109 protein-coding genes, 1 pseudogene and 1 riboswitch (1 of these 111 running past the window's edge) are annotated in these 115,343 nt (G+C 36.1%); of the genes and pseudogenes, 45 read left to right on the forward strand and 65 right to left on the reverse strand.

Annotated features, from left to right (window positions below):
- Positions 1–140 precede the first annotated feature (140 nt).
- The 3 genes from B0E34_RS09605 to queG form a co-directional block, all read right to left on the reverse strand.
- Positions 141–788, reverse strand: coding sequence for a murein L,D-transpeptidase catalytic domain-containing protein (locus B0E34_RS09605; protein ID WP_087709014.1), 648 nt, complete (start codon positions 786–788; stop codon positions 141–143).
- An 8-nt stretch (positions 789–796) separates the two neighbouring features.
- Positions 797–1,480: a TIGR02117 family protein gene (locus tag B0E34_RS09610; protein ID WP_185117452.1), complete on the reverse strand. Its 684-nt coding sequence runs from the start codon at positions 1,478–1,480 to the stop codon at positions 797–799.
- 348 nt (positions 1,481–1,828) lie between these two features.
- Positions 1,829–2,773 (reverse strand): tRNA epoxyqueuosine(34) reductase QueG, encoded by a 945-nt coding sequence (gene queG / locus B0E34_RS09620; RefSeq protein WP_087709017.1) that lies wholly within the window; start codon positions 2,771–2,773, stop codon positions 1,829–1,831.
- An 86-nt stretch (positions 2,774–2,859) separates the two neighbouring features.
- Here queG and B0E34_RS09625 point away from each other — a divergent pair, with 86 nt between their 5' ends.
- From B0E34_RS09625 to B0E34_RS09635, 3 genes are all read left to right on the forward strand, one after another.
- A complete protein-coding gene (locus B0E34_RS09625; RefSeq protein WP_087709019.1) occupies positions 2,860–4,074 on the forward strand; it encodes a porin family protein in 1,215 nt (404 codons plus the stop codon).
- Positions 4,075–4,150: 76 nt separating this feature from the next.
- Positions 4,151–4,450: a rhodanese-like domain-containing protein gene (locus B0E34_RS09630; protein WP_087709021.1), complete on the forward strand. Its 300-nt coding sequence runs from the start codon at positions 4,151–4,153 to the stop codon at positions 4,448–4,450.
- Positions 4,451–4,483: 33 nt separating this feature from the next.
- Positions 4,484–5,101, forward strand: a complete 618-nt coding sequence (locus B0E34_RS09635) for an HD domain-containing protein (protein ID WP_087709023.1) — start codon at positions 4,484–4,486, stop codon at positions 5,099–5,101.
- Between the two features lie 105 nt (positions 5,102–5,206).
- Here B0E34_RS09635 and B0E34_RS09640 read toward each other — a convergent pair whose 3' ends face one another.
- The 13 genes from B0E34_RS09640 to B0E34_RS09700 form a co-directional block, all read right to left on the reverse strand.
- Positions 5,207–5,983 carry an alpha/beta fold hydrolase gene (locus B0E34_RS09640; RefSeq protein WP_165762970.1) on the reverse strand — a complete coding sequence of 259 codons (777 nt, stop codon included), beginning with the start codon at positions 5,981–5,983 and terminating at the stop codon, positions 5,207–5,209.
- 17 nt (positions 5,984–6,000) lie between these two features.
- Positions 6,001–6,945: an NAD(P)H-dependent flavin oxidoreductase gene (locus B0E34_RS09645; RefSeq protein ID WP_087709371.1), complete on the reverse strand. Its 945-nt coding sequence runs from the start codon at positions 6,943–6,945 to the stop codon at positions 6,001–6,003.
- A 126-nt stretch (positions 6,946–7,071) separates the two neighbouring features.
- Positions 7,072–8,442 carry a peptidylprolyl isomerase gene (locus tag B0E34_RS09650; RefSeq protein WP_087709024.1) on the reverse strand — a complete coding sequence of 457 codons (1,371 nt, stop codon included), beginning with the start codon at positions 8,440–8,442 and terminating at the stop codon, positions 7,072–7,074.
- 87 nt (positions 8,443–8,529) lie between these two features.
- The gene (locus B0E34_RS09655) at positions 8,530–9,453 is read right to left on the reverse strand and encodes a PfkB family carbohydrate kinase (RefSeq protein ID WP_087709373.1); all 924 of its coding nucleotides are present in this window, start codon (positions 9,451–9,453) and stop codon (positions 8,530–8,532) included.
- Between the two features lie 28 nt (positions 9,454–9,481).
- Positions 9,482–10,039, reverse strand: a complete 558-nt coding sequence (gldD, locus tag B0E34_RS09660) for a gliding motility lipoprotein GldD (RefSeq protein ID WP_087709026.1) — start codon at positions 10,037–10,039, stop codon at positions 9,482–9,484.
- A gap of 600 nt (positions 10,040–10,639) precedes the next feature.
- Positions 10,640–11,701: an A/G-specific adenine glycosylase gene (gene mutY, locus B0E34_RS09665; RefSeq protein WP_087709028.1), complete on the reverse strand. Its 1,062-nt coding sequence runs from the start codon at positions 11,699–11,701 to the stop codon at positions 10,640–10,642.
- 120 nt (positions 11,702–11,821) lie between these two features.
- A complete protein-coding gene (locus B0E34_RS09670) occupies positions 11,822–12,274 on the reverse strand; it encodes a hypothetical protein (RefSeq protein WP_185117453.1) in 453 nt (150 codons plus the stop codon).
- 75 nt (positions 12,275–12,349) lie between these two features.
- The gene (locus tag B0E34_RS09675; RefSeq protein WP_087709030.1) at positions 12,350–13,711 is read right to left on the reverse strand and encodes a DUF5458 family protein; all 1,362 of its coding nucleotides are present in this window, start codon (positions 13,709–13,711) and stop codon (positions 12,350–12,352) included.
- A gap of 21 nt (positions 13,712–13,732) precedes the next feature.
- On the reverse strand, positions 13,733–14,281 hold the full coding sequence (locus B0E34_RS09680; RefSeq protein WP_087709032.1) for a type VI secretion system contractile sheath small subunit: 549 nt from the start codon (positions 14,279–14,281) through the stop codon (positions 13,733–13,735).
- A gap of 156 nt (positions 14,282–14,437) precedes the next feature.
- Positions 14,438–16,537 (reverse strand): M13 family metallopeptidase, encoded by a 2,100-nt coding sequence (locus tag B0E34_RS09685; protein ID WP_087709034.1) that lies wholly within the window; start codon positions 16,535–16,537, stop codon positions 14,438–14,440.
- Positions 16,538–17,397: 860 nt separating this feature from the next.
- Entirely contained in the window at positions 17,398–19,425 is a 2,028-nt protein-coding gene (locus B0E34_RS09690; protein WP_087709036.1) for a M13 family metallopeptidase, read from the reverse strand.
- Positions 19,426–19,750: 325 nt separating this feature from the next.
- The gene (locus B0E34_RS09695) at positions 19,751–23,149 is read right to left on the reverse strand and encodes a trifunctional glycoside hydrolase family 18/polysaccharide deacetylase/glycosyltransferase family 2 protein (protein ID WP_087709038.1); all 3,399 of its coding nucleotides are present in this window, start codon (positions 23,147–23,149) and stop codon (positions 19,751–19,753) included.
- Positions 23,150–23,240: 91 nt separating this feature from the next.
- Entirely contained in the window at positions 23,241–24,491 is a 1,251-nt protein-coding gene (locus B0E34_RS09700) for a CinA family nicotinamide mononucleotide deamidase-related protein (protein ID WP_087709040.1), read from the reverse strand.
- A gap of 114 nt (positions 24,492–24,605) precedes the next feature.
- Here B0E34_RS09700 and B0E34_RS09705 point away from each other — a divergent pair, with 114 nt between their 5' ends.
- Positions 24,606–25,082, forward strand: a complete 477-nt coding sequence (locus tag B0E34_RS09705; RefSeq protein ID WP_087709042.1) for a DUF7832 domain-containing protein — start codon at positions 24,606–24,608, stop codon at positions 25,080–25,082.
- Between the two features lie 233 nt (positions 25,083–25,315).
- Here B0E34_RS09705 and B0E34_RS09710 read toward each other — a convergent pair whose 3' ends face one another.
- Positions 25,316–26,179, reverse strand: coding sequence for an AraC family transcriptional regulator (locus B0E34_RS09710; protein WP_087709044.1), 864 nt, complete (start codon positions 26,177–26,179; stop codon positions 25,316–25,318).
- Positions 26,180–26,339: 160 nt separating this feature from the next.
- Between B0E34_RS09710 and B0E34_RS09715 the strand changes: the two genes are divergently transcribed.
- Entirely contained in the window at positions 26,340–27,542 is a 1,203-nt protein-coding gene (locus tag B0E34_RS09715; protein ID WP_185117454.1) for an MFS transporter, read from the forward strand.
- Positions 27,543–27,593: 51 nt separating this feature from the next.
- On the opposite strand, the gene B0E34_RS09720 is transcribed toward B0E34_RS09715, so the two are convergent.
- Together B0E34_RS09720 and B0E34_RS09725 are read right to left on the reverse strand one after the other, a co-directional pair.
- Complete coding sequence (locus B0E34_RS09720; protein ID WP_087709046.1) at positions 27,594–27,938, reverse strand: mannan-binding lectin; 345 nt, start codon at positions 27,936–27,938, stop codon at positions 27,594–27,596.
- 176 nt (positions 27,939–28,114) lie between these two features.
- A complete protein-coding gene (locus B0E34_RS09725) occupies positions 28,115–28,495 on the reverse strand; it encodes a SpoIIAA family protein (protein ID WP_087709048.1) in 381 nt (126 codons plus the stop codon).
- Between the two features lie 111 nt (positions 28,496–28,606).
- Between B0E34_RS09725 and B0E34_RS09730 the strand changes: the two genes are divergently transcribed.
- Positions 28,607–29,812: an NAD(P)/FAD-dependent oxidoreductase gene (locus tag B0E34_RS09730; protein WP_087709050.1), complete on the forward strand. Its 1,206-nt coding sequence runs from the start codon at positions 28,607–28,609 to the stop codon at positions 29,810–29,812.
- 203 nt (positions 29,813–30,015) lie between these two features.
- On the opposite strand, the gene B0E34_RS09735 is transcribed toward B0E34_RS09730, so the two are convergent.
- The 4 genes from B0E34_RS09735 to B0E34_RS09750 all read right to left on the reverse strand — a co-directional run bounded on the left by B0E34_RS09735 (position 30,016) and on the right by B0E34_RS09750 (position 34,013).
- Positions 30,016–31,200 carry a VWA domain-containing protein gene (locus B0E34_RS09735; protein WP_087709052.1) on the reverse strand — a complete coding sequence of 395 codons (1,185 nt, stop codon included), beginning with the start codon at positions 31,198–31,200 and terminating at the stop codon, positions 30,016–30,018.
- An 11-nt stretch (positions 31,201–31,211) separates the two neighbouring features.
- Complete coding sequence (locus B0E34_RS09740; protein WP_087709054.1) at positions 31,212–31,886, reverse strand: SIMPL domain-containing protein; 675 nt, start codon at positions 31,884–31,886, stop codon at positions 31,212–31,214.
- A 264-nt stretch (positions 31,887–32,150) separates the two neighbouring features.
- Positions 32,151–32,504: a hypothetical protein gene (locus B0E34_RS09745; RefSeq protein ID WP_087709056.1), complete on the reverse strand. Its 354-nt coding sequence runs from the start codon at positions 32,502–32,504 to the stop codon at positions 32,151–32,153.
- Between the two features lie 123 nt (positions 32,505–32,627).
- Positions 32,628–34,013, reverse strand: coding sequence for a vWA domain-containing protein (locus B0E34_RS09750; RefSeq protein WP_165762971.1), 1,386 nt, complete (start codon positions 34,011–34,013; stop codon positions 32,628–32,630).
- 208 nt (positions 34,014–34,221) lie between these two features.
- Between B0E34_RS09750 and B0E34_RS09755 the strand changes: the two genes are divergently transcribed.
- The 4 genes from B0E34_RS09755 to B0E34_RS09770 all read left to right on the forward strand — a co-directional run bounded on the left by B0E34_RS09755 (position 34,222) and on the right by B0E34_RS09770 (position 38,287).
- Positions 34,222–35,925: a tetratricopeptide repeat-containing sensor histidine kinase gene (locus B0E34_RS09755; protein ID WP_228423047.1), complete on the forward strand. Its 1,704-nt coding sequence runs from the start codon at positions 34,222–34,224 to the stop codon at positions 35,923–35,925.
- 7 nt (positions 35,926–35,932) lie between these two features.
- Positions 35,933–36,649, forward strand: a complete 717-nt coding sequence (locus B0E34_RS09760) for a PA3715 family protein (RefSeq protein WP_087709072.1) — start codon at positions 35,933–35,935, stop codon at positions 36,647–36,649.
- 43 nt (positions 36,650–36,692) lie between these two features.
- Positions 36,693–37,427: a LytR/AlgR family response regulator transcription factor gene (locus B0E34_RS09765; RefSeq protein WP_087709074.1), complete on the forward strand. Its 735-nt coding sequence runs from the start codon at positions 36,693–36,695 to the stop codon at positions 37,425–37,427.
- A 320-nt stretch (positions 37,428–37,747) separates the two neighbouring features.
- Entirely contained in the window at positions 37,748–38,287 is a 540-nt protein-coding gene (locus B0E34_RS09770; RefSeq protein WP_087709076.1) for a lipocalin family protein, read from the forward strand.
- A 59-nt stretch (positions 38,288–38,346) separates the two neighbouring features.
- Here the strand turns inward: B0E34_RS09770 and lipA are convergent, their stop codons facing one another.
- Positions 38,347–39,213, reverse strand: a complete 867-nt coding sequence (gene lipA / locus B0E34_RS09775; RefSeq protein WP_087709078.1) for a lipoyl synthase — start codon at positions 39,211–39,213, stop codon at positions 38,347–38,349.
- Positions 39,214–39,320: 107 nt separating this feature from the next.
- Here lipA and B0E34_RS09780 point away from each other — a divergent pair, with 107 nt between their 5' ends.
- Positions 39,321–39,953: a hypothetical protein gene (locus tag B0E34_RS09780; RefSeq protein WP_087709080.1), complete on the forward strand. Its 633-nt coding sequence runs from the start codon at positions 39,321–39,323 to the stop codon at positions 39,951–39,953.
- Between the two features lie 274 nt (positions 39,954–40,227).
- Here B0E34_RS09780 and B0E34_RS09785 read toward each other — a convergent pair whose 3' ends face one another.
- The 10 genes from B0E34_RS09785 to B0E34_RS09830 all read right to left on the reverse strand — a co-directional run bounded on the left by B0E34_RS09785 (position 40,228) and on the right by B0E34_RS09830 (position 51,115).
- A complete protein-coding gene (locus B0E34_RS09785) occupies positions 40,228–42,741 on the reverse strand; it encodes a M1 family metallopeptidase (protein WP_087709082.1) in 2,514 nt (837 codons plus the stop codon).
- 15 nt (positions 42,742–42,756) lie between these two features.
- Entirely contained in the window at positions 42,757–42,975 is a 219-nt protein-coding gene (locus tag B0E34_RS09790) for a hypothetical protein (RefSeq protein ID WP_087709083.1), read from the reverse strand.
- Positions 42,976–42,979: 4 nt separating this feature from the next.
- Positions 42,980–44,299, reverse strand: coding sequence for a serine hydrolase domain-containing protein (locus B0E34_RS09795; RefSeq protein WP_087709085.1), 1,320 nt, complete (start codon positions 44,297–44,299; stop codon positions 42,980–42,982).
- A gap of 48 nt (positions 44,300–44,347) precedes the next feature.
- Positions 44,348–45,268 (reverse strand): hypothetical protein, encoded by a 921-nt coding sequence (locus B0E34_RS09800; RefSeq protein WP_087709087.1) that lies wholly within the window; start codon positions 45,266–45,268, stop codon positions 44,348–44,350.
- Positions 45,268–46,062 (reverse strand): thymidylate synthase, encoded by a 795-nt coding sequence (locus B0E34_RS09805; RefSeq protein ID WP_087709089.1) that lies wholly within the window; start codon positions 46,060–46,062, stop codon positions 45,268–45,270. Before B0E34_RS09805 ends, B0E34_RS09800 begins: the two co-directional genes overlap by 1 nt.
- A 114-nt stretch (positions 46,063–46,176) precedes the next feature.
- Positions 46,177–46,617: a hypothetical protein gene (locus B0E34_RS09810; protein ID WP_087709091.1), complete on the reverse strand. Its 441-nt coding sequence runs from the start codon at positions 46,615–46,617 to the stop codon at positions 46,177–46,179.
- A gap of 344 nt (positions 46,618–46,961) precedes the next feature.
- Positions 46,962–48,311 carry an alpha-amylase family glycosyl hydrolase gene (locus tag B0E34_RS09815; RefSeq protein WP_087709093.1) on the reverse strand — a complete coding sequence of 450 codons (1,350 nt, stop codon included), beginning with the start codon at positions 48,309–48,311 and terminating at the stop codon, positions 46,962–46,964.
- Between the two features lie 317 nt (positions 48,312–48,628).
- The gene (locus B0E34_RS09820) at positions 48,629–49,222 is read right to left on the reverse strand and encodes an IS1096 element passenger TnpR family protein (RefSeq protein ID WP_087709095.1); all 594 of its coding nucleotides are present in this window, start codon (positions 49,220–49,222) and stop codon (positions 48,629–48,631) included.
- Positions 49,223–49,354: 132 nt separating this feature from the next.
- Positions 49,355–50,386, reverse strand: a complete 1,032-nt coding sequence (locus B0E34_RS09825) for a sensor histidine kinase (RefSeq protein ID WP_087709096.1) — start codon at positions 50,384–50,386, stop codon at positions 49,355–49,357.
- A 51-nt stretch (positions 50,387–50,437) separates the two neighbouring features.
- Positions 50,438–51,115, reverse strand: a complete 678-nt coding sequence (locus tag B0E34_RS09830; RefSeq protein ID WP_076396546.1) for a response regulator transcription factor — start codon at positions 51,113–51,115, stop codon at positions 50,438–50,440.
- Between the two features lie 187 nt (positions 51,116–51,302).
- On the opposite strand from B0E34_RS09830, the gene B0E34_RS09835 reads away from it, so the two are divergent.
- The 3 genes from B0E34_RS09835 (at position 51,303) to B0E34_RS09845 (ending at position 56,371) form a co-directional block, all read left to right on the forward strand.
- Complete coding sequence (locus B0E34_RS09835) at positions 51,303–53,771, forward strand: TonB-dependent receptor domain-containing protein (protein ID WP_087709097.1); 2,469 nt, start codon at positions 51,303–51,305, stop codon at positions 53,769–53,771.
- A gap of 25 nt (positions 53,772–53,796) precedes the next feature.
- The gene (locus B0E34_RS09840) at positions 53,797–55,008 is read left to right on the forward strand and encodes a beta-helix domain-containing protein (RefSeq protein ID WP_087709099.1); all 1,212 of its coding nucleotides are present in this window, start codon (positions 53,797–53,799) and stop codon (positions 55,006–55,008) included.
- Positions 55,009–55,207: 199 nt separating this feature from the next.
- Positions 55,208–56,371 carry a beta-helix domain-containing protein gene (locus B0E34_RS09845; RefSeq protein WP_228423048.1) on the forward strand — a complete coding sequence of 388 codons (1,164 nt, stop codon included), beginning with the start codon at positions 55,208–55,210 and terminating at the stop codon, positions 56,369–56,371.
- Positions 56,372–56,474: 103 nt separating this feature from the next.
- Here the strand turns inward: B0E34_RS09845 and hemL are convergent, their stop codons facing one another.
- The 4 genes from hemL to B0E34_RS21580 form a co-directional block, all read right to left on the reverse strand.
- Positions 56,475–57,758: a glutamate-1-semialdehyde 2,1-aminomutase gene (hemL, locus tag B0E34_RS09850; RefSeq protein WP_087709102.1), complete on the reverse strand. Its 1,284-nt coding sequence runs from the start codon at positions 57,756–57,758 to the stop codon at positions 56,475–56,477.
- Positions 57,759–57,831: 73 nt separating this feature from the next.
- Positions 57,832–58,890: a glucosaminidase domain-containing protein gene (locus B0E34_RS09855; protein WP_087709104.1), complete on the reverse strand. Its 1,059-nt coding sequence runs from the start codon at positions 58,888–58,890 to the stop codon at positions 57,832–57,834.
- A 15-nt stretch (positions 58,891–58,905) separates the two neighbouring features.
- Complete coding sequence (locus B0E34_RS09860; protein ID WP_087709106.1) at positions 58,906–59,814, reverse strand: 1-aminocyclopropane-1-carboxylate deaminase/D-cysteine desulfhydrase; 909 nt, start codon at positions 59,812–59,814, stop codon at positions 58,906–58,908.
- A 231-nt stretch (positions 59,815–60,045) separates the two neighbouring features.
- Positions 60,046–60,372, reverse strand: coding sequence for a hypothetical protein (locus B0E34_RS21580; RefSeq protein WP_076396530.1), 327 nt, complete (start codon positions 60,370–60,372; stop codon positions 60,046–60,048).
- A 40-nt stretch (positions 60,373–60,412) separates the two neighbouring features.
- Here B0E34_RS21580 and B0E34_RS09870 point away from each other — a divergent pair, with 40 nt between their 5' ends.
- Positions 60,413–60,595: a C1orf53 family protein gene (locus tag B0E34_RS09870; protein ID WP_029294953.1), complete on the forward strand. Its 183-nt coding sequence runs from the start codon at positions 60,413–60,415 to the stop codon at positions 60,593–60,595.
- A gap of 1 nt (position 60,596) precedes the next feature.
- Entirely contained in the window at positions 60,597–61,121 is a 525-nt protein-coding gene (locus B0E34_RS09875; protein WP_076396528.1) for a DUF4136 domain-containing protein, read from the forward strand.
- A gap of 63 nt (positions 61,122–61,184) precedes the next feature.
- Here the strand turns inward: B0E34_RS09875 and B0E34_RS09880 are convergent, their stop codons facing one another.
- Positions 61,185–61,499, reverse strand: a complete 315-nt coding sequence (locus tag B0E34_RS09880) for a hypothetical protein (protein ID WP_123956598.1) — start codon at positions 61,497–61,499, stop codon at positions 61,185–61,187.
- Positions 61,500–61,719: 220 nt separating this feature from the next.
- Here B0E34_RS09880 and B0E34_RS09885 point away from each other — a divergent pair, with 220 nt between their 5' ends.
- A complete protein-coding gene (locus tag B0E34_RS09885; protein ID WP_087709109.1) occupies positions 61,720–63,255 on the forward strand; it encodes an endonuclease in 1,536 nt (511 codons plus the stop codon).
- Positions 63,256–63,326: 71 nt separating this feature from the next.
- On the opposite strand, the gene B0E34_RS09890 is transcribed toward B0E34_RS09885, so the two are convergent.
- The 3 genes from B0E34_RS09890 to namA are packed head-to-tail and all read right to left on the reverse strand — an operon-like array spanning position 63,327 to position 65,060.
- Complete coding sequence (locus B0E34_RS09890) at positions 63,327–63,659, reverse strand: CCC motif membrane protein (protein ID WP_087709111.1); 333 nt, start codon at positions 63,657–63,659, stop codon at positions 63,327–63,329.
- A gap of 17 nt (positions 63,660–63,676) precedes the next feature.
- The gene (locus tag B0E34_RS09895) at positions 63,677–63,970 is read right to left on the reverse strand and encodes a DUF2752 domain-containing protein (protein ID WP_076396518.1); all 294 of its coding nucleotides are present in this window, start codon (positions 63,968–63,970) and stop codon (positions 63,677–63,679) included.
- A gap of 37 nt (positions 63,971–64,007) precedes the next feature.
- On the reverse strand, positions 64,008–65,060 hold the full coding sequence (gene namA / locus B0E34_RS09900) for an NADPH dehydrogenase NamA (RefSeq protein WP_087709113.1): 1,053 nt from the start codon (positions 65,058–65,060) through the stop codon (positions 64,008–64,010).
- A 99-nt stretch (positions 65,061–65,159) separates the two neighbouring features.
- Between namA and cdd the strand changes: the two genes are divergently transcribed.
- The 3 genes from cdd to B0E34_RS09915 all read left to right on the forward strand — a co-directional run bounded on the left by cdd (position 65,160) and on the right by B0E34_RS09915 (position 69,666).
- Positions 65,160–65,642 carry a cytidine deaminase gene (cdd, locus tag B0E34_RS09905; protein WP_076396514.1) on the forward strand — a complete coding sequence of 161 codons (483 nt, stop codon included), beginning with the start codon at positions 65,160–65,162 and terminating at the stop codon, positions 65,640–65,642.
- A 925-nt stretch (positions 65,643–66,567) separates the two neighbouring features.
- A riboswitch (cobalamin riboswitch) is annotated at positions 66,568–66,743 on the forward strand.
- Between the two features lie 31 nt (positions 66,744–66,774).
- Positions 66,775–68,604, forward strand: a complete 1,830-nt coding sequence (locus tag B0E34_RS09910) for a TonB-dependent receptor plug domain-containing protein (RefSeq protein ID WP_087709115.1) — start codon at positions 66,775–66,777, stop codon at positions 68,602–68,604.
- A gap of 15 nt (positions 68,605–68,619) precedes the next feature.
- A complete protein-coding gene (locus B0E34_RS09915; protein WP_087709117.1) occupies positions 68,620–69,666 on the forward strand; it encodes a DUF5074 domain-containing protein in 1,047 nt (348 codons plus the stop codon).
- A gap of 124 nt (positions 69,667–69,790) precedes the next feature.
- On the opposite strand, the gene B0E34_RS09920 is transcribed toward B0E34_RS09915, so the two are convergent.
- From B0E34_RS09920 to gldB, 11 genes and pseudogenes are all read right to left on the reverse strand, one after another.
- On the reverse strand, positions 69,791–70,078 hold the full coding sequence (locus tag B0E34_RS09920) for a hypothetical protein (protein ID WP_087709119.1): 288 nt from the start codon (positions 70,076–70,078) through the stop codon (positions 69,791–69,793).
- Positions 70,079–71,500 (reverse strand): CCA tRNA nucleotidyltransferase, encoded by a 1,422-nt coding sequence (locus B0E34_RS09925; RefSeq protein ID WP_087709121.1) that lies wholly within the window; start codon positions 71,498–71,500, stop codon positions 70,079–70,081.
- Positions 71,501–71,524: 24 nt separating this feature from the next.
- A pseudogene (locus B0E34_RS09930) lies at positions 71,525–71,842 on the reverse strand (nuclear transport factor 2 family protein); the annotation flags it as partial.
- A gap of 126 nt (positions 71,843–71,968) precedes the next feature.
- On the reverse strand, positions 71,969–72,517 hold the full coding sequence (locus tag B0E34_RS09935) for an L-threonylcarbamoyladenylate synthase (RefSeq protein WP_087709123.1): 549 nt from the start codon (positions 72,515–72,517) through the stop codon (positions 71,969–71,971).
- Positions 72,518–72,557: 40 nt separating this feature from the next.
- Positions 72,558–72,866 carry a GIY-YIG nuclease family protein gene (locus B0E34_RS09940; RefSeq protein ID WP_087709124.1) on the reverse strand — a complete coding sequence of 103 codons (309 nt, stop codon included), beginning with the start codon at positions 72,864–72,866 and terminating at the stop codon, positions 72,558–72,560.
- A gap of 72 nt (positions 72,867–72,938) precedes the next feature.
- On the reverse strand, positions 72,939–73,442 hold the full coding sequence (locus tag B0E34_RS09945) for a DinB family protein (protein ID WP_087709125.1): 504 nt from the start codon (positions 73,440–73,442) through the stop codon (positions 72,939–72,941).
- Between the two features lie 94 nt (positions 73,443–73,536).
- Positions 73,537–73,977 carry a GNAT family N-acetyltransferase gene (locus tag B0E34_RS09950; protein WP_087709126.1) on the reverse strand — a complete coding sequence of 147 codons (441 nt, stop codon included), beginning with the start codon at positions 73,975–73,977 and terminating at the stop codon, positions 73,537–73,539.
- A 60-nt stretch (positions 73,978–74,037) separates the two neighbouring features.
- Positions 74,038–74,517 (reverse strand): nuclear transport factor 2 family protein, encoded by a 480-nt coding sequence (locus B0E34_RS09955; protein ID WP_087709127.1) that lies wholly within the window; start codon positions 74,515–74,517, stop codon positions 74,038–74,040.
- 376 nt (positions 74,518–74,893) lie between these two features.
- Positions 74,894–76,072 (reverse strand): cystathionine gamma-synthase, encoded by a 1,179-nt coding sequence (locus B0E34_RS09960; protein ID WP_228423057.1) that lies wholly within the window; start codon positions 76,070–76,072, stop codon positions 74,894–74,896.
- Between the two features lie 49 nt (positions 76,073–76,121).
- Positions 76,122–76,448 (reverse strand): gliding motility protein GldC, encoded by a 327-nt coding sequence (gldC, locus tag B0E34_RS09965; protein WP_087709129.1) that lies wholly within the window; start codon positions 76,446–76,448, stop codon positions 76,122–76,124.
- Between the two features lie 55 nt (positions 76,449–76,503).
- Positions 76,504–77,487 (reverse strand): gliding motility lipoprotein GldB, encoded by a 984-nt coding sequence (gldB, locus tag B0E34_RS09970; RefSeq protein WP_087709130.1) that lies wholly within the window; start codon positions 77,485–77,487, stop codon positions 76,504–76,506.
- Between the two features lie 54 nt (positions 77,488–77,541).
- On the opposite strand from gldB, the gene B0E34_RS09975 reads away from it, so the two are divergent.
- The 6 genes from B0E34_RS09975 (at position 77,542) to B0E34_RS10000 (ending at position 81,555) form a co-directional block, all read left to right on the forward strand.
- Positions 77,542–78,177 (forward strand): leucine-rich repeat domain-containing protein, encoded by a 636-nt coding sequence (locus B0E34_RS09975; protein ID WP_228423049.1) that lies wholly within the window; start codon positions 77,542–77,544, stop codon positions 78,175–78,177.
- A 4-nt stretch (positions 78,178–78,181) separates the two neighbouring features.
- On the forward strand, positions 78,182–78,709 hold the full coding sequence (locus B0E34_RS09980) for a GNAT family N-acetyltransferase (protein WP_185117455.1): 528 nt from the start codon (positions 78,182–78,184) through the stop codon (positions 78,707–78,709).
- 64 nt (positions 78,710–78,773) lie between these two features.
- Positions 78,774–79,565: an NAD(+) synthase gene (gene nadE / locus B0E34_RS09985; RefSeq protein WP_087709132.1), complete on the forward strand. Its 792-nt coding sequence runs from the start codon at positions 78,774–78,776 to the stop codon at positions 79,563–79,565.
- Between the two features lie 304 nt (positions 79,566–79,869).
- Entirely contained in the window at positions 79,870–80,370 is a 501-nt protein-coding gene (locus tag B0E34_RS09990; protein WP_087709133.1) for a ribonuclease domain-containing protein, read from the forward strand.
- Between the two features lie 88 nt (positions 80,371–80,458).
- The gene (locus tag B0E34_RS09995; RefSeq protein WP_087709134.1) at positions 80,459–80,770 is read left to right on the forward strand and encodes a barstar family protein; all 312 of its coding nucleotides are present in this window, start codon (positions 80,459–80,461) and stop codon (positions 80,768–80,770) included.
- 188 nt (positions 80,771–80,958) lie between these two features.
- Positions 80,959–81,555, forward strand: coding sequence for a Crp/Fnr family transcriptional regulator (locus B0E34_RS10000; RefSeq protein WP_087709136.1), 597 nt, complete (start codon positions 80,959–80,961; stop codon positions 81,553–81,555).
- 62 nt (positions 81,556–81,617) lie between these two features.
- Here B0E34_RS10000 and pafA read toward each other — a convergent pair whose 3' ends face one another.
- The gene (gene pafA, locus B0E34_RS10005) at positions 81,618–83,264 is read right to left on the reverse strand and encodes an alkaline phosphatase PafA (RefSeq protein WP_087709138.1); all 1,647 of its coding nucleotides are present in this window, start codon (positions 83,262–83,264) and stop codon (positions 81,618–81,620) included.
- A gap of 142 nt (positions 83,265–83,406) precedes the next feature.
- Here pafA and B0E34_RS10010 point away from each other — a divergent pair, with 142 nt between their 5' ends.
- The 6 genes from B0E34_RS10010 to B0E34_RS10035 all read left to right on the forward strand — a co-directional run bounded on the left by B0E34_RS10010 (position 83,407) and on the right by B0E34_RS10035 (position 88,538).
- The gene (locus tag B0E34_RS10010; RefSeq protein WP_123956600.1) at positions 83,407–84,081 is read left to right on the forward strand and encodes a hypothetical protein; all 675 of its coding nucleotides are present in this window, start codon (positions 83,407–83,409) and stop codon (positions 84,079–84,081) included.
- A gap of 160 nt (positions 84,082–84,241) precedes the next feature.
- Positions 84,242–84,565, forward strand: coding sequence for a hypothetical protein (locus B0E34_RS10015; protein WP_087709142.1), 324 nt, complete (start codon positions 84,242–84,244; stop codon positions 84,563–84,565).
- 3 nt (positions 84,566–84,568) lie between these two features.
- Entirely contained in the window at positions 84,569–85,105 is a 537-nt protein-coding gene (locus B0E34_RS10020; RefSeq protein ID WP_087709144.1) for a GNAT family N-acetyltransferase, read from the forward strand.
- Between the two features lie 85 nt (positions 85,106–85,190).
- Entirely contained in the window at positions 85,191–85,946 is a 756-nt protein-coding gene (locus tag B0E34_RS10025) for an ATP-grasp domain-containing protein (RefSeq protein ID WP_087709145.1), read from the forward strand.
- Between the two features lie 474 nt (positions 85,947–86,420).
- Positions 86,421–87,467: a C-type lectin-like domain-containing protein gene (locus tag B0E34_RS10030; RefSeq protein ID WP_087709147.1), complete on the forward strand. Its 1,047-nt coding sequence runs from the start codon at positions 86,421–86,423 to the stop codon at positions 87,465–87,467.
- Between the two features lie 21 nt (positions 87,468–87,488).
- Positions 87,489–88,538 (forward strand): C-type lectin domain-containing protein, encoded by a 1,050-nt coding sequence (locus B0E34_RS10035; protein WP_123956602.1) that lies wholly within the window; start codon positions 87,489–87,491, stop codon positions 88,536–88,538.
- A 103-nt stretch (positions 88,539–88,641) separates the two neighbouring features.
- On the opposite strand, the gene B0E34_RS10040 is transcribed toward B0E34_RS10035, so the two are convergent.
- The 4 genes from B0E34_RS10040 to B0E34_RS10055 all read right to left on the reverse strand — a co-directional run bounded on the left by B0E34_RS10040 (position 88,642) and on the right by B0E34_RS10055 (position 93,935).
- Positions 88,642–89,568, reverse strand: coding sequence for a malate dehydrogenase (locus tag B0E34_RS10040; protein WP_029294870.1), 927 nt, complete (start codon positions 89,566–89,568; stop codon positions 88,642–88,644).
- 203 nt (positions 89,569–89,771) lie between these two features.
- Positions 89,772–90,323, reverse strand: coding sequence for a biliverdin-producing heme oxygenase (locus B0E34_RS10045; protein WP_087709151.1), 552 nt, complete (start codon positions 90,321–90,323; stop codon positions 89,772–89,774).
- A 26-nt stretch (positions 90,324–90,349) separates the two neighbouring features.
- Positions 90,350–92,542, reverse strand: coding sequence for an ATP-binding protein (locus B0E34_RS10050; protein WP_087709153.1), 2,193 nt, complete (start codon positions 92,540–92,542; stop codon positions 90,350–90,352).
- A 379-nt stretch (positions 92,543–92,921) separates the two neighbouring features.
- Positions 92,922–93,935, reverse strand: coding sequence for a nucleoid-associated protein (locus B0E34_RS10055; protein WP_087709155.1), 1,014 nt, complete (start codon positions 93,933–93,935; stop codon positions 92,922–92,924).
- Positions 93,936–94,143: 208 nt separating this feature from the next.
- Between B0E34_RS10055 and B0E34_RS21315 the strand changes: the two genes are divergently transcribed.
- From B0E34_RS21315 to B0E34_RS10065, 4 genes are all read left to right on the forward strand, one after another.
- Entirely contained in the window at positions 94,144–94,308 is a 165-nt protein-coding gene (locus B0E34_RS21315; RefSeq protein WP_165762972.1) for a hypothetical protein, read from the forward strand.
- Between the two features lies 1 nt (position 94,309).
- Positions 94,310–94,666 (forward strand): DUF7674 family protein, encoded by a 357-nt coding sequence (locus B0E34_RS10060; protein WP_076396440.1) that lies wholly within the window; start codon positions 94,310–94,312, stop codon positions 94,664–94,666.
- A gap of 79 nt (positions 94,667–94,745) precedes the next feature.
- Complete coding sequence (locus B0E34_RS21720) at positions 94,746–94,877, forward strand: hypothetical protein (RefSeq protein ID WP_262484739.1); 132 nt, start codon at positions 94,746–94,748, stop codon at positions 94,875–94,877.
- Between the two features lie 51 nt (positions 94,878–94,928).
- Positions 94,929–95,324 (forward strand): DUF7674 family protein, encoded by a 396-nt coding sequence (locus B0E34_RS10065; RefSeq protein WP_087709157.1) that lies wholly within the window; start codon positions 94,929–94,931, stop codon positions 95,322–95,324.
- Between the two features lie 51 nt (positions 95,325–95,375).
- Here B0E34_RS10065 and B0E34_RS10070 read toward each other — a convergent pair whose 3' ends face one another.
- A complete protein-coding gene (locus B0E34_RS10070) occupies positions 95,376–95,891 on the reverse strand; it encodes a thioredoxin family protein (RefSeq protein WP_087709158.1) in 516 nt (171 codons plus the stop codon).
- Positions 95,892–96,004: 113 nt separating this feature from the next.
- Here B0E34_RS10070 and B0E34_RS10075 point away from each other — a divergent pair, with 113 nt between their 5' ends.
- Both B0E34_RS10075 and B0E34_RS10080 read left to right on the forward strand, forming a co-directional pair.
- Complete coding sequence (locus B0E34_RS10075; protein WP_087709160.1) at positions 96,005–96,553, forward strand: hypothetical protein; 549 nt, start codon at positions 96,005–96,007, stop codon at positions 96,551–96,553.
- Between the two features lie 22 nt (positions 96,554–96,575).
- A complete protein-coding gene (locus B0E34_RS10080; RefSeq protein ID WP_228423050.1) occupies positions 96,576–97,562 on the forward strand; it encodes a sialidase family protein in 987 nt (328 codons plus the stop codon).
- A gap of 102 nt (positions 97,563–97,664) precedes the next feature.
- On the opposite strand, the gene dnaK is transcribed toward B0E34_RS10080, so the two are convergent.
- Complete coding sequence (gene dnaK, locus B0E34_RS10085) at positions 97,665–99,557, reverse strand: molecular chaperone DnaK (protein ID WP_087709164.1); 1,893 nt, start codon at positions 99,555–99,557, stop codon at positions 97,665–97,667.
- 456 nt (positions 99,558–100,013) lie between these two features.
- On the opposite strand from dnaK, the gene ppk1 reads away from it, so the two are divergent.
- The 6 genes from ppk1 (at position 100,014) to B0E34_RS10110 (ending at position 107,661) form a co-directional block, all read left to right on the forward strand.
- Positions 100,014–102,086 carry a polyphosphate kinase 1 gene (ppk1, locus tag B0E34_RS10090; protein WP_087709166.1) on the forward strand — a complete coding sequence of 691 codons (2,073 nt, stop codon included), beginning with the start codon at positions 100,014–100,016 and terminating at the stop codon, positions 102,084–102,086.
- Positions 102,083–102,967 (forward strand): Ppx/GppA phosphatase family protein, encoded by an 885-nt coding sequence (locus B0E34_RS10095; protein WP_087709168.1) that lies wholly within the window; start codon positions 102,083–102,085, stop codon positions 102,965–102,967. The genes ppk1 and B0E34_RS10095 overlap by 4 nt, the downstream gene beginning before the upstream one ends.
- Positions 102,968–103,210: 243 nt before the next feature.
- The gene (locus B0E34_RS10100; protein WP_087709170.1) at positions 103,211–103,864 is read left to right on the forward strand and encodes an NAD-dependent epimerase/dehydratase family protein; all 654 of its coding nucleotides are present in this window, start codon (positions 103,211–103,213) and stop codon (positions 103,862–103,864) included.
- Entirely contained in the window at positions 103,861–104,013 is a 153-nt protein-coding gene (locus tag B0E34_RS21320; RefSeq protein WP_165762973.1) for a hypothetical protein, read from the forward strand. The genes B0E34_RS10100 and B0E34_RS21320 overlap by 4 nt, the downstream gene beginning before the upstream one ends.
- A 191-nt stretch (positions 104,014–104,204) precedes the next feature.
- Complete coding sequence (locus tag B0E34_RS10105) at positions 104,205–107,246, forward strand: choice-of-anchor I family protein (protein WP_087709172.1); 3,042 nt, start codon at positions 104,205–104,207, stop codon at positions 107,244–107,246.
- A gap of 91 nt (positions 107,247–107,337) precedes the next feature.
- Positions 107,338–107,661 carry a Sir2 family NAD-dependent protein deacetylase gene (locus B0E34_RS10110; protein ID WP_228423051.1) on the forward strand — a complete coding sequence of 108 codons (324 nt, stop codon included), beginning with the start codon at positions 107,338–107,340 and terminating at the stop codon, positions 107,659–107,661.
- 40 nt (positions 107,662–107,701) lie between these two features.
- Here the strand turns inward: B0E34_RS10110 and B0E34_RS10115 are convergent, their stop codons facing one another.
- From B0E34_RS10115 to B0E34_RS10125, 3 genes are all read right to left on the reverse strand, one after another.
- The gene (locus tag B0E34_RS10115; RefSeq protein WP_087709173.1) at positions 107,702–108,316 is read right to left on the reverse strand and encodes a response regulator transcription factor; all 615 of its coding nucleotides are present in this window, start codon (positions 108,314–108,316) and stop codon (positions 107,702–107,704) included.
- Between the two features lie 611 nt (positions 108,317–108,927).
- Complete coding sequence (locus tag B0E34_RS10120) at positions 108,928–109,176, reverse strand: NifU family protein (protein ID WP_076395525.1); 249 nt, start codon at positions 109,174–109,176, stop codon at positions 108,928–108,930.
- Between the two features lie 45 nt (positions 109,177–109,221).
- Positions 109,222–110,328, reverse strand: a complete 1,107-nt coding sequence (locus B0E34_RS10125; protein ID WP_087709175.1) for an Mrp/NBP35 family ATP-binding protein — start codon at positions 110,326–110,328, stop codon at positions 109,222–109,224.
- 262 nt (positions 110,329–110,590) lie between these two features.
- On the opposite strand from B0E34_RS10125, the gene B0E34_RS10130 reads away from it, so the two are divergent.
- The gene (locus B0E34_RS10130) at positions 110,591–113,419 is read left to right on the forward strand and encodes a GH92 family glycosyl hydrolase (protein ID WP_087709177.1); all 2,829 of its coding nucleotides are present in this window, start codon (positions 110,591–110,593) and stop codon (positions 113,417–113,419) included.
- Between the two features lie 182 nt (positions 113,420–113,601).
- Here the strand turns inward: B0E34_RS10130 and B0E34_RS10135 are convergent, their stop codons facing one another.
- Positions 113,602–114,315, reverse strand: a complete 714-nt coding sequence (locus tag B0E34_RS10135; RefSeq protein ID WP_087709179.1) for a phytanoyl-CoA dioxygenase family protein — start codon at positions 114,313–114,315, stop codon at positions 113,602–113,604.
- 743 nt (positions 114,316–115,058) lie between these two features.
- A protein-coding gene (locus B0E34_RS10140; protein ID WP_087709181.1) for a dicarboxylate/amino acid:cation symporter crosses the window boundary here: on the reverse strand, positions 115,059–115,343 show its final stretch. The gene runs 966 nt beyond the window's last position; the window shows 285 of its 1,251 coding nt (coding positions 967–1,251); its start codon lies beyond the right edge, outside the window; its stop codon occupies positions 115,059–115,061.

Raw genomic sequence — 115,343 nt, forward strand, 5'->3', positions numbered from 1 at the left:
TTTTTCTAATGTATTATTTTAAATGAATATTTTTAACTTTTAGTATTCTTTAAATATTGTAGGCAAACTTATCACAAGTTTTTAATCAAGAAAAGCTATAAAACTTTTATTTAGCAATATTTAAATAGGCTCTAAATTTTTTAATTATAAATCCACATCAGAACAGGCTTTTTAGACTTCTGAAGCATCGGATCTATCTCTTTCATCGCATTATTGGATATGGTAGGACAACCCCAACCTTCGGGCGAACCTTTCGGGAAGACTTCTTTATCGCTCATCAGATTCCAGGAATGAAAAACAATGAATCGTTGCAGCGCATTGCTGTTGGTTTTTTCCAGACCGTGCATGAGATATTTTACATGAATTCCCCAGTCGCTGTAACCTCTCCCCTGAATTTTGTATTTGCCGAGTGATGAAAGGTGACTTCCGTCTTCATTGCTGAATGTCGGATGGTCTTTAGATTCGTCACTGCTCCACTGGTTTTCTCCGCAACCGTGACCAACCAGATATTTTTTTGAAGCAGAGTTTGTTTTAAAATCCCACACAACCAGTCTTTTCACTCCGGAATGCAGACTCATATCAATCAGAATGCAAAAATCTGTATTGAACTGATTGGATTTGCAGAATGTAAGTGCTTCTTCGGCTTTCGATTTTGTTTTAATTAAATCAATTTCGGGCTTTTTCTCTTCTTTCGAAACAACTGATTCTCTAGGTTCGGTGAGCGTTTTAGCTTCCTGTTTACACGAAAGGAAAAGCTGAAATACAATGATTAACCTTAAAAAGTTCACGAGAAAAACTATTTGTAATGTAAAAATATTCCGTAATCTGAAGGAGTCCAGAATGCCGCTTTTTGATCCGCCGCTTTCAGAGCATCATTTGCCCAGGTATTGCAGGTATTCAGGAAGCTGTATTTTCCCTGTGCATCATAGAACGCATCATCATTACCGTAAACAGCATTTGTAGGAACAAGATTGTAGTTTCCGTTTTGGTCTTTATCAAATTTAGCATCTACAAAATCTACCAGTTTTTTATACTGATCCTTGCTGATCATAATTTTTTTACAGTCGTCGCCTTCCTTCATAGTTTTATAGAAAGTACAGTGCATTGCCGATTCACTAAGCCAGAAAGCTGCTTTAAAAGCCGTCGAAAACTTAAGATCTGCCCAAGTCGGAGTGTCGAGATAAAATCCTTTATCTCCCCATCCTATTCCTACATAATTGTAATCTGTACTTTTGGATTTCGTATTGCTGAACGGGATTTTTGTGCTCCAATCCTGTACATCATTTTTTACAGGCATTACAATATCCGTATGAACGCCGTTGGTATAAATATAAACAGGAATTTCTTTCTTCTGTCCGTCATCCTTCGCTGAAACTTCAATAAATGGTAAAAAGTAACCTAAGGCGACATACAGAACAACAATTCCTACAATAATTCCTATGGCTTTTATAATGAGAAGTAACATCTTTTTCACGTTCATGGTTTTTTAAAGTTAATAAAATTTAATTAATAATTTTTCGCAAAAGTATTTGTTTCAATCGGAATTTTCGCTAAATTTAAGTACCAAATATTCAAAAATATGCACAAAAACATGAAATCCAACAAAAGATTTAAAGTAAGAGTAAAAGTAGCTCCAAAAAGAATACAGAAAAAACGCTGATATTTAACCATTTTATTTTCAGAATACATTTTTTTAGTCTGAAATTTTTTTAAAATTCTTACCTGCCATCTTTCCCTCCTTAAACAATCCATTTAAGGAATGGGCTTTCAACCTTCTTACTCTGGAACTTCAAAAATTCCAGATAAGGGTTTATCCGCCAAAATGATTTCACTTATTTTGTGAAGATTTCTCCAGAAACTCTATATTTCTTTTCAATCCGGCAAATTTTGCTCTCTTCACAGGCGATTTGCGGAAAATTTCGGAAAACAGCTCCTGCGTGAGCTCCTTCCATTCTCCTTTTTTAAAGTTTTTTAAAGATTCGTTCGGTTTGAATTTGGTTTGCTTATGAGGTGACGAAAAACGGTTCCACGGACAGACGTCCTGACAAACATCACAGCCAAACATCCAGTCGTCCATCTTGTCCTGAAAATAATCAGGAATGGAGTCTTTCAGCTCGATGGTTGCGTAAGAAATGCATTTGCTCCCGTCAATCAACTTTTCCGAAACAATCGCGTTGGTGGGACACGCATCAATACATTTCCGACAAGTTCCGCAATGGTCGGTTACGGGATAATCTGCAACAAGTTCCAGATCGCATATTATTTCAGCTAAAAAATAAAATGAGCCGCTTTGTCTTGTAATTAAATTTGCGTTTTTTCCTACCCATCCGATTCCTGATTTTCTCGCCCAGCTTCTTTCCAGAACCGGCGCAGAATCTACAAAAACACGAAATCCGAATTCCCCGATTTCTTCCTGAAGCTCAGCAACCATTGAACGCATGATATCTTTGATGACTTCATGGTAATCTTCCGCATACGCATATTTGGAAATTTTAAAGTTTTCGAGAGTAGAAATTTTTTCTTCGGGGAAATAATTGTAGGAAAGAGAAATTACAGACTTGGAACCTTCCACCAATAATCTTGGATCCAGCCTTTTATCAAAATGATTTTCCATGTACTTCATTTCGCCGTGAAAGTTATTTTTCAGCCAGTTTTCGAGTGGTTTGGCTTCTTCCTCAAGAAAATCTGCTTTAGAAATTCCACAATTCTGAAATCCAAAACTTTTTGCCTTGGATTTTATAAGCTGTGTATATTTTTCTGCGTTTGAAGTCATGATTTACCATTGCAAAATTAAGATTATTTTATAATTTTGCCGCGTTTGAAAAATTCAGACCTTATAATCAAGGAAAAATAATACCCATGAAAAAAATCTTCCTGTTCGCAGGACTTATTTCAGCAGCGTTTTTTAACGCACAAATCAAATTTGAAAAAGGTTATTTCGTTAATAACTCAGGACAAAGAAGCGAAGTTCTGATCAAAAATCTGGACTGGAAAAGCAATCCTACAGAATTTGAATACAAGACCGATGAATCTTCCGCGGAAACAAAGAAAGAATCCATTAAAAATATTCAGGAGTTTGGAGTTGATAATGAGCAAAAATATATAAGAAAAAGCGTGATGATTGATCTTTCTTCGGATCAGCTTCAGGAAATGTCTTACGAAAAAAAGCCCAATTTTACCGAAAAAACTGTTTTCTTAAAATATATTATAGATGGAAAAGCTGATTTATTCTACTATGAACATGATGATCTTGAAAGATTTTTTTTCTCTGTAAATGATTCTGAAGTAAAGCAGCTTGTTTATAAGCCATATTATATAGAAAGTTCATCAATTGGTTACAATGAAGAATATAAAAAGCAGATTCTTGACAATCTTAAATGTGGTATAGATCTTACGGAAATTAATAGACTGAATTACAAATCTAAAGACCTGACGAAGATTTTTTTGAAATATAACGAATGTTCTGACGGTTCTGCGGTAAATTACGATAAAAATTATGAAAAGAGGGATCTTTTTAATCTTACAGTAAGACCGGGAATTAATTTTTCGTCTTTTGAAATGACGAATGATTATTATCCTACGAACGAAAACAGTAAGTTTGGAAATAAAGTTTCTTTCAGAATTGGTGTGGAAGCCGAGTTTATTCTTCCTTTCAATAAAAACAAATGGGCACTTTTTGCAGAACCTACTTATCAGTATTACAAAACAGAAAAAGAGTCTACCATTTATCAGGGACAGCCTTTTGAAGCCAAATCGATCAGAAGTGTAGACTACAAATCAATTGAAATTCCTTTGGGAGTAAGACATTATTTCTTTTTAAATGATAAATCGAAAATCTTCATCAATGCCGCATATATTATTGATATAGAGATGAAATCAAACATTCGCTATGATTACAGTACTCTGAAAATATCTTCTGGAAATAATTTTGCTTTCGGCGTAGGATATAATTATAACAATAAATTTCAGGTTGAGTTTAGAACATCCACCAATAGAAATCTGATGCAAAACTATTTAAACTGGACTTCAAAATATCAGACTTCTTCTGTGATCTTTGGATATACGCTGTTTTAGAAAAAGCTGTAAAATTGTAATTTTTCAGTAAAATTTTACGTATTTTCGTTATAAGTTTAATCTAATAAAACAAATTATGTCTTTATCAGAAGTTATAAAATCAGGAAATTATGCATTAATCGACGTTCGTGAACCTATGGAACTTGAAATGGACGGAAACATTGAGGGTGCTAAAAATATTCCTTTGGGAGAAGTGGAAGACAGACAAGAAGAAATTCTGTCTATTGAGAAGCCGGTGATTTTGTTCTGCAGAAGCGGAAACAGAAGCGGAAAGGCTTTGGAATATCTTACCTCTCAAGGTTTGAAGGACGGCTACAACGGCGGAGGCTGGGCTGAGCTGAAAGCAAATCTGGAAGCAAATCAGGGAACTTTTTAAAAAGTTCCTTTTTTTATCTAAAAATTTTTGAAAATGAACCTGAAAGAAAGATTTCTGCAAAATTGTCTTTTATTTACCGAAGATCAAAATCTTATTGGAGATCTGTGGTCTGAAATTGAAAAGAAATATACTAAAAAAGGGAGATATTATCATACTCTTGAGCATCTGGAAAATATGTTTTCCGAACTGGATACTGTAAAAGATGAAATTGAAAATTATCCTGTTCTCTCATTTTCTGTTTTTTACCATGATGTTATTTATGATGCTTCATCAAAATCAAACGAAGAAAAAAGTGCTGAGTTTGCTGCGGTAAGACTGAAAAAACTTAATGTAGACTCTTATTTCATTCAAAAAATTTCGGAGCAGATTATTGCCACCAAATCGCATCATTTGTCTGAAGACAGCGATATCAATTATCTTCTGGATGCCGATCTTTCGATTCTCGGAAAAGATTCTCAAGTATACATTGATTACACGAAAAAGATAAGAAAGGAATATTCCATCTATCCCGATTTGCTTTATAAACCGGGAAGAAAAAAGGTTTTAAAACATTTTCTTGAGCGGAAAGATATTTTTAAAACCTTCATTTTTAAAGAAAAGTATGAGGATATTGCGAGAAAGAATATTCAGATGGAAATTGATGGGCTTTGATTTTGCATTTATTAACCACCCCGTCAAAAATTCTTTGAATTTTTGCCACCCCTCCAAAGGAGGGGAATGTAATGCTGCTTAAATTTCACAAACTATTTTTCAGTATTATCCCTTTATAATTGAGGAGATAAACTCTGTAGATTTTTGCAGAACCGCATCCGGAATTTCTTTGTGCGGTGTATGTCCGATGTTTGGGATGATGAATTTTTCTGCGGTTCCGCTTACCTGAGAAATTGTTTTTTCCACCTGATCCACTGTTCCGTATTCGTCATTTTCTCCCTGAATAAATAACAAAGGTGAAGTGATATCTTTCAGGAGGTATTCAATATTCCAACTTCTGAATTTGTTGCTTAACCAAATTTCCGTCCAGGCTTTTACTATCATTTCAACTTTATCGCCGTGATATTTTGCCAGACGTTGCGGAAGATTGGTTGTTTTATAAGCTTCAAAGGCATCTTTTACACCGTTTATTGTTATGTCTTCCACGAAAATATGTCCGGCTTCGCAAAGAGTGGCAGTAACTTTTTCAGGATATCTGGCGGCGAAAATCAAGGCAATGTTTCCGCCGTCGCTGTGTCCGAAAAGGATTATATCATTTATTTTCAATTCTTTTAAGAGGTCATTCAGGAGATCGGCTTCCTGCTCCATATAATTGTTTTCTCTTTCATAGGTAAGCATAGGAAAAGATTTTCCGTAGCCTAAACGGTCGTAGACCAACACATTACATTGTGTCTGTGAAGCCAGTTTCTCGAGAAAATCTCTCCAAAGCTGAGTGCAGCCTAAAGAATCGTGCAAAAAGACGATGGTTGGTTTATTTTCAAAAGTTTTTTGATATTTTATATAAAGTTTTTTTCCGTTGACATTAACAATCCTTCCTTCCATTAACTTTCAGATTAATTTTATAAACTTGGCGTATTGATTTCGTTAAATTCTTTAAGTAAATTCTGAAAAACAGTTTCTACTGGAAGAACTTCATCAATTAACGCAGAAACCTGCCCGATTTCGAGTTCGCCTTCTTCCATATCACCTTCAAACATCCCTTTTTTGGCTCTTGCACGTCCTAAAGAAGCTATTAGAGACTCTTTGTTTCTTCCAACGTTGTAGATCTCCTCCAGTTCATTAAAAAACTTATTTTTAACCATTCTTACAGGCGCGAGTTCTTTAAGGGTAAGATGGGTATCTCCTTCCTGAAGTTCTGTAATTTTGTTTTTCCAGTTTTCATGGGCACTTGCTTCTACAGTGGCAGCGAAACGGGAACCGATCTGAACACCGTCTGCGCCTAAAATCATGGCTGCTTTCATCTGGGAACCTAGAGCAATTCCTCCTGCTGCAATCAGCGGTTTGGAAATATGTTTTCTTACATTCGGGATCAGGCAGAATGTTGTGGTTTCATCTCTTCCGTTGTGACCTCCTGCTTCAAATCCTTCTGCAACTACGGCATCTACTCCTGCCTCTTCGCATTTCATGGCAAATTTTGTTGAAGAAACCACATGAGCAACTTTTAAACCTTCTTTCTGCAAAGTTTCGGTATATGTTTTAGGGTTTCCGGCTGAAGTGAAAACGATCTTCACTCCTTCTTCCAGAATAATCTGAATTACTTCATCCAGATTAGGATACAGCATCGGTACATTTACTCCGAAAGGTTTGTCTGTAGCCTGTTTACATTTCCGGATATTCTCCCTTAAAATATCGGGATACATGCTTCCTGCGCCGATTAATCCTAGACCGCCGCAATTGGAAACGGCAGAAGCCAGCTTCCATCCGGAATGCCAGATCATGCCTGCCTGAATGATAGGATATTGTATATTAAAGAGTTGTGTAATCTTATTTTGTTGTGAATTCATCTGGTGAAGCTTTTTTGCTGAATTAAAATCTATGAAAATGCTCATCTTGTAAAAATAATAAAAATAGCGGTTTTCAGAAGATTTTGGGCATAAAAAAACCTTCAGAAATTCTGAAGGTTTTGATGATTATTTTTTAATTGAATCTCTTTTCCAGTTGGCTTTGAAGTTACAAGAATCGTAACGTCCGTCGATGGAGATGAATGTTGTCGGAAGTTTTGAATTAACAAATTTTTCGATCATTTCATTTCGCTTTTTGTTCAGCGCCATCTGCTTTACTCTATCGTAATCTGTTTCCAGAATAATCTGGTGAGCAGGAATTACATCTTCTACTTTTACGATTTTTACCACTTTTCTCTCTCTTTCATCCATATCATCGAAAGCGTTCGTAATGTCTCCTTTGTTTAAACCTGCTAATTCATAGCTGATTGTTCCCGGAACTGTTTCTCTTTCGATTTTATTAGATCCGTCTGCTCCCGGAATAACTCCTGCATTGAATTTCGTTCTTTTATCGTCTGAGAATTTGAAGGTAGCATCTTTGAATGTCATTTTTCCGTTGACAATTAAACCTCTGATGCTGTCTAACTTAGCTTTTGCTGTTTTAATTTCGTCATCCGTAGGAACAGCCATTAAAAGGATGTGTCTTGCCTCGTAGATTTTACCTGATTTTTTAATAAGCTGGATTAAGTGATATCCGAATTCTGTTTCTACAGGTTCTGAAATTTCTCCTTCCTGAAGATTTAAAGCGGCTGCTTCAAAAGGTTTTACCATCTGTCCTTTGGAAATGTTTTTCATTAAACCTCCGTTGGAAGCGGTTCCTTTATCTTCAGAGAAAATCCTTGCCTGACTTTCGAAAGATTCTCCTCCTTCAATATCTTTTTTGATCTTTTTAAGCTTATTGATGAGTTCATCTTTATGAGCTTCGGTAAGCTTAGGATACATCATAATCTGAGATAGTGAAACCTCATCTTTGATCTCAGGAAGCTGACTTTTATACAAATTATAGAAGTCGGTTACCTCGTTTGGCGTTACGTCTGCTTTGTCTGTAATTCTCTGAATTTTAGCCTGTCCGTAATATTGGTCTGTATCGATTTTTTCGATCGCATTTTTCATTTCATATCCATTTCTGAATTTATAGGCAGCCAACATTGTTTTTTCGTCAGGAAACTGAGAAAGCAACTGCTGATATTTTGCATTTGCCTGTTCTTTAATTGCGGCAGAACGGTTATCAATCAGGGTATCTTTTTTCGCTTCGTATACCAAAAGCTTATTATTCAGTAAGTTTTCCAAAAACTCACACTTATCTATATTGGAAGCTCCCTGCTGTTTTGCATAATTCATCTGCTCGTTAACGTCAGATTCCAATACAATTTCATCACCGATAACAGCAGCAATTCCGTCCACTAAATCTCCCTGTTTTAACTGAGCGTTCATCATATTTGCACCAAACAACATGATGAAAATTCCAAAAAGAAAAGTGATCTTAAGTTTATTTATCATTTTACTATTTTAAACAAGTTGCAAATTTAGAATTCTTAATGAATTACACTAAATTTTTTATTATAAATATTTCTTAAAAAGAGGTATTTATTGTACTTCTACGTCGAAAGTTGTTAATTCTTTAAACTGCTTCAGTCTTCCGAACACATCCGATTCGGTTACTTCCTGAATTCTTTCTGTCCCGAATTTCTCAACTGTGAAAGAAGCCATTGCCGAACCTACGATTAATGCAGACTTCATGGTTTCGAAATCGAATGTTCCTTTTTTAGCTAAATAGGCTGCAAAACCTCCTGCGAAAGTATCTCCCGCTCCGGTAGGATCGAAAACTTCTTCCAGTGGCAAAGCCGGAATAGCAAATACTTTATGATCGTGGAAAAGCAAAGCTCCGTGTTCTCCTTTTTTAATGATAACGAACTTCGGTCCCATTTCGTGGATCTTTTTAGCTGCTTTTACCAAAGAATATTCTCCTGAAAGCTGTCTTGCTTCTTCATCGTTGATTGAAATCACGTCTGTTTTGGCAATCATCTGCATTAGTATTTCCAAAGCTGTATCCATCCAGAAATTCATGGTATCAAGAATAACAAGCTTCGGACGGTTGTTCATTTTTTCAAGTACGGAAAGCTGTACTCCCGGGTGAAGATTTCCTAATAATAAGATTTCTGCATCCTGCATAGAATCCGGAATTTTAGGATCAAAGTTTTCAAGAACGTTTACTTCAGTTGCCAGAGTATCTCTTGTATTCAGGTCGTTGTGGTATTTTCCTGCCCAGAAGAATGTTTTCCCTTCTTTTACGATCTCAATTCCTTCTATATTAACGTCTCTGTTTGTGAACATATCAAGATACTCCTGCGGAAAATCTCCTCCTACCACAGAAACGATTCCGGACTTAACGCCCAAAATGGATGAAGTGATCCCGATGTACGTGGCTGCACCTCCTAAAATTTTATCTGTTTTTCCAAATGGCGTCTCAATTGCGTCGAACGCAACACTTCCTACAACTAAAAGTTTCATATTTTTTTCAAAGTATTTTAAAAGTAAATTATTTTTTCCATTCAAATGTGTCCAGCAGGTGTTTCATATCTCTTTTGATATAATCTACCGCAGGAGCCAAAGAATCCGGTTTCGGTCTTGTGTTAAAGTATAAATAGGCAGTCACAAAGTGTTTGGTACTGTCTGTAATGTAAAACTGAAGATTGGAAGCGCTCTGACCCTTCAGTTCATAAAAATTTCCATATACCTTTTTTTCAGGATATTCGAAAGATTTTGTGTCGATTGCGCTTGCTTTTATCGTATGTTCATACACCATTTTTTCTGCTTCCTGAATATGGGCTGCAAAATCGTTCTGTATCGGGTAATACGTTACAAAAACTTTGGCTTTCATTTTCGGATAGTTCAGATAGTACCAACAAGGCTTTTTTGCGTCGGTAATGTTTGCAAAATCTGAATATTCAAATGTATAATTACAGTTGTTTTCGAATTTCTGATATTTCGGTGCGGGATATTCCAGTCGAAGTTCTCCGTAAGGCTTCGGAACGGGATCTTTTCCGCAAGATACCAAAAGTAAGGCTGCAAAAATAAAAATGGCGTTTTTAAACATTTTGCAAAAGTACAAATTAGATTTCAGATTTCGGAAGACAAATTTCGGGATTTCAATGGGTTTTGAGATTGAGCTTGAATTTTGTTTTTGGAGGCTTTGTTTTTTGAACGCGGAGAACGCGAAGATTTTTCTTTTAAAACTTAATGGATATTTTTAAGTTCGCAGAGGCGTTTCACTTAACTAAGACAACAAAGATAATGACTTGTTATACATTATGCAGCATTTTGTCATTCTGATCGGAGCGAAGCGGAGTAACGAATCTATTTAACACAAAGAGCGCAATTCTTTTTTGAATATTATTGTGAATATTTTTTCGTTCGCAACGGCGTTTCACTCAGCAAATGATAAATGCATAAATAATTCTCTTTCAATAATAAGAAGAAATCATTTTGTCATTCAGAACATAGCGAAGCGGAGTGAAGAATCTATTTTAAAGCAAAGAGCGCGAGTCTTTTTCTTATTTATTACGAATATTTTTTCGTTCGCAAGGGCGTTTCACTCAGCGAATGATAAACATATAATCATAAAAATTTTATATTTTTTGAGATTGCTTTACTTCGACGCGCTCAGCACAGACTCGCTTCGCTCCTCGCAATGACATTACAAAATTCTGTATGCCGTTCCATAATTCTGAATATAATTCTCCAACGGTTTTGGGAAGGATTTTTCGTGAGAACCTTCAACATCAGTTACAATGAAATTATTTTCAGTAATGAAATTCTGCCATATTTCTTCTGACTCTACTTCTACATTAAAAATTTCTATGCTTAAGTTTTTGTGCGTGAGTTTATGGCTTACATTTTTTACACTTTTGATGAATGGAATTAAATCATCAGGAATTTCAGGCGGAAATTCAAATAACTTTTTCCAGATGAAATCATCTTTTCTCTGTTGAATTAAAAACTGACCATTTCTGTGAACGAAATAATATTTCAGCTCCAAATCAGCAGCTTTTACTTTTTTTGTTTTTACCGGAAATTCAGAAACTTTATTTAATGAAAAAGCCAGACAGTCTTCATTCAAAGGACATTCGCTGCAAAGAGGATTTTTAGGCTTACAGATTTCGGAACCTAAATCCATCATCGCCTGATTGAAATCACCGACGTTTTCAGGTAAGATTAAATGAGCGAGTTCGGAAAAATAATTGAAAGCTTTTGAACTTGAAATATCAAAATCATCTGCAAAAATACGGCTCAGTACACGATAAAAGTTTCCATCCACTGCCGGAATTTTACCCTCAAAGCAAATACTGGAAACTGCAGCGGCTGTATATTTTCCGACTCCTTTTAACTTTAAGATTTCATCGTATTCATGAGGAAAAACACCATTATAATCGTTCATGATCTGCTGCGCTGCCTTATGAACATTTATCGCTCTGGAATAATAGCCTAATCCTTTCCAATACAATAAAACTTCGTTTTCGTCTGCTTCGGCAAGGGTTTTTACATCCGGAAAACGCTGAACAAAATTATTATAATGTCCTAATCCCTGAGCAATTCTGGTCTGCTGAAAAACGATCTCACAAATCCAGATTTTATAAGGATCTTTGGTCTGTCTGAAAGGTAAATCGCGGGCATTTGTCTTATACCAGTGAAGAAGTTTATTGCCGATGTGTCTGAAGTCTGATTGTTTTGTTTTTTCCAAAGGTTTGTCTGTCTGCATATTTATGCTTCGACAATCTGAGCATGACAACGCTAAAAATTCACTTTTAATAAAACGACTAGTATTAGAAATGTCATGCTGAGCTTGTCGAAGCGTCTGTTTATTAAATACAAAGATAATTTAATTTTCTTTTTGAACTGAATATACAGGAGCCGCTTTCAGCCACTGGTGTTTTAAATGTTTTTCTTTTGCGATGAAGCGATAACCTTCCAGTTTTTTGAGATAAATATAGGAAGCAGAGTCTTTTTTGAATTTCAACTGTTGATTAGACAGAAAACTGAACGGAAAATCCACAATAGAATCTCTCGTCGTTTTCTCTACTTTGCCATTAATAACTCTGTAAATAAATATAGATTTTCCACGCCCTTGAGACTGATCGATGAGTTTGATATTTGATGAAGAAACCACCATATCACTTTCATCAAAGCATTCCTGCGGTTTCATGATATAAGCTTTTCCTTCTTTTATTTCGTCGGCGAAAAGATCTATTGGATGATTTTGCTGTACTTTTTTATCTTCACAACTGAAAATCACAAAAATTATGGGCAAAAAGTAAAATAACCTGCCTTTCATATTTCTATTTTTAACGATTTGGTAGAAAAAAACCGATGAAAAATTGCATCGGTTTGTGTATTGATTGGTTTAAATTTAGTCCTGAAGATACTCAGCATCCCATTCGTTTCCGTCGTCTCCTTTGTGTCCGTCTAATTTAATAACGAAACTTTTTGTAGGGAAATAAGGCGTAAGACGAATATCCAGCCAAACTCTGTCTTTGTTTACTTTATCCTGCTCAAAACGAACAATTTTGAATTTTTCGATCAGTTTATCCGGTCCTTTAATTCCGTCAAGGAAGGTTACGATTTGTCTTCTCAAATCGTCTTCATTTCTCGCATTCCAGTTTTCGAAAGCTCTTCTGTTTAGGAAATCGAGCAAAACTTTAGTTACGTAATCGAATACGCGAACGACAGAATAGGTCTGAAGCCCGATATTGTCTCCTGTAAATAATGTTTTTGCGGAGAAAGCCATAATTTTTCCGTATTCGTTCACCATGGGAACCAATCCCATTTTTTCCAACTGGGAAATTTCGCTTTTCTTTAATTCGAATTTTACGGCATCCACTTCATTGATGTTTCCGTGCTTTTTACCTGCTGCAACCTGAGACATTAATGTTTTATGAATTTTTCCTGCCAATGAAGTTGATGGCGGAAGTTCTACATTTTCCTCCTCTCCTACTTCCTCAGCTTTTCCGCGACCAACCAGCCAGTTACAGGTCATGATGACATTACTTCTGTGCAATTCTCCTCCTGTAAGATTGGCAGAATGGAATAAATCCACCACGTCATCCGGTTTATCAAGATTTGCGAAATCCGTTACCATCATTACTTTGTTTTCGTTACAGATTTTCGCCCATTTTTCAATGACTTTATTGGATCCCAAATATCCCGGAATTGCTAAAATAGAGTAATTGTCTCTAAGGTCTAAACGGTCGTAGTAGTTCTTAAATTCTTCTGCAATGGCATCAATAAAGATCGGATTATCCAAATCTGAAACCTGATCTAAACTTGCATTGACGATACTTACGTTGTCAACTTTGTCGAGTTCGGTATTTTTGTAGAATTGAGCAACCGTTCTGTAGTTTGTTTCCAGTTGACGGACTGCATCGAGCGTATTTTTAAGATTTAGTTTTAAATTCTGATCGGCAGCCTGCGCTTTAGATTTACAGGTATCTGCCATTTTATCGGCAGAATCATTGCCTTCCAGAAGATTTACCCAAAGATTGATTTTCTGGAGAAGCTCTTTTCTTTCATCTGCTTTATTGTTATCGTTCAGAAAGATTTCCTTTCTGGCTTTTCTGGTGGGGTTCATGTTTGCAATTCCGTCTACAACGGATTCTACAAAACCAAAACCTCCTATTTTATTGAGTTCGGCAAGCGGATTACCTTTTGGCTGACCTGCGTGTTGCTGCTGTCCCTGTTGTTGGTTTTCAGCTGCCTGTAATTTACTGTCCATGATTAATGTAACGTCTTTAGATTATTTTTCAAGTTCCTGTGCCACTTCTTTTAGTACTTCCACGAATGCAGCTCTTGTCTGATCGTTTTCCAGCATATTTCGCAGAATTTTATTGGTTTTAAGCTGGCGTACAATTTTGTTGTACTGTTCCTGCTCCATGCTTAACTGCTGCAAATAATCTGATTTCTGAGTAAGATTTTTCGGGGTGAAGTCCGCAAGATTCTGAAAACGGAACTCTTCTTCCACTACATTACCGTCCTCCGTTTCGTGCTGAACGCTTACAGAAGGCTGGAAATGTTTGAAGACGTCGTCCACAGTTTTTAATCCTGTTACAATTTCAGGGACGTAAGATTCGTCGGTTGTAAGCTGGCTTACTATCAGCGATTTATTCTCCTGAATCTGCTGTATAGCTTCATTAGCGTCTACTTTTACTTCGTTTCCGCCAACGCCATAATTAAACATTGCCATATTATTAATATTTTGAGATTTCTGATGTTGGTGTGTATTGTCTTTATCAGCATCAAATAGCTGACCAATCCAATGTTTAAATTTAAAAAAAAACTGTAACATACAAAATTTTGTTAAGATTTTTCTTGAAATATTAACTTTTTAAATTAAATATCAACTAAAAACTGATATTTTGTGATGTCACTAAACTATGAAAAATTAAATAAAAAACGCACCATTTCTGATGCGTTTTTCATTTCTAACAATTTTTGGCTTGTCTTACCAAATTTTTATTCTGTCCTGCGGAGCTTTATACATTTTGTCTCCCGGTTTGATGTCGAATGCTTTGATGAAAGAATCCTGATTGACCAACGGACCGAATGCTCTGAAAATTCCCGGCGAATGCGGATCTGTTTTTACCTGATTGGTCATATACTGATCTGTGGATTTTGTTCTCCAGACTGTTGCCCAGCTCATGAAGAATCTCTGATCCTGAGTAAATCCACTGATTAAGCCCGGATTTCCGTGATCTTTAAGATACATCTGAAGTGCATCGTAAGCCACTGCAACTCCTCCCAAGTCTCCGATGTTTTCGCCACTCGTGAACTTCCCGTTAACGAAGCTTCCTTTCACCGGTTCATAAGCGCTGTACTGTGCTGCCAATTGTGCTACTTTTGCGTCGAAGTTTTTACGGTCTGCATCGGTCCACCAGTTATTTAAGTTACCGTCTCCGTCGAATCTTGAACCGCTGTCATCGAATCCGTGAGAAATTTCGTGACCGATAACGGCTCCGATTCCTCCGAAATTAACAGCTGCATCGGCTTTTGGATTATAGAATGGCGGCTGAAGAATGGCTGCAGGGAAAACGATCTCGTTGTTCGATCCGCTGTAATAGGCATTTACGGTTTGCGGCGTCATTCCCCACTCTGTTCGGTCTACCGGTTTTCCTATTTTATCTAAATTTTTCTGATACTGCCAAGCTGAAACATTCTGTAGATTGGAATATAAGGTTGCTCCCTGTTTCGGAGCTTCTACTTTTAACTGGGTGTAATCTTTCCATTTATCCGGATAAGCAATTTTCACAGTGAATTTTGATAATTTTTCCTGTGCTTTTACTTTTGTTTCCGGAGACATCCAATCCATTTCGTTAATGTGTGTCTTGAAGGATTTTAGAATGTACTCGATATACATTTCCATCTGCGCCTTTGCTTCCGGTGTGAAATATTTCTCCACATACAATTTCCCGAAGGCTTCACCTAAAACGCTGTTTACCAAAGAAAGCCCTCTTTTGTTCATCGGACGCTGTTCTTTTTGCCCCTGAAGATATTTGGAGTAGAAATCGAATCTGATCTGCTCTAAATTTTCATCCAGATTGCTTGCATTCCCATTGATTAAGTGATATTTCAGATAGTCTTTCAGTAAAGGAAGATTTTTCTGGGTAAGGAAGGAATCCATATTCTGGTAATACTTCAGCTCGCCGATGATGACTCTGTCGGTATTTACTCCGGCATCCTTCAGATATTTCGGAAGATTAACGTTTTTAACCAAAGCTGGCAATTCTGATACGTTTTTAGGATTGTATCTTAAATTAGCATCCCTGTTCTGTTCAAGCGTTAATAAATAGTTTGCCAACTGTTTTTCGAAATCCACTACGTTTTTTGCTGCAGATTCTGAATTTTTATAGCCTAAAACGCCGAATAATTTTCCGACATAGGTCTGATATTCTGCTAACGTTTTTGTGTTAGCTTCATTTACTTTCTGGTAATAATCTCTTCCCAGTCCAAGATCGGGACCGCCAAGATAGACTGCGTTCATTTTAGAATCTTTCAGGTCTGCACCTACTCTCCATCCGTAGAAAGAGTTGTCGCCTACTTTTGTCGCTTCAAGCAGATATTTCTGAAGATCGCCGATGTTTTTAATGGCATCAATTTTTGCAAGATCTCCTTTAATCGGAGCTAGTCCTTCTGCATTTCTCTTATTGGTATCCATAAATGAGGCATACAGATTCTGGATTTTCTGTCCTTCGGAACCTTCAGGATAAGATTCTGATAAAATTTTGTTCAGGATGTCCAAAGAAGCATCATCTACATTTTCTCTGAGTGCATTGAAAGAACCCCAACTTGCTTTATCGGAAGGAATCTGAGTGGTCTTTACCCAGTTTCCGTTTACATAGCTAAAAAAATCATCTTGGGGACGAACAGTTTTATCCATGTACGATAAGTTTAATCCTTCTTCTTTTGCTTCCATTTTTTCGGGCTGTACAATTTCAACTCCTTTCATCGGCTCAGGTTTTTGAGTATTGGCAGTTTTTGTTGTTCCACAAGAATTTAAAAATACCAAACCTGAAAAGGCAAGTACTCCGATATTTAGCTTTTTCATTAAAAATTGTTTTTGATTTTACACAAACTTACCAAATATACGAATTTTGATTATAAATGATAAGTGATAAATAATAATTGATAAAAAGCCTGTAAGTGAAGATTTGATATTTTTATTTTTTGATTTTGATTGAGTGAGTATTAGTATTTCATACAAAGCTCGAAAGAGTTATTAAATAACCTGAGTTCGGGATAAGTCTTCTTAAACGCAAAGGTTAGCTGGGTTTTGTTTTGCATTGTAGTGGGTATTTTTTGTTCGCAACGGCGCTTCACTCAGCAAATGATAGCAACTTAGATTATTCGGCTCTTTGATTTTAGGAGAAATTTATTTTTATTGATCTTAACGCGATCTTCGATAGATTTTGTTTTACATTTTAGTGTGTATTTTTTGTTCGCAAGGGCGCTTCACTCAGCAAATGATAGCAACTTAGATTATTTGGTTCTTTGATTTTAGGAGAAATCTATTTTTATTGATTCTAACGCGATGTTCGCTAAATTTTGTTTTGCATTGTATTGGGTATTTTTTTTCGCAACGGCGCTTCACTCAGCAAATGATAATTATGAAGGCTAAACACAGTGGGTATCATTGCGTAGGTAAGTTCGAATATTTAAGCAATTTATTTAACTGTGTTGAGATTTCTAAAGGATGAGAAACTTTATTGACTAATTCAAATATTGAAAAACAGACTATTCCCTAGCCGCGATTGCAGCAATTGTCTGAGCTCATTTTCTGGGATTCGGCGCGGCTCCGCCGCGCCGAATCCAAAGAAATAGCGAGTGCGGAAAGCGCGAAAAAGCTCCAAAAAAAAACAAAAAAACCGCTCATTGCTGAACGGTTTTGGTTGTATTTAAAAATTGTGATTACCAGATTTTAATTCTTTCTGCCGGTTTTTTGTACAATTTGTCTCCTTCTTTCACATCAAACGCTTTATAGAAAGCATCAACATTGGTTAAAGGACCGAAACTTCTGAAATATCCCGGAGAATGCGGGTCTGTTTTTACCTGATTGATCATGTATTTTTCGCTGGATAAAGTTCTCCAAACGGTTGCCCAGCTCAGGAAGAATCTCTGATCCTGTGTGTAACCGCTGATAACTCCCGGATTTCCTTTGTCTTTTAAATACATCTGAAGAGCATCGTAAGCGATGTTTACGCCTCCTAAGTCTGCAATATTTTCTCCGTTGGTAAAGGTTCCGTTCACAAAAGTTCCTTTTACTGGCTCGTATTTGTCGTACTGTGCGGCAAGAGCTTTTGTTGCTTTTTCGAAGTTGGCTTTATCTTCAGGAGTCCACCAGTCTACCAAGTTTCCGTCTGCATCGAACTGTGCACCAGAATCATCGAATCCGTGGCTCATTTCGTGACCGATAACCGCACCGATTCCTCCGAAATTCACGGCAGCATCTGCTTTAGGATTGAAGAAAGGCGGCTGTAGGATTGCAGCAGGGAAAACGATTTCGTTGTTTACCGGGTTGTAGTAAGCATTTACAGTCTGCGGCGTCATTCCCCATTCTGTTTTATCTACCGGTTTTCCGATTTTAGCTAAATCTTTGTTATACTGCCATTCTGCTATATTCTGAAGATTAGCATATAGATTTCCACCTTTTGATTCCGGCGTGATGGTTAATTTGGAATAATCTTTCCATTTGTCCGGATACGCAACTTTTACCGTGAACTTATTCAGCTTTTCCATTGCCTTTTCCTTCGTTGTAGAAGACATCCACGTTAATCCGTTGATGTGAACCGCGAAGCTTTTCTTTAAGTAATCGATCAGTTCAACCATCTGCGCCTTAGCTTCTGCAGGGAAATATTTTTCAACGTATAATTTACCGAAAGCTTCTCCTAAAGATCCGTTAATTAATTCGTAACCTCTCTTATTTAAAGCTCTCTGCTCCTGCTGTCCTCTTAAATATTTGCCATAGAAAGCGAATCTCATGTCACCTAATTTTTCACTTAGGTAAGCCGCGCTTCCGTGGATCATGTGGAATTTAAGATAATCTTTGATCACAGGAAGATTCTGCGTATTAATGAATTTATCTAAATTTTTGTAATACCCTAATTCTCCGATAATTACTTTATCTGTATTTACGCCAACTGCTTTAAGATAAGCCGGAAGGTCTACATTTTTCACCAAAGCTGAAAGCTGAGCCATTGTTTGCGGATTGTACTGAAGCGTATTATCTCTACTCTGCTCGTTGGTTAAATATGTTTTTGCGATGCTTTTTTCGTAATCTACGATACCTTTTGCGGCAGCATCAGCGTTTTTATATCCTAATTCTTTTAACATAGAAGCAACATATTTTGTATATTCTGCTAAAGCTTCTGTGTTTTTTTCGTTTACTTTCTGATAGTAATCTCTTCCAAGACCTAAAGATGCGTCACCAAGATAGACAACGTTCATTTTAGAGTCTTTAAGATCTGCATCTACTCCCCATCCGTAGAAGTTGTTTTCTCCTTCTTTGGTTACAGAGATTAAATATTTCTGAAGATCTCCAACAGATTTAATGGCATCAATTTTATTAAGATTTGCCTGAATCGGTTTGATACCGTCTGCATTTCTCTTCGCAATGTTCATGTACGTAGCGTACAGGTCCTGAATTTTCTTGCCTTCTGTTCCGTCAGCAAACTTATCTTTCAGAAGAGAGTTCAGAATCGTCATTGAATTGTTGTCTGTATCTTCAGCCAGTTTGTTGAAACTTCCCCAAGTTGGTTTATCGGAAGGAATTTTGGCAGTTTTCATCCATGTTCCACTTACATAGTTATAAAAATCATCTTGAGGACGTACTGATTTATCCATCAGGCTAAGGTCTAAACCTTTGTCTGTAGCCTGAGCGTTCACGGTTTGTGAACAAATTCCTCCTATTAAAAGCAGAGAAAGCGTTAATTTTTTCATTATAATTACAATTTATACAATAAGTGTAACTTTTTTTTATTTCGTTACTTTTTATGAAAACAAATTTAATTAATTATTAAGATCTGTTTATATTTTAATTTTTAATTTGAAAATCTCTTCTTATCAGTCTTTGTATTTCGAAATTAAGTGAAACGCCTTTGTCTATTTTTAGTTAGGCAATTTAATATTAAAAAACGTTGTTTACCCTTGCGATAATTTAAACGCAATGCCAGACAAGGAATTATTAAAAACTCTGTTTAAAAATTTAAGATAAACTAAGGCGTTTCACTTATTTCTGAAAGACAACTTTTTTACAATCATTAATTTAAGACGTTGCAATTTCTTTTACATTTCCGGTACGTTTTAAAAATCCCCAGGTCTGCATTTCGCCTTTCAGTGCTTTTCGGAGACTTCTGAACAATACAATATACATCAGCCAGCGATATCCGAAACGCTGCGGAATCACATACAGCAGGTTTACCAATTTCTCTCTCTGCATGATGAACGCAATAAAAGCCAGCGACGCATCCACCAAAAGGAAAATTAAATAGTAACTGAATATTTTTCCCCCGTTTCCTGACAATATTCCAAAAAACATAATGACATCGGCAAGCGGTGAGAAGAATGGAATAATGTACTGAAAGAGTAAAATATTCGGCATTGCCCAGAGTCCTAAACCTTTGTATTTCGGGTTAAGGAAAGTCTGTCTCTGTTTCCAGAACATCTGCATGATTCCGTACGTCCATCTGAAACGCTGTTTTAAAAACTGTTTTACGCTTTCCGGAGCTTCTGTCACGGCAACTGCACGGTTTTCGTTGGCAACGGTGTACCCTTCTCTTAAAATTTTAACGGTAATATCGCAGTCTTCGGCTAAAGTGTCGGAAGAATATCCGCCAACTTCTTCAATTACAGATTTTCTGAAAGCTCCGATGGCACCGGGAATTACAGTAATTGCATTGATATTCGCATACGCTAAACGATCAAAATTCTGGCTGGTTGCATATTCAATGGACTGCCATTTTGTAAGCCAGTTTACGGTATTTCCCACTTTTACATTTCCTGCCACGGCTGCGATTTTTTCATCCGGATCTGAGTTTAAAAATCTTGCAATTAAATACTTTACGGCATCTTTTTCCAGTTTTGTATCGGCATCTATGCAGATCACATATTCCGCATCGGTTTGTGAAATCCCAAAATTCAAAGCAGTTGCTTTTCCGCCGTTGGTTTTGCTGAAAATTTTCAGTTTCGGATGATCAGAAAAGGACTCTTTCGCTTTTTCATAGGTTGAATCTTTGCTTCCATCATCCACCAGAATAATATTGAAATTGGGATAGGTCTGTTTTAATAAATTGTTTAATGATGAAATAATGTTGACTTCTTCATTGTACGCCGGAACAATAATGGAAACCTTCGGGTAAGATTCCAAAACAGGAAATTCTCCTAATTTTTTTTCTTTTTTTCGTTCTTTAAATGCCCAGAATAACATAATGAGCAATCTGATGAGTCCCAATGCGATAAAAATGGTAAACAAGGCTACTAAAAAGTGACTGATTTCGTAAATAATGGTTGCCAAAAGCAGATTAAGCTGCATTACGTAATAGGCTCTTGTTTTTGGAACGTAAGGCATCAGTTCCGCTTTGTTTTTATGCAGAATACTGGCAAGATTGGTAAAATGATATCCTTGTTTCTGCAATGTCGGGATTAAAACTTTCAACGCTTTTACGGTTTCTTCACGGGTTTCACCTCCTGCATCGTGAAGGAGTATGATGTTTCCGCGTTCGGCTTTTACACCTGCTAAAACACGTTTTACAATTTCATCGGCTTTTATTCCCGGCTGCCAGTCTTCGGGATCGATGTTTTCACCAATATCAAGATAATTCTGCTGTCTCGCCAATGCAACCGGAACAATTTCTTCTGAAGTTGTTGGCTCAGAATCAGCATTGTAAGGCGCTCTGAACAGAATGGTACTGTGTCCTGTGATACATTCGATCAATAATCTTGTCAGTTTCATTTCCAGTAAAGCTCTTTCGGGGCTTACTTTTGCCACATTTTCATGGGTAAATGTATGATTGCCAATTTCATGACCTTCTCTGTAAATTCTTTTAACCAAAGGAAGGTTTTTTTCGGCATTTAATCCTACCAAAAAGAAGGCAGCCGGAACATGATATTTTGACAGTATGTCTAAAACCTGCGGTGTGTAGGTTTCATCGGGACCGTCGTCGAATGTTAAAACCAGTTCTTTCTGTGGAGCTTCTCCGTATTTTTTAACTTCGTAAGAACTGGGATAGGTTATATAATTTTCATCGGTAATGATTTTTTCTTTGGGATCAATCTCAAGGGCAATTTTTCCGTCATGAGGGGTATTCAGAACATCCAAAACTTCGCCGTCACCAATGTAATCGACCATCGTCTGACCTTTTACATTCTCAAGGGTTTTTAAATTTAATTTTGATAATCCTGCAAACGTAAGATCTTTATCGTAAAAATTCCAGATCCGGCTGTCTTCGCTTCCCAATCTCCAGAGCGCTGTTCCGGCAAGAGGATATTCTGAAGAAAAGCGCATCGTATTAAAAATAGAAGCCGCATCGTTGAAAAATACAGTGTGTGTATTGTTTTTAGAATCTGTGTAAGAGTAATTTAAGTTAAAAGTATTGTCGTCGAAATTAATTTTCGCTTTGCTTGCACTCGCTTTGGTGATTGCCTGCATATACGTCACGGAATTATTCTGTTCCTTGTCTGTACTCCAGTCGTATCCGTAAGCTCCCAAACCTAAAATGATTTTGTTAGGGGAAGTTTTGGCTAAAATTTTTCCGGTCTGTGCTTCGATCCATTTTTGAGAGGAAACGGGTCCTGCATCGCTTTCAACCGCATATTCATCATACGCCATTAATATGAAATAATCTACGTAAGGATTTAATTTCCGGATATTGTAATCGTCGTTATCTACCATAATATCCATGGAAACCAATAATTTATTCTGCTTAAATGTTTCGGAAAGCTCTTTCATGAAAGCGATGAGGTTTTCATCAGAATCCAGATTCATATCTTCAAAGTCGATGTTGATTCCTTTAAAATGAAGTTTCCGGCATTGCAGGGTTAATTTCTGAATAAGCTGGGTTCTTTTTTTCGGATCTTTCAGCACTTTTCCCAATCCTTCAGAATGGAATTCCTGCTCAAAGTTATTGCTGAGAATCGGCATTGCGGCAACTCCTGTTCTTTTAATGACTTTATATCCTGCCGAATCCACATTGGTTTTCAGATCACCGGTTTTCGGATCGAGGAAAAACCACTCCGGAAAAACAAGGTTGATGTGTTTAATGTTTCTTTTTAGGGACATTAAAGACTGCGGATCCCACGCAACATAGAATGCAGAACGTATTCCGCCCGGAAACTGTGCCCAGTTTCTGTTTTGGTTTTTAAGTCTTTCGGCTCTTGCTTTTTCAATTTTAGCAAGGTTGGTGTGCATTGTTTTTTCGGAAATGAAACTTCGGAATCCTTTGTATTCTTTGGAAATTCTGTTTTCCTGAAGGTAAGGTTTGCTCGCTGTAATAACGGCTTTGTAATCTTCTTTAAAAGGAATTTTTGGGCTTCTGTCCCATTTCATCATAAGACCGAGTGCCAGAAAAAGCAATATGGCAATGAAGATAAAAATTCGGCTTCCCCACTGAACATTTCTCCAGCGTTTTTTGCTGTCAGTCTGAAAAATTTGCTTTGAGTTTTCCACGATTTTGATATTTTTCTCATGAACGTCAAAAACCGTGAAAAACCTATGCAGAATTAATTAAAAAAAAATTAAAAAATTAACTGATTCTGAATCAATTATTCACCAGAAGGGCAACAAGATCCTGAATGACTTTCTGTGCTACAAAGTGCATAAAATCCAGCCGATCAAGATGCGGCATATACAATTTTGAAGTCACTTCCTGATCTTTAATTCTGATGGTGTAAAAAACAGTTCCCACTTCCTTTCCGTCCTCACCTTTTCGGGGACCTGCAACTCCGGTTGTAGACAGAGAAATATCTGTATTGAAGAGTTTCTGACAGCCTTCTGCCATTTCCGCAGCAACCTGCTCACTTACGACCGTAAATTCTTCTACGGTTTCTTTTTTTACTTTGAGAATATCGATCTTTTTTTCTGTAGCATAAGAAACAATTCCGCCTAAAAAGTAATTTGAGCTTCCGGAAACAGAAGTAATCATTTTTGCGAGTTCTCCGCCTGTACAGCTTTCAGCGGTAGATAAAGTCAATTTTTTATCTGTTAAAATATCGGCAAGGATTTTTTCTATTTTATCCTGTGAGGTAGCAATTACATGATCTTCCAGCAAAGGAAGAAGTTTTTGAATTTCGTCTTCCAACTGTTGCTGCAAAATACTGTCGTCCTCTCCGCTTGCAGTGAGTCTCAGTTTAACGCGGGTTCCTACAGGAAGATAAGACAAAGAAAGGTTTTCCGGCAAGGCAAGTTCCCAGTTTTCAATTTTGTCTGCCAGAATACTTTCGGGAATTCCGACTACGGAAACAATTCTCGTGGAAAGGTAATGCAGACTGAATTTATCTTTTAAATAAGGAACAATCTGATCTTTAATTAAAGGTTTTACTTCATAAGGAACTCCGGGAAGACTGAAAAGCAGTTTTCCGTTTTCTTCCATCATCATGCAGGGTGCAGTTCCGTTATGGTTCTGGAACACTTTGGATTTTGTAGGGACAAAAGCCTGTTCGCGGTTTCTTTCCAGAATTTCTGTTCTTCCGCGTCTTTCCATATATGCTTTCAGATGAGCGAAAGTTTCTTCGTCTAAAGCGATTTCGTCATTAAAAAATTCGGCAATGGCTTTTTTGGTTTTATCGTCTCTTGTAGGACCCAAACCTCCGGTTGTTATAATGATATCTCCCAGATCAAACGCAGAAGAGATGGTCTTTTTAATGGTTTCAATCTGGTCTGAAATGGTAAAAATCTGTATAACTTTTATCCCAATATTTTTCAGTTCGGCAGCAATAAAGTTAGAATTGGTGTCTACGGTACTTCCTGAAAGGATTTCGTCACCAATGGTGATCAGAACGGCATTTTTCATATAATAAGGTCGAAAAAAATTTTTCTATACAAATGACGGAATTTTCCCTGTGACGGGCAATATAAATTGATTTTTTCTATTTTTGGATAAAATTGTTTAAAACTATCATTCAATATGTCTAAATATGATGATGCTTCATGGCATTACGGCAGCGATTTTCCTGAAGAACTTCCAATAAAAAACGGAGCAACCCACACCGGAATGTTTCTGAACTGGTGTATTAATAACGATTTCATCTCGGAAGAATTTAAAGAAGATCATGAAGAAGAAATTCAAAGCTTAAAAAGAAGAGAAATTACCGGCGCTGAATTCATTGTGGATTTCATGGACGGAAAGTTTTCTGAATATGATCTGAACGAAACAGGAAATGCTTTTGCCCATGATTATTACAAAGACGACACGGATTTCGGAAACCGATTCAGCTCTTTTGCAGATGATTATGTGAATTTATTCGATACAAAAGCGGAAGAGAATGATTACGAATATGAAACATTTTATCACATCGAAGATACGTACGAAAATTACGATCTCATGAAGCAGGTTATCGATTATCGTTTTGAGGAATGGAAAGAATATAAAGGATTGGTTTAAAATAAATATCAGTAAAATAATCGTCTAAACTTTTTTACCGCAAAATATGTAAAAGATTTAACCCTTTAGTTGTTTAAGTTTACTACTTAAATGGAAAAAAGAGCACATAAGTTTAAAAAAAAATCAAATATTTTTTCTCTTTGCTGACTTCTGAAATACTTTAAATTTAAATAAATCCAATAAAGTCTTTTGTATCTTTTGCGGTTACATTTAAAATGAGTTTAAACTTAGTTTTAAACTGCACTGTTTTCCACACCGCTCAAATGTTTTTTCTTGAAAGCGGAAGGCGTTTCTCCGATATATTTTTTAAATAATTTATTGAAATATGAAAGGCTTTCAAAACCTACCTGAAAACAGACTTCTGTAACGCAGTGGTTTTGGAGCAATAATAATTTCGCCTGATTGATCCTGTAATTATTGACAAAATCTGTAAACGTCATATTCGTCTGTTTTTTGAAGTAACGGCAAAATGCAGGCGTGCTTAGATTCACGTTTTCTGCGATAATATTGACGTTGGGATTTTGGTCATAATTTTCATGAATATAATCGTAAATAGTTCCCATCCGGATTTTATCATTTAAAAACCACTTGATGCGGGTGTCTTCAGTATTCAGTTCTTTTACTTCTTCGGAATCTGCAAGAATCTGTAAAATCTCAATCAGCCCGACAAAAGCATGAAAAGAATTTTCGTTTTTTATCTGGTGTAGTTTTTCAACGACCTTCTGTTTGGTTTCTCCGGAAAAGGATAATCCCAGATAAGAACGTTCCAGCAGTTTTTTAATGTTTTCAAATTCCGGAACGGGCATAATGTATTCCTGAAGAAAATTTTCACGCATCTGCAAAACCATCTGTCTGCATTCGGTCTGAATTTTATAATCAAAATTAAGGTGAGGAACATTGGAACCGATGAGCAATAGATCGCTGTCTTTGAAGTCTGAAATATTTTTACCGACGTGACGGATTCCGTTGGACGCTTCTACGTAAACCAGCTCTATTTCAGGATGATAATGCCAGAAGAAACAGTTTTTAAGGGATGGTGAAAACAGCTTAAAAGATTTTCCATCTTCAAATTCAATATTTTCTTTCTGAATTTTCATTATGTTCTCTTTTGATTAATATTTAATTCAAAATTAATTAAAAAAGTTAATACAGAGCAAAAAAGAGTCATCTCCGTTAAAGTATAAATGATTATTTCTATCGATTTTTGCACTTTAAAAGAAACAATAAATTATTCAGGATCGTTAAAAGGATTTTAAAATGAAGATAGATAAAAGAATAATACCGTTGGCAATAGGCGGTCTGGGAATCGGAACCACCGAATTTACCATTATGGGGCTGCTTCCCGATATTGCAAGAAGTTTACAGATCAGCATTCCGGAAGCGGGACATTTAATCTCGGCTTATGCTTTCGGAGTGGTTGTAGGAGCTCCGATTTTAATTGGATATTCTGTGAAATTTCCGCCAAAAAAGGTTTTGATAGTTTTGATGATGATTTTTACCCTGTTTAATGCATTATCGGCAATTGCTCCGGATTATAACACGATGATGATCATCCGTTTCCTTTCCGGACTTCCGCATGGAGCTTTTTTTGGAGTGGGAACCGTGGTTGCTACCCGATTAGCCGCAAAAGGTAAAGAAGCATTCTATATTTCGCTTATGTTTACAGGACTTACGGTTGCGAATCTCGCGATGGTTCCGCTGGTAACGTATATCGGTCATGCATTTCACTGGAGATGGTATTTCGCCATTGTTGCTGTGATCGGGTTATTTGCCTTATTATTTTTAAAACTCTGGCTGCCTATGCTTGAAACCAACGAAAATACTCACTTCATGGAAGAAATGAAATTTTTGAAGAAAAAGCAGTCATGGATGGTTTTGATGATTACTGCGATTGGTTTTGGAGGATTATTTACATGGTTCAGTTATATTACGCCTTTAATGACCATTGTTTCAGGAATTAAAGAAAATCAGATGGCATATGTGATGATTCTCGCCGGAGCCGGAATGGTTGTAGGAAATTTAGTCGGCGGATATTTGTCTGACAGACTGAGCCCTGAAAAGACCTGTGTTTTATTACTTTTCTTAATGATGAGTTCTTTAGTGGGCGTATTTTTCCTTTCAGAATATCAAACGGTTTCATTGGTACTGACGTTTATCTGCGGCGCACTGTCGATGTCGGTTGCTGCACCCATTAATATTATGATGATGAAGGCAGCTCCTAAGAGCGAAATGATGGCTGCTGCTTTTATGCAGGCCGGATTTAACTGTGCGAATGCATTGGGAGCGTTTTTGGGAGGTATTCCTTTAGAAAATGGTTATTCCTTCAATTATCCTTCTTTGGTAGGTGTAGGAATGACGTGTATAGGATTGATGATTGCATTCCGATACAAACAGTTATACAGTTCACGAAAAACGGAAGAAAAAGAAATTATAGCAGAATGTGTTTCCTGCGATCAATAAAAGAATCGGCAGTTTCCTCCGGAAACTGCCGATTTTCATAATTTGTAGTTTTTAGAATTTAAATGTGCATCCGCAAACGCTCATTTTGCCTTCTACAACAGTAGTCCATTGTCCGTTCCATGTTCCTCCGTAAGACGCACAGATGGATGGGCAAACTTCTTTAGCATCTTCGTCGCTCCAGATAGGACCGGCCAAAACATCTAAAGTGTACTCGGAGTCGCCTGTAGGCTGAGTATTAAGCTCAACTTCGATAACGCTCATCTGTCCTTCAACAATGGTAGTCCATTGTCCGGTAAACTTTCCTAAGTGTGCTGCCGCGATACGCGGACCTAATTTTTGTGCTTCGTCATTGCTCCAAAGTGGTCCCGCAATGATGTCTAATTTGAATGTTGACATAATTTTTAGTTTTTTGTTTGTTTAACATTACAAATGTAGTCACAATAATGAGAAATATTCTACGTAGAATGTACCAAATTGATAATTAGGTATTTATACTTACAGTTTAATTTTCAGATCAATAAAAAAGACTGCCTTAAAAAAGACAGTCCTCCGTTGTTTTTATAATAAGCAGATTACGCTTCTACTTCATTCCCGTTTTTGCACCAGTACATTGCATTGTAAAGGTTTCCTTTCGGGAAGGATTTGAATTCTCCCGGCATCAGTACGCTGAAGATTTCAGTGAAATTCTGTACATGCTGATTATCCGTTAGAATTGCAGCCCTGTTCCATTTGGTTAGATTTTTTAGTCCTAAAAGTGCATCTTCTAACCATGCACCGGCTGTAAAATTATCCAGATCTGTGTCAAGATACATCAAATAATTCAGTTCTCCAAATTGCTCAATCTTTGCTTTTACACGAGGAAAAACAAGATTTTCAAAATCCTCTTTCGTCACTTCTCCTGTTGCGTTGAATGCTGCAACATTTTCCGGAGCCTCTGGAATAATCGTTATCATATTATTATTTTTAATGTGGTTTGATTGAAGGGTGAAAACAAATATTAAACCAATATTAATTTAAGATGAATAAAAGGCTTAATTATTGTTAAATTAGAGAAAAATATTACGATGAATCTTAAATCTAACGAACCTTTCTGGCTTTTGAAAAACGGATTGATTTCTTCTTATCCTTCTTTAAAATCCAATGAAGAATGTGATGTGCTGATTATCGGAGGCGGCATTACAGGAAGTTTAGCAGCTCACCAAATGATGTCTGAAGGATATAAAACAATCCTTATTGATCAACGCGAACTCTGTAACGGAAGTACTTCAGCAACTACTTCCATGCTTCAGTATGAAATAGATTTTCCTCTTTTCGAACTTATTGAAAAAATAGGAAAAAAAGGAGCTGTAGCAAGTTATAAGGCATGTTCGGATTCTATTGATAAGCTTGAAAAGTTAGCCGGTGAAATTAAGTCGGATTCAGGATTTAAAAGAAAAAAATCTCTGTATTATGCTTCCAAGAAAAAGGATGTTGCATGGCTGAAGAAAGAATTTAACGCAAGAAAAGACGCTGGTTTTAAAGTAAAATGGCTTGAAAGTGATGAGGTTTCAAAACAGTTCGGATTTGAAAATACATATGGCGGAATTCTATCTGAACAGGGAGCAAGTATTGATGCTTTTAAGTTTGCACATGAATTATTTAAGGTAAATGTAAAGAAAGGGTTACAAATTTTCGACAAAACAGAAATGACAGATGTTGAGTATTTTAAAGGATATAATTTAATTACAGTGGATTCCGGTTTTCAGATCAGGGCTAAAAAAATCATTTACTGCATCGGCTATGAAAGTAAAAGTCTTATTAAAGAACATTTTGTGAATCTAAAAAGCACCTATGCCATTGTTTCGGAAATTGATCCAAAAAAATTTAAAAACATCAACAATACGCTGGTCTGGAATACCGATGAGCCTTATATGTATATGCGGACAACGGATGACGGAAGGCTGCTAATCGGAGGCGGCGATGAAGATTTTTATGATGCTGAAAAACGGGATTCTCTTTTAAATAAGAAAGAAAAGGAGATTTTAAAAACGTTGAAGAAAATAAAACCCGATTATTATTTCTACACAGATTTTGTCTGGGCAGGAACTTTTGGCGAAACTAAGGATGGGCTGCCTTATATCGGGGAACATAAGGATTTTAAAAACTCTTATTTCATATTGGGTTTCGGAGGAAACGGAATTACGTTTTCGGTTACCGGAATGGAAATGGTTTCTCAATTTATGAAAGGTAAAAAGCATCTGCTTTCAAAGTATTTTAAATTTGGGAGATGATTTCTGAAGTTTTCATGAATTCGGCGGAGGCTTCGCCTCCGCCGAATTCATGAAAAATCCGCGGCAATTTTTGCCGCGGATCACCACACTCAAAATATTTGTTGTCGGAACTTTGAAAACAACATTTCTTCTTCATTCAACTTTAATGGTTATTAGTTTTTAATCACTTTAGATATTTAAATTTAATTTCTGCTGATAATGAGTTACAGGCTATAACCATTTTTCTTTGCCAGTTCCAGAACAGACCTTTCAATTGCTTTTCCAAGATCATCGGCTTCAGAATTTCCTCGTTTTTTCATTTCGGCATCAATGAAATCCTGTCTTTTCTTGGATAATTCTTCAATTTCTCTCTGAATTTTCTGTCTCTCGGCTGATTTTTCGGCAACCGCTTTTTTAATTTCCTCTTTGCTTTTGCCTTTCAATTCAGCAGGAAGCTCTTCCGCTTTTACGTCCGACATAAAGTTCACATCCTTTTCAGCGCGGTCTACCAAATCCCAATGATCGTTTTTATAGGCATTTTTCTTGGATTTTGCGACCGTTCTTTCCACAGCGTTGGAAACCGACTGCACTTCGGCATTTTTGTCCTGAAGCATCTGTTTGGCTTTAAATTCCGAACCGTGACTTCCGTAATAAATGTAGGTGTCATTCAGCTTGGCGTTGCATTCTGAAATTCTGACATCATAGGGAGTTTCTATATAAATTACTTTCTGGTCGCTGTCGATATTGAAATACTTTCCATCGCCCAAAGAAGAGCCGTTTTGCCAGAAAGTCTGTATTCCTTCATCGCGGCTTCCGCAGAAAATTGTGTTGGTGTAAATATTCTTTCTCTTCGCAGTTGGAATCACTTCTTTATAGCTGATTTTTCCCTGATCGAAAGGCTCGTTTCCCGCAATATAGATCAGCTTCATACTTTGATTATTGTCATCCCATTTCAGATTCATTGAAGCATCACGGATTACCGCTCCGCAATATTCACTTCCGCCGTTGGTTCTCAAAGCAAACAGTTTTTCCGAAACCAGATCCAGATCCTGAGTAAGCGGAGTTACCTGTCGGATGTAATTTTCATCTCTGAGACCATCATTTCCGTATTCATACAAAGCAATTTCCACTTGGGGCGCTTTGCCGTTGTATTTTAACGTCGTTAAAGTATTCACGATGTTCCAGAGTCGGGATTTCGCCTGATCGATCAGTCCGTCCATACTGTTGGAAGTATCTAAAAGCAAAGCAACCTGAATTTTATTTTCTTTGATACTCTTTTCGGAAGATGAATTGATATTCTGAACCATTGTTCTCTGAACGGCGGGTTCTTTACACTCAAATTTTGAATTTTGTGCTGTTAATAAAGCAGCAGTTCCTATTGCTAATGTTAAAATTTTAAAAGCTGTCATGATTTTGTGTTTTAAAGGATTTCGTATTTTGTTTTAATGCTGTATTTCAGCTTGATATTATCAATATTTTCAAAAGAATAATCAACATTAGAATCTGCTGCCTCAAGCTGGATATTGGAAACTTTAGCTCTGAAGTTCATCGGCATCATCATATCACTGGTATAATCTTCAATTTCTATGATCTCAAGCGGCGTTCCGGTTCTCTTGCCCATACTTTCCAGAAGATAGTCGGCTTTTTCTTTTGCCGCTTTCAGCGCATTGATTTTTACGGTTTTTCTGAAATCTGTAATTTTTGTATTTTTAATTTCTGAAATATTGATGCTGTTGACCCACTTTTGATTCAGGTTTTCAAAAAGATTTCCCATATCGGTCTTATTTGTTACCTTAAACTGAAGATTCTTAGTGAAAATTTTCGTTTTGGAATAAATATTCTGATACATCGATTTGAATTTGATGTCTTCGTTTTTTACGCCGTTGCTTTTCAGGATTTCAAAAAGCTGTTTTTCGTTATCGGCAAGCTGATTTTTGTTATCTCCCTTAATTCCTACATTGAAGATAATTTCATCCGGTTCTACTTCCATTTCTGCAATTCCGGTTACTTCAATGAAATTTTTCTTTATTTCCTGTGCGTTGATCATACCTCCTATCAGAAATAATCCGATCAGTAAAAAATGTCTCAGTTTCATAATTTTCTTTTTTTAATTTTAAACTTCTAGAGTAAAATTACACCGATTTAAAACTGAAAATCGGGAGACTTGGTGAAATGATGGTTTGGCTTGGTGAAATCAAAAAAAATTGGAAATGATGATTATTTTAGCGCAATGTTCGCAAATATTTTCATTGAAATTACTGTGAATATTCTTCGTTCGCAAAGGCACTGCGCTCAGCAAATGATAGCTGAAACTATTGTTTTGTGATGAATATAAAAAAACAGTCCTGAAAAGAACTGTTTATCTGTTGGTAAGAATAATTGATTTTCCGCTTGGCGTGACGAGTTTTTTCACCTCAGAAAAAAGTTTGGTTCGGATGATGAGCTCATCATCATTTTCTGAAATGGTGTAGGTTTCGGAAGTTGCAAACGCATCGTCGATATCGTGCTCAAAAAGTTTGGTAGAACCGGACTGATCTACCGAGTAAAAATCTACTTTGTAATCATTAAGTCCGGTCTGGTAAAATTTGTAAACAATTTTTTCATTGAGATCGCTGGAAATGATCTTGGTTTCAATGAAATTGTTTTGTTCAAGAAACGAACAACTCTGCAAGAATAATACAGGTAAAAGAAAAAAGTAAAACTGTTTTTTCATAGTCATGTTTGGTTTTAGCAAAGGTATATATTGCTAAATGGTTGATTGTTAACAGAATCTCAATTTTCATATTACATTTTTTTCATATAAGAGCTGATAAAGAATTGAAATTACCCAAAAGATCTAATAATAGGATCTTGTATTATGTCCGGATGAATATTTTAAGGCGATATTATAAATTCTCTTCAGATCTTCATCGTTTTTATCGCAGAAAGACTGATAATAACTGATGATGTTTTGCATGGATTTTTTGCTATTTCCCATATTGGTTTGTGAAAAATCTTTTGCTGCTTTTTTGAGTGCTGTCGTCATTTTAGCAATCTGAAAATTTTTCTTTAATTCTTGTTGAGTTGTTTCCGTCATTTCATCATATTCTTTTTTAGAAGAAATATTTTTCACTTCATCATTCTTCTCATAAACCAAAGAAGCCGTAATTGAAGAATTTTCTAATTCATTTTTCTCAACTTCCATCAGGAAAATCTGGGTTTGTCCGCAATCTAAATTTTCAAGTTCTACTTCTATTTGATGATTAGAAGTATATTTTGGCTGATAACCGTAAAATGTTTTAATTTTCATTCCTTCAGGAAGATCGATCGTTAGTTTCGGCTTTTTTCCAATATTGTATAAAAGGCTTTCCAATTCATCTTTAAACGTCTTTTGAATATCTTCTTCAGCATCTCCGATGAAATAATTGGAGCCTCTTCCATAAGTGGCGATTCTCCGTAACAGATCAAAATCCAGTTGTTGCCCGACTCCGATGGTACTGATGTCTATTCCTTTATCGTTAAATTCTTTCGACTGTTTAAAAATTGTTTCAGGATCGGTAATTCCGGAATTTGTCATTCCGTCGGTAAGAAGAATTACTTTGCTGTTGTAGTCTTTGGTATTGTGTTTTTGTGCTTCCGAATAGCCCATCATCATTCCTGAATGAATATTGGTGGAACCCGAAGGATAAATACTTTCAATAATGGCATCTAAATTTCCGGCAACATCTTTTATTTTTGATGATTTTAAAACAAGATTGGCAGTATCATCAAATTTTACAATGGAAATGAGATCTTCGGGTTTCAATCCTTTTACAAAAACTTTCAGTGCCGTTTTTACTTTTTCAAGTTTTCCGCCACCCATAGATCCGCTGTTATCAATGACGAGAGAAACATTTACTTTGTTGGAGTTTTCTCTACCCGATACATTTTGCGTTGCAAGACCGATTTGCAGTAAAAAATTGTCGTCCGAATTCAGAATTGTATTGTCATAATCAATGCTTAAAGCCACTTCATTTTTCTTCGGAATTTTAATCTGATGTTTGTGGTAATTCATAAAATCTTCTACAATAATCGTGTTTTCATTAAGAAATCCACTTTCATTTGCGCTGGAAAGACCGTTGCTCACCGTATGGGAAACAGAGCCTGAAGAAACTCCTAACTGCGCTTTTGAGATATTGAAAAGAAATGTTGAAGAGAAAAGGTAAACTAATGTACTTCTGTTTAGAAAAGATAAATTTTTCATGATGATTAAATTTGAATTATGCCACAAACTTAGCCTCATAAATCCCGCAGAAAATACGAAACTTGGTGAATGAAGAATTTCACTTGGTGAATAATTTTTTGCACATTATATATATGTATATCTTTGTTTTATGAAAATGTGCCATCTTTTCGCCATCTTTTGTTTATTCATCTTTGGGAATATTTTTTATGCTCAAAGCAACAAAACTGTGGAAGATATTCAGTTTCAGACGAAGAAACTGAAGAAAGCGGTCGATACAAAAGACGAATCTTCACAGGCAGATTCTTACTACAACATCGGAGAATCGTTTTTCAACAACGGGAACTTTCAGAAAAGTGAAGAATATTACACCAAAGCCAAAAATATCTACGAAAAATTAAACGACAAACCGAATATTGAAAAGGCAAGCCGAAAACTGGCACAGTCTCAGGAAAAGCAGAATAAAATTTCTCCCGCCATCAGCAATTACAACAGAGCGGCAGAAGTAAGTTATTCTAAAAGCCGTGCCTTGAATTCCAATGACGTGACGAGACTTTCCGTCAATTCTGCGGAAGCTAAAGAAGAAGCCATTCAGAACAATATTCAGCTTAACGAGAAGGAAAAAGACAAAGGAGGCGAACTGGCTGCAAATTACACGCAGATGGCGGATATTAATATTCAGCAGAATGACATTCCGAAAGCGGAGGTTAATCTTACAAACGCCTATAAAATTTCTAAAAAAGAAGCGCCGCAACAGGCACTGGAAATCAACCAGAAATTGACGGATTTTTACGTTGAAAATAAAAATTTCGACAAAGCGATTGAAGCAAAAAAGACCGTTTTAAAAGAAGATTTCGTTAAAGAAAATTCTAAAAAAGAAGTGGAACAGATTCAGGAGCTTGCCGATATTTACATCAAAAAAAATGATCCGAAAGAAGCCATTGATTTGTTAAAAAAGTCTTACGGAATTGCGCTTGAAAAAGGTCATACTTTGGAAGCACAGAAAAGTGTAAAAAAACTCGACAGTTTGTATAACGTTTCTGAAAATACGGATGCTTCGGTAAAATTATACCGTGATTTTCTCGGAAAACTGCCGGATCTGGTTTCAAAAGACAAAAGTCTGGTCGATGAAAAAATCCTTGAAGATACCGAACAGCGAATTGCCCAACTGGAAAAGGAAAAACAACTGAAAGATGAACTCATCCGCAAGAAAAATGTCTTTAATTACAGTTTGATTTTTGCATTGATTGTTTTAATCGGATTGATAATTTTCATTTTCAGAACCCTTAAAAAAGTGCAAATCAAGAATAAAAAAATCGCTTTGCAGTCGCTGCGCCGCGAAATGAATCCGCATTTTATTTTTAACAGCTTAAATTCTGTGAATCATTTTATTGCCACCAATAACGAACTGGAAGCCAACCAATATTTAACTAAATTTTCTAAATTAATGCGCGGCGTGATGGAAAATTCCACCGAAGATTTCATTCCTTTTCAGCAGGAGCTGGATCTGTTGCAAAATTATCTGGCTTTGGAAAAAACACGTTTTGCCGATAAATTTGATTATGAAATTCATGTAGATGAAAGCCTGAACACGCAAAGTCTCAAAGTTCCGGGAATGCTGGTTCAGCCATTTTTAGAAAACGCAATATGGCATGGTTTACGTTACAGAACAACCAAAGGATTTTTAAATTTAAGTTTTGAAAAAGAAAACGAACAGCTCAAAATAACCGTTGAAGACAACGGAATCGGGATTGAGGAAAGCAAAAAGCAGAAAACCGAGCATCAGAAAGCCAGAAAAGGTCGCGGAATGAAAAACACTCTTGAAAGAATCGATCTGCTGAATGATCTTTATAAAAAAGAGATTTCCTGCACTGTGAAAGATAAAGAAAACAATTCCGGTGTTTTGGTGATTTTGAAATTGAATTTAATGTAACCACTGAATGAAGAGAAAAATTTTAGCCTTTGTATTTTTAATTTCATCTTTCATGATGTTCGGACAGGAGATCAATTCTTCCCGTTTTGAAACTATTGTTAAAGCACTGAAAATAAACAGATCACAGATCAGAACAGAATTTTACGCAGAAAAGAAAATGCCGAATGAGAAAGATTCTTACATCGTTGTATTGCCTATTTTAGATGGACAGGAGGACGAAGGAATGTACACTGTAAGAAATTATATCCTGATTACTGACGAAAAAGGCAATATTAAAAATAAGTATTACGATCCCGAAGAAATTACTTCGGATGCGATTGGAATAAGCGGAATAACAATTGATACGGGTTTATATACAGTCAGTAAAGACATCCGTGCTTTCGGAATTAGAGTCAGCTTCAGAGGACAAAGCCAGCCGAATCCTTATTCAACAGAAGAGCTTTCTCTTTTTTACAGGGAAAACGGAAGCCTGAAAAAAATTCTGAACAGATTCGAAGTGTATTCGTACGGCGGAGAATGGGACACAAGATGTGCAGGAGAGTTTCATGAGATCACTTCCACAATAGATCTCGACAAAAAAACAACCGCTAATTTTACAGATCTTATCATCAAGACACAAAATATAAGCAGGAGAACACAACTGATAAAGGGCGATTGCAAGGACTTTGAAACCTCAAAAACAACCTACAAAACTTTAAAATTCTCCAACGGAAAATATCGATAGTTTTTTTCCGCAACCTAAAATCTTCCACCTAAAACCTAAAAGTATGAAAATAAAAGCTGTAATTGTAGACGATGAACTTATTGCAAGAGATGTTCTGAGGAATTATCTCACCAAATACTGTCCGCAGATTGAAATTTTGGGTGAAGCGGAAAATATCAAAGAAGCCGTTCCGCTAATTGCCGAAAAACAGCCTCAACTGGTTTTTCTTGACGTTGAAATGCCTTTCGGAAATGCTTTTGATGTTTTGGAAGCGACCAAAGAATTTTCCTACGAAACGATTTTTATCACGGCATTTTCACAATATTCTTTACAGGCTCTTAATAAATCGGCAAGTTATTATATTTTAAAACCAATTGACATTCAGGAGCTTATTTTAGCGGTTAATAAAGTGGCAGAAAGTCTGGAAAGCAAAGAAGAACTCAACCGTAACAAAATCCTCCTCGAAAATTTAAAGTTAAAACCCGAAAAACAACAATTAATTCTCCCGACTTTGCAGGGTTTCGATGTGGTGAAAACGGAAGACATTGTAAGACTTCAGGCGGATGGAAATTTCACGCAGGTGTATCTTACAGATGGTTCCAAAAAAATGGTCTGCCGTTTTTTAAAGCATTTCGATGATCTGCTGGAAAATCCTTTTGTAAGAGTTCACCGTTCACACATCATCAACACAAGTTTTGTAAAATCTTACCACAAAAGCGGAACGGCAACACTTTCCGACAATACCGAAATTGAAGTTTCCGGAAGTTTCAAAGACAATTTTCTGAAAGTTTTTTCTTGATTTTTGGGCAGCTTAAAACTTCGTTTGTAAACTTCGATAAAAGCCTTCACTTTTCTCTCATTTATGCCTTCCGCTCCCGCTTTTTTGTTTCACAAAAAGAGCTCCGCTCAAGTCGGGCTGCAAAGATTCAACATTAAAAGAATTGACTTATCCCTTTTACCAATAAAGGCTTCGGCAATCTTCTTACAATGTTAAAATATTGCGGTTAGTATTAGAGATGTCACCCTGAGTTTGTCGAAGGGATTATTAGAAAACTTCTTACCAATCGTTCAGGCATCATTTTTGAACTTTTCATAATCACTAAAAAAATATTTTTTATTATGAAGACTTTTCAGAAAATAGCCATCCCTGTTTCTTTGGGTATTTTGGGACTATTTATTCTCAATTCATGTTCCGTAGGAATTCCAAAAGGAGCAACGGCTGTGCAGAATTTTAATGCAGATAAATATTTGGGAACATGGTATGAAATAGCCCGTTTCGATTACAAATTCGAGAAAAACATGGATAATGTAACCGCAACCTACTCTAAAAACCCGAACGGAACAATAAAAGTGGATAACAAAGGCTACAACTACGTTAAAAAAGAATGGAAAGAATCTATTGGTGAAGCACGATTCGTTGGAAAAGAAACGGAAGCACGTCTTAAAGTATCGTTTTTTAAGCCGATCTGGGCAGGATATAATGTTGTAGATATCGACGATAATTATCAGTACGCTTTGGTAATGGGAAACAATCTTGAATATCTGTGGATCCTCTCCCGAACAAAAGAGATGCCAGAAAGCATCCGCCAGAGATTTTTAGAAAAAGCAAAAAATGTAGGTTATAATACAGATAAACTAATCTGGGTTAAACATAATTAATCTGAATTAAAATATCAGACAAAATAAAAATCGCTCCGAAAACAGAGCGATTTTTTATTTTAATGAATATGTTTTTCTGCGTGATAAGAACTTCTTACCAAAGGTGAACTTTCAACATGCCTGAATCCTAAACTTCTTGCAAAATCCCCGAATTCATCGAACTCTTCAGGAGTAATGAATTTCTTTACAGGAAGGTGTTTTTTTGTAGGCTGCAAATACTGTCCTAAAGTAATTACATCTACATTTGCATTTCTGATGTCTTCAATCGTCTGGAAAACCTCATCTTTCGTTTCTCCCAAACCAAGCATTACGCCAGTTTTTGTTCTTCTCTGTCCTGCTTCTTTTAAATATCTTAAAACCTCAAGGCTTCTTTCGTATTTTGCCTGAATTCTCACTTCTCTTGTCAGACGTTTTACCGTTTCCATGTTGTGAGAAATTACTTCAGGAGCTACATCTACCAACCGGTCGATGTGTTTTGTGATCCCCTGAAAATCCGGAATTAAAGTTTCCATTGTGGTTCCCGGAGAAATTCTTCTTACTGCATTTACGGTTTCTGCCCAAAGAATAGATCCCATATCTTTCAGATCATCACGGTCTACAGATGTTAAAACAGCGTGCTTGATCTTCATTAATTTAATGGAACGTGCCACTTTTTCAGGTTCGTCCCAGTTTACATCCATCGGTTTTCCGGTTTTTACCCCGCAAAATCCGCAGCTTCGGGTGCAGATATTTCCTAAAATCATGAAAGTAGCTGTTCCTTCTCCCCAACATTCGCCCATATTCGGACAGCTTCCGCTCTGGCAAATGGTATTTAATTTATATTTATCAACCAAAGTTCTCAGTTCTCGGTAGTTTTTTCCGGTAGGAAGTTTCACACGAATCCATTTTGGTTTCTGAACGGTAGTATCCTGAACTAAATTCTCCATTTATTTCTCAAATTGAGGTTCAAAGTTAGTGATTTTTTTATCGAAACAATCAAAGACAGGCATTGATGAAACATATAATTCAGTAATTTTAAACTATAAAATATCTTATGAAAAGCACATTCTGCATTCTAGCTCTTATTTTCAGCACATTCTGTTTTGCGCAGAAGGAATTTCAGCCGAAAAATTCAAAGATCAATGAAACTGTTGAGGGTGATCTTGACGGAGATAAAATCCCTGAAAAAGTAATAGTCTATGATATTCCGACCAACGGCGATTCCGGAGATCTCCGCGAAATTCAGATTCTGAAGAAGGTAAATAATAGATGGACTGTTTTGGAGAAATCCCAAAAAGCAATTCTGGGCAGTAAAGACGGTGGAATGATGGGCGATCCGTATCAGGGAACCGAAATAAAAAACGGAATTCTGGAAATTAGCCATTACGGCGGAAGCAGCTGGAAATGGGGTGGTACAGACAAGTACAGATTTCAGAACGGTCATTTCGAGTTAATCGGCTTTTTCTCTGAAAGCGGAAAATCTGAAGAATATTGGACAACAGTAGATTTTAATCTTTCCACAGGTAAGATCATTTATGAAAAGGAAGTCGTTAACAAAAAAGAATACGGAAATTCGAAGAAAGAAGTTTTCATTAAAAAAGGAATGAAAATCAATCTGCAAAACAGAAATCAGGAAAAAAGAAGAGAAATTCTGATTCCCAAAACAAAGGAAAAGATTTATATCTGATGATATTAAAGTAAAAAAGCACCTCTTTGCAGAAGTGCTTTTTTAATAAATTTGTTTAAACTTTTTTACCACAAAAGAAGCAAAAGATTTAAATACTTTAGTTTCTTAAGTTTCATACTTAAATGAAAAAAAGAGCACATAAGTTTTAAAAAATCAAAGATTTTTTCTCTTTGCAGACTTTTGAAATACTTTACATAAATCCAATAAAGTCTTTTGTACCCTTTGCGGTTAAATTTAAAATTAGTTTAAACAACTTCAATATAATTTTCAAAGGTTATTTAAAATCTTCAATGGATTTGTTAATTGCGTCAATCTGCTTATTGATGCTTGCTGCATTTTGAGGATTCTGTTTCAGAAGTTCCATTTTTTTGGCAAGACCGTCTTTCAGCATTTGGGAGATCATCATTTTCGCCTGAGGATTGTTCCCGATCTGTCCTTTTGCCTGATTAAGCATTTTGGTGATGCTTTCTGTCGCTTTCAGATTATCAGAACTCATAATCCAATTGTAGCCTTCTTCCGCACTTTTGCCCAGTTCAGGATTCTGGAATTTAATGAAAGGATAAAATGCGGCTACCTGCGCAATATTCGACATTTGTGAGGTCACCTTATTTTTAACGATCACCGGTAAAAGTTTAGACAACAAATTTTCAGGAGCGCCTTCCAGATCAATCTTATCGGCTAAAGTACTTGCTTTTGCGGGATCTATTTCAACAATAGCGCTCACCGAACTTCCTTTCACTGCGTTTGAAACGGCATTTACTCCTTTTTCGAAAACCGGAAGGTATTTTTTATCCTTCGTTTTTGCCAGAGCCGAAATCGCTGCAGCCTGTACTAAAGTTTTAGGATCATTGGAAGCTAATTTTTCTACTTCTGCTCCCATCGCTTTAAATTGCTCAGGATTTGATAAATCCATTAACTGCAACGCTTTTATTCTCGTTCTGAAGAACGGATCTTTAAGAGCGGCTGCCAGTAATTTTGTAGCTGCCGGATTTTTTCCCACCTGATCTTTGATTCCGCTTACTGCAAGATATCTGCTTTTAAATTCTTTTGATCCCGCATACTGCATTGCATATTGCTCCGGTGTTTTGGTATCGGTAATGTCTGCCACCAAAATTCCGTCGGCATTAATATTTACCAGATCTGCATTTTTAGAAACATCAAAATTAAAGGTATTTTTTGCTTCTGCATTTACCCAAACATTGTATCTTTTCGGTTTTCCGTTATCATACACATCGATTGCCAGAGGAAACTGGAAAGGCTGTTCCTGTGTCTGCTCTATGGTTACGGCAACCTGTTTTTTAACCGGCTCGAAAGTATAAGAATATTTAATTTTCGGATGTCCGCTTCCGAAATACCATTGGTTGAAGAACCAGTTCAGATCTCTTCCCGAAACTTTTTCGAAAGATAATCTTAATTGATGTGCTTCTCCGTTTTGATATTCATAGGTCTTCAGATAATCGTTCATTCCTGCAAAGAAAGCATCGTCTCCTAAATAGTTTCTCAGCATATGAAGAATTCCCCCGCCTTTCTGGTACGTTACCAAATCAAAAACATCTTCACGGGAATCGTAATCGAATCTTACCAAATCTTTTTTGAAATCTGCAGGATTATGGATGTAGTTGTTTACATCTTTCATCTGGTGATAATCTGCCTGATCTTTTCCGTATTTGTATTCGTTCCAGAGGTATTCGGAATAATTGGCGAAAGATTCGTTTACCGTAAGATTGCTCCAGCTTTCTGCCGTTACGAGATCTCCGAACCATTGGTGAAACAATTCGTGGGCAATGGTATCTTCCCATGTATTTTCGTCGATGAGCTGTCCCGGTTTCTGTAAAATATCGCTTCCGTGTAACGTTGCCGTTGTATTTTCCATTGCTCCGCTTACATAATCTCTTCCGGAAACCTGAGCGTATTTTGACCACGGGAAATCGTAGCCTAATTTTTTAGAGAAAAACTCGATCATTTCCGGTGTGTTTCCGTAGATCTGTTTTGCATACGGTTCGTATTCTTTCTCAATATAATAATCTACTGCAATATTTCTCCATTTATCCTTCACAATAGCGTACTCTCCCACTCCCATAAAGAAAAGATAGGTGGAGTGCCTTTTATCCATCACCCAATGATCGGTTCTTAAACCGTTTGCTTCTTTTTGAGAATCTTTCAACAATCCGTTGGAAAGGGTTACGTATTTATCAGGAACCGTCATGTAAATTTCCTGCGTTGTTTTCTGGTTGGATTTATCGATGGTCGGGAACCAGGCAGAAGAAGATTCCGTTTCACCCTGCGTCCAGATTTGTGTTGGCTTATCCGGATCTGTTCCCTGTGCGTTAATGAAATACAGACCTTTTGCATCACTGATTGCTGCACTTCCTTCCTGTTTTACTTCGTTCGGGCGTGCTGTATATTTGATGTAAACTGTGTAATCCTGATTTTTCTGATAGGTTTTGTCTAAAGTAATTTTTAAAACATCATCCTTATAATCATACTTTAAAGGAGATTTTTTTCCATTGATATCCAACGCTACTTCATGGATCAGCATTCCTTTTGCATCAAGTGTAAGTTCATTGGTCGGATAGAAAAAAGGTGCGGCTGTAAGCCATTCTTCCCCGTTCATCTGTTCTTTCTGATAATCGAAATTTACTTTTAGCTTCGTGTGTTTCAGCTCCGTTACTTTGGTATGAGTGGCTCTGTATACTTTTTCTCTTCCCGAAGTTTCGGTTTGTGCGGCTGCATTTGCGGAAAATAAAATTCCGCCCAGTAAAGCAATCGATAAAATGGCTTTTTTCATTATTTATTTCTTAAATTATTTTTTAGTTAAAATATCAAAAATATCGTTTACCAATGTTTCGTAATCTCCTTTTTTGAACTGTTCTTTGGTTTTGGCAAAAGCTTTTTTCAGCTCGCTTTCCGGATTTTCTTCGTCGATAATTTCTATGGATTCTATGCCTTTCATCTGAAGAATTGCATTTTTCAATACTTCAAGATCGGCAGTTTCTTCGGTATTTATTTTTAAATATTTCATTGTTTTATTCTTTTATAAACGTATTTTTTGTTCCTCCCTGAATAATGACAAACTGCTTTTTTGCCGGATAGAAATCGATCACAATTCCTGCCATATCAAATTTAAAGCTTGTCTCGGAAATTGCTTCTAAAGGGAACGCACTTTGTCCGCTTGCCTGAGCCATGAGTTTTTTATCTTCAATAAAAATGGTAATCTTTAAGGGAACATCTTTGCTGGAATAGGTTCCTGTAAACTTCTGAAGATCATTCTCGGAAATTTCATAGGTTTTAAAATTGGGCATTTCGAAATCTTTTCCCATGGCTGTTTCAATCATTTTGATGGAAATGTCATTGGTATCCATTTCAGACTGATTGGTGCTGAAAGCGGTGGCAATTTTCAGATCCGGAAAATAAAATAGTGCGGAACTGAAATTGTCTATTCCTCCTGTATGACCAAATCCCGAATATTTGTCGAAAGGAACCTTAACCAAGCCATATCCGTAATCATCCACAAAAGTTTTCATTTTTTCCAGACTGGATTTCTTAACTAATTTTCCGTTTTCGAGACCAAGAATAAAAGTGAGAAGATCTCTTGGAGTAGAGATGATATTTCCTGCGCCAATCGGAATACTCATATCCGTTTCGGATGAAACTACATATGTTCCGTTGATGTATTGGTACGCTTTTGCCTGATCTTTCGATGGATCTATTTTTCCTCCTGCCTGTGTAAGCGTTAATTTTAAAGGTTTTGTAATTTTATCTTTCAGCAAAACAGCATACGGTTTTTTGTAAATTTTTTCGAGAATAAAACCGAGCAGAATGTAATTGGAATTGCTGTATTCGTGTTTTGAACCGGGTTCAAAATCGCTTTTGTATTTTTTTATAATGCTGATTAAGCTGCTTTCTGTCTGAGGTTTGGTGTTGTACTGCCAAAATTCTGCTTCACTGGTCAGATTATGAATTCCTGTTCTGTGCTGCAGTAAATTTTCGATAGAAATTTTTTCGGCATTTGGGATCTCAGGATAAAATTCTGAAAGTTTCTGATCTAAGGAAATCTTTTTTTCCTCTAGAGCTTTCATAATTAAAACGGCAGTAAATGTTTTACTGATTGATCCGATCCTGTATTGGGTATTTACATTCGCTTTCTGATTTTTTTCTGCATCTGCAAATCCGACAACTTTTACAAATGTAGGACGATCGTTTTCGGCAAAGGCAAAGCTTCCCATTACTTTATGATGTACGAAGAGAGAATCGATATAACCAGCTAATTTCTGCTTTACATTGGTCTGAGAAAATACAATGGCAGAAAAGCTGATCGCCGAAAGAAAAAGTAACTTTTTCAACATACTTTTGAGATTTGCTGAATAAGTAGTGGAAATAGAAATTTTGTTACATTAATATCCTTTCTTGCGTGGATATTCACTATCCAGAATACCGTTATCATTAAGTTTCCAGATAATTTCGTTTTCATCTTCCAAGAGAGTATCTTTTTTAAGATAATCTAAAATGACATTTTTGTTAGCCGGATTTTTAAAAGACAGCAGTTCGGTTAAAACTTTTCTCTTACTGTAGCCAAAAGAATCGTTCTTAATTATGGAAATATATTCTTTTTGCAAAAGGTTACTGTAATCTCCTTTATACCAGTGATTAAGATAATTAATAGCAGAAATTTTATGGTTCTTAAATGCCTGAATTTCAATCGGCTTTTTAAATGTTTTAGAATACAATTTGTATCTTAATGCTTCCTGTAAGAGACTTTCCGAAGAGTTTGAACTAAAAATAATCATACTGTCCAGTTTTTGCAACTTGGAATCTGTGCGAAGATTTTCATTGTCTAAAGAATGCAAATAAGCATAATATAAAGGTTCCGCAGGATTCTGATCACCAATAATACAGCCGTCTTGTGTATGAATCTGAGATTTTAAATTTAAAAAAATCAGAAAAATTTTATCTAAAACTTCGGGCTTCCGATCCAATAATCCGATAGCCGAATAAACAGCAACAATTCTGTTTTTATTATGGATAAGAGCTAATAATTCTTCATCTGAAGCCAATCTTTTTAATTCTTTGAAATTTTCAAAATTAGCAGATTTTCCTGCACCTTTCCCAATGTTTTTCGTCTGATATACATTAATTTCTGAAATTTGCTTCACAATGCTTCGTAAATGCTCCGGAACACGTAATGTATCAAAAACCACATCTTTGGAATAGTCAAAAACTTCTATGAGTTCCGAATAATCAGCTTTCTTTTCTTTTTTACAACCCAAAAGAAAAACTGCCAGAAACGGTAGATATAAAAATCTGAAAAATCTCATTAAATAGCAACAGGCGCTTTAATTCCCGGATGCGGATCATAATTTTCCAGTGTAAAATCTTCAAAATCGAAACTGAAAATATCTTTAATTTCAGGATTCAGCTTCATGATAGGAAGTGGTCTTGGTTCTCTGGAAAGTTGTTTTTTAACCTGCTCAAAATGGTTGTTATAAATATGAACATCTCCAAAACTGTGAACATAATCCCCTACTTCCAGATCGCAAACCTGCGCCACCATCATCAGTAATAATGCATAACTTGCAATGTTAAAGGGAACTCCCAGAAAAACATCGGCACTTCTCTGATAAAGTTGAAGCGAGAGTTTTCCATCCGCCACGTAAAACTGAAATAATGCGTGACACGGTGCTAAAGCCATGTTCGGGATTTCGGCAACATTCCATGCGGAGACGATAAGCCTTCTGGAATCCGGATTTTTTTTAATCTGATCAATGATATCCGTAATTTGATCCACTATTTTTCCATCTGCTCCGTTCCAGCTTCTCCACTGCGCTCCGTAAACGGGTCCAAGATCGCCATTTTCATCTGCCCATTCGTCCCAGATCGAAACTCCGTTGTCCTTCAGATATTTGATGTTCGTATCTCCTTTCAGAAACCATAGTAATTCGTAAATAATGGATTTCAAATGCACTTTTTTGGTGGTTACCAAAGGAAAACCTTCAGACAAATCATATCTTAACTGATAGCCGAAAACACTTCTCGTTCCGGTTCCGGTTCTGTCGGTTTTATCGGTTCCGTTGTCTAAAATATGTTGTAAAAGGTCTAAGTAATTCTGCATGTTGAAGGATTATTTTGAGTGTCAAATTTAGAAAAATCTTAATGATTTTCTGCTATCATAAGTTAGGAAAAAAGTCGTAATGAATGTAAACAGATTTTATGATTCAAAGAAATTTCACTTTACTTCTACAATCTTCTGAGTGATATTATTAACAGAAAAATTCTGGTTTTCAGTTAGTCCGTACATTGCTTTTGCCAAAGGCGATTCTGCAGAAACCGTCATTATTTTCTGTTGGTCTACCATTATTTCTCCCGCCGATGCTGAAATATAGAAAAGTCCTTTATCCGTTTTTACCAAAGCTCCGTTTTGCACTTTTGATGATGGATCGGATGATATTTTCTGCACAATAGATTGCTGATTTAAAGATTCATTCAGTTGTCTTTGCAGGTTATTGATTTCCTGCTGAAGCATTTCGCGTCCGGTCTCATATTTATCACCCATTGAGCTTTTGGTATCATTATTTGAAGCGCGCGTTTCCTCGATCAGTTTTTCAAGTTTCTGAATTTTTTCAGCAATTCTGCTTTTTACTGCTTCTAATATTTTTGATTTTTCCATCTACAGAATTTAATTTTATATTTTAAACTTATTTAAACTAATTTCAGAATTAACCGCAAAAGGGACAAAAAATAATGTTAAAGCGAATTTCCAGAATAATCAAAACGCTCAAAAGAATAAAAATCAAAGATTTTTAAAAACTATAGTAAGCTTTTTCATTGATAATGATCAACTTTAAATAAAAAATTTAGTAGATCTTTTGTGGCTTTTGAGGTTAAGTAAAAGTTTAAACAGAATTTTTATCTCCTAACTATATCTTAAACAAATAAAACGAAGTAAATTAAGTTTAAAACATGCTCATTAAAGTTAAATCTCCGCCCAAGAAGCGGAGATTTTATAGCAATTTATTTTTCAAAAACTGCGTAATCTCCGGGTTTGAAATTAAAATCTTTTCCGCTGTTAAACTCGCGTTTTGTCTTTTCAAAAACATTTTTAAAGCTTCCGGAAAGATGTTCGTCTTCAATAGAGAAGTTTACAGGATCTTTGCACATATTCAAAACAACTAAAACTTCATCGTTCCCGTTTTTTCTTACATATGCTAAAATTTTGTCGTTAGCGGTTGTGTTGAGAAGATACGTGGTAACATTAGAATCGCCTCCTCGCAGTGCCGGATTAGAAGATTTTAAGTTGAGGAGTGTCTTATAAAAGTCTGCGTTCTGATAAACGTTGCTCCATTTGATGACATCTTTTTCAAAAAATTCCAGACGCTTCATGTTGGGTAATTCCTGACCTGAATATAACAGCGGAACGCCGTTCCAGGTTGCAGAGAATACAGCCATCGGTTTTGTGATCACTCCATATTTTTCATATTCTGTTCCGTTCCATGAGTTTTCATCATGATTGGTTGTAAACCACGCTCTCATCGAATTGTCTCCAATTGCAGAGTATTTTCTCAGAAGATCCGTAAGTTCTGAAAGCGGTTCATTTTTTTTGTAATAATCGGCAGATTTGTGCATCCATTTCCACGAGTAGCTTGCATCAAAAACTTTTCCGTATTCCGGACTTTCGAGTTCATCGAATTCTCCCAGCCAGAAAAGGGGTTTTACTTTTTCCACTTCAGGACGCGCCTGCTGCCAGAAATCTACTTCAACCCAGGAAGCAAGATCGCAACGAAATCCGTCGATATTGGTTTCTTTAACCCAGTATTTCATGGCATCAATCATTGCCAGACGCATTTCCGGATTTTTGTAATCTAATTCTATAATATCATCCATTCCGGAAGCGATATGAAATTTTCCGTCCGGATCTTTTAAATAGAAATCGGGATGGGTTTTTGTCCAGATATGATCCCAACCGGTATGGTTTGCAACCCAGTCGATAATCACTTTAAAGCCTAATCTGTGTGCTTCATTCACCATGTGTTTGAAATCATTCAGAGTGCCAAATTCGGGATTGATGGAGGTGTAATCTGAAGCGGCATAAGGACTTCCCAGACTTCCTTTTTTATTTTGCTGTGCAATTGGAGTGATTGGCATAAACCAAAGGGTTTTTACGCCCATTGATTTGAGTCTCGGCATTTCTTTTTCAAATGCTCTGAAGGTTCCTTCTTTTGTATATTGTCTTACGTTTACTTCGTAAATGTTTGTGGTGTGTTTCCAGTCTTTAGGTAAATCCGTCATGTTTTTTGCAGCTTTTTGCGTGGTACAGGAAATGATTCCTAAACCTATCGCAGCGATTAAAATTAACTTTTTCATTAATTCTCTTTTAACAAAAATAGGGATTGTGATCGAAAAAACGGAAATCTGAACCTCTAATTTTGAATAGAAAATGAAATTAAAGTATGCAGTAAGTTCTATTCTGAGCTGTCTTGATCGAAAATCAGAAATCCTAGCCGGGATTGAGCGGCATGTCTGAGCTCTTTTCGTTTTTTTCGGCGCGGCAGCTTCGCTGCCGCGCCGAAAAAAACGAAAAAGCGAGTAGCGAAAGCGCGAAAAAGCTCCTGATTATACTACTGCACAAAAAAAGCCCCAAACTTATGTTCAGGGCTGTATATTTTTAGAAATCCTTCCGGTTATCTTTCATCATCGTTGTCGTCCTCATCATCGAAAGCATCGTCGTTGTAGTCTTCTTCCTCATCATCATCAAAAGCATCATCATCTTCGTCTGCAAAGTTTCCGGTAGCTCCAAAGTCATCGAACCCGAAATCATCATCCATTAATGGCATTGCCGATTTCTTTTTGGATCCTCCACTTCCGTTTTTGCTAGGCGCTTTCAAAGGAACGTTTCCAAATCTGTAAACCGTGATCGGGTAATTAACGCCTTTTGTTTCGTCGATAACTTCAACCAATTCACAGAAAAATTCCCAAAGGTCAAGAAGTCCGTACTGGAACTGAGCTTTATCTCCTGCATTTTCGAATGCCTCATCGATGTACACATCCGACATAATTTCTCCGTCGCCATCGTCACTCATATCTTCTAGCGGAACGCTTTTTACAATTGTTCCGTCTTCTTCAAGCAGATTAAAAGTGGAAAGCTCGTCTCCCTGCAAGCTGAATGCACTCTTAATGCCTAAATGTAAGTTCCAAAGCGTCTGTTTCCCTTTTACTTCGATATCCCGGAAAATATCTTCTTTTGCATCTAATATTACGCGGATTTTATAAACCATCAGTTTTTAAATTACTTTTTTTGCCGTTGTTATTATGATAAATCTCTGTTGCAAATATAAAATAAATGAGATGTGACAAAAAAATATTTCATCATTTTTTAAAATATTTTTTTTTCATACATTTTGCAAAAATTATTTACTTTTTTCCAGCATGAAACTGAATTTCGTACCTTCCAGATAAACGCTTTCCACGGTGATGTTTTCGTTGTGCGCTTCAAGGATATGCTTTACAATGGCAAGACCAAGCCCGGAACCTCCTTCCCTTCTGCTTCTGCTGGTTTCCACACGGTAAAATCTTTCAAAAATTCTTGGCAGACTTTCGGATTTGATGCCCATCCCGTTGTCTATAACTTCGATTAAAACTTTATTTTTAAGGACGCTGGTTTTCACCACTACTTTCGCTTCCTGTCTGTTGGCATAATGAATGGCGTTTGAAATTAAATTAATAAAGACCTGTGAGATCTTCTGCTTGTCTGCTTCCACAAAAATCTGCGGCTGCAGAGTCTGGATCTGCATACTTGCATTGTGTTTTTCTGCTTCGAGGTCAAGAAGATCAAAAATTTCTTTGATTAACAGATTAACGTCAAATCTTGAGACTGTAAGATTAATTTCGCCGGCTTCAAGCCTGTTGATCATATCAAGATCCGTTACAATGGCAATTAAACGTTCCACCGATTTATCTATTCTTTCCAGATATTTATCCCGAATCGTAAGATTATCCACTCCGCCGTCGCGCAGCGTTTCTACATATCCCTGAATGGAAAAAAGAGGAGTTTTCAGTTCGTGGGAAACGTTTCCGATGTATTCTTTACGGTAACTTTCCATTTCTTTCATCATATCAAGTTCGGTAACTTTTCTCTGATTGAGATCTGAGAATCTTTCTCCGAGTTCTTTAATGGTGATATTTTCATCATCATCATGAACAATTTCCTGCGGCAAAAGCTGTGAAAGACCACGAACCTGCTTTTTACCATAATAATTGAACAATAGTTCCAATACGATATAATTGATGATAAAAATCAGGACAAGACAAATAATCAGTCCTATTTTAAAAAATGGTGTACTGTAATAGATATCCTTTAGTGAATCGAAAATGATTACTAAAAGAAACATCACCAATGTCAGAAGACAAGAGGCGACGAGGGTAAGTCTGTAAAATTTCAATTTTACAAAATTTTAATGGTTGATGTAAAGGTAAGAAATTGAAATTGAGTATTAAACAATAAGTTTATACCCAATTCCTTTTAATGTCTGAATCGTGTTGATTCCCAGTTTTTCTCTCAGTCTTCTGATGTGGACGTCGATGGTTCTTTCTCCCACGATCACGTCATTTCCCCAGACTTTTTCCAGAATTTCTTCTCTTTTGAAAACTTTTTCTGTGTTGGAAGCCAATAAGTACAAAAGATCGAATTCTTTTTTGGGAAGCAGAAACTGCTGTCCGTTTTTAGAAACCCTGAAGTTGTCTTTATCAATAATTAAATCTCCGATTTCGATTAATTTAGAATTATCAGATACCTGAGAAGTTAGCTGCAATAAAGCGTTTACTTTAGAGATCAGAATTTTCGGTTTGATTAATTTAACAATGTAGTCGTTTGCACCTGCCTGAAAACCGGCCAATTGTGAAAATTCTTCGCTTCTTGCAGAAAGAAAAACAATTAACGTTTTTTGCAGTTCTTTAATTTTTCTAAGTTCCTGACAGGTTTCGATACCGTCTTTTTCAGGCATCATGACATCCAATAAAATCAGATCCGGAACAATTTCCTTTGCTTTGTCGATACCTTCATTTCCATTAGTGGCTGTATAAATGTCGTAGCCTTCTTTTTCCAAGTTGTAAGACAGAATCTCTAAAATATCCAGTTCGTCGTCGATTAAGAGGATTTTCTTTTGGTTCATTTTTAATTTTTACGAGTCAAAGTTAATAATATTTTAATCACTGTTTAACAAAACGGGTATCGTTCACATAAAGTTAACAATTATATTCTTTTCTTAATGTTTAGTTAAGAAAAAATTAAATTTCCCTAAACCATTTACCCCATCAATTCTTTATTCCTTTGCACCGAAAGAATATAGTAAAAAAGAAATGAATTTTAGAAAACTGAGTATCGCAGTTTTGTTTTTAACAACATCGGGAACTGTACTTTACGCTCAAGAGACCAAAAACGACACCGTAAAGAAAGAAAAGAAAATCGAAGGTGTAGTCATTAAAGGATCTACTAAAAAAGGAACTGAAGCCAACCTTATCAATTTACAAAAAAAATCTGTAGAAGTTATAGAGCGTGTGGGTTCTGTACAGCTTGCCAAGCAAGGTGTAGGAGATGCTGCAACGGCTGTAACGAAAGCTACCGGAACGACTAAGCAGGAAGGAAGCGGACAGATCTTCGTAAGAGGTCTTGGTGACAGATACAACAGTACAACGTTAAACGGATTACCAATTCCATCGGACGATCCGGAATACAAAAACATCAATCTTGAGATCTTCAAAACTTCAATGATTGAATATATTTCTTTAGATAAGGTGTATAATCCTAAAATGCTTGGTGATTTCGGCGGAGCGAATGTAAACATTGTTTCTAAGGAGCACACCGGAAAGCCTTATTTTAAGGTAGGATTAGGAAGCAGCATCAATCTTCAGACATTTGATAAAAAAGACTTTAAAGTACAGGACGGAGCACCGGGATTCTTCGGATACAAAGAAACTACTTTCACCAAAGGAAATCCTTATCAGAAATATCCTTTCCAGACAAACTGGAATTTCAAGAATGCCAGAAATCCTTTTAATACAGATATGAATATTGAAGGTGGGGCAACTTTCGGTAAGCTTTCATTATTTGGTTACGCAGGATTTGAAAATTCTTACGAATACAGCCAAGGACAGGAAGGGTATTATTTCTTCGATAACACGCCAAGTAAAAACTATACGAATGTAGAACGTTTTAATTATAAGACAAATACTACTGCTTTAGTTAATGTAGGATATAAAATCAACTCGAATCACAGAATCAGTTTTACATCCAACTACATTCACTCTTCCGATCAGTCGGCTAAGATTTATCAGGGATATTCTTATGATGTAGACAGAAATGTAATCATCAACAGAGGGGATAATAAAATTACCACAACCTGGGTAAATCAGTTATTGGGAACTCACAAACTGGGTGAAACATGGTCTGCGGACTGGGCTTTAGGTTATAATATGCTTAACAGCAAAAGACCAGACCGTCTTCAGAATACGATCGATGCCACAAACTCTCAGCTTATTGCAGGAAGCGCGATCAACAACCACAGATATTTTGATGAGCTGAAAGATAACACGGTTTTAGGACATGCTTATCTTACCAAGACTTTTGAAAAATTCAAAGTAACATTAGGATACGACGGACAGTATAAAGACAGAAGGTTTGAAAATACAACCATCGGTATGAACTTCAGCAATGTGGTACCAGTAGATCCTAACAATATCGACGGATATATTAATGCAGCAAACAACTCTTTATTCTCTTACATTACTTTCCAGCCGATTGATAAATTGTTTAATCCTTTTTATTATACTGCAAAACAGAATATCCAGTCCGGATTAGCGAATGTGGACATCACGCTTTCAGATAAATTCATCGTTCAGGTTGGTGGTCGTTTCGATTATATCGATATGCAGATGAAATGGTTGGATCCAATTGCACAGGACGGTAAAAAGAATAAGCAATACAATAAATTCTTACCTGCTTTAAATGCTAAATACAGCGTTAATGACAAGCAGAATTTAAGATTGGCTTTCTCAAAATCATACACATTACCACAGGCAAAAGAAATCATTCCAATTGCTTATTATGATGTAACGACAAATACTTACGGAAACCAGTTCCTGAATCCTTCGGACAATTACAATTTAGATCTTAAATGGGAAATGTTTCCGAAATCGGGAGAGCTTATCTCTGTAACAGCTTTCGGAAAATATATCCAGAACGCGATTGCAAGAACAAGCTATGCGAGTTCTGCACCAAGTGACATGACGTATTTCAACATTTCAGATTGGGGATATATTGTAGGAGCAGAAGCTGAATTCAGAAAAGACCTGTATTCTTGGAATAATTCTAAAGTGTACACTTTCCTTAATGCAACTTATATGCACTCTGAGCAGGAATTTAAATCTGAAAACGAAATTGCTAAAAATAACGGAGGTAAAACAATCGTATTCAATACTCCGAAAGATAAAATTCAGGGAGTTGCAGATTTTATTGCCAACGTAAACGTAGGATATAACTATAAATGGAATAATGTAAACAGCTTAGACTTTGTAGTTTCTTATTCTCATATCGGTAAAAGCCTTTATTCTGTAGGAACAGGATTCATCGGAAACTTTTATGAAGTACCGAGAGAAATTCTGGATATGAACTTAAGCTTTACCTTAAATAAAATCGGAATCGGAATTTCTGCAAAGAACTTACTGAACCCTCACTTTAAAATCGAACAGGAAAACACCACTAAAACATTTATCCACAAAGACTACACGAAAGGTCGTCAGTTAGGATTAAATCTATCATATAAATTTTAATAAAAATAAAAATCTATAAAAAGTTATGAAAAAAACAATCTTAAAAGCTGCTCTTTTCTTCTCGTTAACTGCGGCATTCTCATCCGTTGCCGTTTCGTGCAGCAACTCTGATGATGATACAACAGACACAATTTCGACAATCGACCCGAGCAATTTCAAAGGAAATATTGCTGCCGGAACCACTATAACATTAGATCCTTCAAAAGTATATACAATCACCGGTAAGCTAATGGTAGAAAGCGGTGCAAGCCTTATTATTCCTGCCGGAACAAGAATTACGGTAGCGGAAGGTGCAAATTATCTTATCGTAGACAGGGGGGGGAAAATTTTCGTGAACGGAACTTCTTCTAATCCTGTAATTTTTGAAGGTACTACCCACAAACAAGGGCATTGGGGAGGAATCGTTATCTTAGGTAACGCTCCTACCAACAGAACTTCTTCAGGTACTTCTACTTCAGAATTGGGAGATTTAACATACGGTGGAACAAATACTGCTGATAATTCTGGTATCATTAAATATCTTGTAATTAAAGACAGTGGTTTCAAATACAATCCTGAAAAAGAATTCAACGGTCTTTCTCTTTTCGGAGTTGGTAGTGCAACTACAATTTCTTACGTGTATGTAACAACAGGTGCAGATGATGGTGTTGAATGTTTCGGTGGAAATGTAAATCTGGATCACGTTGTGGTAACTGGTGTCGGAGATGATTCTTTCGACTGGACGGAAGGATACAGAGGAACTGTAAATTATCTTTATGCAGCAAGAATGAAAGCATACCAAACTGCTGCTGAGCCAGGAAACAGAGGTATCGAAGCCGATACTCAGGATACAAATCCTAATACAACTTTCGGAAACGGAGCTTCTAATCCGACGATCAATAATGCTACCTTCTTAGGAAACACTGCAGGATCAGAATCTCAAGGGATGAAAGTAAGAGCAGGTTCTAACGGTCAGTTTGATAACATCGTTTTAGCCAACTTTACAACAGGTTTGGATTTCGAGACTGACAGAACTTTAACGTGGTTCCAGGGTGCTTCTTATATCAAAAACTTAAGATTTGTAAATGTTACTACAAAATCTAAAGCTAAAAATACAGCGGGAACAGCAGTAGACATCACTTCGATCTTTACGGAAAACAATTCTGCAGTAGGTGCAGGTAACGGTACTGCTTTACCAGACTGGGCTAAAGGATGGACAGGGCTTTCAAGCTTTGATACGACAGACGCGATGAATTAATAGTTAGTAATTAGTTTCTTCATATTTAATTCAAAAAACGGCATCGGAAAAGATTTTTCCGATGCCGTTTTCATGGATAGATACAATTTTATATTCATTGTAAATACAATTGGGAAAATAAGAAGAAAAATGGTAATTTGGTCTTTTCAAATAAAGATCTCAAAATAATCTGTTTGAAGAAGTAAAATTTAAAAACATTATGAAAAACCGCTTTCAGCATATTTTAGCAGCTCTTATTATCAGTACATCGCTTGTTGTTTATTCCTGCAGTAAGGAAAATGAAGATGTAGCCACTATTGCGGTGGTAGGAATTGCAAAAGATCCGAGTAATTTTAAAGGTGAGGTTTCCAATGGACAGGTTGTAACTTTGGACGCCACAAAAGTATATGTCCTTAACGGTTCGGTTACCGTGAAAAACGGAGGAAAACTTGTGATTCCGGCAGGAACGAGAATTGTTGCAACAGCGGGTGCAGCTTCTTATGTTTTGGTGGAACAGGGCGGACAATTATTTGCGAACGGAACCATTAATTCACCTGTTTCCTTCAGATCTTCCACAGAGACTTCAGGAAGTTGGGGCGGAGTTGTTATCTGCGGAAAAGCACCTGTAAATACAGGTACAATCAATACTTCTGAAATTTTAAATTCCGCTTACGGAGGAACTTCGGCAACAGATAATTCCGGATCTTTAACGTATGTAAAAATTGAAAATGCAGGTGTGAGTTTTTCAACCAATGTAAAATTCAACGGACTTTCTCTTTTTGGGGTAGGAAGTGATACGAAAGTAGAAAATATTGCTCTGATTAATAGCGCAGAAGACGGAATCCAGATGTATGGAGGAACGGTAAATCTTTCCAACATCGTCTCCATCGGAAACGAAGATGATGCCTTTGTATGGACAGACGGATGGATCGGAACCGCTACCAATATTTTCACTAAAAGAAAAACAAACGGATCTGGGAATGCCGCAATAAAAGGACTTAACAATGCTTCGAATCCTGCTGCAACTCCAGTTTCCAGCCCTACTGTTAAAAATGTGACGCTTTTGGGCGGAACTTCGGGAGAATCCAAAGCCATCAGATTGTATTCCGGAACGTATGCTAGTTTTGAAAATGTAGTGGTTTCTAACTGGACCAACGGATTTTCTATTGAAAGTGATCCGACTGTGACCTATATTAACGGACAAAGTAAAATTAAAGATGCCTTTTTTGATACGAACGTTACGAATAAAGTAACCGCGACTTCCACTTCCGGCTCTACAGTAACGCTTTTAAGCAATACCTACAACGAAAAAACAGATGCAATCGGGGCAGGAAATAAGCTCGGAAATCCGGCTTGGGCAATCGGTTGGTCTTCTTTACAGTAAAAATTAATTGTATAACATAAAACAATCGGCTTCAGATAAATCTGAAGCCGATGCTGTTTCAATAAAGGACAGAAATAAATCTACTCCTTCAATATTTTTTCAACTAAGAATATTCAAATTTTCTTACTGCTTCCAGCGTCATATCAATTTCTTTATCTTTAATCGCATCACTGATGAAATACGTTTCATAACCACTTGGAGGAAGATAAACTCCGTTTTGCAGCATCTGATGGAAGAAATTATTGAACAATGCATGATTGGCTTCCTGAGCTTCATCAAAATTAGAAACCCTGTTAATATGGAAGAATACAGACATCATAGATCCTTTTCTGTTGATTTTGTGGGCAATTCCTTTTTCGTTTAAAATTTTGCCGATTTCAAAATCTAAGGTTTCTGTTGTTTTTGCCAGTCTGTTGAAGAATTCCGGATCATTTTTTATCAACTGTAAAGTTTTCAGTCCGGCTCTCATGGCTAAAGGATTTCCGCTTAAAGTTCCTGCCTGATAAACGCCTCCTTTTGGAGCCAGATGATCCATAATTTCGTTTCTTCCTGCAAAAGCGCCTACCGGAAGTCCGCCTCCGATCACTTTTCCGTATGTTACCAAATCTGCTTTTACGTTGTACAGTTCCTGAGCTCCTCCAAAAGCTAATCTGAAACCTGTCATCACCTCATCAAAAATTAATAAAGCTCCGTTTTCGTCGCAGATTGTTCTTAATTTCTGAAGAAATTCATTTTCCGGCAAAACACAACCCATATTTCCGGCAACCGGCTCAATAATTACCGCTGCAATTTCGCCTTGGTTATGTCTGAAAAGATCTTCAACCTGCTCAAAATCATTGTATCTTGCCAGTAAAGTATCTTTTGCCGTTCCAGCCGTTACGCCCGGAGAATTCGGATTTCCGAAAGTCGCTGCACCACTTCCCGCTTTTATAAGAAATGAATCTGAATGACCGTGATAGCAGCCTTCAAATTTTATAAACTTATCTCTTCCTGTAAAACCTCTCGCCAATCTGATCGCGCTCATACAAGCTTCCGTACCCGAAGAAACCATTCTGATCTGATCTACATTCGGAACATTTTCTGTAATGAATTTTGCGATTTCCGTTTCCAGTTCTGTGGGTGCTCCGAAAGAGAATCCTTTTTCAGCCTGAATTTTCAGTTCTTCCAAAACTTCGGGATGCGTATGTCCTAAAATAGAAGGTCCCCAAGAATTGATGTAATCGATGTAGGTATTATCATCCGCATCCGTAAGATAGGCTCCTTTTGCAGATTTCATAAAAACAGGCACTCCTCCTACAGATTTGAATGCTCTCACCGGAGAATTTACGCCTCCCGGAATGTATTTGTAAGCTTCTTCGAATAAAGCTGAACTTCTTTGGTATTTCATATGTCGTTGTTGGCTGAAAGTTGATAGTTGTGGGTTTAACAATCGACCAACAACTATCAACCATCAACAAATTTTAGTTTCTGGGTTTTTTATCAATCAAATAAATTACTTGTCCGGCGGAAGGTTTCTGCCCTTCATCCATTCTGTTTTTGGCGTATAATTTATTTAATTTAATTCCGAATTTCTGGGCGATATCATGCATATCTTCGCCCGCTTCGGCTTTGTAGGTTGCAGTAACTCCGTCAGAATTTTTAGATTCAAGGAAAACAATTTCATTTTTCTTCAGAACATCACTTTCGAGTTCATTCCATTTCATGAGTTTGCTTTCACTGATCTTGAATTTTTTAGCAATGAATTCTACGTTGGTATCTTCAGGAATGATGATGTATTTTAATCCGTCATTCGGATGACTTTTTATTAGAATGGTATTGAGAATTTCCGCTTTTGTTTTAATTCTTTCCACTCTTTTCTGTTGCTGAGCGTAAGAAGTCTGTTTGTAAGGAACTTCAACCGTTACCGGTGTTTTCGTCTTTTTGGTATATTTTTCAGGTTCAAGCTGAGCCATGAAAGTTCTGTCGTCTTTCAGATCCGGATACAGTTTCAGAACGGCGTATAAAGCTTCTTTTGAATTGGTATTGTCGAATTCGTACAATTTATACCTTTCAATTTTTCCGATTAATATGGAAGCGTAGCGGGGATTTGTTGCATAACCTGCTTTTTTAAGACCTGTTGCCCACGCTTTATAATCTTTCATATCTAAATTGAAAAGATTGGCGTAATATTTCCTAGTCGATAAAAAGATGGAATGATCTTCATACGACTGCCTCGGATCGTCGTAAACCCGGAAACATTCGTTCGGAGCATCATCGGTGTGCTTCATTGTTTTTCCGGTCCAGTCTTCCTTACATTTAATCCCGAAATGGTTTTTCCCTTCCAGAGCCAATCGGCTTTGTCCGCCTCCTGTTTCCAAAAGTCCCTGTGCAAGCGTGATAGAAGCAGGAATTTTATATTTTTCCATTTCTTCCACTGCATATTTTGCAAATTTCTGGATGTACTGATCTTCGGTTGCCCAGGTCTGAGCTGAGAATTTTGATAAAACTAAAAGGCTTACGATGGTGAAAAGTCTTTTCATGTTTTTCAATTTAAATTATATAATTAGATTTCTGTTCTGTTTTTCTAAAAGCAAATTGGCTCCTTCAATCCCCTGCAAACCGCCGGTGTGGAAGCACAAAATTTTGCTGTTCTCAGGAAAATAATCTTCATCTATTAATTCGAAAATTTTCTGCATCATCTTTCCTGTATAGACCGGCTCCAGCGGAATTCCGTATTTCTCTTTAAAATCATTAATAAAACGGACATTTTCGTCCTTTATTTTGCCATAACCTCCAAAACCTGAATCTATTAGATCAAAATTTTTCTTAGAAGTTAGTTCAACGATTTTATTTTCCAGCGAATCGTCGTCAACCGCTTTAAAACCTATAACTTTCTGATTTTCTTCACTGAATTTTAAAATTCCGGCAACCGTTCCTCCTGTACCGACTGCGGTGCAAAGATAATCAAAATCTTTTGTATCGTCATTCAGCATCATTTTTACGCCTTCTACAGCGGCTTCATTGGTTCCTCCTTCCGGTACGATGAGCGCTTCCGGGAATTCTTTTTGTAAAAATTCAGTCAGTTTTTCTTTGTGGCGATATTCTTCCCTCGTTACAAACTGCAGATTCATCCCGTTTCTTTTAGCAAAAAGTAAAGTCGGATTGTCGCGCCATTTGTCTTTCAGCTCCTCTCCTCTTATAATTCCCAAAGTCGGAATACCAGTTAAATTTCCGACCGCTGAAACGGCAGAAATATGATTTGAAAATGCACCTCCAAAAGTAATGATGTAAGGTTTTTCAGGATTTCCGGAGAGATAATTATTAATATTAAAAAAAAGCTTCCAGTATTTATTTCCTGAAATCTGAGGATGAATTAAATCTTCTCTTTTCATAAAAAGTTTTACCTTTTTATCAATGAGAATTTCCTGAATCGGGATTTTTTTGGATGGAATATTTAATACCATTTAGGCTGAATCTATTTTACAAAAATAGTGTTTTTTAGATGGTTAATTTTGGTTTGAAAAGGTGAGGTTTATCATTGAAGGTAAGGATGGGTTAATCTTATTTTTACATATTTAACCACCCCGTCAAAAATTCTTTCGAATTTTCGCCACCCCTCCAGAGGAGGGGAATTTTATGCCGAATTACCGGAAATCTAATCTCCCACAACTATTATCCTTTAACCCTTCCTGATTTTAAAGGTATTTTCTGAAACTCCAGAATTTTCTTTTCCTTAGATAGTTCAAATTATGTTCGTTGGAATAAGCTTCTCTTTCAAAGGAGATTCTTTTGTACGCCTGATAACTGTTCTTCAGTTTAAAAAACCAGTAATAATATTCGATTACATAAAAAATATAGAAGAAAATGATGAGCATTTCCAACTGTTGTCTTAAATGTATTTTTTCATGATTAATCAATATTTTATTTTTCTTATCTTCGGGATTCCTAATGAAGATAAAAGGGAACAGAGCGATGCCGTTGATTTTTAATTTTTTTAAAGGCTTTTGGCATATAATTATCATACTAACAAATATAAAGTTTTTTGACTTAGAGATTTAACCTATGGCACTTTTTGACATCAAAGAAGGTGAAGACTTTTACTACAACGAGCAGGGGTATAAGGTTTTTACGGAAAAGTTTCATCTGAAGAGAGGACATTGCTGTAAAAGTGGCTGTAGACATTGTCCTTACGGATACGATAAAAAGACCGATACATTTATTAAAAACGATAAAAAAAATAAATAAAATGAAGCGATATATCTTCTTACTGTTGGCTTCGGCTACTTTGGGTTTAACGTCTTGCAGTCCTTTCAACGTACGTTCTGACTATGCGGACACGGCAAATTTTAATTCATACAAAACTTATAAATTAAGAATTGATGATTTAAAACTGAATGATATTGATAAAGACAGAGTTTTGAACGAACTGTCGAGACAGCTTCAAAGCAAAGGTCTTCAATCCGGAGAAAATCCTGATCTGATTGTAAATGTAAAAGCCAACCATAAAAAAGTAACGGACGTTACCACGACTTCACCTTACGGAGCATGGGGTTGGGGCGGACCTTTCGGATGGGGAATCGGCATGAACAGAACATGGACGAGCAATTATAATGAAGGGGCAATTATTGTGGATCTGGTAGATGCTAAAACCAATAAACTGGTTTGGCAGGGAATCGGAAGCGGAATTTCTGTTGACAGACCTAAAGCGAAACAAAAGCAAATTCCTGAAATTATGGCGGAAATCATGAAGAATTATCCTCCGATGAAATAAGATATAAATCAATCAAATATATAAGAAAGTCAATGCAGTAATTGCATTGACTTTTTTATTGAATTAATGATGTCTCGTTCCTTTATGATGATAGCCCACATTTTGGGGATGAACTTCATAATTTTTCTGAATTCTATCATTCTGGAAATTCCGGTTTACAGATTTTTCTGAAATTTCAGGAGTTTTGAGGTGGACTTCTTTTCCGTTTTTGTACATTTTGCCGTCTGCTGTAAAATAGGTTTCATTTTTCTGATAGTTGTTATCGTCTTCTCCTAAAAATGTTTTGGATTCATTTTTTGCACTTTTCATTTTTCTGCTCAGATATACCAATGTTCCCCCGGTAATTAATGCCAGTGCGATTTTTATTTTGTGATTCATAATGGTGATTTTCCAGAATAAGACAAAATATCTGCCAAGCACAGGATGAAAATTATCTTTTTTTAATTCATAAAATATAAAAGAGACCTTCAAAACATGTTCATTCTCAACAAAAAGCAAAGATTTAACAGTAGATATAATTCTATGCATAATTAAATTTAACAATTCCGTAATTTTTTATTGATAAATTTATAGTAATCTTAAAGTCTAAAATCTTGACATGAAAAAACATTTACTAATGGTTGTATTTGCTTGTGTTTTAGCAAATGCTCAGGCTCCTTCGGGATACTACAACTCTACTAACGGACTTTCCGGAGCTTCATTAAAAACGGTATTAAGCACTATTATCACGAATGGACATCTGGACAAAGGCTACAACGGACTCTGGACGGCGTACAAAACCACTGACATCGACAAGAATTATGAGAATGACGGTTCTATTCTGGACATTTATTCGGAAAAACCTGTGGGTACAGATCCTTACAAATTTACACCGGTTACCAACCAGTGCGGAACGTATTCGGTGGAAGGAAATTGTTATAACCGCGAACATATTATTCCTCAGAGCTTTTTTAATGAAGCTTCTCCTATGGTTTCAGATATTCATTTTATCAGAGCTACGGACGGAAAAGTAAACGGAATGCGTTCCAATTATCCTTTCGGAAAGGTGGGAACTGCAACGTTTACTTCAAAAAACGGTTCTAAGCTTGGAAATTCTGTTTCTTCCGGTTTCTCGGGAACAGTGTTCGAGCCTATTGATGAATTTAAAGGCGATGTAGCAAGAATGGTATTTTATTTTGTTACGAGATACCAAAGCAAACTCTCCACGTTTACATCCGGAAATATGTTGGGCAGTTCTGCTTTTCCGGGTTTGCAGACCTGGGAACTGAATGTTTTATTGGCATGGCATAATCAGGATCCTGTTTCTCAGGCGGAAATTAACAGAAATAATGCTTCTTATACTTATCAGGGAAACAGAAATCCTTTTATCGATAATCCTAACTACGTGACCCAAATCTGGGGCTCCGCTTCTGGTTCCGGAGGTACATCTACTCCACCAAGCTCGTCAAGCTGCGGTAACGAAACATTTGAGACCATTCCTTCTGAAAGTTCGGCTTCTTATTTAACAAGAACATGGACAAATAATGGTATTACATGGACGGCAACAGATTCCAGAACAGATCAGACGATTTCCAACAAAGCGATCACGATAAGAGACGGCGCATTAACATCAAGCAGTTCAGCCAACGGAATTGGCTCATTAACGGTAACTACCCAACTGAAATTTACAGGTTCTAACGATACCTTCACCGTTAAAGTAAACGGAACGGCTGTAGGAACAATTCCTTACAACATCAGTGCAGCAACTACTACAATCAGCAATATTAATATTTCAGGGAATGTGGTGGTAACTTTAGAAAATAATTCTACCACCAACAGAGTTGCCATTGATGATCTAAGCTGGACCTGTTATTCGGGAACGGCAAAGCAAGTTCAAAGTTTTTCTACTGAAACCATTTCAGATCAGAATACATTACAGGTTTCGCCTAATCCTGTTTCCAATAATGAAATTTTTGTGAAAGGTGAAACGCAGAATATTAAGAAAGCGGAGATCTACAATCTTCACGGAAAAGTAATGCAGACAATCGATCAGCCTTTTAAAAACAGTAAAAATTCTATTAAAATTAAAAATCTGGAGCAGGGAATTTATATTTTAAAATTAGATGCTTCTTCATTGAAGTTTATTGTGAAATAAATTTTTCTTTAAGAAATAACAAAGCCTTCTCTCAATTGAAAGAAGGCTTTTATTTTTAAATTAATAAGAAATTACTGTCCCATCAAATCTCTCATTCTCTCCTGCATCAGTTGCGGGTCTTTCATAGCGTCCCATCCAAGGGTAGAGATCATGACAACAACGTAAACTACATATAAAATACTTAATACAATTCCGATGATTGCCATTATTTTTCCGGCATTCAATTGTCCGTAGTTTGAATAAGCCGTCGGATTTTTTCTGTAAAGTTCTCCGTCTTTTTTAGCCAGTATCAATGCAATGATCCCTGCAATAAGTCCCGGAAGTCCGTAACAGCAACATCCGACAATTGATACAATTCCTAAGATTAATACCGCCGTTGCGTTAGGTAATTTTTGTTGTTCCATAGTTATAATTTAATTGATTAATGTATAGGTAAGTATAAATGTTTATAAAAATAAGAAGTAACCATAATAACTGCATTGATGATGGCAAGAAAAACCAAAATATTACTGTAATTCCGTTTTCTGTCTACAAAATTGAGGAAAACCGTTCCGAAAAAAAGCAATAAAGTGTAGACCGCAGGAAACATATGAAATGCTTCGCCAAACCTGCCTTCAAAAACCATGACAATAGCTCTCTGCGTTCCGCAACCAAAACAATCGATTCCAAAGAATTTCTTGATGGGACAAGGCAGCATAAAGTCTTCTATTTTCATTGTAATATGATGTTATGATTCTCAAATATATAAAAATTTACTTAGAAATTTTTGCTCTTAAATACTGATGTGGAAAGAAGCATTCTTCATCCATTTCAAAGGAACCCTGTACTGCGATGTAAGGATTTCTTAAGCTTTCTCTTGCGATAAATATTAAATCTGCCTCTCCTTTTTGCAGAATTTCCTCTGCCTGATTGACTTTTGTAATTAATCCTACTGCTCCCGTTTTTGTTTCTGCCTCATTTTTAACCTGCGAAGCAAGCGGAACCTGATAACCATCATGAACCGGAATTTTTACTCCGTGAATATTTCCTCCGCTGGAAACATCAACCAAGTCTACCGAATGATTTTTAAGGATTTTAGCAAGCTCAGCACTGTCTTCTATTTCCCAGCCGTTTTCTGCATACTCGGTTCCGGAAATTCTTACAAATAAGGCTACATTTTCATTTAATTCTTCATTCACGGCGTCTACGATTTCAACTAAAAACCGTATTCTGTTCTCGAAACTTCCCCCGTATTCATCGGTTCTGATATTGGAAAGCGGTGATAAAAACTGATGGATAAGATAACCGTGTGCCGCGTGAATCTCTATGACATCGAAACCTGCATCTACAGATCTTCTTGCTGCCTGTCTGAAATTCTCAACCTGTTCTTTGATTTCCTCGATGGTTAAAACATGTGGAATTCTTTCGGTCGGATGATACGGAATCGGACTTGGTGCGATGGTTTCCCAGCCTTCTTCAATAGGGATCTGTACATTGTTCCATGCAGATCCTTTTCTTCCGGCATGCGCAAGCTGAATGCCTATTTTGGTTTCTGAGTTCCGGTGTACAAATTCTACAATTTTCTGGAGTTTTTCTGCCTGTTCGTCGTTCCAGATTCCCATACAGTGGTTGGTAATTCTTCCGCGCGGTTCTACTCCCGTTGCTTCAACGATGATTAATCCTGTTCCGCCCTGCGCTCTGCTTCCGTAATGCACAAAATGGAAATCGTTGGCTAATCCGTTTTCGGAAGAATACATACACATTGGAGACATTACCCAACGGTTTTTCAATTCAACATTTCTGAATCTGATTGGAGTGTATAACATTTTTTGATCTGATTTTTAAAATTTTTAAAGAATGTGATGGTGTTGCCCACCTCATGAAAAAAAAGTAAATTTATCCCCCTTTTTTTAAACCCACAATATATGAAAAAAGAAACTCATATCAGTTACGAATATTTTAACAATAAAGGCGAACTGAACGATATAGAAAAAAAATTATTTGCAAAAGCGAAAGAAGCTCGCGAGAATGCTTATGCTCCCTACTCTCATTTTCTGGTTGGCTGTTCTGTGCTTCTGGAAAACGGAGAGATCTACACCGGGAACAATCAGGAGAATGCGGCGTATCCTTCGGGACTTTGCGCGGAGAGAACGGCTTTGTTCTGGATCGGGGCAAATTTTCCGTCTGAAAAAATAAAGAAAATCTTTATTGTAGGCGGACCGAAGGAGTTTTCTGAGAAAAATCCACCGATTCCGCCATGCGGATCGTGCAGACAGAGTATTATTGAATATGAAACGAAGCAGAATGAAAATATTGAGCTTTATTTTTCTAATCTGAATGATGAGGTGGTAAAGGTACATTCTATTAAGGATCTTCTGCCGTTTTATTTTGACGGTACTTTTTTATAGTTAAAACTTGTTTAAACTAATTTCAGAATTAACCGCAAAAGGGACAAAAGATAATATTAGAGTGAATTTCCAGAATAATCAAAGCGCTCAAAAGAATAAAAATCAAAGATTTTTAAAAACTATTGTTTTCTTTTTCATTTATAATAATCAACTTTAAATAAAAAATTTAGTAGATCTTTTGTGACTTTTGCGGTTAAATAAAATTTAAACAGACTTTTAAAATGTTTAAATAATAGTAAATAAGAATTCAGGTTGGATTTTTATTTAAAGGAAAGTTTTTTAAGAAGGGACTTTCTTTCATCACATAAGTCACATGAGATTTTGAATGATGCGTATTTAAAATAGAAGAACCCATTAGTTTTTGAAAATCTATGATTTTCTTCCTTAGTGATGCTTATTTTAAAGTAATTAAAAAACTTGTTTATGCTTTTTACCACAAAAGATGCAAAAGATTTAAACACTTTAGTTTTTTAAGTTTAATCTTTCAATAGAAAAAAAGAGCACATAAGTTTAAAAATTATTTTTTTTTCTCTTTGCAGACTTTTGAAATACCTTAAATAAATTCAATAAAGTCTTTTGTCTTTTTTGCGGCTAAATTTAAAATGAATTTAAAGAAACTTAAAGTAAGTTTTTAATACATTTTAAATAATTCTGACTGAAAATTATTATTTATTTTTCAATAGAATCTGAATTTTATAAAAATTTTTATTTTCTGCGGTTTTATTTTCCTAGCCCAGATTGAGCGGCATGTCTGAGCTCTTTTTTGGATTCGGCGGCGGCTTTTGCCGCCGCCGAATCCAAAAAAAGCGAGTAGCGAAAGCTGGAAAAAGCTCCTGAAATTGTTTTTCGTATGTAATGCAACAAATCATTGTTTTATTAAAAAGATACTTAATGGGTATTTTTTTTGTCAATAAATTAAAAAAGTTATCTTTGCAAAAATTTTGGTTTCCATTAATTTGGAATGAAAAGGGAATTGGGCGAAAATCCCAAACTGTCCCCGCAACTGTAAATCGCATATAAGATTTCTACGATAAACCACTGTGAAAACGGGAAGGTGTAGAAAGCGAAAGTCAGGAGACCTGCCAAAATGTAATCTTAAAAACATTGCTTTCGGAGGAAAAGTAAAATAGGAATGGCTTTAAAAAGATCTTTAGTACTGCTTTTTGCATCATACGGTTGTTTTCTTTACGCACAGGAGAAAGCTATTGACACCGTTTATGTTTTTGACAATCAGATGAATAAGGTAAAACTTTTTCATCCGGTTACTACAATTACTCCCAAAGACATTGAAAAAAATTCCGCCAATCTTTCTGAGACGCTGCGTTTTCAGTCACCTGTTTATATTAAGGAAAATGGCCGCGGTGCGGTTTCTTCGCCTTCTTTCAGGGGAACAACGGCGCAGCAGACTGCTTTTGTGTGGAATGGGATTAATATTAATTCTATTTTTTTAGGACAGGGAGATGTTAATAATATCGCGATTTTCGGCTACGATGCGCTTGAAGTGAAAGCCGGCGGCGGAAGTGTGGTTTACGGAAGCGGAGCGATCGGAGGAAGTATTCACCTTAACAATGAGCTGAAATTTAATGAGGGTTTTCATGCAACTTTACATAGTGAAGTGGCTTCTTATGAGACGTTTCAGAATTATTTCAAAACTTCTTTCAGTAATGCGGGTTTCAGTTTTAAAGCATCCGGAAATTATTTCATCAGTCAAAATAATTATGAGGTTCCTGAAAAGCAGTATATCAACCGAAACGGTAAATATTTTAACGGTACAGCGAATATAGGTTTTAGCTATAAAATTGCCCGAAATCAGAAAATTTCTTGGCAAAGTCAGTTGTACGACGCGGAACAGAATTATCCGATCTTCACGGAAAACGGCAATCGTACGAAATATGCAGCGCAGACTTTCCGAAGCCTTCTTACCCACGATGTGAATTCGAAATCGATCTCAAACAGTCTGAAAGCGGCTTACACGGAAGAAAACTTCCAGTATTTCGGGGTTTTTGATGCTCCTAAAACCAGTGGCGGAACGGGAAAAAACTTTATTTTTAAAGATGATTTCAATTATTTCATCACGCCTAAACTGAATGTTAATCTTATCGGAGAGTTTCAGATCAATAAAGGGGAAGGCTATCAATCCGGAATTGAGAATGTAAGAAGAAATATTTATTCTGTTGCAGGATTGTTCAGATATTTTCCTACCCAGAAGCTGAGACTGGAAGCCGGAATCAAGAAGGATTTTATTGAAAATATAGAATCGCCTTTACTCTATTCTTTTTCTGGTAAATGGAAGGTTTCTGACTGGTACAGTTTAGGGGCAAGTTTTTCAAAGAATTTCAGGTTTCCTTCTTTTAATGATCTTTACTGGAATCCGGGTGGAAATTTAGATCTGAAAGCAGAAACGTCTTTGCAGACTGAAATGAGCCACGAATTGGCGTTCGGAAAATTCATGTTGAGTCTCACGCCTTATTACATGAAAATAAAGGATATGATCCAATGGATTCCCACTTCTATGGGATATTGGTCACCAAGAAACGTAAGAAATGTTGAGTCTTATGGTCTTGAGTCTAAAATTGGATTTCAGCAAAAGTTTTCAAAGGAACATTCTTTAAAAATAAATACGGGATACAGCTATACGAGATCTGTAGATCTTGAGACGAAAAATCAGCTGATGTATGTTCCTCTTCATAAGGTTTTCGGGAATGCAGATTATCAGTACCGATTTATGAATCTGTATGTTCAGGGAATGTTTACAGGTAAGACTTTTACCACTTCTGATGAGAATAACGATTATCTTATAAAACCATATTTCGTCCTGAATGCAGGATTGTCTGCAACTGTTGCCAAAAAGTATACTTTAGGATTGAGGGTAAATAATATTACCGATGAGATCTATGAAACGATGGCTTATTATCCATTACCTAAAAGAAACTACAGTTTTTACATCAACTTAAATTTTTAAATCAATTATTATATTATGAAATTCAACAGACTTTTTCAGCTTTTACTGGCTTTAATCCTTGTGATTAATGTTTCATGTAGTGATGATGAATATGTAATGCCGTCGCGAGGTGATTATGAAAACGGATATTTTATTGCGAATGAAGGTAACTTCGGAACACCTACAGCGAGTGTTTCTTTTATTTCTAAAGATCTTTCTGTATTGGAAAACGATATTTATAAGAAAAATAATAACGAAAATCTGGGTGATGTTTTGCAGACGATCACATTCAGTGACGACAGGGCTTTTTTGCTTCTGAATAATTCGAATAAAGTACAGGTTGTTAACCGTTATAATTTCAAAAAAACCGGAGAAATTACGGCACAACTGGATAATCCGAGATATATGACGATCAGCAACGGAAATCTTTATGTTTCTAACGATAAGTATAACGGAGGAAAATATGTGAATGTTTACAAGCTTTCTGATCTTTCTTTTGTGAAGAAAATTCCTTTCGCTTCCACTTCTACAGCGGAAAGAGTGGTAGAAGCAGGAGGAACGGTATTTGTGCAGAATGCTACTTACAGCTACGGAAGTACGCTTACAAGAATCAATACTTCAACCAATGAGATCATTAATACGGTTGCTGTTCCTAACGGTGAGATCGAAAAAACCATCAGTTACAATAACAATGTGTATGTAATTGCTTCAGGAGCATCTAATTCTTACATTTATGAAATTTCTCCTGCAGGAACGATTACAAAAACTACGACTTTAACTGGTATCGCCAATGCAAGAAATCTTGAAATTGATGGTGGAAAATATTACTTCACCTCTGCCAACAAGATTTATACAATGGATATGAATTCGACAACGGCTCCTTCTGCTCCTCTAATCAATAATTTTGTAGACGGAGGACAATATTTTACGCTGTATGGCTTCTCTGTAAAAGACGGAAAAATCTTTGCAGCCGATGTAAAAGGTTTTACCGCTCCATCTGAAGTTACAGTATATAACACTTCAGGAACAGTTCTGAAAAAATTCGTAACAGGAATCGGATCTAATGCTGCTTATGTGAATTAATTTTTTTGAAATAATATTAAAAGATTACGGCGGAGCTTTCAGCTCCGCCGTAATCTTTTAAGGTTTTTTGCTATAATAAGAACTGAATATTTATTTTTTGAATTTATCGGCTTGGTTGAAATACTCAATCTCTTTTCCTTAAAGTAAGAAGCTGAAGAATGCCAATAAACCACCAGACCGGAAATCTGAAATAGGTATATAAAAGCGTGAAATTATCAACAATTGGCTGATCTTTTGTCGCTTTTTCAATTTCAAAATCAACAGATAAAAGCGGAATAACAAATCCAAAAAATAAAAACGCAACCAGATATAAAATCCAGTTGCGTTTTTTAATTATTTTAAATTTCCAGACAACAATGTTAAAAAGGAAAATCAATACTAAAATAATATAATCAAATGTCCCGAAAAGCATTTAGGCAAGTGTCAATCCAAGCTTTTCCGCTTCAGCAATCACGAAAGTTCTCGCTTCCTCGCTGTCATTTCCAATTTCGCCTTCCAGAATGGCTTCTTTTACTTTTTCCTTTAAAATTCCGATCTCGCGACCCGGTTTTAAATTAAACATTGCCATAATTTCTTCTCCTGAAATTGGCGGCTGAAAATTTCTTACCTGATCTTTTTCCTCAACTTCTCTAATCTTAACAGCAACATATTCAAAATTTTTCTTGAATTTCTCCTGCTTTTTAGAATTTTTGGTCGTAATATCGGCTTTACAAAGAGTGAAAAGATCTTCCATATTTTCTCCTGCATCAAACAGTAATCTTCGCAATGCAGAATCCGAAGCATCATCGGTAATCAGAGCAATCGGTCGAGACGAAAGTTTTACCATTTTCTGAACATATTTCATGTCCGGACCTAAAGGCAGTTTCAGTCTCTGGAATAATGTTTTTACCATTTTTGAGCCTAAAAACTCATGTCCGTGAAACGTCCATCCTGTTCCTTCAACGAATTTTTTGGTCGGTGCTTTTCCGATGTCGTGAAGCAATGCAGACCAACGAAGCCACAGATTATCGGTGTTTTCAGAAATATTGTCTACCACTTCCAAAGTATGGTAAAAATTGTCTTTATGGGTTTGTCCTTCCACTTCTTCTACTCCTTTCAGATCAATCAGTTCAGGAATAATTAATTTCATTAAACCTGTCTGTTCCATTAATTTCAGACCAACAGATGGCTTTTTGGAAAGCATGATTTTATTAAATTCCACCATGATTCTTTCCATCGAAACAATTTTTATTCTTTCGGCTTCCTGCTTAATGGCTTCCAAAGATTTATCTTCGATCTGAAACTGAAGCGTAGAGGCAAAACGGATGGCTCTCATCATTCTCAACGGATCATCAGAATAGGTTTGTGCAGGTTCGAGAGGCGTTCTTAAAATTCCTTTTTCCAGATCATCCATTCCGTTGAAAGGATCGATTAGTTCACCAAAACTATCCTGATTTAACGAAATTGCCATTGCATTTACCGTAAAATCTCTTCTTTTCTGGTCGTCCTCAATGGTTCCGCCTTCCACTTCCGGTTTACGGCTGTTTTCGGTGTAGCTTTCCTTTCTTGCGCCTACGAATTCAAGCTCAAGATCTTTGTATTTGATCATCGCTGTCCCATACGTTTTGAAAACCGAAACTTTCATTTTCGGATCAATTTCTTTTCCTACGTTTTGGGCAAGTTCAATACCGCTTTGTTCGGTCACAAAATCAATATCCGTGGATGCTTTTCTTTTCATCAAAAGATCGCGTACATAGCCTCCGACGACATACACAGACTGGTTGTTTCGGGCTGCAACCTCCGAAATGATTTTGAAAAGTTTTAAATTTTTATTTTGAGTAAGGTTAATTTTCATTTTCTAATACGCTAATGCCGTTCATTAATCGTAATGAGCATACATTTTATTAATTTTTCCGTCTTCATTAAAAAACATCACTTCCATCGCATGCTTATCCATAATGGATTTGTAAAATAAAGCCACAGAATCTACTTCTGCCGTAGATTTTATAAGCTCGAAGTGAAGATCAGGATATTTTTCCAGCGCTTCCTTCCAATATCCGCGAACCGCAGATTTTCCTTTTAAAGAACTTTCTTCTCCTCCTGTTGCTAATTTTATCATCGGCGTAACGATCTCTATATCATCCGAATAATGAGATAAAATAATATCCAGATCATGCGAATTCCATGCTTTAATCCATTCTTCAGCAAACTTTTGTGATCCATCGCAATTGTTTTAAAATTGAAGTTCTGCAAAGATAAAACTAAAAAAAGAAATCCTGCCGATGCGGATGAATAAGACTTTAAAATATATGATAAAGGTCGATTATTCTCTGAGAACTTTTATTCTGTTGTCGCTCCAGACTTTTATTACCGACGAACCCGAATATTTTGAAACTTTTTCGCGGTCTTCTTCTACTGCATAGTCTACAAGATCAATCATTTCAGGAGAAATATCCGAGAATTTTAACGGACTTTTTTCTCCACTGAAATTGGCAGAAGTAGAAACCAAAGGTTTGTTGAGTTTTGTAATCAGTTTTTTGCAGAAGTCATTTTTTACCAGACGGATTCCGATGCTTCCGTCTTCAGCCAACAATTCTTTTGGCAATCCTCTTGGGTTTTCATAAACAATTGTTACGGGCTTTTCGCTCAGATCAATAATTTCCCAAGCCATTTCCGGAACATCAACCAAATCCTGTAATCTTTTTTCAGATTCCACCAAGATGATCATGGATTTGTTTTTTTCCCGTTTTTTGATGTCAAATATTTTGTTTACGGCTTCTATATTGGTAGCATCACAACCGATTCCCCAAATGGTGTCTGTTGGGTAAAGAATTGTGCCGCCGGATTTTAAAATTTCTATTATTTTTTCCATTTTTTTCTGTCATTGCGAGGAGCGAAGCGACGAAGAAATCTCAAAAAGGATTGAGAATATCTTTAATATCTTCTGTCAAATCTCTCCACTCCGGATTAATTGAATTTATTAAATCAATTTTTTTCTGTCTCGAACCTGCTTTAATTTGTTTTTCTCTAAAAATAGCATCTCCTATTTCCTGAAATGATTCCCAATAGACAAGTTTGTCAATATTATATTTAGATGTAAAGCTTAGTTCAAAAATCTTTTCTTTATGCTGATAAATTCTTTTTGGTAAATTTGATGTTACCCCAGCGTAAAGAACCGTATTGTTTTTATTGGCCATAATATAAACAAAGCCTGGTTTCATTTGTGTTCATCTTTAAAATTATGAGATTGCTTCGTCGCTTCGCTCCTCGCAATGACATAAAATTAAAAAACTTTACAACTTCGGCAAATACCTTTCCTCAATAATATTCAGATGATGAATATTGTGACCAACAATTAATTTTCCGATGGTTTCGGCAGAAATCTGGTTTCCGTTGGCGAATCCTACATTTTTTAAGGCTTCGGAATTTGCAGTTTCTAAAAGAATCTGAGAAGATTTTCTGATCAGTTGATATTCTTCCAATAATGAACTTAGTGTTCTTTCATTCGCGAAAGACTGTTTAGCGTACAATTCCTCATCAAAACCCGGCAATTCATTTTGGTCGCCTCTTGCAAAAGCCAATATTCTGTACTGAAAGATTCTTTCGGTATCGGATAAATGCAGAAGGAGTTCTTTCAGCGTCCATTTTCCTTCCGCGTAGGCAAAAAGAGATTGTTCTTCTGAAAGCTTTGAGTAAATTTCAACCGTTTTTTCTCCGGATTTTTTCAGTTCTTCCAGCCAGTTTTCAGAAGGAATTAAGTCTAAATATCTTTGAACGTATTTTTGAAAATCAGTCATATATAATGAATAATAAGTAATTGGTAATTGGTAATGAGTAATATTTTAGTAACAATTAAGATTTCGTAAACTGTTACTCTGGTAAATTGTTACGTTATGAAATCTTCCATTCGTAAAAATTCACTTCATCGTAGATTTCGAATCCGCAGCTTGGGTAAAGCTTGTTTCCGATATCATTGGATTTTCCGGTTTCAAGAAGAATTCCGGCGGCATCTGTTGATTTTGCCATTTCTTGGGATGCTTCAATCAGTTGTTTTGAAAACCCTTTTCCACGATAATTTTCATTCACATACAAATCATTCAAAAGCCAGTATCTTTTCATTCTTGTGGAGGAAAATAACGGATACAACTGAACAAAACCGACTAATTTCCCTTCATTTTCGGCAACAAAAATTTCGGAATCGCTATTTTCAATTCTTTCTGTTAAAAATTTTTCCGCAGCATGAATATCGGAATCTTTATGATAAAAGATCCTGTACTGATCGAACAGTTCAGCTAAATGCTGTACATCTGCAAGTTGGGCTTTTCTTGTCATAATGGGAGTTTAAAACTTTGTCAAAGCACAAAAAACTTCATAAACTTTTGACAAAGTAGATTATAAATGATGATCGTAGCTGAGAACGTGTTTCATTTTCCAGTCTTTTCCGTCCAGAATCCAGAGAATGGTAAATTTTGCACGGCTTCCCTTGTTCCATTTTCCGTTGTAAAATTCAGCAAAATCATGTTCTCCTTCCTGAATGAAAGCATACAGAGCATTATTGTTGTACAAAGGATATACTTTCATGGAATTTGGAATCAGTTCGCGTTTCACTTTGTTGGGTCCGCCACAAATATTATTTTTAATGGAGGCTTTAAAGGCTTCTTTTCCGGAAGTAATTCCGCCTTTATCGTGGTAGAATTCCAAGTCGTCGCTTACGATAGAATCATAATGAGAAAGATCGCATTTATTGAATCCGATATCGAATATCAGACTATCTAATTTTTTCGCCGTTTTGTACAGTTCGTCGGTATTTTTAACCTGAGAAAAAGCAATCTGGCTTACCATTAACAGGAATAAAATCTGGATCTTTCTCATTATGTTTTATTTTAAAATGTTGTTCAACACTCTGTCATTCTGACGTTAGGAAGAATCTTTTTTAATAAATTTTTGAATTTCTATTCCAACGTTTGTCATTCCGCAGGAATCTCGGCTCTAATTTTTTCAAGCAATTTTCTAATACTATCTAAAGATCCTTTCAGGATGACAAACTTTAATTGTATTTTTCAAATACTGAAAGAATTGACTACAATCCTAGCCACGATTGCAACGGCATCCTTTTGTGAAGCAAAGCGTAGCAAAAGATATAGTGGAAAGCGGGAAATAGCTCCAAAAATTTAAATAAATTCTATTTAGATTCTTTACTCCAATTCGTTCTATACAGAATGGCAAAGTGTTATAAATTGTTTTTAAACTAAGAAAAAGCTCTTTCCAGATCTGCGATAAGATCTTCTGCATCTTCGATTCCTACACTTAAACGAACCAAATCGTCTGTAATTCCCAATTCTGCACGTTTTTCTGCAGGAATGGAAGCATGAGTCATCAAAGCAGGATGATTGGCAAGAGATTCTACTCCACCCAAAGATTCAGCTAAAGTGAACACTTTTACTCTTTCTAAAAATTTGATGGCATCTTCTTTTTTACCTGATTTAAAAGTGAAGGAAACCATTCCTCCGAAATCTTTCATCTGAGATTTTGCCAGTTCATGTTGTGGATGAGATTCTAATCCAGGGTAAATTACCTGATCAACAGCAGGATGAGATTCAAGGTATTTTGCAACAGCCATTCCGTTTTCAGAATGTCTCTGAACTCTTAAAGCCAGTGTTTTAATTCCTCTCAACACCAAATAAGAATCGTGAGGCCCTAAAATTCCTCCGCTTGCAAACTGAATGAAGTGAAGGTTTTCTCCAAGTTCGGCATCTTTTGCAATTAAAGCTCCCGCAATAACATCGGAGTGACCTCCCAAGTATTTTGTTGCAGAGTGCATAACGATATCGGCTCCCAAATCAATCGGTCTCTGAAGATAAGGTGTAGCAAAAGTGTTATCCACTGCAACCAGAATATCTTTTCCTTTGGCAACATCAACAACTGCTTTAATATCAACCAGTTTCATTAAAGGATTGGTTGGCGTTTCAATCCAGATTAGTTTTGTTTTATCTGTAATAACGTCATTGATCTTAGAAACATCATCAAAATTCACGAAGGTAAATTTCAACTGATATTTTTCGAAAAGTCTGGTGAACATTCTGTACGTTCCTCCGTACAAATCGTCTACTGCAACCACTTCATCTCCCGGATTTAATAATTTTAAAACACAGTCGATTGCCGCCAGACCGGAACCGAAAGCCAGACCTCTCGCTCCGTTTTCGATGCTTGCCAAAGAGTCTTCCAAAGCCTGTCTTGTAGGGTTTGCCGCTCTGGAATATTCGTAACCGGAATGTACTCCCGGACTTTTCTGTGCGAAGGTAGACGTTAAAAATACAGGTACATTCACAGAACCCGTTGCAGATTCGTGATGCTGTCCTCCGTGTATTACTTTTGTATTAAAATTCATTGTTTTATATTTTTGATTTGAGGCTGGATGATGGAAGATGGATGCTTTTGTAAACTTCTAACATCAGGCTTCCATCATCCCGCTTTTTTTACATTTTTATCGCCGATTTTATTGCGAACTCTTCTGCCATCTGCTCCAACCATTGTGCCACATCTTCTTCACCTGTTGCTCTTTGGTAGGTATTCCCCATAGAAACAAGCACCTGGTGAATGAACATTTTCATCTGATCCACCGGCATTTCTTTTGTCCAGAGATCAATTCTCAAAGCTTCCATATTTTTTTCGTCCCAAACCGAGATCATGGTTGCTTTTGTTTCTTCTTTTTCAATTCCGCCATCCTGTGCGTTCCAGGTGATGTTTTCTGGAATGTGGTTTTCATCCAGTTCTACATCTATCGTAATCTGAGTTTTTCTCATAATTTTCTATTTATTCTACTGTATATTGTTTGCCAAATATTTTACATTCAGCGTATTATTTTACTTTCGGTTTATAGCCAGACTGGTTAAAGATCACGGTTGCATCTAATCCTAAGAAATCCTGAAGTTTGGTTTCAGGTTTTTGCTTCAGATATTCTTTACAGATCTGCCATCCTGTGAATATGGCAATCTGCGGAGAAGATTCGTTATCAATTTCCGTATAAAATTTCGAGAATGGTCCCGGAGCGATAAAACGGTCTTCCAATCTGTGATCGTCTCCAAAAATGATATTATTTTCCACGAAATAATTCCAGATGTTGGCTTCGTTGGAGACTGCCCATTCATATTGCTTCTGGGTGTAGTTCATTTTCAGATATTCCGGATATGTGGGTAAAAAAGCGTCTTTAAGAATCATGATTTTACCGTTGAGAATCATCATATCAATAAATTTCTGATGATCCGGAGATTCTTTCACAAAACCTTCCGCGAAAATCTGTGCTACTTTCGGAACTATATTATTCGGGTTCATGGATTTCTGGAAGTACATTTCCAGCCCTTTGTAATTGGCGTTTCCGTCTCCCATAAAGCCTGTCATATCAATAAAAAGCTGATTTCCTTTGGCATCATAAAAAATAGGATCCTGAACCATCTGCAAAGCCGATGAAAACAAAAATACTTTCGGACTTTTAAAGGAAGGAAAATAAAATCTGATGTGCGAAAACAAATCCTGAAGATCGGTCTGCAGTTTTTTCTGATCTATTTTTGAAGTAGCCTCCTTGTAAATTTTAATTTCTTCAGGATCTGCTCTTCTTTTGGCAAAATCTGCATCGCTTACCGTTCCCTGAAACCAAGGAAATTTAGCTTTAAAACTTTCCGACGAAACATTCGGATCGTAGAGTTCTTTGGAAATATCTGTAATTTCTACTTTTTCCGCAGGAGTTGTAATCTCTACGTTCCATTGATTCTGAGATTCTTTTTTGCAGGAATTCAATCCTAAAATTAATACTAAAGAAAGTGCAGTAATTCTGAAAATCTTCATACTTTTACATGAAATTTAAGTGTACAAAAATACGGATTTAAACATAATGTAATGATGAAAAATAAAATAATTCCGATCCTCATTCTTATTTTCTCTGTATCCTGTTTTTACAGTCAAAGCCTCATTTTTAAAGATAAAAATCTTGAAAAAGCGGTGATTGAAAATTTTGACCTGAACAAAGACGGAAAAATGAATCAGTTTGAAGCCGACAGAATTGAAAATTTATTTTTAGTGAATAAAGGCATTACAAATGCAGAAGATCTTCCTTATTTTAAAAATGCTAAAATGATCGTACTGGACGACAACAGCATTGTAAATCTTTCCCTGAAAAATTTGGATCATCTCCAGCTTTTTTCGTGTACAGGATGTAAAATTTCAAATTTTAAGGCAGAAAATCTAAAAATTCTGGCATCATTGTATCTCGACAACAATCAGATTGAAAATATTTCGCTGAAAACGACGCCCAGAATTGATCAATTAACCGTATCTTTAAATAAAATAAAGACCATTGATCTAAGCTCGCTTAAATATTTGAAAAAGTTAAATCTTGAGCATAATCTGATTCAAAAATTAGATATTTCCCAAAATATAAATCTGGAAACCTTAAACGTGACGAAAAATCCGATCAAGGAAACAGACATTAAAAAAGGAGCAGCCAATGTAACGATTTTCGGATTTCAGCAACAGTAATTTTATGCATTTAGAAACACAAAGACTTATTCTGAGAAAATTTGAAGAAACAGATGCAGAACGTCTGTTTCTCCTCGACTCCGATCCTGAAGTGATGAAATACATCGGAATACCTCCTCTTTCCGACATCACCGAATCTGAAAATGTAATTAAAATGATTCAGCAGCAATATCTTGATAACGGTGTCGGAAGACTTGCAGTAATTGAAAAAGAAAGCGGACTGCTGATCGGCTGGAGCGGACTGAAATTAATTACTCAGGAAATAAACGGTTACAATAACATTTACGATCTCGGCTATCGTTTCATCCCGGAATACTGGGGAAAAGGTTATGCGCTGGAATCGGCAAAAGCTTCGCTTGATTTTGGATTTAATGATCTGAAAGCTGAAACCATTTATGCTCATACCCATTCTGAAAACGAAGGTTCCAATCATATTTTAAGAAAATTAGGCTTTGAAAAAACCGGCGAATTCACCGAACCGGACGGAATTTGCTTCTGGTATGAACTTCAACATCAAAATTACATCAAATAAACATTCAGAATTTTTAATTTTTAATTTTGAATTTCTTTAAATAAAAACAGACAAAATATAAACAATGCAGACACAAAAAGTTATAGACCATATTGTAAACTGGCTGAAAGATTATGCAGTAAAAGCAAAAGTAAACGGATATGTAATCGGAGTTTCGGGAGGTGTGGATTCGGGTGTCGTTTCTACTCTTTGTGCGATGACAGGGCTTGAAGTTCTGGCTCTGGAAATGCCGATCCGTCAAAAAGCAGATCAGGTAAACAGAGCGCAGGATCATATTGAGGATCTGAAAAAGAAATTTCCAAACGTAAAATCAGAAACCGTTAACTTAACTCCTGTTTTCGAAAGTTTTGAAAATATTGTCAGCGCACATTCAGAAGGAAATCCTAATAACAATCTGGCTCTTGCGAATACAAGATCACGTTTCAGAATGCTGAATTTATATTATTTCGGGCAGCTTCACGGACTTTTGGTGTGCGGAACCGGAAATAAAGTGGAAGATTTCGGAATTGGTTTCTACACCAAATATGGCGACGGCGGTGTGGATGTTTCTCCAATCGCGGATCTTTACAAAACGGAAGTTTATGAACTGGCGAGAGCTTTAAATTTAATTGAAAGCATTCAGAATGCGATTCCTACGGACGGACTTTGGGATGCAGAAAGAACGGATGAAGACCAGATCGGGGCAACTTATCCTGAACTGGAAAAAATCCAGAAAGAATACGGAACAAAAACAGCAGAAGATTATGAAGGCAGAGACAAAGAAGTTTTCCAGATTTTCGACAGAATGCATAAAGCGGCAAAACATAAAATGGTTCCGATTCCGATCTGCGATATTCCGGAAGACTGGAGAGCATAAATTAATGTAACAATTTAAAAGTTTAACAATGTAACAATGGATTGCTAAACAGATAGATTGATACATTGAAGTTGTTTAAACTATTTCAGAATTAACCGCAAAAGTCACAAAAGATGAATTAAACTTTTATTTAAAGTTGATTATTATAAAATGAAAAAGTTCACAATAGTTTTTAAAATTTTTGATTTTTATTCTTTTGAGCGTTTTGGTTATTATAGAAATTCGCTTTAAGATTGTCTTTTGTACTTTTGCGGTTTAATAAAAGTTTAAACAAACTTATTATTACATTTTTTAATTTAATACTATGAATGGTAAAATAAGATCTGTATTTTTCATTTGTTTAGGGCTTCTTTTCGGGATGTCTGTAATGTACGTTTATAACAACTTCATTGCGGATAAAAAGGAAATTTCCTCTAAAAATCCAATAATTGAATACGGCAGTTCTGAGATTTCGGGTTCGGCATATTCGAGTCAGGAATCTATCGATCAGTTGACGGAAGAAAAAAAGGTTATTGCTTATGTTAAAAAAAATCATCAGCTTCCTGAGTATTACATCACCAAAAATGAAGCAAGAAAGATAGGCTGGAATCCTTCTAAAGGGAATCTGTGTGAGGTTTTGCCGGGAAAAGCAATTGGCGGAGATCACTTCAGCAATAGGGAAAGAACATTGCCTGAAGATGAAAAGTATTTTGAAGCTGATGTAAACTATCATTGCGGAAACAGAAATGCAGACCGGATTGTTTTCACGAAAGACGGCGATGTTTATCTGACGAAAAACCATTATAAGAGTTTTAAAAAGCAGTAGTTGTTGGTCATTGCGAGGAACGAAACTAGCCTGTGCTTAGCTCCTCGCAATGACTTACACTCACTGATTTAAAATTAAAAATAAAGTTATGAGTACAATATATATAGATTTTACGGACATCGGAGATTATGAAGATCTCTATGCCCAACTGAAAGAAAAGATCAAACTTCCTGAACATTTCGGAGATAATCTGGATGCACTTTCTGATGTAATTACAGGAGAACTGGAAATGCCTCTTCATATTGAGTTTGTAAATATGACGGTCGATCAGCTTGAAACTTTTGAAGATCTTCTTCTTACGCTTGAAGACGCTGAGGAAGAAACGGAAGACTTCACGTTCACTTATTTTCTCGAACAGTATGAAGATGATGAAGACGATTTAAACGAAGAGGAAGAATAATATAATCTACAACCCGCGGAATAATCTGCGGTTTTTTTATGCATTAAAGTTTAATCTTAAAAAAATACCAATAGCAATGATTCATTTCTTAAAATCAAGGCATATTTAAGGCATCTGTGTGGTATTAATAAATTTTCAATACACTTCACAAATTGTTAACTTTAGATCAAATTAATAGTAAAAAACTTATGATCATTTGTGAAAACCTTTTGTTTTCTCATGGCGCTGAACTGCAACACTATAATTCCGGCGATTATGTTTTTAAGGAAGAAAGCACTCCGAAATATTATCTGCAGATAAAAACCGGAACAGTAAAAATAAGCAGCTTTTTGGAAGACGGCAAAGAATTCATTCATGGAATTCCTTTCGATGGTCATTGCCTCGCCGAAACGTATATTTTCCACAATAAAAAGTATGCTGTAAGCGGAGTTGCAATTACAGATTGTGAAATCATTAGACTTGAAAAAAATAAATTCTTACAACTTTTATTAGAAAAACCTGAACTTCTTCTCACTATGTATTCTTACACCGCAGACCGTATGCGTTACAGACACATCACTGCTGCACCGTTTTCGTTCAGAGATCCGATTACAAAGCTTACTCTTATTATGTCTCATGTAAAAGCTCATTTTGGTTTTGAAGAACAATTTTCCTTTGTGATTCCTTATACAAGACAGCAATTAGCCTCCCTCACAGGAATGCGGATAGAAACCGTAATCCGCGCAATTAAAAAAATGGAACAGCAGAATATGGTAAAGATCGACAACAGTAAAATTTATATTTAAAAAACAAAAAAATCCTTAACCAAAAAGTTAAGGATTTTATCATTTATCTTTAAAGGAAAGTACTATTTTCCAATCACTTCCGTAATCGGATTTCCTACATTTCCGCTTGGAAACTGAATTTTAAGCAATGAAGAAACGGTAGGTGCAATATCGGTCATGAAGTACGCTTTATTGCTTTCACCATGTTGAATTCCCCATCCCATAAATATTAAAGGAATATGCGAGTCGTAAGAATTCCATACACTGTGCGTTGTCCCTGTTTTTGAATACGGAGGAAGCATGGAATCATGTGAAATCAACTGAATATCACCACTTCTCTGCCTGTTGATTCCGTTGATGATTCTTTGCTTGATAGGCTCCGGAATAGAAGCTTCCGAAACTTTATTTACCGGAACAGCATACAAATCTGAAGGATCGCTTTCAATTTCTTTTACCGTGAAATCTACAACGTCTTCTAACTTGATATTATTTTCTTTCAGTAATTTTCTGTCGAAATAAATCTGGTAATTATCCACCGCGTTGATTAATTTATCAACCCCGAATTTTTCTTTTAATTTAAGATTGACGTTTTTATCCATTCCGTCTCCGAAGAAACCTGTGGTGATCTTATGTTCCTGTAAAAAGCCTACAGAATGCGCACCGCCATGATCTGCTGAAAGGAAAACCGTATATTGCCCCTTTCCTACTTTAGAATCCAGATAATTGAAAAACTGGGCTAAATCTTTATCAAGTCGTAAATAAACATCTTCCACTTCTATAGAATTCGGTCCGAATTTATGTCCTGCATAATCCGTTGATGCCAAATTAATCGCTAACATATCCACCACATCGTCTCCTCCTAATTTTTCGCCTTCAATTGCGGCTTCCGCTAATTTCAGCGTTAATGTATTTCCGAATGGCGTGTAACGGATATTATCTTTTTTAGCCTGATAATCAGCAGCTAAATTGCTGTAAGGAAAAGTAGGCGTTTTGGCACTTCCCAACAATCCTTCCCATGAAGAATTATCCGGAGAACTTTCTGTGTACTGCTCGATGGGAAGCAAGGTATTCCAGCCATTAGCAACCAATTTATCCGGTAAATCCTGAGAATTGAAGGTTTTTACCCACTGTGGAAGATCATTCATATACCATGAACTTGTGATAAAGTCTCCTGTGGAATCATCAAACCAGAACGCTCCGTTCGGCGTATGTCCTGCCGGTAAAATAGACGCTCTGTCTTTTAAAGAAACCCCAATTACTTTTCCCTGAAAGTTGGTCGCAAGTCTCAATTCATCGGTAACTGTGGTAGACCATAGATTTTTCGGAGAATGACTTCCTACTTTGGCGTTGGTTGTTCCTACAGGTTTTACACTTTCATCTGTAGTACAGTAGACATTTTGCCCTGTTTCCTTATCCGTCCAGTCGTTTCCTGCAATCCCGTGAATTGCCGGAACAGAACCAGTGTAGATACAAGTGTGTCCTAAAGCTGTAACAGTAGGAACGTAAGGAATATGAACGTTATTTAAAGAATATCCTGTATTTAAAAGTCTTTTGAAGCCGTCGTTACCGTATTTGTTATAAAAACGGTATAAATAATCCCACCTCATCTGATCCACAACCAAACCTACTACCAGTTTTGGTCTTTCCAACTGAGAATTTTTGTTCTTCTGCGCATTGATTGTAATGACGGACAAAAAAGCAGCCGCCGCAACCGAAATTTTCCTAAGCATCCAGTAAAATTTTTATTGACCACAAATTTAAGGGTTTTGAAAGTTTTGATGTGTGAAATTATAATTAATTTTAAAGTTCTAATTTGACTTAATAACTATGAAATATTTTGTGTTGTTTTTAATAGCCTTTCCGTTCATAAAATTGTCTGCTCAAAAATATATTCCATTTGATTGTGATGATTTTAATTTCAACATTGAATCCAGTGCAAATACTTCTATAAGATTCATCAATCAGTCGGATTACTTTTCATCATTAAAAGATACGGTTATATTACCCCAAAAACCGTTAATAAAAGAAAATGAGAAACTTTATACAGAATTTCAGAAAAAATTTCCTAATAAGATTTCCACTCATTGCATTAAAGCTAAAACTTTTTCCAGAGGAGAAATTTCAGAAACCTCTTATTGTAGTCAAAGACAAAAGATTTTTCTCATTACAAAAGAAAAAAATTTTTACATTTTCAAACTGAATGCATTTGAAATTGATGATTTTCTATTATTTAATGAAGATGATGAAACAATATATTTCACAGAAAATTATCCGTTAATTCTGGATGAAGGTAAAATTATTTTTGATGTAGGACGCTCTTATCCGGGAAAACAAATCATTAATTATTATCAATTCGAAGATAAAAAAGTTAAATATGCATCAATTGATCTGCCTTTCGACTATAGAATTACCAAGTACAATATTGTTAAATATTCTAACTATAAAGTAATTACAGAACTTACAAGACATCAATTAAAAGAAACTTCTCCTAATTATTTTGAAAAAGACAAAGATGTATTTTGCAAAAAATTCATGATCATCAATTGATTCTGATGCAATGATCAAATTTCAGAATTTACAAAATATTATTTTCACGTAATTTCTTTAAAAAACACTTTCATTATTTTATTGAAATTAAATCAATTTTAATTAGCTTTGAAATTAACGTAAAAACACAACTTATTGCATCTCAAAAACATTTCTAATCATGAAAATTATCAGACCTTTTCTTTTTTCGGTATCTCTGTTGTTATTCGGTTGGCTGTTCATCAGCAATATCAACCTCATTAATGTTGCAGCAACGCTGAATGAAGCCGAAATCAATTCTGAAGTGGGAAAGGTAAATGCTTTCAGTAATATAGATCAGCTTAAGAAATTTACCATTGAAAAGATCAATTATCTGGAAGTGATTCGGGAAAGATTTTCGGAAAATGCCATGATACGAATTGTTGTGATTTCCGTTCTTGTTATGATTCAGATTTTGCTGTACGCCACAAAAAGCAGATTTCATGCCCAGAATTCTAAATTTTAATTCATGGAAATCAGAAAACTAAAAATATTTGAAGAAAATTTCATTCCTGATCCTGATTATAAAAGCTACGAAACTGAAAAGATTTTTGTGGTTTCAACCATCGAAACCGCAAATTCTTTTGAATTTAATCTGAGAGAAAAAAATCAATATTATAAAAAGATTGAGAATCCGAAAATTGATGACATTACCTGTTTTAATGATCTTATTCAGCAAGGTCATTCATTCGGCATTTTTGATGATGAAAAGCTTTGCGGATGGATCATCTGCGACTACCGAAAGAAAAACAACAGTCTTTTTATTGAAGATATCTGGATCAATAAGGAGTTGAGAAGACAGAATCTCGGGAGGTTACTGATCAAAAATATCAACCGTAAAGCCCGGAATCTGCAATGCAGAATTGTGGAAGCGGAACTTAGCAATACCAATTATCCTGCAATAAAATTTTTTCTGAAAGCCGGATTTCAATTTACAGGAATTAATACAAAATTATACAACAACTCCACTGAAACGGCTTTGTTTATGAGTTTTGATTTGATTTAATCAATCTTTATTTTCTATTGAAATTTAACTTATCCACAATTTTTTAAAAGTTACCCACAAACAACTAACAATTCTAGAACCGCTAATGATTACAAAAGCTTACATTCAGGAGTACGGCAATGGTAAAACAGAACCTGAATTTCTGGAGGTAAGAACTGTTTTGGAATCTAGAGGAGTTGACTGCGAATTTTTTACCATCAAAAAATTACATCGAAATCACATCCAGCTTAGTGAAGAAACACTGATTGTCGGAGATCACTCAGCAATGGTATATATTTTCAAAAGATTGGGGATCACTCCATTCACCTCATCTTACCCTCAAAGTTTAAGGCATTATTTAAAGCGAAGTGTTTGGGAAACAACTGTGAAAAAACTCATGATGCAAAGTCATGAAGAATCTTTAAACACTTTTGTAAAACCGAAATTTAAAACCAAGCTTTTCACAGGATTTGTCATCAATTCACAACATGATCTTCTCCGCCTTGAATCATTTTCAAAAGAGACGGCGTTATTCTGTTCATCAACCGTTGAATGGCTTTCTGAGTTTCGGGTTTTCGTGAATCATTCTGAAATCGTGGGAATAAAAAATTACAGTGGCAACGAAAATCTTCAGTTGGATATGGATATGGTAAAAACTGCCATTAAAGATTTTGAAAATTCACACGAAAGAACAGATGCTTATGGAATAGATTTCGGAATTCTGAGCAGTGGAGAAACTGCATTAGTTGAATGGAATGATGGTTTTGCATTGGGTTCTTATGGTTTGGACAAGGATATTTATACGGATCTTTTAATAAACAGATGGAAAGAACTCTTTAGCATTTCAAACCTTAATTTATAGAGTTATTTTTTATTTATCCTTTATTATTAAATTCAACCGCTTTTAAGCTCGGAATGGTGTTTAAATTTATCTAATCTTTAATTTCACTCAGCTCAAATTCCATTTTTTTGACAGTAAAAATTGCGGACAGTGACTTTCTGATAAAAAACAAACATCAATATTTTCTTATTTTTCACTGAATTCTTTAGTAAAAAAAGCACTTTTAACAGGTTTAAAATTAAAAAATTATAGATTTCATATTTAATCACATAAATAATTACATTTAAATTATTTATATCTTTTATATTATATGATTAATAAAAAAGTCGTAAAAAAGCACATTTTTGACATTTTCACAAATTCAAAAAATAGTGATTTAACATAATTAAATACACTTTTTTGTGAATTAAACAAACATTTATAACAAAATAACTAATAAAATATTAATAATTTATCATATTATTTATATATTTACAATTGTAAAAAAATATGATAATGAAAAACAAATTTATTTCAGTAATAAGTCTGGGTATTGTATTTATTTGTAATGCACAAGTTGGAATTAACACAAGCAATCCTGCAAGTACACTGGACATTAAAGGATCTTTTGCAACACCTTACAAAGCCGTAACGGCAACCACCTATTCATTATTAAATTCAGATCACTATTTAGATTACAGAGGAACCTCTGCTGCTGTGTGGACTCTTCCGGCAGCTTTGGCATCTCCGGCAACTTTCGGAGGAAGGATCTATGAAATCCGTAACGGAAGTAATTTTGACGTTACAATTAATCTTAGTGGTTCGGAAAAAATAGATGTTTCCACCACAGCGGTCAATCAGTCTGGTTTTACGATTCCCGCAGGATATTATGCAACTGTTAAAAATACAGGGCTCACCTCCGGAACAACCTGGGTTGTAACACTTCTTACCACAGGCAATAGCAGTTCTGCAAATTCTACAGGTTTCAGTACATCAATTTTAGGGTACATTCCTGTTAAAACTTCTCAGAGAGCAGTTCCGGCAACCTTTGGAGGAGTTTCCGTTACAGAAAGAGGATGTAAAAAGTGGTCCGGAACAGGAGCAAATGGTCATACATATTGCGCTTATCAGTTGGGAGGTGCAAAAAACTTCTACGACACATTTACTTTTGCAAAACAAGTGGGAGGATATATTTCTACAATTACTTCCAATGCGGAAAGAACATTTATTTACAACAATCTTTTATCAAATACAACAGGCTACTCGCTTAATAACAGCATCTGGATAGGCTATAACAAGGTGGCGTATCCCGGTAACAGCAATCAGTTCACATGGATCACCGGAGAAGACTGGACGATCGACTGGACGACCTCTCCAAATTCAACCCCGCAAAACTTCTTTGCAACCGGGGAACCCAACAACAGCGGAGGAACGGAAGGCTCATGCCACATTTTCCCAACTTCCGTCAACAGTTCAAGACAATGGAATGATCTTACAGGAAGTCTTACGGTAAGCGGAGGTGTGAGTTTTGATCAGGTTATTTTAGAATTTAATGAAGACTAAACAATAAAACATAAATTGAACATGAAAAATAAAATTATAACTATAAGCTTTGTATTGTCCATTTTTTCGATAGTGAATAGTCAGGTAGGTATTAATACCAATACTCCCGGAAGCACCTTAGATGTTAAAGGATCTTTTGCTACTCCTTATAAACAGAGTACAGCCACTTCATATAGTTTTTTATCTACTGACGAATACCTGGATTATAGAGGAACCGCCGCTGCAACATGGTCTCTTCCTGCAGCCGTAGCCTCACCTGCTACATTTGGCGGCAGAGTGTACGAAATAAGAAACGGAAGTGCTTTCGATGTTACGATTACCCCTAATGGTACTGAAAAAATAGATGTTTCCAATGTAGCTACAGCTCAGGCAAGTTTCACGATTCCTGCAGGCTACTATGCTGTAATTAAAAATACAGGGGCAACTTCGGGCACAACCTGGGTAGTCTCTTTGCTTACTTCAGGAAACTCATCATCATCTGGTTCAGCAGGATTCAGTACATCTATTTTGGGATACGTTCCTGTGAAAACTTCACAAAGAGCTGTTCCTGCAACATTCGGAGGGGTAAGTGTTTCAGAAAGAGGATGCAAGAAATGGTCAGGAACAGGTTCCAACGGACATACTTACTGTGCTTATCAGCTTGGAGGGGGCAAAAACTTTTATGATACTTTTACTTTTGCGAAGCAGGTAGGAGGATATGTGGTTACCATTACTTCCAATGCAGAAAGAACATATATTAATACCAATATCTTAGCAAACACAACAGGTTACAATCTTAATAACAATATCTGGATCGGATATAACAAAGTGGCTTATCCGGGAAACTCCACAGAGTTTACATGGATTACCGGTGAAGACTGGACCATTGACTGGACGACTTCTCCAAACTCAACCCCTCAAAGTTTCTTTGCAAGCGGTGAACCCAATAATAGTGGAGGAACAGAGGGATCCTGCCATATTTACAGTACATCAGGCAATGCCTCAAGACAATGGAACGACTTAATAGGAACCTCTACTACATTTAATTTGAGTGCTTTTGATCAGGTTATTTTAGAATTTAATGAAGATTAAAAACTGAAAAATTATGAATTTAAATCTTTATTAAAATCAACAAAAATAAAAGGCTGTCTCAAAACAGAGAACAGCCTTTTTTATATCTAAATGTGAGTTTTTCTTAAAACTTCAAATCTCCATTCACTTCTCTTACTGCATTCGCAGCTTCAGCAAATTTCAATTGCTCTTCCGCAGTAAGCGTTACGTTTACGATTTTTTCCACACCGTTTGCTCCAATAATTGCAGGAACACCAAGGCAGATATCATTTTGTCCGTACTCTCCTTCAAGCATTAAAGAACAAGGGATCATTTTTTTCTGATCGCAAGCAATCGCCTGAACCATTACAGAAACTGCTGCTCCCGGAGCATACCAAGCTGAAGTTCCTAATAATTTGGTAAGCGTTGCCCCTCCTACTTTGGTTTCTTCAATAACGTATTTCTGCTGTTCAGCATCTAAGAATTCTGTTACAGGTACTCCGTTTCTTGTTGCTTTGCTTAATAGTGGAAGCATTCCGGTATCACTGTGAGCAGCGATTACCATTCCGTCTACGTCAGAGATCGGAGCTTCTAAAGCTTCTGCCAATCTGTATTTGAATCTTGCAGAGTCTAATGCACCACCCATTCCGATGATTTTGTGCTTAGGAAGACCTGAAGTCTTGTGTACCAGATAAGCCATTGTATCCATTGGGTTAGAAACCACGATAATGATTACTTCCGGAGAATGTTTTACTAAGTTTTCTGTAACTTCTTTTACGATTCCCGCGTTGATTCCGATTAGCTCTTCTCTCGTCATTCCCGGTTTTCTTGGAATCCCTGAAGTAATAACCGCTACATGAGAACCTGCAGTTTTGCTGTAATCTCCTGTTGTTCCGGTAATTTTTGTATCGAATCCGTTAAGCGATGCTGTCTGCATCAAATCCATTGCTTTACCTTCTGCGAAACCTTCTTTAATGTCTACTAAAACTACTTCTGAACAGAAGTTTTTCATTGCGATGTATTCTGCACAGCTTGCTCCTACAGCGCCTGCACCTACTACAGTTACTTTCATAATATACTTAATTTATTGTTTTTTAATGGTATTATGGAACTTTACAGTTTCATAATATAACTTTTAAAATTTATTTATCTGAATTGTTTATCCACATTTGGTTTACAAATGAGAACTCCCAAATTTAATAATTCCTGAAAAATTGGGCAATCTTTCAGGAATTTAATTATCTTTAAAAGTGATATTTATATTTTAAATCGCTATTAATGAACGTTTAGAAGAAATGCATACAGTTTTTTAGCTCCAGATAAAACTTCATCGTAATTTTTTTCAGAAACTTCGCGATCCAGAACTTCTTTGAAATTCTTCCACATAGATCCTGTATTTTCGCGGTAACAGCCGAAGAAATTGAAAGTAACATCATCAAATCCTTCTGTTTTGGAAAGCTGTTTTGCAATAACATTTCCTCCCAGGGTAGAACCTTCGATCACATACATTGCTCCCAAAGCTTCATTTTCACTGGAAAAACTCAATTCTTCAGTAGCCTTTTGATGATCGAGATCCAGACTTTTAAGATCCTGCTCAATTAAAGGAAGTTTTTTTCTTTCCTCAAGCTGAAGTTTTTCTGAGAATTTTTCAGAAAGACGGCTGAAAATTTTATCCTCGGAATGAAGAAGCATAAGATAATTTCTGCCAATGATCTTTTTATAATCTTCCAGTGTAAAAGTTCTGTCGAATATTTTTTTAGAGTTAAAAAGTTTTTCTGCGGCATCGTGAAATTCTGCCGTATTTTGTTTTAGATATTCAGATACCATACCGGAATTTTAAAGTAAATTTTTAATTAAGGTTTTTTAAAGGTGAGGATGAAAGTAGTTCCGTTTTTACTGCTTTCGTAATCTACGCTTCCGCCAAGTCTCTGCATTATTCTGTGTACGATGGATAGCCCTACTCCGTTTCCTTTAAACTTCTTCGCATTATCCATCCTGTTGAAAATTTTAAACATTTTATGCTTATTTGCTTCAGGAATTCCGATTCCGTTGTCTGTAATTCTGTAGACTACCGTGTCTTCTTCTTCCGTTCCGCCGATAATTACTTTCGGTTTTTCCTGATGGGAAGAATATTTTATGGCGTTATTGATGATGTTTAAAAATACCTGATGAAGCATTGTTTTATCGGCAAGAACATCGGGACAATCATTAATGACCACTTCGCTTTCTGAAGTATCAAACGTTATTTTAGCATTTTCAGAGATCTTCGCGATGGTTTGTGCCGTCTGTAACCCTTCGAGTTCTATTTCGCTGTGTTTGGCACGGCTCAACTGGAGTACATCATGCATCATTTCCGCAATATTGTCGATTTCCTCGATGATGGAATTGATTTTGTTTCTGCTTTTGTCTGAACCGTCTGTAAGACTTTTCAGAAGCATTTGGGCGTTCAGTTTCATTACCGTAAGCGGAGTTCCCAAATCGTGGGAAATCGTATAAGAGAAACTATCCAGTTCTTCGTTTACTTTTTTAAGCTCATCATTAAGCCTTTTAATGGTAATGTAATTTTTATGAGACGTTTCAAGGATCAGATCACGAACTGCCTGTAATGCGGCAACGTTTCTGGAGTTCCATCTTTTAGAATTTCCTTTGATGTCCTCGGTAAAGATCTGGAAAGACGTTCTTGGAGAAACCACCTGTGTCTGTTCTCCGTTTTTCACAATCACATCTATTTTCTTTTCAGGATTTCCTGCCCAGTCGATGTGTTCATCAAATTCTTTACGGAACCAGATCAGCAGATTATTTTTAGATTTTTCAATAAAATAAAAAGCCACTCCTGCACATTTTTCGTCAAGACCAATTTCTTCTCCATGGTCTTTCAGAAAACTTCTGCTGAGATAGATATTTTCGTCTATATTTTTGTGCGCCCACTGTATGAGATTTTCAATAATACTCTCATCGGGCGTTTCTCCTTCCGTAACGATTTTTTCATCTGCTACAATTGCCAGTCCGTCTGCTTCGGGAAGATCTTTTATTTCAGATTTATTCTCAATTAAAGAATCAAAAAGATTGTTGTATTTTAAGAATTCTTCTTTTAATCGGGAACATTTTTCATTAAGATACAGCCGGTATTCCAGTTCTTTTTTTGATCTGAATGACGAGTAGGCATTGGACGCCAAAGCCGTAAAAATTCCTGCCTGAACACGGTCTTCAAGATCAATGTGTTTCGGTTCGGAATTCTGGCAGGTAACCAGTCCCCAAAGATAATCATCAATAATAATAGATATACTGAAACTGGAAGACGCTCCTGAATTTTTAATGTACTGCGCATGAATAGGCGACATTCCGCGTGATCCCGAATAAGTAAGATCTATTATTTCATCAGATTTACTGTATATTGGAATGGTCTCCGAATGAACGTTGCTGAAAATTCTTTTTCTTTTTTTAAGATAAAGTTCTCTTGCCTGTCTCGGAATGTCGGATTCCGGATAATGAAGACCGAGATAGCTCTCTATGTTTTCATCTCTTTTCTCAGCGATTACTTTTCCGGAGCCGTCCATCATGAATTTGTAAACCATCATTCGGTCGTAATTCACGATTTTTGAGAGGGTATTTAAAAGCTGATCCCAAATTTCCTGTTCATCTTCAATAATGTAGAAATTATCGTATTTGTTGGAAATTCTTTTGTTGGGATTAATGATCACTTTTTCAAATTCAAGGAAAATTTTCCCTTTGCTTCTGAAAACGGAGAAATGATACTCTATACCATCAATAAAGATCTTGTCAAAATATGTTTCGTTTTCTCTTCTGGTAAAGTCGGCTAAAGAGTTGTATATCTCAGATTCTATAATGCTTTTAAAGCTTTCCGGAAAATCCGTAAGCTTCTTATCAAAAAGCACATTTGCGTTTTCGATATTAAATATATCCTCAATATTCTTACTAAAAAAAGCTATGGAATGAGACCCTGCATCAATGCCAATCAGATAACCAAAACTTTGTATGTAGCCCGGAATATGGATAGGCTCCTCATGACACTCAACAAAATTCATATAATATTTTGACCTATCAAATATACGACTTTTTTTATCTAATCGGATTTTTTCTCTATAAACGCATACCACAAAAAGTTATAAAATTTCAGCAGAATATGGCTTTTAAAGAATATTTTTCTCTGTTCATCGGATATACAGAAAATTTAAAACCAACATTATCATAATCATCGTTAACTAAATTTAACCATAAAACGTTATAAATTTTCCCAATTAGTATAAATCCGGAAAACCTACCTAAAAACAATCAAAAACACTTTTATTTTTACAGAAAAAACATATCCTCGATTATAAATATTTAAAATCAGGGATATGTTTAAATTATTGGGGCTTTTCTACTCCTGAGAAATTTCAGTTCGTTGAAAATAAATTCCTGTAGTTATACTTCTTTTTCGAAATAAAGCATATAATATTTTCCGTTTTCGTCTTCACCCTGAGCGAGTTTCTGTCGGTCTCCGTGGATGTAGATGTGGAAGTTTTTGTCTAATTTGATGATGCTTTTAAAATGTCTCTGCGTTTTCTTTACCGCGGCTTCACTAATGGGAAATTCTTCCGCAATATTAATCTGCATATCCTGTTCGTAGTCGGTTTTAAAGTTGTTGAAACTTTCTATGACGTGTTCGTCGCCCAAAACTTCGGCAGCAAATTCATCAAGCTTAAATTCTTCCTTTTCTTTGAAAAAATTGATCGATTTATTTAAAAAATCTGCCTGATCTGCTTTGGAAACTTCAAATTCCTGAGGCAACTGCTTTGTGATATAGTCTTTATACACCATTAAAGCTTCCTGCGTATGAAAATATTCGTCGTCTCGTTGTTTTACCTTCAAAAAATCTTCGAACCAGTAATACATATCTCCATTTTTGTTGTTGTCTACAACTGAAAGAACGTATCCTGTTTCTTTATCATTATTATAGATTAACGCCGCTTTATCTATTTTAGACAAACCAATTCCCTGATCTTTTTCGATGTCGAAAGTTTCATCATTGGGAGCAATTTTAAGGAAAGATTCTCTTTTTTCGGTCTTAAAAATTCCAATCTTGTCTACTCTTTCGGTTCCTTCTCTTTCGTCCTCGAAATACACAATGAATAATTCTCCGCCCTGAACTCTAGGGTTTTCAGCAGCTTCAAAAAGATGTTTGGCGATGTTTTCAGATTCCCAAAGGAATTTCGAATTGTCATCAAAAATTTCGGAAACCGAACTGTACACGGGATTATTTACGAGATAAGAATCGCTGTAAAAATGGAAGGTTTCTTCTGATTTAAAGGAACCTAAGAAGTAATTTTCCAGCAGTTCCGCCATTCCTTCTTCCAACTGCAATTCTTCCTGAGAAAGCGTTAAAGATTCTCCGTTGATTTTATTTCCGACTCTATGTACTACGATTTTTGAAAACATTTCCTGAATATTTTTGGACTGCAAAGATATTAATTAAATCAGATAATCAACAGGATTTCCATAATGATAAATATGCTATCATTATGATAAGATTTTGAAGGATTTTTAAAATTAAAACAAATAAACAAAACATTAATAATCAACACTTTAATTTAAATTAAAATTCAAAGGCATTTCTTTGGCAGCATCATTCTCAAAACATAAGAATATGGACTTAAAAACTTTGAACAGAATAGATAAGCTGAGAAGATTAAAAAGCAGAGGACCGCAAACCCCAAAGTGGCTGAAACCGTATCATCTTCTGATTGTTGCTTTTTTGGCTGTTTTTACTTTCGGAGCATTTATTAAAATTTTGGAACTTAATCAACAATAATATGAACTATTTAGAAGCCGCACAGGAAATTAAAGAAGTGATTCCCGAGATTGAAAATGAGCTGAAACAAAACAGAAAACAAAATTCCTACAGCGTCATTCAGACGTTTACAGACAATATCAAAGACAGAATTAAGCAAAATGACCGGAATATTCTGTTTCTATGCCTGAAAAAAATGGATGATATTTACAGAAACGGAGATGCCGTACTTAAAAACGCTGTGGAACATACGTTTATTTATTCACTGGACAATTCTACTGCTTTCTGCAGTGAGGAGTACCGAAAAATGATCTTTAGTCATATTTCCAAGGATCTTCAGACGGTCTATTCCAGACAAATCTACAACCACGGTATCTGAGTTTATTACATTTTTTGAAGATCTTGTTACAAATGCACTAAAATTTAAAAATAAAAACCTCATTAAAAATCAACCGATTATGAAATCTAAAATAAGAAGAATTTCTGACTGGAAAACACTTCAAACCAGCACTAACAGACACAATATTGAAATTCTGGCAACGCATATCGCTGTAATTGTAGGAGTTTTTGTTTTTGCAGCCATTCTGTAAAATTTGGTACAGTTTTCGCCGCAATAGAAAGTGTTACGAAAAATATTAATTATGATGAATGTACAGATGCCAACTATTGATCAAAAAATAGCGAGTGAGTATTTAAAATTTTTCTATCCACCCCTTCGCACAGAAATTACCCAATTGTCTATACAGGATAATTTTGCCGGGATTATGCAGGCAACCATTAACTATCTTAAAAAGCTTCTTCACGAATCTAAAGTGAATATCATTGCCCATCACATCAAACTGATGGAAATGATCTATAAAGGAGGAGATTCTTATGTGAAAGATATGATTGAAAATCTTTTTGTGCGGTCTTTTGAAAGCTTTAAAAAGCACGCCAAAATCTCCCACTGGAAACTTCTTTACCAATATATGCCTGTGACTTTTCAGGTGATCTACAACGATCAGCGTAAGCAGGACAAGATCTTTTTTGGGAAATAAATTAATTTTTAAACACAGTTTCGGCGAAGCCTTTGGCTTCGCCGAAACTTTTTAATTCTTCTTTAAAAAAGTCTGTTTTACCGTTTGAAGTTCTTTGTCGTTCATTTTTGAAGACTTCTTCAGTTTGGCTACAAAAACATCTACTTCTTCAGCAGTTGAAGGACAGCCCAGATTTTCGTTTTTATCGTTGAAAGAATCTGCAAGAACTTCCCCTTTCGGATTCAAAACGAGCCAGAACGGAAGTCCGGCATCTTTTCCTTTGTATTTTTCCATCAATACTTCCCCATCCGGATTTTCAAGCTTTTTCTTTTCGCCCATTTCCTGAACATCTATATAGGCAGTAACAAATTTTTTATCAAAAATCGGCTTTGTTTCCGGTAAATTCATGTTCTTTTCCATAACGTGACACCATTTGCACCACGAAGCGTGAAACATCAGCAAAACATTTTTATTTTTGGATTTAGCTTCGGTAAGCGCTTTGTTTAAAACAACATCCGCTTTTTCCTGAGCAAAATGTAACTGGAATAATAATAAGCCTAAAAATAAGAGGATTTTAGAAATTTTCATTTTGGATCTGATTTAATTTCTACGAATTTAAACATTTTCTCTGTGCTTTAAAATATTCAGGCAAAAAATTAAATTACCTCCAATTCTTTTATTTTTGTAAACAAATATTTTAAATGAAGTGGAAAAGTACAATCTTCCTACTTTTTACAATTATCTTTTGTGAAGCGCAGATTTCCGAAAAAGTAAAAATGTTAGCCAAACCTTTAGATACAATACAGTATGCAGAATCTTCACACATCGGAATCGGTGGTGAAAGGAGTAAACTGTATGATGATTTCAGAAAATTAGCAAAAAATGCTACCAATGATGAGCTTTTTTATCTGGCAAAAAACGGAAGCAATTCTTTAAGATTATATTCCGGAAAAGAACTTTTTAAAAGAAACGATAAGAGATTTCTTGAGATCTATCAATATTATCATGACAATCCTTTATTCATGAAATATATAAATGGCTGTATGGGAAAAGAAGATCATATTGCCAACCATTTGATGGATGAAATGTATGCAGCAAAGGAAATTATTTCCATTCGAGATTCTATTTCAAAAGAGAAAACAGATAATTTTACTAAAGCTCAACTGAAAAGTATTGAGGATGAAGGCTATGAAAAACTGAAAAAGAAAGAAATACAATTTTTTCTGGATCATTTGGTAAAAAAGAAATAATAAACATGAAAGAAAAACTACTTTGTCTACTCTATTTTTTGATAATTGTGAATATTTCCGCACAAATCCTTCGCCAAAGGTCATTAAAAAAGAATTTATTTTTGAAGAAGGAGCATATTTCAAACAGTGTCATGCATCTACAATGGAACAGTCCTCGGACGGACATCTTTTGGCAAGTTGGTTTGGAGGCAGTCATGAAGGTGCTAAAGATGTTGTGATCTGGGGAGCCCGTTCCGATGGAAAAACATGGAGCTCTCCTGAAATCTGGGCAAATGGAAAAGTTAACGATTCTCTGCGTTATCCCTGTTGGAATCCTGTCTTATTCAGATCGAAAAAAGATAAGATTATCTATCTCTATTATAAAGTAGGACCCAATCCGCGGGAATGGTGGGGAATGGTTAAAACATCAAGAGATAACGGAAAAACCTGGGAAAAAGCACAGCGGTTACCAGATTCTATTCTTGGTCCCATCAAAAACAGACCCATTGAGCTCGCCAATGGCGATATTATTTCCCCATCAAGCAGAGAAATCAATGAAAATAGATGGAAGGCTCATGTGCAAATCAGCAGGGATCACCAGAAAACATGGACATCGTATTCCATAGATTCTGCTTCAGCATTTAATGTGCTCCAACCGAGTATTCTTTTACATAAAAATGGTAAACTGCAGGTTTTATGCAGAAGTAAAGAAGGAGTAATTGCAACCTCATGGTCACAAAATAATGGGATGAACTGGAGTCCTTTAACCGCAACAAATCTTCAGAATCCTAACTCCGGAACAGATGCTATTGGTTTTAAAGATTTTTTTCTGATTGTATACAATCCTGAGCTTCCCGGAAAAGACTGGTGGGAAGGCCGCACAAAGTTACGACTGGCTTATTCTTACGACGGGATCAACTGGAAAGATCTCCTTTCGTTAGAGGATGAAAAAAAGGGAGAATTCAGCTATCCGACTATTTTTAAAGATGCAAAGGGATTGGTTCACATTACTTATACTACAATAGAGTAAATATTAAACACTGCATATTAAAATTATAACGTACGGTTTATATTAAAAATAAAATCCCGAGCTTCGCTCGGGGATTTTCTATATTATATGACTTATTAAGTCTTATTTCACTTCTTCGAAGTCTGCATCCTGTACATCTTCTGCACCTCCTGCATTTCCTGCGTTCTGCGCTCCTGCATCAGCTCCCGGCTGTTGTCCTGCTGCGTACAATTCTTCTGAAGCTGCCATCCAAGCTGCATCTAAAGCTTCTGTTTTAGCTTTTACGTCATCTGCATTTTTAGCTTCGAAAGCTGTTTTCAATTCTCCGTGAGCAGTTTCAATAGCTGCTTTTTTATCAGCAGATAATTTCTCACCAAACTCTTTCAATTGCTTTTCAGTCTGGAAGATCAATCCGTCTGCTTTGTTGAAGATTTCAACTTCTTCTTTTTTCTTAGCATCGGCAGAAGCATTTTCCTGAGCTTCTTTCTTCATTCTTTCGATTTCTTCGTCAGAAAGACCGGAAGAAGCCTGAATTTTAATAGACTGCTCTTTACCGGTTCCTTTATCTTTAGCAGAAACACTTAAGATACCGTTTGCGTCGATATCGAATGTTACTTCGATTTGAGGAACTCCTCTTGGCGCTGGCGGAATATCTGTAAGGTCGAATCTACCGATTTCTTTGTTATCGTTGAACATTGGTCTTTCTCCCTGTCCTACTCTGATGCTTACAGCCGGCTGGTTGTCAGAAGCTGTAGAGAATACCTCAGATTTTTTAGTTGGGATCGTAGTGTTTGCTTCAATTAATTTAGTGAAAACAGAACCCATAGTTTCGATACCTAAAGAAAGTGGCGTAACGTCTAATAAAAGAACATCTTTTACATCACCTGTCAATACACCCCCCTGAATCGCTGCACCAATCGCTACAACCTCATCCGGGTTAACTCCTTTAGACGGTTTTTTACCGAAGAATTTCTCCACTTCTTCCTGAATAATCGGGATTCTTGTAGAACCTCCTACCAAGATTACCTCGTCGATATCTGAAGTAGATAAACCTGCATCTTTCAAAGCTTTCGCAACCGGCTCCATAGATCTTCTTACCAAATCCGCAGATAACTGCTCGAATTTAGCTTTCGTTAAAGTCTTTACTAAGTGTTTAGGACCTGTAGCCGTAGCTGTAATATATGGAAGGTTAATTTCTGTCTGTGGAGAAGAAGACAACTCGATTTTTGCTTTTTCAGCAGCTTCTTTCAATCTTTGTAATGCGATTGCATCAGACTTTAAGTCAACCCCTTCTTCAGCTTTGAATTCATCTGCCATCCAGTTGATAATTACATCATCAAAATCATCACCTCCTAAGTGTGTATCTCCGTTTGTAGACAATACTTCGAATACACCATCTCCTAAATCTAGGATAGAGATATCGAAAGTACCACCTCCTAAATCGTATACTGCGATTTTCTGATCTTTATGATTTTTATCCAAACCGTAAGCCAATGCAGCAGCAGTAGGCTCATTGATGATTCTTTCTACTTTAAGACCTGCGATTTCACCCGCTTCTTTTGTAGCCTGTCTCTGTGCATCGTTGAAGTACGCAGGAACCGTAATTACCGCTCTTGTTACTTCCTGACCAAGATAATCTTCAGCAGTTTTCTTCATTTTCTGAAGCGTCATTGCAGAAATTTCCTGTGGAGTATATTCTCTGTCGTCGATTTTTACTTTTACGGTATCGTTTGGTCCGGAAACTACTTCATAAGGTACTCTTGAAATTTCTTTCGCATCCTCTTTAAAGTGAGTTCCGATAAATCTTTTAATTGAATATACTGTTTTCTTTGGATTCGTTACCGCCTGTCTTTTTGCAGGATCTCCTACTTTTCTTTCACCATCTTCTGTAAACGCAACGATAGACGGCGTTGTTCTTTTACCTTCTGCGTTAGGAATAACAACAGGGTCTTTACCCTCCATTACAGCAACACAAGAGTTGGTTGTTCCTAAGTCAATTCCAATTATTTTACTCATAATATTTTTATATTTTTTCTAATTTTTAATTTTAATTTACACTCAGTATTTCTCAATATTTATACCATTCAAAATTTTGTGACAAATTGACAGAAACAATCTGAAACAGGAAAAAATAATTTTATTTTTCAGCTTGAAAATTTTAGAAATACAGTTTAAAATAAACCTAAACTTTACTTTTTAAATGATTTGAATTTTTGTCACAAAACGTTTTAATACTTGTTAAACCATATCAATTTTGTCACTTAACGGCTATTTATTATATAATTCATTTATTTTAAATTAAAAATACAGAACGGAACTGCAATTTTTCAGATAGTTTTAATAACTTTAATGGATTGCAAAAATCATCCGGTTTCAGAATCCTTTTAGCTCTAAAATTTAATTAAAGCTTAACGCAAAAAGGTTTCAAAGGATACCACGAATTATTATTTTTGATAAATTATACATTAGAGAATGTCATTACATTTCAATCCGAGAGATATTACCTGGCTTGCCTTCAACGAGAGGGTTTTACAGGAAGCCATGGACGAAAAAGTCCCTTTACATTTAAGAATCCGTTTTTTAGGAATTTTCTCCAACAATTTAGACGAATTTTTCCGTGTGCGGGTTGCAGGTTTGAAACGCGCCATGGATTTCAAAGAAAAAGTAATTGCAGAATCTTTTTATCAGCCGCCTTCCAAAATTCTCCAGAAGATCAATGATATTGTGATGCGACAGCAGCAGAATTTCGATAAAACGTGGAAGAAAATTCTTGCTGAAATGGCGGAACATCATGTTTACATTAAAACAGCTAAAAATTTATCTGCTAATCAGAAAGAGTTTGTAAGAAAATATTTTGATGAAGTGGTAGAATCCAACGTTATTCCTATTCTGCTTCATGAAAATACACCGATGCCTTACATGCGGGACAAAAGTCTTTATCTGGGTGTCGCGATGAGGAAAAAAGATTGGCAATATTCCAGCAATTATGCCATTATTGAAATTCCTTCAAGATTTGTAGGAAGATTTGTTCTGCTTCCGTCCGAAGATGTGGAAGAGAAAAATGTAATGCTTTTGGAAGATGTCATCACCTTCAATTTGCCTCATATTTTCTCCTATTTCGGATATGATGAATTTGCAGCCAATGCTTTCAAAGTAACCAAAGATGCCGAACTGGAACTTGATAATGATATCCGTACCAATTTTGCCGAAAAAATAGAAAAAGGCTTAAAAAACAGAAGAAAAGGAAAACCCACCCGTTTTGTTTTCGATAAAGATATGGACAAGGCTCTTCTTGAGATGCTGATCCGAAAATTAAACCTGACGAAAAAAGACAGCATTATTCCCGGAGGAAAAATTCATAATTTTAAACATTTCATGGATTTCCCGGATGTTTTTGAAAGGTATGAAAAGCCTGTTGAAAGAACTTCTTTTACCCACCCCGCTTTTGAAAATACAGAAAGAGTAACGGATGTTATTCTGAAACACGATGTTCTTCTCACCTTCCCTTATCACAAATACAATCCTGTAATTGATCTTCTTCGTGAAGCGGCAATGGATCCCGATGTAAAGTCCATCCAGATCACAGCCTATCGTCTGGCGAGCAGTTCGAAAATTATCAATGCTTTAATTTATGCGGCAAGAAATGGTAAAGAAGTGACGGTAATGCTTGAGCTTCAGGCAAGATTTGATGAAGAATCTAATCTGGAGTGGAAGGAAATGCTGGAACCGGAAGGAATCAACGTATTAATAGGTATTCCGAACAAAAAAGTTCATGCAAAATTATGTGTCATTAAAAAAAGATCTCATAATAAAACAATCCAGTACGGTTTTGTAAGTACCGGAAATTTCAATGAGAAAACTGCGAGAATTTATGGAGATCATCTGTTAATGACGGCAGACCGCGGAATTATGGCAGATATTAATAAGGTATTCAATGTTCTGAAAAAACCGAAAGACGATTATCTTCCGATTTTAAAAACCTGCAAAAATCTTCTCGTATGTCCGCAGTTCATGCGTGAAAAGATTGTACATCATATTGATAAAGAAATTGAAGAAGCCAAAGCGGGAAGACGAGCAGAAATAATCGTTAAAGCCAATTCTGTAAGCGACCGTTCCCTGATTGAAAAGTTATACGAAGCGGCACAAGCCGGAGTTGTCATCAGAATGATTGTAAGGGGAATTTACTGCGCTGTCAATCAGAAAGATTTTAAAGAAAAAATAAAGGCAATAAGCATTGTAGATGAATATCTGGAACATGCCAGAGTGATGTATTTTTACAATAAAGGAGCCGAAGATATGTATATTTCTTCCGCAGACTGGATGACGAGGAATCTGGATTACAGAATTGAAGCTGCCGCAAAGATTACGGATAAAAATCTGAAGAAAGAACTGAAAGATATTCTCGACATACAGTTGAAAGATAATGTAAAAGCACGTATTTTAGACAAAAAACTGAGCAACGAATACATTCACAATCCGAAGGAAGAATGCCGTTCTCAGATTGAAACCTATCGATATTTAAAAGCCAAAACAAAGAAAAAATGAAGATCGCAGCCATAGATATAGGAAGTAATGCAGCCCGACTTTTGATTAATGAAGTAAAAATTAACAATAAACAACCCGAATTCATCAAACTTAATCTTTTGAGAATTCCTCTGAGACTGGGAATGGATGTCTTTACCTTAGGAAAAATAGGTGAAGAAAGGGAAAAAATGGTGATCGACTCGATGAAGATTTTCAGCGATCTGATGAAAATCTATAAGGTGGAACATTACAGAGCCTGTGCTACGAGCGCCATGCGTGACGCAGCCAACGGACAGGAAATTATTGAAGAGGTGAAAAGAACTTCAGGAATTAATATTGAAATAATTTCCGGTGATGAAGAGGCTACTCTGGTTTTTGAAAATCATGTGGCAGAAGGACTGGATAAGGAATTTGCCTATTTGTATATTGATGTCGGCGGCGGTTCTACGGAACTTACCTTTTACGAAAACGGGAAAATGAAATACGAAAAATCTTTCAATATCGGAACCATCCGTTTGCTGAACAATCTGGTGACACCCGACAACTGGAAAGATATGAAGGAAGAGATCAGAAAAAATATCAACAGCAAAAAGCCGATTGTTGCCATCGGTTCAGGAGGAAATATCAACAAAGTTTTCTCCATGAGCAAAACGAAAGACGGCAAACCGATGTCTCTTTCTCATCTTAAAAAGGTATATAAGGAGTTTGATGATCTTACGGTTGATGAAAGAATGACAAAATACAATCTCCGCGAAGACAGAGCCGATGTTTTGGTTCATGCTTTACATATCTTCAATAATGTGATGACATGGTCGGAAATCAACAGGATTTTTGTTCCGAAAATATCTGTTGCAGATGGTTTAATTCACAATATTTACACCAAATTACAGGATAAAAAATAAGATTTTCTTTAATAAATTACAGAACCGGTCATTTACTGATCGGTTTTTTATTTTGGCAAAGGTTTACGAGTTTGTTTGATAGTTTCGGCGGGGGGGGCGCCGCCGCCGAAACTATCAAACCCTTATCAATTAGGTTAAATAATACCCAAATTTCAAAAAACGCAAAAAAATTGTATAATTTTTGATACCACATAAAGTAAAAATATTCCTGAAAACGTCAACAACAGTAATAACAGTAAAGAAATGGATTCAATAAAAATAATTCTCACAGGAGCAACAGGAATGGTAGGTGAAGGCGTTTTAATGGAATGTCTAGAGAATCCGAACATTTCTGAAATCCTCAGTGTAAGCCGAAAACCGTCGGGTAAAAAACACGCCAAATTAAAAGAATATATAGTTTCAGATTTTTTAAAGATAGATCTGAATGATGAAAATTTCAAAGGATATGATGCCGTCTTTTTCTGCGCGGGAATCAGCAGTGTAGGAATGAGCGAGGAGGAATATACCAAGATTACCTATGATACAACGCTTCATTTCGCAAAGGCCGTTCTCAATCAGAATCCGGATATGGTTTTCAACTATGTTTCAGGAGCGCACACGGACAAAACGGAAAGCGGAAAAATGATGTGGGCAAGAGTAAAAGGCAGAACGGAAAATGCACTTAGAAAATTAGGATTCAGGGCAGCATACAATTTCCGACCGGGATTTATGAAACCTGTTGAAGGTCAGGAAAATGTAAAATGGTTTTTTAAACCGTTTATTTGGGTTTTCCCTGTTTTATTACCATCAAAATCATTAACTTTACATGAAGTGGGTATTGCAATGATCAATGCAGTATTAAAAGGGTATCCCACCTCAACATTAGAAATTAAGGACATTAAAAATCTGGCGATATGAAGGAAATGTTAAAAAGAATTTTTCTGGTAGCTTTTATTTTATTGGTTCTGACGGCAATTTCAGGATTTTTTTATATGCAGAAACATCCGTTGGAAGGGAATAAGTTTACAGGCAAAAATCTGCGTTTTTCCGGTAAGGTCTCAAAATAAGCTATCATTAGGAATAGTAAATATTAAAAATCGTTTGTCATAAAAACGATTTCCTTATTTCGTGTTTGATTATTTTTATTATTAACTTAAATTTATTCTTATCTCTTATTTATTAATCATTTTTTAAAATTTGCTTAAAATCTTTGCAAAGTAGAACCTTCATTTTTGCATAAATTTAATATAAGTAAAAAATGATTAACAACTACTTGTTAAAAAGTTCTGTTGTCGCCGCATTCTTTCTTCAGGGAGCGGTTTTCGGGCAGACCTCTCTTATCCATTACTGGAATTTTAATAACAATGCTTCGGCAGCTTCCATCACTGCGCCGACTTCCACTTTGTTGGGAGGTTCGATGACTGCTGCAACCAACGGAACTACTGATGTAGATTTCGCCAACGGAACAGGACAGAATTTCAATATCGACAATTTCAATGCGAGAAACGGAGATGTTTCAGGAACGCATTTACGTTATAATTTCCCGATCAATGGAAACCTTCAGTTCAATTTACCAACAACAGGCTACAATAATGTTGTCGTGAAATTTACGACAAGAAGATCCGGTTCCGGAGCAGGAACGCAGACGTGGAAATATTCTGTGGACGGAACAAATTTCGTTACTTTTCAGACGGTTTCACCTTTAGATGCTAATCCGCAGCTCATTACGTTAGACTTTTCAGGCGTTTCCGGAGTCGCCAACAATCCTAATTTTAAACTTAAAGCTGAATTCTCACAAGGTTCCGGAGGAACAGTTGGCAACAACCGTTTCGATAATTTTACCGTAGATGCAACCCCAATTAACACAGCCGACACTACTCCTCCCACCGTAACTTACCTTCCCTCAAACAACACAAACAATGCTTTAACGACTGTAAATCCAACGATTTCTTTTAATGAAAGTGTAAGATTAACAGACAATTCCGCGATCACCGATTCTAATGCACAAATGCTTGTCGATTTCCGTCTTGGAAACGCTTCAGGTTCTCAGGTTCCCTTTACAACTGCGTTTTCCAATAATAAAATTACAGTAATCCCGGCTGTAGCTTTAATCCCGAACCAAACATATTATCTGGCTTTAAAACCCAATATGGTAGAAGACACCAGTGATAATGCAGTGACTGCAGTTACTTCCACCACTTTTACCAGCGCAGGAACCTCAATTTCGCTGGATAAAAACTTTATTAAAGTCAGTGAAAATGCAGGAACTTTAGCATTTAAAATAAATGTTACAAATCCGTCAAATTCCTCTGTGAATTTGGTGGTGAAACCTGCTCCTTTTAGCACGGCAAACAGCAGTGACTTTACACTAACGAATCAGACGATTAATCTTACTCCTTCCACAACGAGTTATACCGTAAACATCCCGATCATTGATGACACTCTGGAAGAACAACAGGCAGAATATTTTGTGGTAAGCCTTGAAAATCCGGTTGGAGCAACCATTTCCGGAGACAGCAATGCAACGATTTATATTGTAGATAACGATAAACCGGCTCCTGTTCCGTCCCATCAGATTTCTTTAAATTATATCGGAAGTTTTGATCCTTCCGGAACCAACAACAGTTCTACGGAAATTGTGGTTCATGATCCTGCGACCCAGAGATTATTTACCATCAGTTCCATCACCGATGTTTTTGATATTATCAATTTCAGCAATCCGACTTCGCCAACAGTTGTTAATACCATTAATATGGCTCCTTATGGCGGAATTACAAGCATCGCCGTAAAAAACGGAATTATTGCTGCGGCTTCTCCGAACACCAATCCACAACTGAACGGTTCTGTAGTTTTCTTTGATATCAACGGAAATTTCCTGAAGCAGATTACCGTAGGAGCTTTACCGGATATGATTACTTTTTCACCGGACGGAACAAAAGTAATGACTGCCAATGAAGGCGAGCCGAACGATGCTTATACGGTAGATCCGGAAGGAACGATCAGCATTATTGATATTTCAGGCGGAATTGCGAATCTTACGCAAAGCAATGTTACAACGCTTAATTTTAATGCTTTTGATTCTCAGGTTTCTGCTTTAGCGGCAACCGGTGTAAGAAAAGTAAGAACAAACAATACGCTTTCTCAGGATTTAGAACCTGAATACATTACAATTAGCTCAGACAGCCAGAAAGCATGGATTGCGCTTCAGGAAAATAATGCGGTTGCCGAAGTTAATTTAGCCACAAAAACCATTACGGGAATTTGGGGATTGGGTAAAAAAGACATGAGTGTTCCCGGAAACGGTTTTGATGCTTCCGATAACAACGGAGAGATCTTAATTGCAAACTGGCCTGTAAAAACCTATTTTACTCCGGATGGCATTCAGAATTATAAAGTTGGAGGAACTAATTATATCGTCACTGCCAATGAAGGCGACGAAAAAGACCTTTCAGGATTCAGTGAAAGAACTACAGTTGGTGCAAATGATTATGCTTTAGATCCCACTATTTTTCCACAATCTTCTGTTTTAAAGGCTTCTTATAATTTAGGAAGATTCAGAGTTTCCAATGCGACAGGAAATACAGACGGAGATGCGGATTTTGAGGAAATTGCAGGTTTGGGAGCACGTTCATTCTCGATCTTCAATGCAGATACGAAACAGATCGTCTACGACAGCGGAGACCGTTTTGAGAGATATATTGCTGCCAATCATCCATTGATCTTTAATGCAGATAATGAGTCCAATACTGTTAAAAGCAGAAGCCGTGCAAAAGGTCCTGAACCGGAAGGAGTGGCGTTAGGAAATATTAACGGACAAACGTACGCTTTCATCACACTGGAAAGAACCGGCGGTGTGATGGTTTATAATATTACCGATCCTAACAATCCTGCTTTTACGGATTACAAACATTCGAGAATGACTTCTGCATACGGAGGCGATAACGGACCTGAAGGACTTATCTACATTGCCCCAGAAAATACAACGACCGGAAAAGGATATGTAATTGTTGCCAATGAAATCAGCGGTACATTATCGATGTATGAAATTGCCAATGCCCCGACTTTGGCAATCGGAGAGGTAAAATCTGAAAAAGCAACCTTCAATGTATTCCCGAATCCCGTAACAAAAGGAAATATTCTGTATTTCAACAGAGCGCAGGACTATGAATTGTATGATATGTCCGGAAAGTTGATCGGAAAAGAGAAAAATGCTTTAACAATCGATACTTCGATGCTTTCCACAGGAGTGTATCTTATAAAAACTTCCGAAGGACATCTGAAAAGAGTTATTGTAAAGTAGATTATATAGTATTTAGTTGATTAAATAAGTCTCGAATTTTCGGGGCTTTTTTGTTTTAAAGAAATTCAGTAGTTTTAAACTTTGAAATACCATGAGAACGCAATTAGAGGAAATCATCCGTCAAGTTTACCATAAAGAAAAACGAAATCTTTTCACTTTTTTAACGGGAGCAGGAATTTCATCCGACAGCGGAATTCCTACCTATCGAGGAACAGACGGAATCTGGGTAAAAGGAACACAGTTTCATAAGCCTGAAGAATTCGGGACACTGAAATATTTTAAGCAAAATCCTGAAGAAGTTCTTCAATTTTCTCTTTTCAGGAATCATCATCGAAGTAAAAAACTTCTGAAATCAGACTTTGACAGAATTATACATATCTTTCAAGAATTCAAAATTCATGTTATTCTAAAATAAAAAAAATCGCGGCGAAATTCTTTCGCCGCGACTTTTATTTTTAATGTAAATCGTCATAGATTCTTACAAGATCCACAACATTTTTTACCTTAAGTTTTTCAAAAATCTTTTTTTTGTAAGTACTGATGGTAGACATTTTCAGATTCAGACTGTTAGAAATTTCAATATTTCCGTTTCCTTCGGCGAGAAGTTTAAAGATCTGGAATTCTCTTTTCGAAAGCCTTTCTACAGAGTGTACATCGGTAGAATGGGTAACGAGCTTTTTCATCATATCTACCGTGTAATAATATCCTTCTTCTAATATTGATTTTACACTGGTAATAATCTCTTCTTCTGTGGCTCCTTTGTTAAGATATCCGGCTGCTCCTTCTTCTATGTACTGAATTCCGACATTCTCGTCGTACCCGGAAAATATAAGAATTCTTAAATGTTTCTGCTTCTTTTTCAGTTCCTTCACCATTGCTTTAAAAATACTCTGTGGAATATCAATATCAATAATTAAAAGATCGTATACTTTTTCGCAAACTTTTTCTTTAACTTCAGGATAAGTTTCGGCAAAATCTATGGTACACTGATATCCGAGTTTGGTTTCTAAAATAATTGAGGTTCCCATTCTTACAACATAATGACCGTCAGCAATGAGTATGTTCTTCATAGTGTTCGTTTTAAATCAATTTTCTCTACAGAAAATCACTTTTTCATTCAATTTTAAAATTTCAATACAACTTACAGACCAATATCATTTCTTTATAATATTTCTTCCTGATTAGGAGAATTTTAGAGACATAACATACTATTAATATAATTCTGAAATTTTTCAAACTTATAATTTTCATTTTTTTATACAGCCGTTAAAAAAACATGAAATCTTTAAAAGGTAAGGATAAAAGTATATTACAAGCACACATCTCCACGTAACATTGTAAAAATTTTATACAAAAATAAGACATATAATATTCACAAACAGGTAGAATTAATACTATAAAATTTTCTTAATAATATTTAAAATTTTCTTAAAAATAAAAAATTACAGATTTAAAAACCTGCATTATAAGATTTTACAGATAATTTAACTTCCTTAGATTATCCTATTATTTTAGCAAATTCCTTCTTTCGGGATATTTACGGTCTGATTATTTATTTTTTTTGTAACCATTCAAATTTTACAAAAATTTATTTTACAATTTTTAAATATTAATGAATTTTATACACATAAAAAGACAGACCTTAAAAGATCTGTCTTATGAAATATATTTTTTTGTTTTTCTACTCTACATTAAGTACTTTCTCTATTTCCGGAGCATACTGTTTAATGGTATTTTCAACGCCTAATTTTAAGGTTGAAAAGTTTAATGAGCATCCGGAACAGTTGCCTAAAAGCTTTACATAGACCAGATTATCTTTCACATCGATAAGCTCGATATCGCCCCCATCTTTGTTAAGAAAAGGACGTATGCTTTCAAGCGCCTCTAAAACTCTTGTTACGGTATCTTCGTGTGTTATATTTGTTTCCATATTTTTTTCAGTTCAGTTCTGTTTTTCAGATTTTTTGAAAAATCATTATTTTGCTTTTGGTGAGCAGCCAGCCATTGTTGTAATCTTTACCGCTTCTGTAGGGGGAAGATATTTGTTTCTTTCTACCAGACTTTCTACCATTTTTCGGGCAGTCTCCGTATAAATTTCGGCAATTTTAGATCCTTCCTGTAAAGCAGCCGGTCTTCCGACATCTCCCGCTTCTCTGATGCTCTGGATTAAAGGAATTTCTCCTAAAACCGGAATTTCAAGATCATCTGCCAAATACTGCGCTCCCTGCTGTCCGAAGATATAATATTTATTATCCGGCAATTCTTCCGGCGTAAAGTACGCCATATTTTCGATTAATCCGAGAACCGGAATATTGATGCTTTCCATCTGGAACATTGCAATCCCTTTTCTTACGTCTGCCAAAGCTACGTGTTGAGGTGTACTCACAATTACCGCTCCTGTTACAGGAACTTCCTGAATGATAGATAAATGAATGTCTCCTGTTCCCGGAGGAAGATCAATAAGTAAGAAATCCAGTTCTCCCCAGGCTGCATCGCGGATCATTTGGTTCAATGCTTTTGAAGCCATCGGCCCTCTCCAGACAACTGCCTGATTGGCTCCTGAAAAATATCCTATTGAAAGCATTTTAACACCATAATTTTCAATAGGCTTCATCAGGTTTTTACCGTCAATTTCTACAGAAATTGGTTTTTCGCCTTCTGTATCGAACATCGTAGGAACTGAAGGACCATAAATATCTGCGTCTAACAATCCTACTTTAAAGCCCATTTTTGCTAAAGTTACCGCCATATTCGCAGCAACGGTAGATTTACCAACTCCTCCTTTTCCTGAAGCAATAGCAATAATATTCTGAATTCCGGGAATTTGTTTTCCTTTGATCTGGCTCTGCTGAATTTCGCTCGGCTCCGGAGAAACGATCTTTAGTTTCAGATTGATCTCTTCACCGAATTCACTTGCGAAAGCCTGTTTCATTGCGGCTTCAAGCTTCTTTTTTTCGTGCATTGCTGGTGAATGTGCCGTCATATCAATATATACATCGTTGCCCATGATTTGTAGATTATTCACCAAATCGTCAACTTCTATCTCTTTAAGGAAATCCTGAACCTTTTCTTTCGTCAACATAAACTAAATAAATTGTTTACAAATTTACGTAATTTTTAGCTATTTAGAATAAGTAAAGAGACTGATAGATATTTTCTTTTGAGGAAAAAAGATTTAGCAGAAACAAGCTTATTAAAAATAAATTATTTCCCTTCATTTAATCATAAAAACGGTTTCATAAGTCCTTATTAATTCGGCGCAATTTGTATTTCCTCATTATTAATGAAATTTTGTTAGATTTGTTGAAATCTATATCAAGTAAAAAAATTACATCACCAAACTAATGAACTCTAAAAAATTCATCTTACTTTTTTTTCTTACTTCCCTTTGTATCAAAGCCCAGAATTATTCGCAGTATGTGAATCCGTTTATAGGAACCGGCGGTCATGGGCACACTTTTCCGGGAGCCATTGTTCCTTTCGGGATGGTTCAGCTTTCTCCTGATACAAGGATTGACGGAAGCTGGGACGGCTGCAGCGGCTATCATTATTCCGACTCTGTGATCTACGGATTTTCGCACACCCACCTCAACGGAACCGGGGTTTCGGATTATGGTGATATTATGCTGATGCCAACGATGGGAAAACCGGGTTTAACGCCGAAAGAATATTCATCCAAATTTTCTCATAAAAACGAAAAAGCAACCGCAGGATTTTATTCTGTTAAATTAGACAAACATAACATTGACGTCCGTTTAACGACGACTAAAAGAGTCGGCTACCACGAATACAACTTCAACAATGCAGGAGATGCAAATATTATTTTAGATCTGAATCACAGAGATAAACTGCTGGAAGGCGAAGTAAAAATCATTGATGATAAAACGATTGAGGTTTTCCGCAGAAGTGAAGCGTGGGCAACAAACCAGTATATTTATGCAAGAATTGAGTTTTCTAAACCACTGAAAAATTCAAAAGAATTTTTAACCGGTGAAAAAACCGAAGGAGTTAGTGAAGGCAAAAAGAAGGTTTCATTTAATGGAAATAAATTAGCTTTAGCTTTTTCAACGCAAGTTAAGAAAGGCGAAAAAATTCTTGTAAAAGTTTCAATTTCTCCTACAGGATATGAAGGAGCAGCAAAAAATATGTTGGCTGAAGGAAAATCTAATGACTTTACAGCTATTGAGAAACAGGCTGTTGCAGACTGGAACAAAGAGTTATCTAAAATCGAGGTTAAATCTTCCGACAAAAATAAACTTGCCATTTTCTACACTGCAATGTATCACGTGTTCACACAACCGAACATCAATATGGATGTTGACGGAAAATACAGAGGTCGTGACAACAAATTCTACATGGCAAACGGATTCGATTATTATTCGGTGTTCTCGCTTTGGGATACTTTTCGCGGAGCGCATCCTTTGATGACTTTAATCGACAGAAAAAGAACGGCAGATTTTATCAATACCTTTATTAAACAATACGAACAGGGCGGAAAACTTCCGGTTTGGGAACTTGCGTCTAACGAAACGGAATGCATGATCGGTTACCACGCAGTTTCCGTTATTGCAGATGCGATGGCAAAAGGAATTACAGGTTTCGATTATGAAAAAGCATTTCAGGCTTCTAAAAACTCTGCTATGCTTGATATTTTTGGGTTAAATGCCTACAAACAGAATAATTTCATCAGTATTGATGATGAGCATGAAAGTGTTTCCAAAACCGTAGAATATGCTTACGACGACTGGTGTATTGCCCAAATGGCTAAAATTTTAGGCAAAAAAGAAGACTATCAGTATTTCATGAAACGTTCCCAGAACTGGAAAAATCTTTACAATCCAAAGAACGGATTCATGCAGCCGAGAAAAAACGGAAACTGGTACGAACCTTTTGAGCCAAGAGAGGTTAACAATAATTACACCGAAGGAAATTCATGGCATTACTCCTACTCTGTTCAGCAGGATATTCCGGGACTGATCGCGGCACATGGCGGAAAAGAAAAGTTTGAACAATTTATTGATGGTATTTTCTCTGCACCGGACAAAACAACAGGAAGAGAACAGGTGGATATTACAGGATTAATCGGACAATATGCACAGGGAAATGAGCCGAGCCACCACATCGCATATCTTTATAATTACGTAGGAAAGCCTGAGAAAACGGATGCAAAAATTAAATTCATCCTTGATAATTATTACAAAAACACACCGGACGGACTGATCGGAAATGAAGACTGCGGACAGATGAGCGCTTGGTATATTTTAAGTTCTATGGGAATTTACTCTGTAACTCCCGGATTACCGGAATGGCATACGACGAAGCCTTATTTTGATGAGGTTAAAATTCATCTGGAAGACGGAACAACGAGAATTATTACTCCCAATACAAATAGAGAAGAGCTTAAAAAACTTGGTTTTGAAAATGCAAAATCATTTAAAGATTTTAAATATGATGAATTAACGGCATCTCCGGTTATTTCTGCATCAAGAATTTTCGACCTGAATACAAAGGTTGAGATCACTGCGCTAAATCCGGATGACAAAATTTATTATATGACGCTGGATGAGGGTGATGCAAACGTAAGAAAAATGTTTACCGCTTATAAAGGTCCTTTCACCATTACTAAAACCACTCAGGTGGCAGCGTATGCAGAAAGAAATGGTGAAAAAAGTTCAATTGTAAGAGCCAATTTCAACAGAAGACCGAACAACTGGGACATTACGGTAAATTCCACTCCTACTCCACAATATACAGCAAGCGGAAAATTATCATTAATCGACGGAATCAACGGTGATACCAACTGGAGAAAGGGAGAATGGCTTGGTTATCAGGGACAGACTTTTGAAGCGATTATCGACATGAAATCACCTCAACAGTTCACTCAGTTATCTTCAACCTATCTTCAGGACAGCCGTGCCTGGATTTTAATGCCTAAAAAAGTGGAATATTACGTTTCCAACAACGGAAAAGATTTTATTTTACTGAAAACAGTTGAAAATACTCTTGATCCGAAAGATGAAACGGTTCAGGTAAAGGATTTTTCAACGGAGGTTCTTCCTACACAGGCAAGATACGTAAAAGTAAAAGCCTATCATTTCGGAAAACTTGCGGAGTGGCATCAGGGAGCGGGCGGAGATGCTTATATCTTTGTGGATGAGATTTCTGTGAAATAATTTTTTAAATTTACTCTAAATAATAAATCTCTTTCGGCTTGAAAGAGGTTTTGTTTTTTTAATCTCGCAGATTTAGCAAATCTTGCTGATCTTTTTAATACAAACATCTTGAAAATCTGTGTAATCTGCGGGAGAAAAAAGATTTTCCGCTTCGTTCTGAATAAAAACTTTGTAGTTAAAAATTAATTCATTCTTTCCGACCAGTTCAGTTCTTCTGGCAATTCCATATCAGAAAATTCAATGTGGATCACTCTTCTTTTTTTGCCGTTCGTAGTTCGGTTTGATCCGTGAAGAAGTAAAGGTTTCATGATCATAACTCCGCCTTTTTCCATATTGCAGATGGTTTCAGTTTCTAGGTTCCAGTCGATGGTTTCCAGTCTGTAAATTCCTTTGGCGTGGGATTTCGGGATCACTTTCAGGGCTCCGTTATTTTCATCGGTATCATCCAGATGAATTCTTATGGTAAAAATATTTTCAAGAATATCTAAAGGAGGCTGAACCGCAAACTGATTCTGTTTCGTTGTCCATGGTCCGAAATTTTCCAATTCCAGCTTTTTATCAACAGAAATCGTTAAATCCTGATGATACGCAACGTACCAGTTCGATTTTTCAGGCTTATCGAAATAAATGCTTTTTACTGCAAAATATTTTTCGCCGAAAATCTCTTTGATGATTGTTTTAATCTTATCATTAAAAATCAAATCTTTTACTTCCGGAATTTCCTTTAAAAACTGTCGGATGGCAAAAAGATCTTCCGACTTTCTGAAAGTTTCTTTAGAAGTATCTATATTTTGAATAACCTCAATGATCTTTTCAATTTCTTCATCGGAAAAAATATTGTTGATGACGGTAAAACCGTTTTCTGTAATTAAGTTTTTATGACGTTGTAAATTCATTTTAGTTAAATTTCTTTAAATGGAGCTGTCATTCTGATCGAAGCGCAGCGGAGTGAAGAATCTATTTCTTAAAACAAAGATCGCAAAGTTTTTATTTAAATTAATTGAAAATATTCTTCGGTCGCAATGGCGTTGCACTCAGCAAATGATAGCACTATCATTCTAATTTTTATCATTGATAATTTTTGAATTAAATTTCTTTAAAGGGAGCTGTCATTCTGATCGAAGCACAGCGGAGTGAAGAAGCTATTTCTTAAAACAAAGATCGCAAAGATTATATTTAAAAGGATTGAAAATATTTTTCGGTCGCGATGGCGTTACACTCAGCAAATGATAGCAAAATAAATGATCATTTCTTCTTCAATTAAATTTCTATAATGCAGTATACTCATTTTACTTAAATTTCATTAAATAGAATCTGTCATTCTGATCGAAGCGCAGCGAAGTGAAGAATCTATTTCTTAAAACAAAGATCGCAAAGTTTTTATTTAAATTAATTGAAAATATTCTTCGTTCGCGATGGCGTTTCACTCAGCAAATGATAGCAATGCATGATTAGAAATCGTAATCAAAAACAAATGGTCAATAATGAAAAATAAGAATTCACTATTAACCACCCACAGCCTAAGCTTGAATTTTTTATAAGATACGAATCGTCAATGATGAATTCGCTTTGCTCGTGAATCTTTTCATTAATAATTCACATTTCACAAACGAAGTGAAATTGACTTTACAACCATTAATTACATATTCCCGCCATGATTTTCCAACTGTCCTTCCCACTTAGAAACCGCTGAGGTTGCCAAAGCATTTCCCAGAACGTTGGTCATACTTCTTCCCATGTCGCAGAAATGGTCGATTGGCAGAATTAGAGCAATTCCTTCCGGCGGAATGCCGAACATGGAACAGGTTGCCACAATAATTACCAAAGAAGCTCTCGGAACTCCCGCGATTCCTTTTGAAGTTAGCATTAATACCAGAAGCATCGTAATCTGCTGTCCTACAGTCATTTCAATTCCGTAGATCTG

The organism is Chryseobacterium mucoviscidosis (genome assembly GCF_002177115.1).
Taxonomy (GTDB): Bacteria; Bacteroidota; Bacteroidia; order Flavobacteriales; family Weeksellaceae; genus Chryseobacterium; species Chryseobacterium mucoviscidosis.

What these genes read in the sequence shown, in the direction of transcription:
- pafA (WP_087709138.1), bottom strand. Translation starts at nt 83,264, where the DNA reads ATGCTTAGGAAAATTTCGGTTGCGGCGGCTGCTTTTTTGTCCGTCATT.
- B0E34_RS09725 (WP_087709048.1), bottom strand. Translation starts at nt 28,495, where the DNA reads ATGATAACGATTATTCCAGAGGCTCCGGAAAATGTTGCAGCATTCAAC.
- B0E34_RS09785 (WP_087709082.1), bottom strand. Translation starts at nt 42,741, where the DNA reads ATGAAAAAAGCCATTTTATCGATTGCTTTACTGGGCGGAATTTTATTT.
- B0E34_RS09635 (WP_087709023.1), top strand. Translation starts at nt 4,484, where the DNA reads ATGAACCTGAAAGAAAGATTTCTGCAAAATTGTCTTTTATTTACCGAA.
- B0E34_RS09730 (WP_087709050.1), top strand. Translation starts at nt 28,607, where the DNA reads ATGAATCTTAAATCTAACGAACCTTTCTGGCTTTTGAAAAACGGATTG.
- B0E34_RS09990 (WP_087709133.1), top strand. Translation starts at nt 79,870, where the DNA reads ATGAATGGTAAAATAAGATCTGTATTTTTCATTTGTTTAGGGCTTCTT.
- B0E34_RS09770 (WP_087709076.1), top strand. Translation starts at nt 37,748, where the DNA reads ATGAAGACTTTTCAGAAAATAGCCATCCCTGTTTCTTTGGGTATTTTG.
- B0E34_RS21580 (WP_076396530.1), bottom strand. Translation starts at nt 60,372, where the DNA reads ATGATAATTATATGCCAAAAGCCTTTAAAAAAATTAAAAATCAACGGC.
- B0E34_RS09735 (WP_087709052.1), bottom strand. Translation starts at nt 31,200, where the DNA reads ATGACAGCTTTTAAAATTTTAACATTAGCAATAGGAACTGCTGCTTTA.
- B0E34_RS09690 (WP_087709036.1), bottom strand. Translation starts at nt 19,425, where the DNA reads ATGAAAAAATTAACGCTTTCTCTGCTTTTAATAGGAGGAATTTGTTCA.
- B0E34_RS09890 (WP_087709111.1), bottom strand. Translation starts at nt 63,659, where the DNA reads ATGGAACAACAAAAATTACCTAACGCAACGGCGGTATTAATCTTAGGA.
- hemL (WP_087709102.1), bottom strand. Translation starts at nt 57,758, where the DNA reads ATGAAATACCAAAGAAGTTCAGCTTTATTCGAAGAAGCTTACAAATAC.
- B0E34_RS10000 (WP_087709136.1), top strand. Translation starts at nt 80,959, where the DNA reads ATGATCATTTGTGAAAACCTTTTGTTTTCTCATGGCGCTGAACTGCAA.
- mutY (WP_087709028.1), bottom strand. Translation starts at nt 11,701, where the DNA reads ATGCAGACAGACAAACCTTTGGAAAAAACAAAACAATCAGACTTCAGA.
- B0E34_RS21720 (WP_262484739.1), top strand. Translation starts at nt 94,746, where the DNA reads ATGAAATCTAAAATAAGAAGAATTTCTGACTGGAAAACACTTCAAACC.
- B0E34_RS09975 (WP_228423049.1), top strand. Translation starts at nt 77,542, where the DNA reads ATGAAAAATAAAATAATTCCGATCCTCATTCTTATTTTCTCTGTATCC.
- B0E34_RS09880 (WP_123956598.1), bottom strand. Translation starts at nt 61,499, where the DNA reads ATGAATCACAAAATAAAAATCGCACTGGCATTAATTACCGGGGGAACA.
- B0E34_RS09945 (WP_087709125.1), bottom strand. Translation starts at nt 73,442, where the DNA reads ATGACTGATTTTCAAAAATACGTTCAAAGATATTTAGACTTAATTCCT.
- gldB (WP_087709130.1), bottom strand. Translation starts at nt 77,487, where the DNA reads ATGAAGATTTTCAGAATTACTGCACTTTCTTTAGTATTAATTTTAGGA.
- B0E34_RS09855 (WP_087709104.1), bottom strand. Translation starts at nt 58,890, where the DNA reads ATGAAAAGACTTTTCACCATCGTAAGCCTTTTAGTTTTATCAAAATTC.
- B0E34_RS09910 (WP_087709115.1), top strand. Translation starts at nt 66,775, where the DNA reads ATGGCTTTAAAAAGATCTTTAGTACTGCTTTTTGCATCATACGGTTGT.
- B0E34_RS09810 (WP_087709091.1), bottom strand. Translation starts at nt 46,617, where the DNA reads ATGGAAAAATCAAAAATATTAGAAGCAGTAAAAAGCAGAATTGCTGAA.
- B0E34_RS09630 (WP_087709021.1), top strand. Translation starts at nt 4,151, where the DNA reads ATGTCTTTATCAGAAGTTATAAAATCAGGAAATTATGCATTAATCGAC.
- B0E34_RS09925 (WP_087709121.1), bottom strand. Translation starts at nt 71,500, where the DNA reads ATGAAAATTAACCTTACTCAAAATAAAAATTTAAAACTTTTCAAAATC.
- namA (WP_087709113.1), bottom strand. Translation starts at nt 65,060, where the DNA reads ATGTTATACACTCCAATCAGATTCAGAAATGTTGAATTGAAAAACCGT.
- B0E34_RS09760 (WP_087709072.1), top strand. Translation starts at nt 35,933, where the DNA reads ATGAAGAGAAAAATTTTAGCCTTTGTATTTTTAATTTCATCTTTCATG.
- B0E34_RS09745 (WP_087709056.1), bottom strand. Translation starts at nt 32,504, where the DNA reads ATGAAAAAACAGTTTTACTTTTTTCTTTTACCTGTATTATTCTTGCAG.
- B0E34_RS09885 (WP_087709109.1), top strand. Translation starts at nt 61,720, where the DNA reads ATGAAAAAACATTTACTAATGGTTGTATTTGCTTGTGTTTTAGCAAAT.
- B0E34_RS09750 (WP_165762971.1), bottom strand. Translation starts at nt 34,013, where the DNA reads ATGAAAAATTTATCTTTTCTAAACAGAAGTACATTAGTTTACCTTTTC.
- B0E34_RS09895 (WP_076396518.1), bottom strand. Translation starts at nt 63,970, where the DNA reads ATGAAAATAGAAGACTTTATGCTGCCTTGTCCCATCAAGAAATTCTTT.
- B0E34_RS09610 (WP_185117452.1), bottom strand. Translation starts at nt 1,480, where the DNA reads ATGAACGTGAAAAAGATGTTACTTCTCATTATAAAAGCCATAGGAATT.
- B0E34_RS09765 (WP_087709074.1), top strand. Translation starts at nt 36,693, where the DNA reads ATGAAAATAAAAGCTGTAATTGTAGACGATGAACTTATTGCAAGAGAT.
- B0E34_RS10020 (WP_087709144.1), top strand. Translation starts at nt 84,569, where the DNA reads ATGGAAATCAGAAAACTAAAAATATTTGAAGAAAATTTCATTCCTGAT.
- dnaK (WP_087709164.1), bottom strand. Translation starts at nt 99,557, where the DNA reads ATGAGTAAAATAATTGGAATTGACTTAGGAACAACCAACTCTTGTGTT.
- B0E34_RS09625 (WP_087709019.1), top strand. Translation starts at nt 2,860, where the DNA reads ATGAAAAAAATCTTCCTGTTCGCAGGACTTATTTCAGCAGCGTTTTTT.
- B0E34_RS10045 (WP_087709151.1), bottom strand. Translation starts at nt 90,323, where the DNA reads ATGGTATCTGAATATCTAAAACAAAATACGGCAGAATTTCACGATGCC.
- B0E34_RS09680 (WP_087709032.1), bottom strand. Translation starts at nt 14,281, where the DNA reads ATGTTACAGTTTTTTTTTAAATTTAAACATTGGATTGGTCAGCTATTT.
- B0E34_RS10125 (WP_087709175.1), bottom strand. Translation starts at nt 110,328, where the DNA reads ATGTTGACGAAAGAAAAGGTTCAGGATTTCCTTAAAGAGATAGAAGTT.
- gldD (WP_087709026.1), bottom strand. Translation starts at nt 10,039, where the DNA reads ATGTTTAAAAACGCCATTTTTATTTTTGCAGCCTTACTTTTGGTATCT.
- B0E34_RS09935 (WP_087709123.1), bottom strand. Translation starts at nt 72,517, where the DNA reads ATGGAAAAAATAATAGAAATTTTAAAATCCGGCGGCACAATTCTTTAC.
- gldC (WP_087709129.1), bottom strand. Translation starts at nt 76,448, where the DNA reads ATGAGAAAAACTCAGATTACGATAGATGTAGAACTGGATGAAAACCAC.
- B0E34_RS10060 (WP_076396440.1), top strand. Translation starts at nt 94,310, where the DNA reads ATGAACTATTTAGAAGCCGCACAGGAAATTAAAGAAGTGATTCCCGAG.
- queG (WP_087709017.1), bottom strand. Translation starts at nt 2,773, where the DNA reads ATGACTTCAAACGCAGAAAAATATACACAGCTTATAAAATCCAAGGCA.
- B0E34_RS09915 (WP_087709117.1), top strand. Translation starts at nt 68,620, where the DNA reads ATGAAATTCAACAGACTTTTTCAGCTTTTACTGGCTTTAATCCTTGTG.
- B0E34_RS09845 (WP_228423048.1), top strand. Translation starts at nt 55,208, where the DNA reads ATGAAAAACCGCTTTCAGCATATTTTAGCAGCTCTTATTATCAGTACA.
- B0E34_RS09670 (WP_185117453.1), bottom strand. Translation starts at nt 12,274, where the DNA reads ATGAAAGGCAGGTTATTTTACTTTTTGCCCATAATTTTTGTGATTTTC.
- cdd (WP_076396514.1), top strand. Translation starts at nt 65,160, where the DNA reads ATGAAAAAAGAAACTCATATCAGTTACGAATATTTTAACAATAAAGGC.
- B0E34_RS10030 (WP_087709147.1), top strand. Translation starts at nt 86,421, where the DNA reads ATGAAAAACAAATTTATTTCAGTAATAAGTCTGGGTATTGTATTTATT.
- B0E34_RS09805 (WP_087709089.1), bottom strand. Translation starts at nt 46,062, where the DNA reads ATGCAGAATTACTTAGACCTTTTACAACATATTTTAGACAACGGAACC.
- lipA (WP_087709078.1), bottom strand. Translation starts at nt 39,213, where the DNA reads ATGGAGAATTTAGTTCAGGATACTACCGTTCAGAAACCAAAATGGATT.
- B0E34_RS09955 (WP_087709127.1), bottom strand. Translation starts at nt 74,517, where the DNA reads ATGAGAAAGATCCAGATTTTATTCCTGTTAATGGTAAGCCAGATTGCT.
- B0E34_RS10105 (WP_087709172.1), top strand. Translation starts at nt 104,205, where the DNA reads ATGATTAACAACTACTTGTTAAAAAGTTCTGTTGTCGCCGCATTCTTT.
- B0E34_RS09640 (WP_165762970.1), bottom strand. Translation starts at nt 5,983, where the DNA reads ATGGAAGGAAGGATTGTTAATGTCAACGGAAAAAAACTTTATATAAAA.
- B0E34_RS10110 (WP_228423051.1), top strand. Translation starts at nt 107,338, where the DNA reads ATGAGAACGCAATTAGAGGAAATCATCCGTCAAGTTTACCATAAAGAA.
- B0E34_RS09685 (WP_087709034.1), bottom strand. Translation starts at nt 16,537, where the DNA reads ATGAAAAAGCTAAATATCGGAGTACTTGCCTTTTCAGGTTTGGTATTT.
- B0E34_RS10135 (WP_087709179.1), bottom strand. Translation starts at nt 114,315, where the DNA reads ATGAATTTACAACGTCATAAAAACTTAATTACAGAAAACGGTTTTACC.
- B0E34_RS09650 (WP_087709024.1), bottom strand. Translation starts at nt 8,442, where the DNA reads ATGATAAATAAACTTAAGATCACTTTTCTTTTTGGAATTTTCATCATG.
- B0E34_RS10120 (WP_076395525.1), bottom strand. Translation starts at nt 109,176, where the DNA reads ATGGAAACAAATATAACACACGAAGATACCGTAACAAGAGTTTTAGAG.
- B0E34_RS09870 (WP_029294953.1), top strand. Translation starts at nt 60,413, where the DNA reads ATGGCACTTTTTGACATCAAAGAAGGTGAAGACTTTTACTACAACGAG.
- B0E34_RS09715 (WP_185117454.1), top strand. Translation starts at nt 26,340, where the DNA reads ATGAAGATAGATAAAAGAATAATACCGTTGGCAATAGGCGGTCTGGGA.
- B0E34_RS09830 (WP_076396546.1), bottom strand. Translation starts at nt 51,115, where the DNA reads ATGAACCAAAAGAAAATCCTCTTAATCGACGACGAACTGGATATTTTA.
- B0E34_RS09800 (WP_087709087.1), bottom strand. Translation starts at nt 45,268, where the DNA reads ATGAGATTTTTCAGATTTTTATATCTACCGTTTCTGGCAGTTTTTCTT.
- B0E34_RS10055 (WP_087709155.1), bottom strand. Translation starts at nt 93,935, where the DNA reads ATGTTTTCAAAAATCGTAGTACATAGAGTCGGAAATAAAATCAACGGA.
- B0E34_RS09875 (WP_076396528.1), top strand. Translation starts at nt 60,597, where the DNA reads ATGAAGCGATATATCTTCTTACTGTTGGCTTCGGCTACTTTGGGTTTA.
- B0E34_RS09820 (WP_087709095.1), bottom strand. Translation starts at nt 49,222, where the DNA reads ATGGTTTATAAAATCCGCGTAATATTAGATGCAAAAGAAGATATTTTC.
- B0E34_RS10065 (WP_087709157.1), top strand. Translation starts at nt 94,929, where the DNA reads ATGATGAATGTACAGATGCCAACTATTGATCAAAAAATAGCGAGTGAG.
- B0E34_RS09950 (WP_087709126.1), bottom strand. Translation starts at nt 73,977, where the DNA reads ATGACAAGAAAAGCCCAACTTGCAGATGTACAGCATTTAGCTGAACTG.
- ppk1 (WP_087709166.1), top strand. Translation starts at nt 100,014, where the DNA reads ATGTCATTACATTTCAATCCGAGAGATATTACCTGGCTTGCCTTCAAC.
- B0E34_RS10040 (WP_029294870.1), bottom strand. Translation starts at nt 89,568, where the DNA reads ATGAAAGTAACTGTAGTAGGTGCAGGCGCTGTAGGAGCAAGCTGTGCA.
- B0E34_RS09840 (WP_087709099.1), top strand. Translation starts at nt 53,797, where the DNA reads ATGAAAAAAACAATCTTAAAAGCTGCTCTTTTCTTCTCGTTAACTGCG.
- B0E34_RS10015 (WP_087709142.1), top strand. Translation starts at nt 84,242, where the DNA reads ATGAAAATTATCAGACCTTTTCTTTTTTCGGTATCTCTGTTGTTATTC.
- B0E34_RS21320 (WP_165762973.1), top strand. Translation starts at nt 103,861, where the DNA reads ATGAAGGAAATGTTAAAAAGAATTTTTCTGGTAGCTTTTATTTTATTG.
- B0E34_RS10025 (WP_087709145.1), top strand. Translation starts at nt 85,191, where the DNA reads ATGATTACAAAAGCTTACATTCAGGAGTACGGCAATGGTAAAACAGAA.
- B0E34_RS09920 (WP_087709119.1), bottom strand. Translation starts at nt 70,078, where the DNA reads ATGCTTTTCGGGACATTTGATTATATTATTTTAGTATTGATTTTCCTT.
- B0E34_RS09655 (WP_087709373.1), bottom strand. Translation starts at nt 9,453, where the DNA reads ATGAAACTTTTAGTTGTAGGAAGTGTTGCGTTCGACGCAATTGAGACG.
- B0E34_RS09795 (WP_087709085.1), bottom strand. Translation starts at nt 44,299, where the DNA reads ATGTTGAAAAAGTTACTTTTTCTTTCGGCGATCAGCTTTTCTGCCATT.
- B0E34_RS10075 (WP_087709160.1), top strand. Translation starts at nt 96,005, where the DNA reads ATGAAGTGGAAAAGTACAATCTTCCTACTTTTTACAATTATCTTTTGT.
- B0E34_RS10070 (WP_087709158.1), bottom strand. Translation starts at nt 95,891, where the DNA reads ATGAAAATTTCTAAAATCCTCTTATTTTTAGGCTTATTATTATTCCAG.
- B0E34_RS10100 (WP_087709170.1), top strand. Translation starts at nt 103,211, where the DNA reads ATGGATTCAATAAAAATAATTCTCACAGGAGCAACAGGAATGGTAGGT.
- B0E34_RS10095 (WP_087709168.1), top strand. Translation starts at nt 102,083, where the DNA reads ATGAAGATCGCAGCCATAGATATAGGAAGTAATGCAGCCCGACTTTTG.
- B0E34_RS09780 (WP_087709080.1), top strand. Translation starts at nt 39,321, where the DNA reads ATGAAAAGCACATTCTGCATTCTAGCTCTTATTTTCAGCACATTCTGT.
- B0E34_RS21315 (WP_165762972.1), top strand. Translation starts at nt 94,144, where the DNA reads ATGGACTTAAAAACTTTGAACAGAATAGATAAGCTGAGAAGATTAAAA.
- B0E34_RS09700 (WP_087709040.1), bottom strand. Translation starts at nt 24,491, where the DNA reads ATGAAAAATGCCGTTCTGATCACCATTGGTGACGAAATCCTTTCAGGA.
- B0E34_RS09835 (WP_087709097.1), top strand. Translation starts at nt 51,303, where the DNA reads ATGAATTTTAGAAAACTGAGTATCGCAGTTTTGTTTTTAACAACATCG.
- B0E34_RS10115 (WP_087709173.1), bottom strand. Translation starts at nt 108,316, where the DNA reads ATGAAGAACATACTCATTGCTGACGGTCATTATGTTGTAAGAATGGGA.
- B0E34_RS10130 (WP_087709177.1), top strand. Translation starts at nt 110,591, where the DNA reads ATGAACTCTAAAAAATTCATCTTACTTTTTTTTCTTACTTCCCTTTGT.
- B0E34_RS09675 (WP_087709030.1), bottom strand. Translation starts at nt 13,711, where the DNA reads ATGGACAGTAAATTACAGGCAGCTGAAAACCAACAACAGGGACAGCAG.
- nadE (WP_087709132.1), top strand. Translation starts at nt 78,774, where the DNA reads ATGCAGACACAAAAAGTTATAGACCATATTGTAAACTGGCTGAAAGAT.
- B0E34_RS09740 (WP_087709054.1), bottom strand. Translation starts at nt 31,886, where the DNA reads ATGAAACTGAGACATTTTTTACTGATCGGATTATTTCTGATAGGAGGT.
- B0E34_RS09710 (WP_087709044.1), bottom strand. Translation starts at nt 26,179, where the DNA reads ATGAAAATTCAGAAAGAAAATATTGAATTTGAAGATGGAAAATCTTTT.
- B0E34_RS09940 (WP_087709124.1), bottom strand. Translation starts at nt 72,866, where the DNA reads ATGAAACCAGGCTTTGTTTATATTATGGCCAATAAAAACAATACGGTT.
- B0E34_RS09790 (WP_087709083.1), bottom strand. Translation starts at nt 42,975, where the DNA reads ATGAAATATTTAAAAATAAATACCGAAGAAACTGCCGATCTTGAAGTA.
- B0E34_RS09645 (WP_087709371.1), bottom strand. Translation starts at nt 6,945, where the DNA reads ATGAATTCACAACAAAATAAGATTACACAACTCTTTAATATACAATAT.
- B0E34_RS09720 (WP_087709046.1), bottom strand. Translation starts at nt 27,938, where the DNA reads ATGTCAACATTCAAATTAGACATCATTGCGGGACCACTTTGGAGCAAT.
- B0E34_RS09705 (WP_087709042.1), top strand. Translation starts at nt 24,606, where the DNA reads ATGTCTAAATATGATGATGCTTCATGGCATTACGGCAGCGATTTTCCT.
- B0E34_RS10035 (WP_123956602.1), top strand. Translation starts at nt 87,489, where the DNA reads ATGAAAAATAAAATTATAACTATAAGCTTTGTATTGTCCATTTTTTCG.
- B0E34_RS09980 (WP_185117455.1), top strand. Translation starts at nt 78,182, where the DNA reads ATGCATTTAGAAACACAAAGACTTATTCTGAGAAAATTTGAAGAAACA.
- B0E34_RS09815 (WP_087709093.1), bottom strand. Translation starts at nt 48,311, where the DNA reads ATGAAAAAGTTAATTTTAATCGCTGCGATAGGTTTAGGAATCATTTCC.
- B0E34_RS09995 (WP_087709134.1), top strand. Translation starts at nt 80,459, where the DNA reads ATGAGTACAATATATATAGATTTTACGGACATCGGAGATTATGAAGAT.
- B0E34_RS10050 (WP_087709153.1), bottom strand. Translation starts at nt 92,542, where the DNA reads ATGAATTTTGTTGAGTGTCATGAGGAGCCTATCCATATTCCGGGCTAC.
- B0E34_RS09860 (WP_087709106.1), bottom strand. Translation starts at nt 59,814, where the DNA reads ATGGTATTAAATATTCCATCCAAAAAAATCCCGATTCAGGAAATTCTC.